This is a genomic window from Paenibacillus psychroresistens, from assembly GCF_009728935.1.
In the GTDB taxonomy this organism is placed as follows: domain Bacteria; phylum Bacillota; class Bacilli; order Paenibacillales; family NBRC-103111; genus Paenibacillus_AC; species Paenibacillus_AC psychroresistens.
The window spans coordinates 573,186-688,528 of the sequence record NZ_CP034235.1 but is presented as its reverse complement, the minus strand read 5'-3'; the positions used below and the strand labels follow the sequence as shown (position 1 = coordinate 688,528).

112 protein-coding genes, 1 pseudogene, 1 riboswitch and 1 other annotated feature (2 of these 115 cut by a window edge) are annotated in these 115,343 nt (G+C 41.7%); of the genes and pseudogenes, 33 read left to right on the top strand and 80 right to left on the bottom strand.

The features are described from left to right. A protein-coding gene (locus EHS13_RS03400) for an alpha-mannosidase (RefSeq protein ID WP_155699015.1) crosses the window boundary here: on the bottom strand, positions 1-2,285 show its 5' portion. It extends 379 nt beyond the left edge of the window; the window shows 2,285 of its 2,664 coding nt (coding positions 1-2,285); its start codon is at positions 2,283-2,285; its stop codon lies off the left edge, out of view. A gap of 173 nt (positions 2,286-2,458) precedes the next feature. Between EHS13_RS03400 and EHS13_RS03395 the strand changes: the two genes are divergently transcribed. Both EHS13_RS03395 and EHS13_RS03390 read left to right on the top strand, forming a co-directional pair. Continuing rightward, positions 2,459-3,628 (top strand): GntR family transcriptional regulator, encoded by a 1,170-nt coding sequence (locus EHS13_RS03395; RefSeq protein WP_155699014.1) that lies wholly within the window; start codon positions 2,459-2,461, stop codon positions 3,626-3,628. A 24-nt stretch (positions 3,629-3,652) separates the two neighbouring features. After that, positions 3,653-6,850 carry an alpha-mannosidase gene (locus tag EHS13_RS03390; RefSeq protein ID WP_155699013.1) on the top strand — a complete coding sequence of 1,066 codons (3,198 nt, stop codon included), beginning with the start codon at positions 3,653-3,655 and terminating at the stop codon, positions 6,848-6,850. Positions 6,851-6,951: 101 nt separating this feature from the next. On the opposite strand, the gene EHS13_RS03385 is transcribed toward EHS13_RS03390, so the two are convergent. From EHS13_RS03385 to infC, 4 genes and pseudogenes are all read right to left on the bottom strand, one after another. Continuing rightward, on the bottom strand, positions 6,952-7,851 hold the full coding sequence (locus EHS13_RS03385) for a DMT family transporter (RefSeq protein ID WP_227013773.1): 900 nt from the start codon (positions 7,849-7,851) through the stop codon (positions 6,952-6,954). An 83-nt stretch (positions 7,852-7,934) separates the two neighbouring features. Next, a complete protein-coding gene (locus tag EHS13_RS36560; RefSeq protein WP_227013990.1) occupies positions 7,935-8,168 on the bottom strand; it encodes a YiaA/YiaB family inner membrane protein in 234 nt (77 codons plus the stop codon). A 30-nt stretch (positions 8,169-8,198) separates the two neighbouring features. Continuing rightward, positions 8,199-8,411 (bottom strand): annotated as a pseudogene (locus EHS13_RS36555) (YiaA/YiaB family inner membrane protein); the annotation flags it as partial. 93 nt (positions 8,412-8,504) lie between these two features. Beyond that, complete coding sequence (gene infC / locus EHS13_RS03375) at positions 8,505-8,987, bottom strand: translation initiation factor IF-3 (RefSeq protein ID WP_155699010.1); 483 nt, start codon at positions 8,985-8,987, stop codon at positions 8,505-8,507. Between the two features lie 213 nt (positions 8,988-9,200). Between infC and EHS13_RS03370 the strand changes: the two genes are divergently transcribed. The 6 genes from EHS13_RS03370 (at position 9,201) to EHS13_RS03345 (ending at position 15,867) form a co-directional block, all read left to right on the top strand. Then, positions 9,201-10,214 (top strand): ABC transporter ATP-binding protein, encoded by a 1,014-nt coding sequence (locus tag EHS13_RS03370; RefSeq protein ID WP_155699009.1) that lies wholly within the window; start codon positions 9,201-9,203, stop codon positions 10,212-10,214. 3 nt (positions 10,215-10,217) lie between these two features. Further along, complete coding sequence (locus tag EHS13_RS03365; RefSeq protein ID WP_155699008.1) at positions 10,218-11,189, top strand: ABC transporter ATP-binding protein; 972 nt, start codon at positions 10,218-10,220, stop codon at positions 11,187-11,189. A 27-nt stretch (positions 11,190-11,216) separates the two neighbouring features. Next, on the top strand, positions 11,217-12,974 hold the full coding sequence (opp4A, locus tag EHS13_RS03360; protein WP_155699007.1) for an oligopeptide ABC transporter substrate-binding protein: 1,758 nt from the start codon (positions 11,217-11,219) through the stop codon (positions 12,972-12,974). Positions 12,975-12,989: 15 nt separating this feature from the next. Further along, positions 12,990-13,955, top strand: a complete 966-nt coding sequence (opp4B, locus tag EHS13_RS03355) for an oligopeptide ABC transporter permease (protein ID WP_155699006.1) — start codon at positions 12,990-12,992, stop codon at positions 13,953-13,955. Between the two features lie 15 nt (positions 13,956-13,970). Next, positions 13,971-14,822, top strand: a complete 852-nt coding sequence (gene opp4C, locus EHS13_RS03350) for an oligopeptide ABC transporter permease (RefSeq protein ID WP_227013772.1) — start codon at positions 13,971-13,973, stop codon at positions 14,820-14,822. Positions 14,823-14,946: 124 nt separating this feature from the next. Continuing rightward, positions 14,947-15,867 carry an HD-GYP domain-containing protein gene (locus tag EHS13_RS03345; RefSeq protein WP_155699004.1) on the top strand — a complete coding sequence of 307 codons (921 nt, stop codon included), beginning with the start codon at positions 14,947-14,949 and terminating at the stop codon, positions 15,865-15,867. 83 nt (positions 15,868-15,950) lie between these two features. Here EHS13_RS03345 and EHS13_RS03340 read toward each other — a convergent pair whose 3' ends face one another. From EHS13_RS03340 to EHS13_RS03320, 5 genes are all read right to left on the bottom strand, one after another. After that, positions 15,951-16,256 carry a hypothetical protein gene (locus EHS13_RS03340; protein WP_155699003.1) on the bottom strand — a complete coding sequence of 102 codons (306 nt, stop codon included), beginning with the start codon at positions 16,254-16,256 and terminating at the stop codon, positions 15,951-15,953. Positions 16,257-16,327: 71 nt separating this feature from the next. Then, a riboswitch (cyclic di-GMP riboswitch) is annotated at positions 16,328-16,413 on the bottom strand. Positions 16,414-16,531: 118 nt separating this feature from the next. After that, positions 16,532-17,443 (bottom strand): HPr(Ser) kinase/phosphatase, encoded by a 912-nt coding sequence (hprK, locus tag EHS13_RS03335; protein ID WP_155699002.1) that lies wholly within the window; start codon positions 17,441-17,443, stop codon positions 16,532-16,534. Between the two features lie 45 nt (positions 17,444-17,488). After that, positions 17,489-18,601: a histidinol-phosphate transaminase gene (gene hisC, locus EHS13_RS03330; protein WP_155699001.1), complete on the bottom strand. Its 1,113-nt coding sequence runs from the start codon at positions 18,599-18,601 to the stop codon at positions 17,489-17,491. A gap of 72 nt (positions 18,602-18,673) precedes the next feature. Then, positions 18,674-20,290, bottom strand: a complete 1,617-nt coding sequence (locus EHS13_RS03325; RefSeq protein ID WP_155699000.1) for an S-layer homology domain-containing protein — start codon at positions 20,288-20,290, stop codon at positions 18,674-18,676. A 90-nt stretch (positions 20,291-20,380) separates the two neighbouring features. Further along, positions 20,381-21,097 (bottom strand): MerR family transcriptional regulator, encoded by a 717-nt coding sequence (locus EHS13_RS03320; protein ID WP_155698999.1) that lies wholly within the window; start codon positions 21,095-21,097, stop codon positions 20,381-20,383. Positions 21,098-21,261: 164 nt separating this feature from the next. On the opposite strand from EHS13_RS03320, the gene EHS13_RS03315 reads away from it, so the two are divergent. Beyond that, positions 21,262-21,732 carry a VOC family protein gene (locus EHS13_RS03315; protein WP_155698998.1) on the top strand — a complete coding sequence of 157 codons (471 nt, stop codon included), beginning with the start codon at positions 21,262-21,264 and terminating at the stop codon, positions 21,730-21,732. On the opposite strand, the gene EHS13_RS03310 is transcribed toward EHS13_RS03315, so the two are convergent. Then, the gene (locus tag EHS13_RS03310) at positions 21,687-22,025 is read right to left on the bottom strand and encodes a VOC family protein (protein WP_155698997.1); all 339 of its coding nucleotides are present in this window, start codon (positions 22,023-22,025) and stop codon (positions 21,687-21,689) included. The genes EHS13_RS03315 and EHS13_RS03310 overlap by 46 nt on opposite strands. Positions 22,026-22,227: 202 nt before the next feature. Beyond that, on the bottom strand, positions 22,228-22,380 hold the full coding sequence (locus tag EHS13_RS03305; protein WP_155698996.1) for a hypothetical protein: 153 nt from the start codon (positions 22,378-22,380) through the stop codon (positions 22,228-22,230). A gap of 820 nt (positions 22,381-23,200) precedes the next feature. Here EHS13_RS03305 and EHS13_RS03300 point away from each other — a divergent pair. From EHS13_RS03300 to metG, 3 genes are all read left to right on the top strand, one after another. After that, the gene (locus tag EHS13_RS03300) at positions 23,201-23,575 is read left to right on the top strand and encodes a BlaI/MecI/CopY family transcriptional regulator (RefSeq protein WP_155698995.1); all 375 of its coding nucleotides are present in this window, start codon (positions 23,201-23,203) and stop codon (positions 23,573-23,575) included. A gap of 32 nt (positions 23,576-23,607) precedes the next feature. Next, entirely contained in the window at positions 23,608-25,323 is a 1,716-nt protein-coding gene (locus EHS13_RS03295) for a M56 family metallopeptidase (protein ID WP_155698994.1), read from the top strand. 49 nt (positions 25,324-25,372) lie between these two features. Further along, positions 25,373-25,634, top strand: a binding site (T-box leader). A gap of 47 nt (positions 25,635-25,681) precedes the next feature. Further along, entirely contained in the window at positions 25,682-27,313 is a 1,632-nt protein-coding gene (gene metG / locus EHS13_RS03290) for a methionine--tRNA ligase (protein ID WP_155698993.1), read from the top strand. A 74-nt stretch (positions 27,314-27,387) separates the two neighbouring features. Here the strand turns inward: metG and EHS13_RS03285 are convergent, their stop codons facing one another. The 4 genes from EHS13_RS03285 to EHS13_RS03270 all read right to left on the bottom strand — a co-directional run bounded on the left by EHS13_RS03285 (position 27,388) and on the right by EHS13_RS03270 (position 29,556). Beyond that, on the bottom strand, positions 27,388-28,293 hold the full coding sequence (locus EHS13_RS03285) for a hypothetical protein (protein ID WP_155698992.1): 906 nt from the start codon (positions 28,291-28,293) through the stop codon (positions 27,388-27,390). 2 nt (positions 28,294-28,295) lie between these two features. Further along, a complete protein-coding gene (locus tag EHS13_RS03280; protein WP_155698991.1) occupies positions 28,296-28,673 on the bottom strand; it encodes a response regulator in 378 nt (125 codons plus the stop codon). A 186-nt stretch (positions 28,674-28,859) separates the two neighbouring features. Then, complete coding sequence (locus EHS13_RS03275; RefSeq protein ID WP_155698990.1) at positions 28,860-29,096, bottom strand: hypothetical protein; 237 nt, start codon at positions 29,094-29,096, stop codon at positions 28,860-28,862. A 100-nt stretch (positions 29,097-29,196) separates the two neighbouring features. Continuing rightward, positions 29,197-29,556: a VOC family protein gene (locus EHS13_RS03270; RefSeq protein WP_155698989.1), complete on the bottom strand. Its 360-nt coding sequence runs from the start codon at positions 29,554-29,556 to the stop codon at positions 29,197-29,199. 95 nt (positions 29,557-29,651) lie between these two features. On the opposite strand from EHS13_RS03270, the gene EHS13_RS03265 reads away from it, so the two are divergent. Further along, positions 29,652-30,437: a hypothetical protein gene (locus tag EHS13_RS03265; protein ID WP_155698988.1), complete on the top strand. Its 786-nt coding sequence runs from the start codon at positions 29,652-29,654 to the stop codon at positions 30,435-30,437. Between the two features lie 221 nt (positions 30,438-30,658). Further along, a complete protein-coding gene (locus EHS13_RS03260; RefSeq protein WP_155698987.1) occupies positions 30,659-31,693 on the top strand; it encodes a hypothetical protein in 1,035 nt (344 codons plus the stop codon). Positions 31,694-32,057: 364 nt separating this feature from the next. Here EHS13_RS03260 and EHS13_RS03255 read toward each other — a convergent pair whose 3' ends face one another. The 6 genes from EHS13_RS03255 to EHS13_RS03230 all read right to left on the bottom strand — a co-directional run bounded on the left by EHS13_RS03255 (position 32,058) and on the right by EHS13_RS03230 (position 39,830). After that, complete coding sequence (locus EHS13_RS03255; RefSeq protein WP_155698986.1) at positions 32,058-33,698, bottom strand: cellulase family glycosylhydrolase; 1,641 nt, start codon at positions 33,696-33,698, stop codon at positions 32,058-32,060. A 20-nt stretch (positions 33,699-33,718) separates the two neighbouring features. Next, positions 33,719-34,579 carry a carbohydrate ABC transporter permease gene (locus EHS13_RS03250; RefSeq protein WP_155698985.1) on the bottom strand — a complete coding sequence of 287 codons (861 nt, stop codon included), beginning with the start codon at positions 34,577-34,579 and terminating at the stop codon, positions 33,719-33,721. After that, positions 34,576-35,463, bottom strand: coding sequence for a carbohydrate ABC transporter permease (locus EHS13_RS03245; RefSeq protein ID WP_405083546.1), 888 nt, complete (start codon positions 35,461-35,463; stop codon positions 34,576-34,578). The genes EHS13_RS03250 and EHS13_RS03245 overlap by 4 nt, the downstream gene beginning before the upstream one ends. 34 nt (positions 35,464-35,497) lie before the next feature. Next, positions 35,498-36,847, bottom strand: a complete 1,350-nt coding sequence (locus EHS13_RS03240; protein ID WP_155698984.1) for an ABC transporter substrate-binding protein — start codon at positions 36,845-36,847, stop codon at positions 35,498-35,500. Between the two features lie 114 nt (positions 36,848-36,961). Beyond that, positions 36,962-38,059 carry a response regulator gene (locus tag EHS13_RS03235; RefSeq protein ID WP_155698983.1) on the bottom strand — a complete coding sequence of 366 codons (1,098 nt, stop codon included), beginning with the start codon at positions 38,057-38,059 and terminating at the stop codon, positions 36,962-36,964. Further along, on the bottom strand, positions 38,052-39,830 hold the full coding sequence (locus EHS13_RS03230; RefSeq protein ID WP_155698982.1) for a sensor histidine kinase: 1,779 nt from the start codon (positions 39,828-39,830) through the stop codon (positions 38,052-38,054). Before EHS13_RS03230 ends, EHS13_RS03235 begins: the two co-directional genes overlap by 8 nt. 149 nt (positions 39,831-39,979) lie before the next feature. On the opposite strand from EHS13_RS03230, the gene EHS13_RS03225 reads away from it, so the two are divergent. Beyond that, complete coding sequence (locus tag EHS13_RS03225) at positions 39,980-41,791, top strand: PAS domain S-box protein (RefSeq protein WP_155698981.1); 1,812 nt, start codon at positions 39,980-39,982, stop codon at positions 41,789-41,791. Positions 41,792-41,918: 127 nt separating this feature from the next. Continuing rightward, on the top strand, positions 41,919-42,686 hold the full coding sequence (locus tag EHS13_RS03220; RefSeq protein ID WP_155698980.1) for a hypothetical protein: 768 nt from the start codon (positions 41,919-41,921) through the stop codon (positions 42,684-42,686). A gap of 3 nt (positions 42,687-42,689) precedes the next feature. Here EHS13_RS03220 and EHS13_RS03215 read toward each other — a convergent pair whose 3' ends face one another. From EHS13_RS03215 to EHS13_RS03185, 7 genes are all read right to left on the bottom strand, one after another. Next, complete coding sequence (locus tag EHS13_RS03215; RefSeq protein ID WP_155698979.1) at positions 42,690-43,154, bottom strand: VOC family protein; 465 nt, start codon at positions 43,152-43,154, stop codon at positions 42,690-42,692. Between the two features lie 105 nt (positions 43,155-43,259). Beyond that, positions 43,260-43,577 (bottom strand): hypothetical protein, encoded by a 318-nt coding sequence (locus tag EHS13_RS03210; protein WP_155698978.1) that lies wholly within the window; start codon positions 43,575-43,577, stop codon positions 43,260-43,262. Between the two features lie 43 nt (positions 43,578-43,620). Further along, positions 43,621-44,175 (bottom strand): S4 domain-containing protein, encoded by a 555-nt coding sequence (locus EHS13_RS03205; RefSeq protein ID WP_162462932.1) that lies wholly within the window; start codon positions 44,173-44,175, stop codon positions 43,621-43,623. Positions 44,176-44,498: 323 nt separating this feature from the next. Next, positions 44,499-45,791, bottom strand: coding sequence for a homocysteine synthase (locus tag EHS13_RS03200; protein WP_155698976.1), 1,293 nt, complete (start codon positions 45,789-45,791; stop codon positions 44,499-44,501). Positions 45,792-45,913: 122 nt separating this feature from the next. After that, positions 45,914-46,555 carry a sialate O-acetylesterase gene (locus EHS13_RS03195; RefSeq protein WP_155698975.1) on the bottom strand — a complete coding sequence of 214 codons (642 nt, stop codon included), beginning with the start codon at positions 46,553-46,555 and terminating at the stop codon, positions 45,914-45,916. Further along, positions 46,552-47,022, bottom strand: a complete 471-nt coding sequence (locus EHS13_RS03190) for a hypothetical protein (RefSeq protein WP_155698974.1) — start codon at positions 47,020-47,022, stop codon at positions 46,552-46,554. The genes EHS13_RS03195 and EHS13_RS03190 overlap by 4 nt, the downstream gene beginning before the upstream one ends. Before the next feature lie 35 nt (positions 47,023-47,057). Next, positions 47,058-49,259, bottom strand: coding sequence for a glycoside hydrolase family 36 protein (locus EHS13_RS03185; protein ID WP_162462931.1), 2,202 nt, complete (start codon positions 49,257-49,259; stop codon positions 47,058-47,060). A 145-nt stretch (positions 49,260-49,404) separates the two neighbouring features. Here EHS13_RS03185 and EHS13_RS03180 point away from each other — a divergent pair, with 145 nt between their 5' ends. Beyond that, the gene (locus EHS13_RS03180; RefSeq protein ID WP_155698972.1) at positions 49,405-50,286 is read left to right on the top strand and encodes an AraC family transcriptional regulator; all 882 of its coding nucleotides are present in this window, start codon (positions 49,405-49,407) and stop codon (positions 50,284-50,286) included. Here the strand turns inward: EHS13_RS03180 and EHS13_RS03175 are convergent, their stop codons facing one another. The 3 genes from EHS13_RS03175 to EHS13_RS03165 all read right to left on the bottom strand — a co-directional run bounded on the left by EHS13_RS03175 (position 50,287) and on the right by EHS13_RS03165 (position 52,825). Next, entirely contained in the window at positions 50,287-51,270 is a 984-nt protein-coding gene (locus EHS13_RS03175) for a YhdH/YhfP family quinone oxidoreductase (RefSeq protein WP_155698971.1), read from the bottom strand. A gap of 97 nt (positions 51,271-51,367) precedes the next feature. Further along, entirely contained in the window at positions 51,368-51,805 is a 438-nt protein-coding gene (locus tag EHS13_RS03170; protein ID WP_155698970.1) for a VOC family protein, read from the bottom strand. A 75-nt stretch (positions 51,806-51,880) separates the two neighbouring features. Further along, complete coding sequence (locus EHS13_RS03165) at positions 51,881-52,825, bottom strand: RNA polymerase sigma factor (RefSeq protein WP_162462930.1); 945 nt, start codon at positions 52,823-52,825, stop codon at positions 51,881-51,883. A 129-nt stretch (positions 52,826-52,954) separates the two neighbouring features. On the opposite strand from EHS13_RS03165, the gene EHS13_RS03160 reads away from it, so the two are divergent. After that, the gene (locus EHS13_RS03160; protein ID WP_155698968.1) at positions 52,955-53,536 is read left to right on the top strand and encodes a DUF5317 domain-containing protein; all 582 of its coding nucleotides are present in this window, start codon (positions 52,955-52,957) and stop codon (positions 53,534-53,536) included. A gap of 225 nt (positions 53,537-53,761) precedes the next feature. Next, positions 53,762-55,606 (top strand): bifunctional diguanylate cyclase/phosphohydrolase, encoded by a 1,845-nt coding sequence (locus EHS13_RS03155; protein WP_155698967.1) that lies wholly within the window; start codon positions 53,762-53,764, stop codon positions 55,604-55,606. Positions 55,607-55,621: 15 nt separating this feature from the next. Here EHS13_RS03155 and EHS13_RS03150 read toward each other — a convergent pair whose 3' ends face one another. The 24 genes from EHS13_RS03150 to EHS13_RS03035 all read right to left on the bottom strand — a co-directional run bounded on the left by EHS13_RS03150 (position 55,622) and on the right by EHS13_RS03035 (position 78,673). Continuing rightward, a complete protein-coding gene (locus EHS13_RS03150) occupies positions 55,622-56,428 on the bottom strand; it encodes a pyruvate, water dikinase regulatory protein (protein WP_155698966.1) in 807 nt (268 codons plus the stop codon). Positions 56,429-56,439: 11 nt separating this feature from the next. Beyond that, on the bottom strand, positions 56,440-57,063 hold the full coding sequence (locus tag EHS13_RS03145) for a helix-turn-helix transcriptional regulator (protein WP_155698965.1): 624 nt from the start codon (positions 57,061-57,063) through the stop codon (positions 56,440-56,442). A 113-nt stretch (positions 57,064-57,176) separates the two neighbouring features. Further along, a complete protein-coding gene (ppdK, locus tag EHS13_RS03140; RefSeq protein WP_155698964.1) occupies positions 57,177-59,855 on the bottom strand; it encodes a pyruvate, phosphate dikinase in 2,679 nt (892 codons plus the stop codon). A 475-nt stretch (positions 59,856-60,330) separates the two neighbouring features. After that, positions 60,331-61,152 (bottom strand): adenosylmethionine decarboxylase, encoded by an 822-nt coding sequence (gene speD / locus EHS13_RS03135; protein WP_155698963.1) that lies wholly within the window; start codon positions 61,150-61,152, stop codon positions 60,331-60,333. A gap of 179 nt (positions 61,153-61,331) precedes the next feature. Next, a complete protein-coding gene (locus EHS13_RS03130) occupies positions 61,332-61,775 on the bottom strand; it encodes a DUF6157 family protein (RefSeq protein WP_155698962.1) in 444 nt (147 codons plus the stop codon). A gap of 136 nt (positions 61,776-61,911) precedes the next feature. Beyond that, entirely contained in the window at positions 61,912-62,607 is a 696-nt protein-coding gene (locus EHS13_RS03125) for a stalk domain-containing protein (RefSeq protein ID WP_155698961.1), read from the bottom strand. A 124-nt stretch (positions 62,608-62,731) separates the two neighbouring features. Beyond that, positions 62,732-63,307, bottom strand: a complete 576-nt coding sequence (locus EHS13_RS03120; RefSeq protein ID WP_155698960.1) for a M23 family metallopeptidase — start codon at positions 63,305-63,307, stop codon at positions 62,732-62,734. After that, on the bottom strand, positions 63,304-63,591 hold the full coding sequence (locus EHS13_RS03115) for a phage holin family protein (RefSeq protein ID WP_155698959.1): 288 nt from the start codon (positions 63,589-63,591) through the stop codon (positions 63,304-63,306). Before EHS13_RS03115 ends, EHS13_RS03120 begins: the two co-directional genes overlap by 4 nt. Positions 63,592-63,623: 32 nt before the next feature. Then, positions 63,624-63,983 carry a hypothetical protein gene (locus tag EHS13_RS03110; protein WP_155698958.1) on the bottom strand — a complete coding sequence of 120 codons (360 nt, stop codon included), beginning with the start codon at positions 63,981-63,983 and terminating at the stop codon, positions 63,624-63,626. A gap of 110 nt (positions 63,984-64,093) precedes the next feature. Continuing rightward, positions 64,094-65,542: a glycoside hydrolase family 78 protein gene (locus tag EHS13_RS03105; RefSeq protein WP_155698957.1), complete on the bottom strand. Its 1,449-nt coding sequence runs from the start codon at positions 65,540-65,542 to the stop codon at positions 64,094-64,096. Positions 65,543-65,554: 12 nt separating this feature from the next. Next, entirely contained in the window at positions 65,555-66,895 is a 1,341-nt protein-coding gene (locus tag EHS13_RS03100) for a hypothetical protein (protein WP_155698956.1), read from the bottom strand. Positions 66,896-66,918: 23 nt separating this feature from the next. Beyond that, complete coding sequence (locus tag EHS13_RS03095) at positions 66,919-67,494, bottom strand: YmfQ family protein (protein ID WP_227013771.1); 576 nt, start codon at positions 67,492-67,494, stop codon at positions 66,919-66,921. Further along, on the bottom strand, positions 67,491-68,543 hold the full coding sequence (locus EHS13_RS03090; RefSeq protein ID WP_155698955.1) for a baseplate J/gp47 family protein: 1,053 nt from the start codon (positions 68,541-68,543) through the stop codon (positions 67,491-67,493). The genes EHS13_RS03095 and EHS13_RS03090 overlap by 4 nt, the downstream gene beginning before the upstream one ends. Before the next feature lie 3 nt (positions 68,544-68,546). Then, positions 68,547-68,942 carry a DUF2634 domain-containing protein gene (locus EHS13_RS03085; RefSeq protein WP_155698954.1) on the bottom strand — a complete coding sequence of 132 codons (396 nt, stop codon included), beginning with the start codon at positions 68,940-68,942 and terminating at the stop codon, positions 68,547-68,549. Further along, positions 68,939-69,238, bottom strand: a complete 300-nt coding sequence (locus EHS13_RS03080) for a DUF2577 domain-containing protein (protein ID WP_155698953.1) — start codon at positions 69,236-69,238, stop codon at positions 68,939-68,941. Before EHS13_RS03080 ends, EHS13_RS03085 begins: the two co-directional genes overlap by 4 nt. Further along, the gene (locus EHS13_RS03075; protein ID WP_155698952.1) at positions 69,235-70,206 is read right to left on the bottom strand and encodes an XkdQ/YqbQ family protein; all 972 of its coding nucleotides are present in this window, start codon (positions 70,204-70,206) and stop codon (positions 69,235-69,237) included. Before EHS13_RS03075 ends, EHS13_RS03080 begins: the two co-directional genes overlap by 4 nt. Positions 70,207-70,216: 10 nt before the next feature. After that, positions 70,217-70,951: a LysM peptidoglycan-binding domain-containing protein gene (locus EHS13_RS03070; RefSeq protein WP_155698951.1), complete on the bottom strand. Its 735-nt coding sequence runs from the start codon at positions 70,949-70,951 to the stop codon at positions 70,217-70,219. Continuing rightward, complete coding sequence (locus EHS13_RS03065) at positions 70,951-73,221, bottom strand: hypothetical protein (protein ID WP_155698950.1); 2,271 nt, start codon at positions 73,219-73,221, stop codon at positions 70,951-70,953. The genes EHS13_RS03070 and EHS13_RS03065 overlap by 1 nt, the downstream gene beginning before the upstream one ends. A 228-nt stretch (positions 73,222-73,449) precedes the next feature. After that, positions 73,450-73,872, bottom strand: coding sequence for a phage tail assembly chaperone (locus EHS13_RS03060; protein WP_155698949.1), 423 nt, complete (start codon positions 73,870-73,872; stop codon positions 73,450-73,452). A gap of 21 nt (positions 73,873-73,893) precedes the next feature. Continuing rightward, a complete protein-coding gene (locus tag EHS13_RS03055) occupies positions 73,894-74,358 on the bottom strand; it encodes a phage tail tube protein (RefSeq protein WP_155698948.1) in 465 nt (154 codons plus the stop codon). 1 nt (position 74,359) lies between these two features. After that, on the bottom strand, positions 74,360-75,676 hold the full coding sequence (locus tag EHS13_RS03050) for a phage tail sheath family protein (RefSeq protein WP_155698947.1): 1,317 nt from the start codon (positions 75,674-75,676) through the stop codon (positions 74,360-74,362). Next, complete coding sequence (locus EHS13_RS03045) at positions 75,676-75,864, bottom strand: hypothetical protein (protein WP_155698946.1); 189 nt, start codon at positions 75,862-75,864, stop codon at positions 75,676-75,678. The genes EHS13_RS03050 and EHS13_RS03045 overlap by 1 nt, the downstream gene beginning before the upstream one ends. Positions 75,865-76,213: 349 nt before the next feature. After that, positions 76,214-76,843, bottom strand: a complete 630-nt coding sequence (locus EHS13_RS03040; RefSeq protein WP_155698945.1) for an RNA polymerase subunit sigma-24 — start codon at positions 76,841-76,843, stop codon at positions 76,214-76,216. A 531-nt stretch (positions 76,844-77,374) separates the two neighbouring features. Next, a complete protein-coding gene (locus EHS13_RS03035; RefSeq protein WP_155698944.1) occupies positions 77,375-78,673 on the bottom strand; it encodes an IS110 family RNA-guided transposase in 1,299 nt (432 codons plus the stop codon). A 226-nt stretch (positions 78,674-78,899) separates the two neighbouring features. On the opposite strand from EHS13_RS03035, the gene EHS13_RS03030 reads away from it, so the two are divergent. Beyond that, positions 78,900-79,337, top strand: coding sequence for a helix-turn-helix domain-containing protein (locus EHS13_RS03030; RefSeq protein ID WP_155698943.1), 438 nt, complete (start codon positions 78,900-78,902; stop codon positions 79,335-79,337). Between the two features lie 21 nt (positions 79,338-79,358). Beyond that, complete coding sequence (locus EHS13_RS03025; protein ID WP_155698942.1) at positions 79,359-79,811, top strand: ImmA/IrrE family metallo-endopeptidase; 453 nt, start codon at positions 79,359-79,361, stop codon at positions 79,809-79,811. Between the two features lie 66 nt (positions 79,812-79,877). Here the strand turns inward: EHS13_RS03025 and EHS13_RS03020 are convergent, their stop codons facing one another. Next, on the bottom strand, positions 79,878-80,666 hold the full coding sequence (locus tag EHS13_RS03020; RefSeq protein ID WP_155698941.1) for an SDR family oxidoreductase: 789 nt from the start codon (positions 80,664-80,666) through the stop codon (positions 79,878-79,880). A 136-nt stretch (positions 80,667-80,802) separates the two neighbouring features. Here EHS13_RS03020 and EHS13_RS03015 point away from each other — a divergent pair, with 136 nt between their 5' ends. The 3 genes from EHS13_RS03015 to EHS13_RS03005 are packed head-to-tail and all read left to right on the top strand — an operon-like array spanning position 80,803 to position 82,507. After that, positions 80,803-81,729: a S66 peptidase family protein gene (locus EHS13_RS03015; protein WP_155698940.1), complete on the top strand. Its 927-nt coding sequence runs from the start codon at positions 80,803-80,805 to the stop codon at positions 81,727-81,729. Between the two features lie 36 nt (positions 81,730-81,765). Then, on the top strand, positions 81,766-82,086 hold the full coding sequence (locus tag EHS13_RS03010; protein WP_155698939.1) for an ArsR/SmtB family transcription factor: 321 nt from the start codon (positions 81,766-81,768) through the stop codon (positions 82,084-82,086). Next, positions 82,073-82,507 carry an SRPBCC family protein gene (locus tag EHS13_RS03005; RefSeq protein WP_155698938.1) on the top strand — a complete coding sequence of 145 codons (435 nt, stop codon included), beginning with the start codon at positions 82,073-82,075 and terminating at the stop codon, positions 82,505-82,507. Before EHS13_RS03010 ends, EHS13_RS03005 begins: the two co-directional genes overlap by 14 nt. A 127-nt stretch (positions 82,508-82,634) precedes the next feature. Here the strand turns inward: EHS13_RS03005 and EHS13_RS03000 are convergent, their stop codons facing one another. Then, positions 82,635-83,447, bottom strand: coding sequence for an AraC family transcriptional regulator (locus EHS13_RS03000; RefSeq protein ID WP_155698937.1), 813 nt, complete (start codon positions 83,445-83,447; stop codon positions 82,635-82,637). A 143-nt stretch (positions 83,448-83,590) separates the two neighbouring features. On the opposite strand from EHS13_RS03000, the gene EHS13_RS02995 reads away from it, so the two are divergent. After that, entirely contained in the window at positions 83,591-84,784 is a 1,194-nt protein-coding gene (locus tag EHS13_RS02995) for a glycoside hydrolase family 183 protein (RefSeq protein ID WP_155698936.1), read from the top strand. A gap of 144 nt (positions 84,785-84,928) precedes the next feature. Here EHS13_RS02995 and EHS13_RS02990 read toward each other — a convergent pair whose 3' ends face one another. The 4 genes from EHS13_RS02990 to EHS13_RS02975 form a co-directional block, all read right to left on the bottom strand. After that, positions 84,929-87,580, bottom strand: a complete 2,652-nt coding sequence (locus tag EHS13_RS02990) for a DUF7402 domain-containing protein (protein ID WP_155698935.1) — start codon at positions 87,578-87,580, stop codon at positions 84,929-84,931. 59 nt (positions 87,581-87,639) lie between these two features. Next, the gene (locus EHS13_RS02985) at positions 87,640-88,503 is read right to left on the bottom strand and encodes a carbohydrate ABC transporter permease (protein WP_227013770.1); all 864 of its coding nucleotides are present in this window, start codon (positions 88,501-88,503) and stop codon (positions 87,640-87,642) included. Further along, on the bottom strand, positions 88,490-89,362 hold the full coding sequence (locus tag EHS13_RS02980) for a carbohydrate ABC transporter permease (protein ID WP_155698934.1): 873 nt from the start codon (positions 89,360-89,362) through the stop codon (positions 88,490-88,492). Before EHS13_RS02980 ends, EHS13_RS02985 begins: the two co-directional genes overlap by 14 nt. A gap of 71 nt (positions 89,363-89,433) precedes the next feature. Continuing rightward, positions 89,434-90,792 (bottom strand): ABC transporter substrate-binding protein, encoded by a 1,359-nt coding sequence (locus tag EHS13_RS02975; protein WP_155698933.1) that lies wholly within the window; start codon positions 90,790-90,792, stop codon positions 89,434-89,436. A gap of 288 nt (positions 90,793-91,080) precedes the next feature. On the opposite strand from EHS13_RS02975, the gene EHS13_RS02970 reads away from it, so the two are divergent. Both EHS13_RS02970 and EHS13_RS02965 read left to right on the top strand, forming a co-directional pair. Then, positions 91,081-92,865: a sensor histidine kinase gene (locus EHS13_RS02970; RefSeq protein WP_227013769.1), complete on the top strand. Its 1,785-nt coding sequence runs from the start codon at positions 91,081-91,083 to the stop codon at positions 92,863-92,865. Beyond that, positions 92,858-94,450, top strand: a complete 1,593-nt coding sequence (locus EHS13_RS02965; protein ID WP_155698932.1) for a response regulator transcription factor — start codon at positions 92,858-92,860, stop codon at positions 94,448-94,450. The genes EHS13_RS02970 and EHS13_RS02965 overlap by 8 nt, the downstream gene beginning before the upstream one ends. A gap of 24 nt (positions 94,451-94,474) precedes the next feature. Here EHS13_RS02965 and EHS13_RS02960 read toward each other — a convergent pair whose 3' ends face one another. From EHS13_RS02960 to EHS13_RS02950, 3 genes are all read right to left on the bottom strand, one after another. Beyond that, positions 94,475-94,606 carry a DUF4023 domain-containing protein gene (locus EHS13_RS02960; RefSeq protein WP_155698931.1) on the bottom strand — a complete coding sequence of 44 codons (132 nt, stop codon included), beginning with the start codon at positions 94,604-94,606 and terminating at the stop codon, positions 94,475-94,477. Positions 94,607-94,675: 69 nt separating this feature from the next. After that, the gene (gene mreB, locus EHS13_RS02955) at positions 94,676-95,665 is read right to left on the bottom strand and encodes a rod shape-determining protein (RefSeq protein WP_155698930.1); all 990 of its coding nucleotides are present in this window, start codon (positions 95,663-95,665) and stop codon (positions 94,676-94,678) included. 153 nt (positions 95,666-95,818) lie between these two features. Further along, on the bottom strand, positions 95,819-96,802 hold the full coding sequence (locus EHS13_RS02950) for an aldo/keto reductase (RefSeq protein ID WP_155698929.1): 984 nt from the start codon (positions 96,800-96,802) through the stop codon (positions 95,819-95,821). Between the two features lie 133 nt (positions 96,803-96,935). Here EHS13_RS02950 and EHS13_RS02945 point away from each other — a divergent pair, with 133 nt between their 5' ends. From EHS13_RS02945 to EHS13_RS02935, 3 genes are all read left to right on the top strand, one after another. Beyond that, positions 96,936-97,811 carry an aldo/keto reductase gene (locus tag EHS13_RS02945; protein ID WP_155698928.1) on the top strand — a complete coding sequence of 292 codons (876 nt, stop codon included), beginning with the start codon at positions 96,936-96,938 and terminating at the stop codon, positions 97,809-97,811. An 89-nt stretch (positions 97,812-97,900) separates the two neighbouring features. Further along, entirely contained in the window at positions 97,901-98,833 is a 933-nt protein-coding gene (locus tag EHS13_RS02940) for a DUF2920 family protein (RefSeq protein WP_155698927.1), read from the top strand. A gap of 40 nt (positions 98,834-98,873) precedes the next feature. Continuing rightward, positions 98,874-99,500, top strand: a complete 627-nt coding sequence (locus EHS13_RS02935; RefSeq protein ID WP_155698926.1) for a TraX family protein — start codon at positions 98,874-98,876, stop codon at positions 99,498-99,500. A gap of 72 nt (positions 99,501-99,572) precedes the next feature. Here EHS13_RS02935 and EHS13_RS02930 read toward each other — a convergent pair whose 3' ends face one another. Continuing rightward, positions 99,573-100,418, bottom strand: coding sequence for a hypothetical protein (locus EHS13_RS02930; protein WP_155698925.1), 846 nt, complete (start codon positions 100,416-100,418; stop codon positions 99,573-99,575). Positions 100,419-100,462: 44 nt separating this feature from the next. Continuing rightward, complete coding sequence (locus EHS13_RS02925) at positions 100,463-101,431, bottom strand: helix-turn-helix transcriptional regulator (protein ID WP_155698924.1); 969 nt, start codon at positions 101,429-101,431, stop codon at positions 100,463-100,465. A gap of 108 nt (positions 101,432-101,539) precedes the next feature. Here EHS13_RS02925 and EHS13_RS02920 point away from each other — a divergent pair, with 108 nt between their 5' ends. Both EHS13_RS02920 and EHS13_RS02915 read left to right on the top strand, forming a co-directional pair. Then, on the top strand, positions 101,540-102,472 hold the full coding sequence (locus EHS13_RS02920) for a Gfo/Idh/MocA family protein (protein ID WP_155698923.1): 933 nt from the start codon (positions 101,540-101,542) through the stop codon (positions 102,470-102,472). A gap of 270 nt (positions 102,473-102,742) precedes the next feature. Beyond that, positions 102,743-103,375 (top strand): hypothetical protein, encoded by a 633-nt coding sequence (locus tag EHS13_RS02915; RefSeq protein ID WP_155698922.1) that lies wholly within the window; start codon positions 102,743-102,745, stop codon positions 103,373-103,375. Between the two features lie 68 nt (positions 103,376-103,443). Here EHS13_RS02915 and EHS13_RS02910 read toward each other — a convergent pair whose 3' ends face one another. From EHS13_RS02910 to EHS13_RS02890, 5 genes are all read right to left on the bottom strand, one after another. Then, positions 103,444-104,547, bottom strand: coding sequence for a GntR family transcriptional regulator (locus tag EHS13_RS02910; protein WP_155698921.1), 1,104 nt, complete (start codon positions 104,545-104,547; stop codon positions 103,444-103,446). A 78-nt stretch (positions 104,548-104,625) separates the two neighbouring features. Further along, entirely contained in the window at positions 104,626-105,276 is a 651-nt protein-coding gene (locus EHS13_RS02905) for an amino acid ABC transporter permease (RefSeq protein ID WP_155698920.1), read from the bottom strand. A gap of 19 nt (positions 105,277-105,295) precedes the next feature. Continuing rightward, entirely contained in the window at positions 105,296-105,949 is a 654-nt protein-coding gene (locus EHS13_RS02900; RefSeq protein WP_155698919.1) for an amino acid ABC transporter permease, read from the bottom strand. 72 nt (positions 105,950-106,021) lie between these two features. After that, positions 106,022-106,843: a transporter substrate-binding domain-containing protein gene (locus tag EHS13_RS02895; protein ID WP_155705201.1), complete on the bottom strand. Its 822-nt coding sequence runs from the start codon at positions 106,841-106,843 to the stop codon at positions 106,022-106,024. A 63-nt stretch (positions 106,844-106,906) separates the two neighbouring features. Next, on the bottom strand, positions 106,907-107,635 hold the full coding sequence (locus tag EHS13_RS02890; RefSeq protein ID WP_155698918.1) for an amino acid ABC transporter ATP-binding protein: 729 nt from the start codon (positions 107,633-107,635) through the stop codon (positions 106,907-106,909). A gap of 150 nt (positions 107,636-107,785) precedes the next feature. Here EHS13_RS02890 and EHS13_RS02885 point away from each other — a divergent pair, with 150 nt between their 5' ends. Continuing rightward, entirely contained in the window at positions 107,786-108,187 is a 402-nt protein-coding gene (locus EHS13_RS02885; RefSeq protein WP_155698917.1) for a CHRD domain-containing protein, read from the top strand. Positions 108,188-108,502: 315 nt separating this feature from the next. Here EHS13_RS02885 and EHS13_RS02880 read toward each other — a convergent pair whose 3' ends face one another. The 8 genes from EHS13_RS02880 to EHS13_RS02845 form a co-directional block, all read right to left on the bottom strand. Continuing rightward, positions 108,503-109,252, bottom strand: a complete 750-nt coding sequence (locus EHS13_RS02880) for an amino acid ABC transporter ATP-binding protein (protein WP_155698916.1) — start codon at positions 109,250-109,252, stop codon at positions 108,503-108,505. A gap of 12 nt (positions 109,253-109,264) precedes the next feature. Next, complete coding sequence (locus EHS13_RS02875) at positions 109,265-109,942, bottom strand: amino acid ABC transporter permease (RefSeq protein WP_155698915.1); 678 nt, start codon at positions 109,940-109,942, stop codon at positions 109,265-109,267. Positions 109,943-109,954: 12 nt separating this feature from the next. Beyond that, entirely contained in the window at positions 109,955-110,782 is an 828-nt protein-coding gene (locus EHS13_RS02870) for an amino acid ABC transporter substrate-binding protein (protein WP_155698914.1), read from the bottom strand. A 451-nt stretch (positions 110,783-111,233) separates the two neighbouring features. Next, positions 111,234-112,202, bottom strand: coding sequence for an ROK family protein (locus EHS13_RS02865; protein ID WP_155698913.1), 969 nt, complete (start codon positions 112,200-112,202; stop codon positions 111,234-111,236). 10 nt (positions 112,203-112,212) lie between these two features. Next, positions 112,213-113,163: a DUF4434 domain-containing protein gene (locus tag EHS13_RS02860; RefSeq protein ID WP_227013768.1), complete on the bottom strand. Its 951-nt coding sequence runs from the start codon at positions 113,161-113,163 to the stop codon at positions 112,213-112,215. A 26-nt stretch (positions 113,164-113,189) separates the two neighbouring features. Continuing rightward, positions 113,190-114,035 (bottom strand): carbohydrate ABC transporter permease, encoded by an 846-nt coding sequence (locus tag EHS13_RS02855; protein ID WP_155698912.1) that lies wholly within the window; start codon positions 114,033-114,035, stop codon positions 113,190-113,192. 2 nt (positions 114,036-114,037) lie between these two features. Beyond that, positions 114,038-114,937: a carbohydrate ABC transporter permease gene (locus tag EHS13_RS02850; RefSeq protein WP_227013767.1), complete on the bottom strand. Its 900-nt coding sequence runs from the start codon at positions 114,935-114,937 to the stop codon at positions 114,038-114,040. A 91-nt stretch (positions 114,938-115,028) separates the two neighbouring features. Beyond that, positions 115,029-115,343 carry the 3' end of an ABC transporter substrate-binding protein gene (locus tag EHS13_RS02845; protein WP_155698910.1) on the bottom strand. 1,026 nt of this gene lie beyond the right edge of the window, so only the last 315 of its 1,341 coding nucleotides appear in the window; its start codon lies beyond the right edge, outside the window; it ends in the stop codon at positions 115,029-115,031.

Here is a 115,343-nt window from a genome sequence, read left to right as displayed (position 1 = left end):
CTAGCTGTGAAAGACCCTAGGCATTGAGCTTCAGGTGTAGCAAAGTAATTCCAATCTCCTAATTCACCTACAGAACGAAGTAATGTTAAGGCAATTGTATTATGCCCATCTCTCAAAATCTCATATTCAGGCAACCCTATAGAAGCAATCATCAAGCCATTATCACCGTCCGTCACATCAACAAATGACTGCATTCTTTCCGTACGGCTTGGATTCTCCCACCCAGACCACGGCCATATTTCTCTACGAACCACATCAAATGGCGCATCCGCATAACAGTAATCGGTTACTAAATTCGTAGGAAACAACACTCTCAAGCGGTGATCCTTCGCCTGATTATCCCCCGAAACATCTATTTCAAGCCTTCGCGACCCCTTCTCAAGTGAAATTCGAATATCTAACCTAAGACTGACAAGCTGCTCAGAACGAAGTTTCGCTTGTCTTTCAAATGGGATGCTTAGGTGATGTATGATCCTTATTTGCGAGCTGGATATCTGCTCAATAGAAGCCTCACTCCCCTTAGTAGTGAATACGGAGCCATCCTCTGAAGCAACATACATATATTCATTACCCACGTCTCCATTGTCTTCAAAGACAAGCAAATCTTTATAGACTTGGTCAGTAGCCTTATCGCGCATGACTAGAGTACCGTTTTTCTCTACCTGTACATACAGATATTCATTTTCTAAGCAGAACGTAGTTGTCTCCCTATTATTAATCAATTGAGCTTCTCTCCGTTGAGTTCTTTTAGCGGGAAGGTTTAGATTTTGAGCTTCCCTTAATACCAGGATATAGGTTGTATGTCCTAAAGCAGGTGCTTGCTCTGCTTGAAACTTTAATAAATATCGACGTTTCTTCCAAGGAACTCTAAAGCTGTCTAAAGGCAGAGTGAAGCCATGAATCCAGCCCAAGTCCTCATAGCTAAATGCCACTGAATTTCCTAATGGGTCAAGTAAGCTATAATGTTGTAGGTCTTTCTCATCTTCACAGTCAAGCTCTGCTTCTACCCTATCGTCCCTTTTCCATCCTAGCGGATTGAAAACAACAATTGCTCTCAACTGATCGTTTATATTACGAATGCCTAGTTCTTCCACCAGCTTATTAGTATTAAGCTGATTAGTTATAAAGCTCAATGCCTGTTCACTTAACTCAGATGCAACCTGATTCGCTTTCTTGAAACGAACTACCATTTCTTGATGAACTTCGTCTATGCTGCAGCCACAAATACTGTCATGAGGGTGATTCTCCAAAAGCTGCTTCCAAGCATGATCAATAAAAGCTTCGGGATAAACAGCTCCGAGCTTCCAGGCTATCGTGGAGAACGGCTCTGACCAACGCTCCAACTCCAACTGCACCTTAGCATTCCATTGTTTAAGGTACATACGCGCTGAAGCTGTATTTACCAAAGTAAGATTGCCATCTGTTTGTTGACCAATCAATTCTCCTCTCACACTTTGTAGATCGGTTGACTGAAGTGCAATCTCCCGTAGATAATCAGGGAAATTACTATGTACAAAACGATAGTTCTGTAAATTATCATTTAGCACTTTAATAGCCTGACCTACATCCCGTTGAACAGGCTGGTGGTCACAGCCATTCATCAGCAATAAATGCGAAGTGGCTGCGTATTTTTCAACATTTGCAACTGTCAAAGAAACCGTTTCTTTCGCAGCAACTGGGTTAATCGGAAGTTCCATTCCATTATGGTACCAATTAGCCAAGAATACCGAAAGCACCCTAGACCCATCTGGAGCTTCCCACCACAATTCCGATCTGTACCCATTACTACCTTCATTAACCACCGTATTATTCTCAGCAATTGCATTAATGCCCCTGCCGAAAACCGCAGTCTCGATACCAAAACCAAGCAATAACTGCGCTGATTGTGAAATATTACCGAATGTGTCTGGGAAATAACCTACTCTTGTAGCAGCCCCAAGCTGTTCAGCCCGTTCAATTCCAAGCTGCAGATTTCTTAACTGCGCCTCACCACTTGTCAGAAAAGCGTCTTGCAACACATACCAAGGTCCAATAAAAAGCTTGTTGTCAGCAATCAACCGTTGTAAGCGCTGCTTCATCTCTGGTCTAATTTCTAAATAATCATCTACCAAAAGCACATGTCCATCCAAATGAAAATAGTGAAAATCGTTTCCATTTGATTCAAGCAGCTCAATGACCGTATCTAACAGCGTCACAAGACGCATGCGATGTTTCTCAAAGGGCATATACCACTCTCTATCCCAATGACTATGGGAAATAATATGAACTGTTTTTTGTTGGGGCATGTCTAGTCACTTCTTTCGAATTAAATTTATAATACATATTTACAACATGAACATTTGCTTGCATTGAATAATACCACTTTTATTTTCAGCTGTAAATCGCCAAAGTTGTACTGTACAACTTGTTTCATAAGTTATATATTTGTAATATATTTATTAAATGGGAGAGAGATACTATGGCAAAACCTACTGTTCGTGTACCCCTTTATACTCAAATCAGAGAATATGTGTTAGATAAAATCAATAAAAAGGTTTGGAAGCCCGGTGATCGGCTTCCATCTGAGAATGAGTTTGCAGCACAATTTGATGTAAGTCGGATTACGGTAAAAAATGCCTTGTCCCAGCTTATTGATGAGAATCTTATTTATCGCGTACAGGGAAAGGGCTCATTCGTCTCAACAAATACTGCCGGCGAACCTATCATTTTTCATTCAGATCCCGCCACATCCGACAACAAAGAAAAGCAATTAGTTGCTTATTTAATGCCTCGTCTTGAGAATACTTTTACAGCTCAGCTGCTTAATGGAATCGAAAATGAGCTAACCCGATTGGATTATCGCCTTATTTATTGCAAGACCTACGATTCACAAGAGAAGGAAAAGCAAATTTTACGTGAAGTGATAGAGCTGGGGGTTAAAGGAATTATTATCTTCCCCGTTGATGGCGAGACATATAATGAGGAAATCTTACGCCTAACAATGAATGAATTCCCGTTAGTTGTAGTAGATCGCTATTTACGCGGCATAGAAACAAATTGTGTTTGTTCTGACAATGTAGAAGGGGCTCGAATCGCAACAGCCCATTTAATTTCCCACGGGCACTCACGAATTGGGTTCGTCTCAACAGCCTATCAAGGAACAACTAGCATTGAGGACCGTCTTATTGGCTATGAAAAGGCGTTGGCTGAATGTAATATACCTGTAGAGCATCGTCTTAGACAAGTTCATTTTGATGCAGAAACGGTCAATAGCATTTTAAAGGATGGTGTCGCTGAACCCTCTATCAAGGAAGAAATTCAGTCCTTTCTACAACAAAATTCGGATATGACTGCTATATTTGCAATTAATGCCGCTATGGGACTTACTGTAATTGATGCAGCTAAAGAAATGGGCATATCCGTACCTGAGAAGCTATCTGTCATTTTTTTCGACAATTATGAACTGGCAGCACTTTCAGCAGTCCCTCCGACTTGTGTAAGCCAGAAGGAGAAAGAAATGGGCGAGGAAGCAGCTCGTTTACTGGTATCTATTATGCATAATCCGAAACAAGAACGACGGAAAATCATTACGTCCACTAAATTGATTGAACGAAAATCAGTTGCATCTAATTTGCAAACCCAACTCTAATATAGCAAGAGGAGAAGTATAATTGTGAAAGATACTAACGAGAGAACCCTGAAACCCTCTTTGGAATCCATAGTTAAACAGCTGCATAATAAAAGAGATTGTCTCGAAAAAGCAGTAAATATTGAACATTGGCAAAAGGTAGCGCCAGACGGCAGCCTGCAGCCCCAATTCAAGGTTCCATCTACTTGGGATACAGCATTGGGTTCATGTTCATTTAAAAAGCACTGTGTTGTTCCCAAAACGATAGAGCAAATCTCTGTAATTGGTTCTAAATTGGAGTTGCTGTTGGTCCTAACCGTTGGGGCTCATGTGAAAGTGAATGGAGAAACCCGATACCAGGTTAATTATTGGGCGGATACGCAACTGGTTCCCATCTTATTAACCGAGAGTGTTATGGGTGGTGAATCCTATCAAATGGATATTATTACTCCTGGAGGAGACGGATTAGGTGGATTTGCTCTAGGCAAATTCCGCTTTCCTGAAGTGGAAGAATGGATTTTCCAGCTTGATGCATTTGCAGAAGAGCTCTCATTCAGCCTTTTTCTAATCGATCATGGATACGTGAGCTCTTCCTCCACATTAGATGCGATGCTAATGGAAGGTTTAACGCTTGTTTCATTAGCGCTTACAGAAGGAACCTGGCATGCTTTGAAAACTTCCATTGCCCATATTCGCGAAACATGGGCACCTTTTTTCAAATCGGAGGCTAAACAATTTCAAATCCATATGGTAGGCCATGCACATATTGATATTAATTGGTTATGGCCTATGGAGGAGACCAAAGATTTAATTAAACGAGATTTCCACTCTGTTCTACATATAATGGAGCATTACCCTCAGGTGAAATTCTCACAAAGTATGGCTGCTTATTACCAGATAATTGAATTAGAGGAGCCTGAGCTTTTTAAACGAATTTGCGAGAAAGTCAAATCGGGAAATTGGGATATTACGGCCGCAACCTGGGTAGAGGGCGATTTGAATATGGCTGAGACCGAAACGCTAGTTCGCCAGTTCCTGGAAGCTCATAGCTACATTAAAGAAAAGTTCGAAATCAGCCCAAGTATTTGCTGGGAGCCTGATACCTTTGGCCATATTGCAACGCTGCCGCAAATATTGAAGCAAGCAGGCATCCATTATTATTATCACTCCCGGCCAGGAGGAGGCGAACCTTTATGCTGGTGGGAAGGCCTCGATGGTTCACGAGTACTTTCTTACAATGACCCGCTTAAATATAACGGTCCTATAGTGGCTTCGCGGATGATAGGTGATCTGTTGGCCATGCACAAGCGCTATAGTATCGCTGAATCCATGTATGTTTACGGATTTGGAGATCACGGCGGCGGTATGACCCTCTGGGAGGTCGAGAAAGCCACCCGATTAAATCTCAGTCCACTGCTCCCTCAATTCAGCTTTGCAAAAAGCACCGATTTTTTTGAAAGCCTTGTGCGCAAAGAAGTAGCCCTTCCCGTTTTTTATGGTGAGAAAAACACTATATTTGAAGGCTGCTATACCTCGCATGCCGATATCAAAAGAGTCAATCGCCAAACTGAATACGCCTTGACGGCTGGAGAAACACTTCAAACCATGGCACTTATCCAAACAGGGCAATATTCCAAGGATCACCCTCTAGAGACTGCCTGGAGAAGACAATGCCTTAATCAATTTCATGACATAATTTGCGGCTGCTCGATTCACAGCACTTATGATGAAGCCATCCCTGCAGGCTGGCAGGCATTTGAAGCTGGAAAGCATCTTCAATCCTCAGCTATGCAGCAGATTGCCTCAGGAATTGAAAGCTTCAGTACGGAACCTTACCTAATCGCCTTTAATACGCTATCCTGGACACGAACAGGTTGGGTATCCCTGGAGATAGGCAATGACACCTCAGGCAACACTGTCCAAGAGGGTGATGAATATGTGGATTATCAGAATCATAGAATCACTATCATTCGCAGAGCAAACGAATTAGGTTTCTATGCTGTAGAAATTCCACCAACGGGCTATAAGCTGTTTAAAAAGGCAACAAGTTCATCAAATGAGATAGAAGCTCCCTTTAAATCAGTCACAACCTCACAAACGGAAGAACGTTTCATCATGCAAAATGAATGGTTTACAGTTGAAATTGATGCTGAATCTGGCACTATTGTGCGATTTACCGACCACCGGGTCGACCGCGAGCTATCACATACGGTCGCGGGGCTATGGGAGGAAGGTAATAATTTAAAGGGCTTGATGAATTTGTTTCAGGTTTTATACGAAACACCTCGCCCCATGTCTGCATGGAAGCTTGGTACTATTAGCCAAATCCATCAATTGGTACGAGGCGCTACATCCAAATGGGGTCAGATTAATGCTAATTCAGCATCCGTGATTATTACACACACGTATAGAGATTCCGAAATCCAACAGGAAATTAGACTCACCTCCCATAAGGCTCAGCTTGAATTTCTTACTGAAGTACGTTGGAATGAAAAAGCAAAGCTTGGCGAGGATGCCCCCTTCCTGCGTGTTTCCTTTAACCCTAATCTCATCGGTCCTATTACATCTACCTATGAAATTCCATTTGGCTCCTTGGAGCGAACCGCCAACAATCAAGAGGTTCCTGCTCTAAAATGGATGGATTTATCAGAATCCGGCAGCGGTTATGGGGTTGGCTTAATAAATGACTGTAAATATGGGCACAGCTCCGCAGGAAGTACAATGAATCTATCTTTAATACGAAGCTCTATTGAGCCGGATACGGTCCCGGATATAGGCATTCATACTTTCTCTTATGCTCTAGTTCCACATTTGGATTATAAGGAAATTGTACCGCAATACGCCTGGGAATTTAATCAGCCTATGACAGCCCAATTAACCCCTTCCACTAATGCTTCATTGGTAACGGATTCGAGTAAATGGCCTAGTAATCCCGAATGGTCCTTATTCCAACTCTTGGATAACAAGGATGCGCAGCTTGTCGAGAGCAAGCATATTATAGCCTCAGCCTGCAAAAGCAGTCCAACAGATGATGACTATTACGTTGTTCTTCGATTTTATGAGATTAATAATCAAGCTGGACCTCTGCTCCTGCAATGGAATGGAATGATTCAGTCGATCTGGCTGGTAAATTTGTTAGAGCAACCCATATATCAGCTCACACATAAATCAGTTAAGGAAGGTACATTAGTAGAACTAAATGTACATCCCTATGAAATCATTAGCTTAAAAATCTATCTTTAATCAAAACTAAAGTAGGAACCTGTAAAAAGCTGACCCCTTAGGCCCTTAGGAGTCAGCTTTTTTATGTTTATCGATAGTCGATCACGATGAAATCCTTGCCACTATTGAACAGTTAACTTCCGTTCCATACTAATCCAAATCAAGCCAGCAGCCATGAATAATGCACCGGCAATTTGCCACAAAGTAATAGCTTCCCCAAACATCATATATCCTGCTGCAACGGCTGCGGCTGGCACCACATACCGGAAAAAATTTGATCTAGCTGCTCCCACATGATGCATACAGGCATTCCAAATGATAAAGGCAACTACCGTAGCAAATATAACGTTATACCCCAAAACCAAATAATCAGACGCATCCAATCCGGACCAGGCTACTTTCCCCCATGAGCTTAGCGTTAGAGGAAACATAAACAAGGCTCCAAAAGCAATAAACCAAGTGCTAATACGCAAAGCGGAATATTGTCTCATTAAACGCATACAGCTTAGGTTGTATAAAGCTCCAATTATGCTAGCCGATAATGCGAGGAGGTTGCCTACCATATGACCCGAGGACATATCCAAGCCCTCTCCACCTGTGAGAATAATTAAACAAACACCAACCATCGCAACACCACCGCCAACCATCACTCTTCTCGAGATTGATTCTTTGGTAAAAAACGGGGCAAACAAGGCTGTAAAAATCGGCCAAGGAGCAACATTCAATAACGAAGCATTCGCAAGTGAGGTATATTTGATCGCATACATCGTAAGATTTTCCAAAACCGTTATCCCAAAAAAACCAATAAACATTAGCTGCAGAGCTACCTTAAACGGAATACCTACACTTCCTTCTTTCAAACGAAGCAAGATAAAAAAGAAGGGTACCGCAAGCCCAAAACGTAAAAAAGCAAACAATCTAGGATCGAAATTCGCCATTTCCATACGGGAAAAGCCAAAGTTCATCCCCCAAATCGCTGCCACCAATACAAGTCCCATATAATTAAAAAGCTTATTTTGCACGTATAATTCCACCTTATCCATAATAATCAACATTTCACATCATACCATGGATAAGTCAGCATTACATATGCAAGATTAAAAATTTACAAAGCGACTTCATTTTTCTCGATTTCCTGAATGTTCAGTTTGTCTTCTTCATTGTCACGTATCGTTTTTTGCAGAACAAGACAAGTTACAATCAAAAACATACCCCCTATTGCGTAATAACCTTTTACATATAAGGGCTGTTCTAAATTCCAAAGACCTACATAATAGAACAGAACACCTAACAAGAAACCCGCCCAAGCTAGAAAAGAAAAAGCAGCTGTATTACGCATTCGGTGGCTATAATTTGTTTCTCTTAGAAAATGATCTTCGTCATTATCGCGAATGACCTTTTGCAGCAAGAACGATGTAATCACGATCAAAATGGCAGAAACAGCATAATAACCTTTTACAGAAAGCATCTCATCCAAATTGTAAATCCCGATAAACTCAAATCCCATTGCAATAGCGAATGAAGCCCATGCCATAAACGAATACGCAGGTGTGTTTCTTCTCCGATAAAAATTGGGTCTCATAATTTGTATCTCCTTTGTTTGTGTGTTTCTTCTTGTTCTAAATATATGCTTATTGCTTCACGATAATAAGTACTAACTTTTTCTAATCCCCTTCTAGTTTGGATTAACCTGCACGGCAGCTTGCTTGCCGCTAACCTGTATTCCGGTTGCCTTCGTTCCACTGGGTGCAAGGCTTTTCAGCATTTGCTCAAGCAGTTCTTTGGCTTTAGGTCCATCTTTGCCCTGCAGCTTGACCACTAATTGTATTGCACAGCCCGAAGCTAGCAGCTTCTCTGCTTGCCTTAGCTTCGTTTCATAATCATGTGCCTCAATATTAGCTGTGAGTCGAATTTCTTTAACCTTCATGGTTTCAGCTTTTCGCGATTTACTGTTTGCTTGATCTTCGCTTTGTCTGGCTGCCCCACGACCGATCAGCTTGCACGGTGGTGGACTGGCCATCAAGGAGGTGCACACTAGATCAACCTTATATTTCTTGGCTAAAGCCAGCGCTTCTGCTCTAGAAACGATTCCCAAGCTTTCCCCATTCAGACCCGTTAATTCTACCTCAGAAGCTTTTATTTGTTCATTGAGGATCATACTCCACCCTCCCTTCCTTTTTTGTCCTTTTTTAAGTAAAAATGACACCGATGTTAGGCTATTTTAGCGTAATTTAGCGATTGTCGTCAATAAAAGGTTTCTGTATCTTAATCTATCGTTTATACTATGAATCATACAAGGGTAATCGGCTACGCCGTCCTTTAAGGATGGTCCAAATATACTACAGATTTACTAGAGATTTCGAGGTGTTGGATGCTAGCACAAGAGCGTGAAAATAGGCTCGAATTAATAGATTTACAAGCTGGATTTATCAAAAATGGACAGTATTATGCTGCGATTGATCAGATTTCTTTCCAAATTAAACCGGGTCAAGTGACCTGTGTAGTCGGTGAATCCGGCAGCGGGAAAAGCGTGCTCGCTCTTTCCATTATGAACCTGCTCCCGCAGGAAAACGGCAAAAGAACCAAAGGTGAAATATGGCTTAATGGACAAAACCTTGCCGAGTTAAAAGATATAGAAATGAATGCCTTGCGCGGCAAAGAAATCGCAATGGTTTTTCAAGAGCCAATGACTGCCTTGAATCCAATTTTAACTATAGGTTTTCAGATAGAAGAAGCTATGCTCAATCATTTATCTATCTCCAAGCAAGAAGCACATAAACGAGCAGTAGACTTACTCAAGCAAGTAGGCATAACGCGAGCCGAATCAATGATTCATGAATACCCCCATAAGCTATCCGGTGGCATGCGGCAGCGAGTTATTATCGCGATGGCAATTGCTTGCGAGCCCAAGCTTCTGATTGCCGATGAACCAACAACAGCCTTAGATGTATCCGTGCAAGCCCAAATATTGGAGCTCTTTAAAGCTATTCAACGGAAGCATGCAATGGCAATCCTGCTTATTACCCATGATTTAGGCGTTGTTGCTGAGATAGCCGATAATGTGGTCGTTATGTATGCAGGGCAAATTGTGGAGCAAGGCGATGTTGATGTCATCTTTCACGACCCCAAACATCCTTATTTAAAGCTGTTGTTGCAGTTGATACCACAACTTGATCAAGAGCGTGAGCGATTCGAAGCAATCCAAGGCAGCATTCCTGCTTTAATGAATAGGCCACTACAAGGCTGTCGGTTCGCCGAACGATGCCCCGTAGTTATGGAAAAATGCTATATAGAGAACCCGTTGCTAGCGGATTCTGGAGCCAACCACTATGTACGCTGTTTGCAGTATCCCGACAGCGATCCCGCAAACCTTAGAAATGGGTGATTTATGGTAGAACGGGATGACTTACTTCTTGAAGTTAAGAACCTGAGCAAGGTTTACCCGCTTGTAGGTGCTTTTCGTAAACAAGTTGGCACTATCAAGGCACTTAATGATTTCTCAATTACAGTAAAACAAGGAGAAACCCTTGGGCTCGTTGGTGAAACAGGCTGTGGTAAATCAACAGCTGGACGTGTGATTTTACGGTTAATTGATGCAACCTCAGGTGCTGTTATTTTTCAGAAACAGGATATTACTGCGGTTAAAGGTTCTCAGCTGCGAAGTATTCGCAAGGATATGCAAATGATTTTCCAAGATCCCAATGCTTCCCTCAATCCGCGGATGATGGTCGGCGATATCATCTCTGAGCCAATCCGCAACTATTCGGGCCAATCAAAAATACAGACTAAGGATCAAACTATGGAGCTTTTACAGCGAGTTGGCTTGTCTGGAGAAGCGTACTTTCAATATCCCCTTGAGTTTTCTGGAGGGCAACGGCAGCGAATTGGTATTGCACGAGCTTTGGCATTAAAACCGAAGCTGATTCTGGCAGATGAACCCGTTTCGGCATTAGATATTTCCGTGCAAGCGCAGGTGTTAAATTTGATGCAGGACCTCCAACAGGAATATAACATGTCTTATCTTTTTATTGCGCATGATCTTAGTGTAGTTAAGCATATTAGCGATCGCATTGGCGTCATGTACTTAGGAGGGCTTGTCGAAGTAGCCGATAAAATCAGCTTGTATCAATCTCCCCTCCACCCCTATACGCGAGATTTAATAGCTGCAATCCCAGTACCTGACCCACGCAAGCGCGTGGAACGAATGGCGTTTGAAGGCGAGATCACTCGCCCAAACGACTCATTTACCGGCTGTGCTTTTCAATCACGCTGCCGCTTTGCAAAACCCGAGTGCAGCGAAATTAAACCAACGCTGAAGCAAGTTGGTCCAGGCCATCAGGTTGCCTGTCACTTATATTAATAAATTGATTTATTTGGAGGAAAACACATGAAGAGAGCAACGGTCTTTATACTAGCAATTATGTTGATAATGGCACTCGCGCTTGCAGGCTGCAAGGATAATGCTCAGCCCTCAGCAGTTGAACCTAGTATTGCTACGAGCAACTCCGCAGCCGCAAGCTCTACACCTTTGGCTACAGCGAAATCGGCAGATGAGCCAACTTTTGGTGGAACAGTTACTTACGCCTATGACCAGCCGTTTCAGGGGATCCTTGAACCTGCGCTTTTTAGTGAGAATGCGGACAATTTGATCTTAAATTTTATCTCTGAACCCATGTTTACTACTGGCGACGATCTTAAAACTTATCCGGATTTGGCTACTTGGACAGAATCTGCTGATCATTTAACCTTTACTTTCAAAATTAAAGAAGGAGTTAAGTGGCATAACGGCGATGAGCTGACAGCGGAGGATTGGAAATTCGCCTTGGAAATCATCTCAAGTCCTGATACCACGAGTCCCCGCTATGATAGCGTCAAAATGATCGTTGGTGCCGATGCCTATCACGATAAAACAGCGACATCGATCTCCGGCATTCAAATTACCGATCCACACACGATGGTAATAACGGTAAATGCGGCGGCACCCAATGTGTTAAGCAGTCTTTGGGGTTATCCAATGCCAAAGAAATATTATGCGGGAATTGCTATTGATAAGTTTGCTGACTCTGATCAGGTTCGTAAAAACCCAATCGGACTAGGGCCTTTTAAAGTTAAGAAGATCCAGTCGGGCGAATATGTGGAAATGGTGCGAAATGACGATTATTGGAAGGGCAAGCCTTACTTGGACGGAGTTATATTCAAAACTATTGATGGAAGCCTAGCCACAAGCTTGCTGGAAAACGGCGAAGCCGATATTATGACGCTGCCGACCAGCCAATACAGCGACGCACAAAAGCTCGATAACCTTGATTTAATTAAACAAGAAAGCTTGTCTTATAAATACATCGGTTTTAAGCTCGGCAAGTGGGACGCAGATAAATCGCTGAATATAATGAACCTGCCTAAATTTGCAGATAAAAAGCTGCGCCAAGCCATGTCTTATGCCATTGACCGCCAGAAGTTAATCGACGCTTTCTATACCGGACTCGGTACCCCACTCGCAGTTCCAATGCCGCTAGTCAGCTGGGCCAAAATACCGGACGATCAAATTAACACCTACAGCTATAATCCAAACAAAGCCAAAGAATTATTGGATGAAGCAGGCTACAAAGATACCGACGGAGATGGCAAACGTGAAGATCCCGCCGGTAAGAAGCTCGTTATGAGCTTCGATGCCATTGGAGGCAGTGAAACCGATGATCCCAATGCCCAAGCCATTCTGCAGTTTTGGGGGGATATTGGTTTGGACGTAAAACTAAACGGCGGAGCCTTAAAAGAGCTTAACGCTTACTACGAAGCTGTCGAAGCCGATGATCCTTCTGTAGAGCTATTCTCAGCAACATGGGGACTTGGAAGTGACCCCGACCCTACAGGACTGTGGAAATCAGACGATCAATGGAATTATTCCCGCTGGGTCAATGCAGATTCAGATCGCTTAATCGCAGAAGGTACAAGTGTTAAAGCTTTTGATGAAACGTATCGTAAGCAAGTCTATTATGATTGGCAAAAGCTCGTGAATGATGAGGTGCCGATGATCTTCCTCTATTCACCGATTGATGTAACCGCAAAGAATAAACGCCTGCAAGGGGTCCATGTCAATTCCTTTACAAATCAAGTTGACGTAAACCAATGGTGGGTCAGTAAATAATAAGGGGATATGCGCATGCTAACTTACGCGTTTCGGCGACTTCTTGGCATGATCCCGCTGATGATTCTAGTCTCCGTTGTTGTGTTCAGCTTAGCAAAGCTCATGCCTGGTGATGCCCTAATGGGCAAGATTGATCCGAAGAATTCTTCCCCTCAATATATCGCAGAAATGCGTGAAAAGCTGGGTTACAATCAACCTATTCTTACGCAATATTGGAGCTGGATAAAGCATGTTCTGCAGGGAGATTTGGGACAATCGTTTGTCCACAAAAAACCCGTAGGTGCGATCATTGCGGAACGGATACCCAATACATTGTTATTAATGCTTCTCTCCCTCTGCATCACCTACTCGCTTTCTATTGCGATGGGTATGTATGCAGGAAGACGCCCCAATCGATTAGGTGATCATTTCATCCTTTCACTGAATTATGTGGCATACTCTATCCCGACCTTTGTCGCTGCAATCGCAGCTATTTATGTATTCTCTTTTAAGCTGGGCTGGGTTCCTGCAAGTGGATCAATTGGCATTGGCTTAGACGAAGGCTCTTTCTCTTATTATATCAGCAAGCTCAAATACGCAATTCTCCCCTCTCTTGTGCTCGGATTGTTCAGCACGGCCGCTTACACTCAATTCTTGCGAAATGAGATTATGGAGAACAGCCGCAAGGATTATGTACGAACCGCTATGGCCAAGGGGACTAAGCTTTCTCGTATCTATAGTGTGCATATTTTCCAGAATTCGCTAATCCCGCTTATTACATTTTTAGGCTTCGATATCGGTGCCTTACTTAGCGGGACAGTAGTGGTCGAAACGATATTCACTTATCCTGGCATCGGCCAGCTTGTGATTCAATCCGTCAATAGCCGCGATTATTCCGTACTCATGTCGGTTATGATGCTTTTATCGTTCATGACACTTATTGGCAACCTTATTGCTGATCTGTTGTATGGACTAGTAGATCCGCGCATCCGGCTTGATTAAATGGAGGGAACTTATATGAAAAGCTACTCACCATGGATCACACACCTTTATAATTTTGCCCGCCACAAGCTTGCGATGGGTTCTCTAATCCTCCTCCTCTTAATCACAATTTGCTGCTTGTGCGCTCCCCTATTAACCTCATACGATCCTATTGCAATTAATCTGGATGCAATTAATAAAGCACCTTCATCCGAACATTGGCTGGGCACTGATAAAGGAGGCAGAGATATTATTGCCCGTCTGCTTTACGGTGGCACTGTTACATTAGAAATTGCATTTTCCATTACACTGCTGATTTCTATATTGGGTACTTTAGTGGGAACTATAGCGGGATATTACGGAGGAAAAATCGATAACCTTTTGATGCGATTAACCGACTTCGTGCTTATTTTCCCATTGTTGATTTTCGTAATTGTACTAAAGACGATTTTTAAAGAAGCAAGCATCCTCGTGCTGGTTGTGTCCATAAGCATCCTTAGCTGGGGAGTTTGTGCACGGCTTGTCAGAGGCAAGGTTCTGGCGGAAAAGGTAAATGAATATATCACAGCTGCTATTTCAATTGGCTGTCCACCTTATAAAGTAATTTTGAAGCATTTGCTGCCTAACATTATGTCTACTATTGTTGTACAAGCTATTCTTATTGCCGCTTCCATGATTACAGTTGAAACGTCGCTCAGTTTTCTCGGCTTCGGGGTACCTGCCAATGTGCCAAGCTGGGGCAATATGATCTCCGACGCGATTCGACCACAGGTGCTTTCTCACCAATGGTGGATCTGGCTGCCTGCCGGGATACTTATTACCTTAACCATAGTCGCGATAAATTTTATTGGTGAAGGCGTTAAGCGGGCTTTTAATCCCCAACAATGAACAAACCACAGCTGAATCTATTGGCGTTTCGCGTTGATATACGGATACGAATACGTTAGAATAATGTACAACGGATACTAGAACCGGGAAAGCTTCTGCGAGCTTGATACAAGGAGGAAATTGCATGGAAGACAGCACATCAGGACTTATCTTTCGGAGCAAGGACAATCCAGTAGAAAAAGTGACATTAAGCGATATTGGCCTGCAATTAAAGCTGGTTTCATCGGGTGATGGAACAGAAATTATCCACCACCGCTTAACCGCTGGAAGTCGTTGGGGTTTGTCACCTGCCGATGGCTGGGAAGCACTTGAATTTATATATATTCTAACGGGCAGTTTAATCTGGCAATCCTCTCAAGGTAAGCGTACCTTGCAAGTTGGAGACTCCATCTCCGCACAACCTATCAAAACCGAAGCTATCTTCATAGCCCAAACAGATTGTGAGTTTATCTATGTGTCCTCCCAGCCCGTTTTCTATCATTACAGTCAAAATGCGCAAGAGCTGATGAAGCTGACTATCGATATAGAGGAAAAGGACGGCTATACGGCCGACCATTGCCATAACATAATGAATTTATCTATGCTGCTTGGCGAGCATATGGGGCTTTCTTCTAATCAACTAGTCGATCTCAACTTTGGCTCATTTCTTCACGATATTGGTAAAATCATGGTGCCCGATAACATTCTAGGCAAGCCAGGAAAATTTACAAACGAAGAATTTGAAATCATGAAGAAGCATACAACTTTAGGGAGAAAAATCCTTTACGATACAGGACTTAGCAATTTAAAAACAGCTGGCATTATTGTCGAACAGCATCATGAGAGATTCGACGGCAGCGGTTATCCATACCAATTGAAAGGCAATGATACCAATATATGCTCCGCAATCGTGGCTGTTGTTGATTCCTACGATGCTATAACGGCCAAACGTGTATACAAAGAAGCCGTACCCAAGGAAGATGCTCTCTTAGAGATGGAGCGTTCGCGGCATAAGTATCATCCTGATGTCATGGCTGTCTTTTTCCAATTGGCAGACCAGCTTTAATTGAACGCAACAAAAAAACCTGATCTTCTTTACAATCTCTTGAATAGATTGTAAAGAAGATCAGGTTTTATATTTAAGTTAGTTTATTTTTTCTTATTAATCAATGCAATTGGGGGATCAATTGCCAACAAAGTTATTCCATTTACTTGAACTACAGCATATGAGTGATCAATCGAAAGACCAGTAAGGTTTGTAATCGTTTTATGAGCACTTTCTTGTAGATTAAAAGTAAAATTGCCTAACGCGCTAGATGGTTTAATAATGTTAGATAGAAGATTTACACCTACCACAATATTTCCTTCTGGCTTATAATCCGCAAATGCCGCTCCGACCCATACCGCTTGAACAACCAAAAGTGTTGCAATGACCATTGATAATTTTTTCTTCATACTGAAACCCTCCTAATAGGTATATTGAGCTAATCTCGAAGGGAGGTATTCTATAAAAGAAAAAATATCCTCGTTGCAACCTAGATACCTTAGTTCTTAGAACCTTAGGCCTATGGCTTTGCTCCCTTGGCTTTCACCAAAATCGCCCTCGCAAGTATTATCATAGGCTAATAGTACCAAATTGACATAGGATGGTCAAGAGTTATATACCTTTACCGGATACATGAATCGATCTTTTTTCGACTTGAATCAAAGCATATACGCTCAGAGGCTTTTCATGGCATTTCCAGTCGTTTCATAAACTCTTCCATAGCACTATAGCCCTGCTGACGGAGATACCAATTGTTCGCAGCTGCTTCGACAAGACCTGCAACATCCCTACCGGGTTGAAGCTGAATCTCAATATGCGGAATTTGAATATCCATATATTCGGTGAATTTCGGCTCAAGCTCCAGCTCATTATTTAGACTATTATCCTGCCATTTCGTCAATTCAATATCCAAGACAATGCGCGTTTCATCTTGAAAGGCACTTCGTCCATACAAGCGAGAAACATTGATTAAACCAATGCTTCGCAAGGCAAGGAATTCCTTAGTCTTGCCATCATGTGTGCCAATAATCGTTTCAGGGCTGGTCTTCTTAAGCACGACAGCATCGTCTGCAACAAGCCGGTGTCCGCGTTGGATCAAGGTATGGGCCGTTTCACTTTTGCCTACACCAGATTTCCCTCTGATAATAATGCCAATCCCCGATACATTGACACAAACACCATGAATCGTCATTTCTGGAGCCAATGTTTTAGCCAAAAAGTTGTCAACCAGATCAATAAATTTGGAGGTAGTTTCAGAGGTTAATAACAATGGAATTCCCTCTTCCTCACAATACTTAATCAGATATTTAAGCCCCTCATCTTGACTTCGTGTCACAATAAAACAAGGCGGATGATATTTAACTATATTACCGATCCGATCATTTCGTTCCTCATCACTAAGCTTATGTAAATAGGTAATTTCTTTCCTCCCCAGCACATGTACATTGGAATGAGAAAAAAATTCAAAATAGCCGACAAATTCAAGACCAGGCCGATAAGCACGTGATTTAGTAATCAAACGATCCAAATGAATGCTGCCTGCAAGTATTTGCAACGAAAACCTTTCTACTAAATCTTTTACTGTAACCGCCTTCATTTGGTTAGCCCCCTCTAGATGCAACATCTATAGTTATTCTACAAACTAAAGGCTTTTCCCTGCAATTTCGCGCAAAACCTCAATAAAACGCGCATTTTCTTCAGGTAATCCAATGCTTACCCTGATATGTTTAGGCAAATCCCATATTTGACCATAACGCACAATAACCCCTTTTGCCATTAAGCGCTCATATTGCGATTTGGCTTCTGTACCAAGCTCGACCAAGATAAAGTTACTCATGCTTTCTGTATAATCCAAACCAAGCTCACGCAAAGCTGCATATAACTTTTCTCGTTCCTCTACAACTAATAACTGTGTGCTTCTAACATGATCAATATCCCCGACCGCTGCAATAGCCGCTACTTGGGCTAAGGTGTTTACGTTAAACGGTTCCTTCACCTGATTAATACTTTGAATAATGCCAGCTGGCGCTATTCCAAAACCAACCCGAATTCCAGCTAAACCGTATATTTTTGAGAAAGTTTGAAGAATCAATAAAGGGAATCCAGCACGCACAAACTCCAATCCATCCGTATATTCATTCCCCGTGGTAAAGTGACTGTAAGCCGTATCCAATACAACTAGCACATGCTTAGGGAGGTTATCAAGGATTTGTTGAAGCTCCTTTCTGGTAAGTATCGTACCCGTAGGGTTATTAGGCGAGCATAAATAAACGATTTTCGTGCGTGCAGTCACGGCTCTAAGGATGGCCTCAATATCATAAGTGAAATCCAGATTAAGCGGAACACTCCTAATATTAGCCCCCATAAGCAGCCCTGCAAATCTATATTCACTAAAAGAGGGCACAGGCACGACAACTTCATCCCCAGCGTCTATGAAGGCTTCCGAAACCAGGGTAATAAGCTCATCACCGCCGTTAGTCACAATCAATTGCTTCATATCGACATCATAAGCCGCAGCAATGACTTGCTTCAATTTCGATGCATCTGCATCTGGATAACGGTGCAGCTCAGGCAAGACCTTGGCGATAGCCTCGATTGCTTTGGGAGATGGCCCTAGTGGATTTTCATTGGATGCCAATTTAATCACTTTATCTAACCCTAACTCACGCTGCACTTCCCAAATTGGTTTCCCTGGTGTGTACGGTGTCATTTCCTGCAAAATACTACGTGCCTGGATTTCATTATTGTCAGACATAGTAAATCCTCCTCAACATTGCTTTATTATAGTAATACATTACCACGTTACCATAATAAAGTATAGCGGAATTTACTTTGTCATTTGTTGACCGATTAACTCCCAATCTGCGGCTGTGTAGCTGCCCATAAACCATAAAGAAACTCCCTTGAGTCCATAAAATTTGGCTATCCAGAGCTTTTTGGCAATACTCTGCGTATCCTCGTAATAAATCTCATGATCTTTCCCAGTATCCGTATCTGTATAAGTAATATGCTTTAGAAAATAAGGCAGCATCCAATCTTGTGCAACTCCTGGCATTGTTAGACGTTGTTCCACCAATGGAATGGCTGGACTTATTGGAGCAGCTGTTACACCATTTGTGGTTACCCATTGATTAGCTTGTTTAGAAATACCAAGCACGAGCTTTTCCTTAGGAACAGATTTAAGTGCAATCTGTACAGCGTCATTAACCAACGGCAAAGGAGCCGAAGGCAGCTTATCTTCATTATGTGTGAAATCATAAGCCATGAGGATGACTGTATCCGCAATTGCACCTATCCCCTGAAGATCGTAGCCTTTGTAATAATAGCTAGGTGGAACAGCAACTGCTAAAGTTAGCGAACCTAATTTAGCCTTTAAATCCTGAAGAAAACTAAGATAATCCGCCGCACTTGCTGCATCATATAAGCCTTCAAAATCTATGTTCACTCCAGTAAAATGGAAGGCCGGATCATTTAATGTAAGGAGTAACGAATCGATGAAAGCCGTTTGAGCAGGTTTATCCTTAAGAAAGTCCTTCAGGTTACTAGCATCGTAAAATACCATCAGGTCCTTCTTAAGCTGAGAAGCTTCTGCCGCTGCAATAACCTCTTCAGAGCCGAGCGGTATGCTATTGACTGTTGAATCGGTATTTAATTTGGCAGTTCCTGCCGCTTCATATTCTAAATGAGACCAGCCTAAGGTTACATTGGAAAGCTTGCTCAATTCGTTTATCGCCGCATACGATAATATCGCGTAATAGCCGGTGAAATCTATAGTCTGAGCTGCGATACTTTTATCAATCAGCCGAAATATGACAGCTGCTGCTTGCTTGCGAATCAACGACTCTTTGGGCTTAAAGCCGGCTGGATCACCTTCCATAATACCGCGACTTACGGCGTAATAGACATATGGCTGCATGGCCTCATTGATTGCCGCTTGATCTTTAAAAGCACGCGATTCTCGTTCAAGCTTCCAGTCTGTAGCCAACCATTGCTGACGCACTTCCTCAGTCTCTGATTCTAGCAAAAATTTTCCCATCACCATCGCTACTTCTTGACGGGTAATCGTTTGCTCCGGATGGAACAATCCCGCTTTATCTACTAAACTATCAATCCATTTCCGTTGGTAAGCAATCGAAATATAGGGTGCTGACCAACGGTCCTTAGCAACATCCTTAGGTTCGTTAGCTGTCGTTTGATTTGTCTCTATTTTGGCAGCCATCACGATTAATTTAATAAAAGCCTCACGAGATAAGGCACCATTGGGGCGATAGGTCCGATCCGGAAAACCGCTGATAATCCCTAAAGCAGACAACGTATAAATCGGGTCACGCGAATAATCCAATTCCTCATCTGTGAACGGATTAAGCTGAACGTCATATGCATAAGCACTGCTTGTAACCAACATAATTGACAATAAAACCATTAAAGCTACTTTTTTCAGCATTTTATTACTCCTTCTACTAAGTTGTCTATTAAGCTACTGATTTAATAGACGCCTGTTAATAGGGATTAGTTGCTAAATTTTACAATAGATTTAGTTTTGTTTACTTGAGATAACTTCAAATAAATGGTGTAAAGACGCAATACCGCGCACCTGCTCTACCAATGTGTAATCAATATATTGCAGAGATTTAAGTGCAATCCCCTTAGCTTGGGCGACATCGTTTTTATCCAGCTCCAATAATACCTCACGTACAATATCCAAGGAATACGCCACTCTTTGCACAGTTCGGATAATGAGCAATTTACGAATATCAGAGGGGCTATAGATGCGAAACCCACTTTCATAATGACGCTCGGGATCAATTAGACCCTCCTTTTCCCAATGCCGAATGGATGATGCAGATGTATTAGCTATTGTGGCTGCCTCTCCAATCGTAAAGGTTTTTTTATTAAGATACTTAGGAGGATCCGTTATCTGAGGATCTGTTATCTGCTTTAAATCAAGGATTTCAACTGTTCTTTGTACCGTTTCCTTTTCAGTATGCAGGGCTATCTGCGCCTTGTTGATTAGCCATAAAGCATCTAGTTTTTCCCCGTTTATGATATGCGGCATAACCTCTCTTATTAAACTCATTCCAAACCCAGCATACATCGCGCGTATACATTGAAAATAAGCCTCATGCTCATCTGTATAAATCCGATACCCATTGGCTGCTCTCTCTATTCTAGGAACAATCCCCCAAGCCTCATAATGCCTCAATGCACTTGTGCTTATATTCAATTTTTTTGCTATCTCAATGCCTTTCATTTACATCTCCTTTTATATGCTACAAATCATAGTTAAAGCACATGACAGGTTTTTATTTATAACTACGTTATCAGATAGAGTATTTATAAGCAAACATTAGCATTTGCACTAATGTTGTATGGTTAAAAGGTAAGCAAATTCGTTAGAGAAAAGGTGGTTATAGCATGCAATTACCAAAAGGTCATCAGCAAGTCACTCCTTACATTATGGTTCCAGATGGGGAAGTCTTCATTCAATTTCTACAGCAAACGTTTAACGCAAGATCAGGACCGCTCACCAAGAGCACGAATGGGAAAAAGATTATACACGGCGAACTACAAATTGGGGAGAGTATTGTTTTCTTTGCGGATGGTACAGAAGAGAGCATTGAATGTGATAGTGATTGTGATACCGACGAGCAAGAGAACCCGCAAAAGCATAAGGATAGAGAACCGTCTAATATTCATATGTATGTCTATGTCCTTGATGCGGTCGAAACCATGAAACACGCTGAAAAAGCGGGTGGTATTTGTATTATGCCTGTAATGAATAATGGGGATGATGAGATGGGTGGATTTCTAGACCCTTTTAATAATTTATGGTGGGTTGTTCAACAGAGAACCTCGACAGTAAACCCACCTGGTGCCTCCACATAGAATGTCCAGCCATGGGATCTTTGCGGTGGCTCCACCGCAAAGCCATCCTCCTTCAAAAGTTGATTAATCTCATTCACTTTCTCCTCACTCTCTTGCATGAAGCCAATGTGAAAGGTCTTGGGATAGCTGACTTGAGCACCATGCATCAAGGTCAGTACTGAACCTGTATCATCTGATAGTGCAGCGAATGCATTCCCACGTGTCCCCACAGTTTGCAACCCAAAATACTTCTCCAAAAACTCGCGAGCCGCCTTAACATCGTTAACTGTAAGATTGAGATGATTGAGCTTCATAACGACACTTCCTCTTCTTTGTAATGAATTTAATATTTCTTACTTTTTAATCTTATCAAATTCATGCAAGTGCTACGCTTTTGGCACGTACGGGCTGATATTAATGCATAAACTCGTCATGTACTTGAAGCGGAATTTATATATTGGTATATAAAAAAGGGTTTCTCAACGTATCCAGTCTACGTCTCGAACCCCTTAAGTATTATTCAACTGCATAATCCTTCAAAAGCTGATTTAGTTTTACTGCTATCTCATTTAATCGTTCATATTCCGGTGAATCCAGCTCATAAAACATTAATTCCTGATTAATAATGGCACTTGCTTCAGTTAGATTATTCCAAGATATAACTTTCATATGTATCCCTACCTTTCAAATGTATTATAGCATAATTTATGCTTTCTGCTGCTGTGAGAATGGACTTTTGCGATGAAACATCAAATATCAGGTTGTTGAGAAAGTCTTCGCCCCCCCTCGAACCTCAAAAACATTAACTCCTAGCACCTAAGTTACTTTTTACTTTCACAAAATCCATTCTCCAAAGATATCTTGCGAATTATCGCACGTTTTAGTTGATCAGGAGGAAATCCATGTAAATCATAAAAACAAATCTAAATCCATTTATTAACGTGACAAATTCCATATAAATCATCTAAGTGACAGGAGTCATGATCTCTTTAAATTGAGTTTTTCAACAACCTGCAAATATACAGTTTCATTTAGTAAAAAAGTGATTTTGAGGCGATCTACCTGCAAATGTACAGGGAGATTTTCAAAAACAGCTTAAAATCGCTTAATTCAAGAGCTTTAGGATAATCTAAATGGATTTTTGCAGGCACATCCCATTAAATAGTTAATTTTGCTCCATTTACATGGATTTTTGCTGGTAGATTTCTAATTTATGCTAGAACGGGATTGTTCAGGGAGTTTCATTTTAGCGCCTAACAGGAATACTGAGTGAATGGGATAGAGGTCAAAAGGATTTATGAAGCTACATACAAAGAAAACAAAAAGAACGCCATAAGCTGCGCTTAAATTGAACAAAGCCATCAAAAGGCTAGGAATGTCATCAAATGAACAGTAGTAGCTGTATGATCAGTTTGACAAACACTGATTACGAGTGTAATCTAAACAAAAGACTACAAATGTAATCAATAGAAGAGGATGGTATTATTTTATGAAAGAAATTCCTAAAATCTCAGAAGCAGAATGGGAAGTCATGAAAATTCTTTGGACCAGAGAACCGCTTTCTTCCAGTGAAATTGTGACCATGCTCGAAGGTACCACAAGCTGGAAAGCCAAAACGATTAAGACCTTAATCAGCCGATTGGTTCAGAAAAAGGCGTTGAGCTTTAAAGAAGAAGGCAGAAGCTATTCCTACTACACACTAGTAACTCAGGAAGAATGCTTAAAGGCGGAGAGCCAGACATTTCTAAAACGGATTTATGGCGGAGCGCTTAAACCGATGCTTGTCCACTTTTTGCAGGAAGAGAAGTTATCTCTCAAGGATATTGAAGAATTGAAAAGCATTCTGGAGAATAAAACAAAGTAAATCCGCGAAAGCACAGAAAGGATCGGGTGAATGTGGATTTTTTAAAATGGGTTTTAACTACTTCTCTGATGGCAACTCCGCTAGTGGCTTTAATTCTCGCCATTAAATATGCACTAGGCAATCGCTTAAAACCAAGGTGGCACTACCTCCTCTGGCTGCTCCTGACTTTACGGCTCCTAATACCTTGGGCACCTGAAAGCTCATTTAGCATATTTAATCTATTTACGAATCCAAGCCAAACTCCCATTCAACTGATGAATACGGATATAGTCAGTCCACTGGCACCTGCTGCTATAATTTCCAAGGTAACTCTGACGCCAGCTTATGTTGTTGAAAGCACCTCCATTACTCTGCTGCAAATTGGCTTTTGGATTTGGCTGCTTGTGGTTATTGGGTTGAGTTTCTATACGATTCTGGTTAATAGAAGATTTGCGAATACGCTTAGCAAGCAAGCTTGTGTAAGTGATCCAACCATTCTGCGATTGCTTGAGCAATGCAAGCAGCAAATGAATGTCAAAAGAGACATTCGCTTAATGGTGTCCAATCAAACCGTTAGTCCCACACTATTTGGTTTTCTGCAGCCCTCACTGATTATTTCGTACCAGACTCTAGCTGCACTATCTCTTGAACAACTACGGTATATTTTTCTACATGAGCTTGCCCATTATAAACGAAAAGATATTGCGGTGAACTGGGTTATGCAGGTGCTGCTTATCCTTCATTGGTTTAACCCTATCCTCTGGTATGCGTACTACCGAATGCGTGAGGATCAAGAAATCGCCTGTGATGCTCAGACTCTTACTTACATCAGATCTAATGAGGTTCAAGAATATGGTCAAACGATAATTTCTTTACTCGAGGGGTATACACCGCAAAAGCACATATCAGGCTTAGCCCGATTTTTCGGCAACAAAAAGCAGCTAACCCGAAGAATAACCATGATCAAGCTTTTCAAACCTGCTTCCTTCCGTTGGTCTATTCTCGGATGTGTAGTTCTGCTCCTTATTGCTGGTTTATTCCTCACCGATGGTAAAACTTCAGCGACTAGCTTGGAAGAATTGACAAGTAAATCGGCTGCAGAGGTGCAGAAAAATCCAGGACCTGCTGCAAGAAGTATTATCACGGATTATTTTACAGCGATTATGGCTAAAGGTGATACGGATGGAGCCCCGTTAATGAGCTTTAAAGTTGTCGGGATAGATACCTCGGACATGAACAGAATTAAAGCTTCAATTGCCTCAGAATACGAGGAATTCGGTATAATGCCTGCTGTAGATTATTCGCTAATTAAGGTTAAGAATAGATATCAAGTAGAGAAACAAGTTTGTGTATATGACATGGCTCCTACTTCACCTACCAAAGGTACTGTGCACTGTGATGTGAACTTTATTGAAGGAGACGGTACAGTTAGCGTGCTTGGGCCTGCAGAGGTTGACCCTGCAAAGCTGATTTCTAAAGATGAGCATGAAAAAATGATTAAGATTATTAAGGATGTAAATGCTGGCTATTTACCTGAATCTGCCCTAAAAGATGCCCAACCGCTGCTCGATAAGGATCCTCAATACAGACTTTCTCATCATCCTGGCGATGACTACATTAATGCTGGCTTCAGCGAAACTGATTTTAAACGAATGATTAAAGTGATTCAAGATGTTAATGTGGGACTACTGCCTGAGGCTTCTCTTAAGGAAGCTCAACCCCTACTCGATAAAATGCCGGAATACAGAGTTGCACGACGTCCCAAATAAAGATTGTCATATTTGGAAATACTATTTATACTGAGTACTAATGTAATATGCAAAAGCAACGATGAGAAAGAGTAGTTGGAACGAATCTTTACACAGAGAACTCCGGTAGCTGAAAAGGAGTAAAGAAACGTCTGATGAACATGGTCTCTGAGCTGCACATCGAACCCTTATTAGGTAGTAGATTGTGCCGGGTGCTCCCGTTATAGCGCTAGGGTATAACCATTGAAATAGTGGCGTACTTGAAGAGGTCAATGTTGTGAGATGTTGATAAAATTAGGTGGTAACACGTGAGTATAACTCTCGTCCTTTACAGGGCGGGAGTTTTTTGTGTTTTCATAAATCGGGAGGATGGTATAAAATGAGTATTTTTATTGGTGGCGCGTGGCCTTATGCGAATGGTTCCTTGCACTTAGGAAGAGTGGCAAGCTTATTGCCTGGGGACATTCTGGCGAGATATTTCAGACTTAAGGGCGAGGCTGTATTATATGTATCCGGCAGCGACTGTCATGGAACCCCGATTTCGATCCAAGCAAATCAAGAAGGAGTTACACCTCATGAGATTGCTGAACGCTATCACAATGAATTCGTAGACTGCTTCAAACAGCTGGGATTTTCCTATGATTTGTACACTCGTACGGATGATGAATTCCATCACAAGGTGGTGCAGCAATTGTTTCTTAAGCTGTTGAAGAATGAAAATATTTATAAAAAAAGCGTTGAGCAAACATTTTGTGTAGATTGCGACCAATTCCTGCCTGATCGTTACGTGGAGGGGATTTGCCCGCATTGCGGCCAGAAAGCACGTGGGGACCAGTGCGATTTCTGTTCATCTTTGCTTGATCCCACTGAGCTGCATGATAAAAAGTGCAAGCTATGCGGAAGCAGTCCTACCGTTCGCTTCACCGAGCATTACTTTCTTGCTTTGTCTAAATTTCAGGTAGCCCTTGAAGATTACGTCAAACAAGCGACTGGCTGGAGAAGTAACGCGATTCAATTAACCGAGCGATATTTAAGTGAAGGGCTCCATGATCGAGCAGCAACGAGAGATTTACCTTGGGGTGTAGATGTACCGATTGTTGGCTTTGAAGGTAAAAAAATCTATGTTTGGATCGAAGCTGTGAGCGGGTACCTGTCGGCAAGCATGAAATGGGCACAGCTCATTCAAACCCAATGGGAACCATTCTGGTCAGAAGGCGCAACTGCTTATTACGTTCATGGCAAGGATAATATTCCGTTTCATAGCTTGATTCTTCCCGCTTTGCTGCTCGGAACAGGCAACCTGCATTTGCCGGATCGGATTATTTCGAGCGAGTATCTAACTCTTGAAGGCAAGAAATTTTCAACCAGTAACAATTGGGCTGTTTGGGTCCCTTATATACTGGCGAATTATCATCCGGACTCTGTTCGCTACTTTTTAACCATTAACGGACCCGAGAATAGAGATACCGATTTTTCGTGGAGGGAGTTTATTTATAGCCATAATGGTGAGCTGCTCGGAGCTTTTGGGAATTTTGTAAATCGAAATTTGCTGTTTCTGGTTAAGGCTTTTGATGGTTCAGTACCTGACTCACAAGTCGATGAAGCTATAAAGCAGAAAATTATAGAGCTCTATGAGCAAGTTGGCGTGTTAATTGAAGCCGGGAAATTTAAAATAGCTTTGGAAGCTATATTTAGCTTCATTCGCGCTTCCAATAAATACTTCGATGAGCGCAAGCCTTGGGCTCAAGTTAGAGAGGAGAATCCAGCCAATGGTTGGGCTACTTTGTTCACCTGTGTCCAGATTATCGCCAATTTGGCTAATATACTCGAGCCATTTTTACCGTTTTCCTGTGAGAAAATTCGAGGTTTTCTAAGTCTGCCTTTGCCTAGTTGGGGTTACATTGAAGTACCTCCACATAGGAGGATTGAGACACTTGAGGTGTTGTTTGAGAGAATCGACATCAGCAATATTCAGGAGGAAGAAAGTAAGCTTAGGGCGCGAAAAGAGTAACCAATCTGGGCAAATAGGGGGGAGCCACTCGAGCGGCTCCCCCCTATTTGACATAAAAGAAGCAGCAAGCTGGATTAGGCTAGCTCACGTAAATCGGAGATAAGCAAATCGCAGGTGAAATAGGCTCCGATAATGCGGATCACCGCTGTAATAGGTGTGTTAGCGACAAGCTCATCCTGTTGCGTAACCGTTTGAGGAAGCATATCCAGTTCTACTCCATCATTGGAACGATTAACAAGATATATCCCATTATGCAAATTAAGGAACTCTCCAACTGAAGCTTTCATCATTTCATCTGGTTCTTCAATAGATTCCTGAGCGTACATTGAGGCTAGCTGCAGAAATGCAGCTTCACTTCCGCCAATAGCTGTAATTCGCGAACCGGAATGGTCTCCACTGAGAATAGCTTGCTGAGCCACCCAATCATAAGCAACCTTTTCTTCTATACTGATCAGCTCCAGGCGAATATTACTATCCACAAAACGGATCAGACTTTTTGCGAATAAGCTAATATAGTCAGATAAAGCATCCTGCTCCGTAAAGCCGCCTTTTGATAATACAGCCTCAAGCAAAGTCTCAATATTGCCATTTACGATTAAATTAAACTGTTCGTCGGATAAGCTATATTCCTGTTTATATTTATTCAATGCTTCTGCGAACGCTTCATAGCTCAATACACCTTGATCAATTAAGGTTTGCCCCAAAATCAGATGAGCACTTTTCTGCGAGGAAAGTAACGTGTTTACTAGCTCCTCTGTTAGAAAACCTAACTCTACCGCGATTTCCCCAAACTTTTTATCGACTCTCATTTGAGCAATTTGCACGGTTTCTACTTGATCCGATGTCATATGACTATGGTTAATGGCTAGAACCCCTAATTTGACTCGTGTTTCTTTTTGGGCGATCATTGCACTTTCCAGCTCTGCCCCAGTAACCAATGCATGGTTAAATAAAAATTGTCCGAAGTATTGTGCGAACATATTTAAACACCCCGTTGCTCTATTATTTTTTTGCAAATAGTAACAATAGACTCGATCGTGATCGGCTTTTGCAAGAAGTCGTCCGCACCCAGCTTAATAGATTTGATTAAATTACTTTGTGTGCCCACAGAAGAAGCGATCACAACATAAATCGAAGCATCCCCTTGCTTGATTTCCTCCAACGCTTGCATTCCATCCTTCTTAGGCATAATAAGATCCAAAAGCACGAGGTCAGGCCGCTCATTTTGACAGAATATTACCGCTTCTTCACCATCCACGGCTTCGAATACATTCTTAAAACCTTCCTTGGTTAAAGAATCTTTTAGCTTCTTGCGCACTAGTAAGGAATCATCACACAATAATATTCTCAAATCATACATGAGTCGCTCACTCCCTTTTCCGCTTTGTAAATATAATGTAAAATAAAATAACTATATATGTAAGATAATATTACATTAGACCATTTTAGGCAAATAAATTCATTGTAAATAGGAGCTATTCTAATGAAAAAAGAGGCCAACCTGCTGAACAGCAAGTTAACCTCTTCATTATTAAACATTTGCTGCCTATTCCTGCTTTTCTGGCGGCTTAACTCTTGTTGGCCTAACTACCCAATTCTCACGATTCATTCGCCCTACTTGATCTATGGGATTAGCTGCTTTATCTTCAACATCCGACCTCACTTCTTCTTGTGGCAGCACGCCACTTTTCCGCGCTTTTGCTTCAGCTAGTTCTTTGCTGCCTTCAGCCGGTCCGCCTCCACCATTGCGCTTGCCTTTATTCCATACCCGTCCCTTGCTCATCTCAACACTCCATTATACCTTTGCAGGTGTTATTTATTTCTTAATCGCTCGCAGCTTTATTTTATTATAAGTTCACCAGAAAAACTATCCCGCCGCCAAATCATTCAGAATTGATATGAGCAAGGATGTTAATAAGCTTGCCAAAAGGGTCACGCACATAGAATCGCCGAACTCCCCAAGGCTCATCAACCGGTCCATATTCGATTGGAAACCCAGCCTTTTTCATGCGTTCAAACGCAGCATTAACATCATCAACTTCAATGGATAGATCAGGCATAGGAGTAGATGAGCCACCTTGTGAGGCAAAACTAATTTGAATGTTCATCTCCTCGTGCGAGCCGTAAGTTCCAATCCAACCCTGGTCCATCAATAACTCGAGGCCGAGCACGTCCTGGTAAAAGCTTTTAGCTGCCCTAATATCCTGTGTATTTATGTTAGCTACGATCCTCTTGACCTTCATCTTCTAATCTCCAATCCTATATAATAGCTCTATTCAAAAGTAAAATATGATATGATAAATAACATAATTTACTAAGAAACGAGGGTTTCATATCAATGGCTACCAATAAACTCGCTCCAAAAATAGGTTTTATTCTCAGTATTCTAATATTCATTTTTGCACTAGGCCTTTATTTTCATTACCAATCCGCGCAAGATCAATGGATTTGGCCAGTGGAAACATCAGCCTTAGGCTTCTCCTTTGTAGGCGCTTGGTTTGCCGGAGGCGTCGCACCGCTCATCTATAGCGGATTATTCCGCCAGCTTTCGCCACTTCGCGGGCTAGCTTTAGCTGGTTTAGTCTCTACTGGAGGCTCTGCCTACTTTTTATATTCCAAACAAGATTTAGCTGGCAATGAACGTTATCTGCCTTTCAGCATCCTTTTTGCGCTAGCCTTTCTTGGCATCATCTATGTCTTCATCAAAAGCAATCGTGGTTACCTTCGTGACGATAATTCCGTGTCCCCTGTCATTCGTTGGGCATTCCTACTATTCTCCATACTATTATTCTTCTTTGGATTAGGGCTTATACTCAATAAAGCCAATATCTTCCCTCTCGCCCTTGCTCCTGATATGCAGGACATTTATGGTTGGTTTTTTCTAGGTTCCTGTATTTATTTCTTCTATGGCTTCTTAAAGCCTACCCGTTATAATGTCACCGGTCCTATGCTTAGTTTTTTAGTTTACGACCTGCTTTTAATTCCACCTTTTTTAAAATATACAGCTGATGTCCCAGCTGAGCTTCAAACTAGTTTAACGATCTATTTAAGTGTTTTATTTGCTAGTGCTTTATTCAGCTTATATTTCTTATTTTTCGACTATAGATCTCGGATGTTCAGATAGCTGCAAGCAGCTCCAAACCTCATTTCGTGGAATGGGGACTATTTTTTGAAGAATATATTTCCGCACCGAACGCATTAGAAATCCTCCCTGCCTTGTAAAGCACATATATACTGTTATTAATTCGACAATTTCTACATATTTCCTGTGCCTTGACTTTTCCCTGACATAATTGAATGTTAGAGTTACTTTTAATGAGACATTATTTCGATAGGGGTGCACAAATGAAAACTTTATTCTATGCATTAATTATGGCCATTCTCGTAATAACGGGTTGTTCGAGCAAAGAAGAGGCTGCTAAAAGCGATTCTTCTACCGAGCCTATTCAATCAACTGGTGATTCAACAGTCGATTCAACTATTGCAGCAACAACGGCCTCAGATCAACCTAGCTTCACGCAGGGCTTGGCCAAAACAATCAATCCTGGCTTATTGCAATGTAAGGGCGGTCGTGTAAGTGCATTAGGTGAAATTAAATCCGATGACGGCAAAACCTGGATTGTTCCATCTGACGTTAATACCAAGCTGGTCGATGCTTCAGACTTGTCTAATGGCTGTAATAATGTAAATTCCCGGAGTATCGAGGATGTAAACTTAGACAAGGTTCCACTTACTGTAATTGATGCTGATGGCGTGGAAATTACAGCGTATATCTTTGCAGATAATTATTTTGAATTATTCGTAAATGGCAAAGCAGTTGCTAAGGATCCCGTGCCTTTTACACCTTTCAATGCATCTGTAGTCCGCTTTAAAGCCAAATACCCCATAACGTATGCGATCAAAGTCGTAGATTGGGAAGAAAACCTTGGTTTAGGCACGGAAGACAACAAAGGAAACAACTATCACCCAGGTGATGCTGGAATTGTTATATCCTTCAGTGACGGGACAGTAACCGATGCGAGCTGGAAAGCACAGAATTACTACATCGCTCCACTAGCCAGCAAAAGCGATCTTGTTATTGAAACAAAAGCAGGGAAAGTGGTTCGCTCCACACCTAATGCCTCCAATGAGCCTAAATGTGAAGCCCAATGTTATGCTGCACATTTCGCAATACCTGAGAATTGGTTTGCTGTGAAATTCGATGATTCTACGTGGCCTTCTGCCACTACGTATGAAGAGCGTAACGTTGGTGTAGATAACAAATCCGAGTATACGAATTTCGCTAGTGAATTCCGCAAAGGGAAGTTCATTTGGACGAACAATCTGAATTTAGATAATGAAATATTACTTAGACGTACGGTTGAGCAAGCTAGCAAGTAAACCATTTAAATAGGTTCCAAAATAGAACAGGAGACTAGAAGAGTTTATCTTCAGGTCTCCCTTTTATGTATGAGTTCAATAAATTCGGTCGTTGAGTGCAGTGTAAATGCAAAAATACAGTTTCATTTGATGAATTGCGCGGTTTTGAACGATCTGCCTGCAAATATCCAGTGAGAGTTTGAAAAAACGCTTAGAAACCTTCTAATCTAAGCTTTTCTCTTAAAAGACACTGTATTATTGCAGGTAGATCGGTATTTTCGGCCCAATTTGTCCAATTTAACTGTATTTTTGCAGGCTGTTGAGTAATATACTTGTAGATTTTAAAATCCAATCGTCTTAACGGATTAGAATTTAAAACTAATTATTAGTCGTTTACAACCTTAACCTCAAGCCATTCCAAGCGCAGGGAGTTACCTAATACGGTTACCACAATGTGATGCAACCCCGGGCTCAGTTGGAGCTCGTGTGGCAGACGCAAGGTTTGCCATGATCCCAGAGAAACTTCCATGGTTTCATATTCATGCCCAGCCACTGTGACTGCAAATTTAGCACTCCCTTTTGGTGCACAGACTCGCAAATCAATTGTGAAATCAGACGTTTGCGATGCAGCCCCAACCGTAAAGTCATAAGCAACCCAATCACTAGCTAATAATTGCACACAGAGGCGTTCATCAGGCTGCCACGGCTCACCCTTACTATGCTCAAAATTTGCTTTTACACGCGAGCTCTCGATAAATTGGATATCTGTACCGTCTTGAATTCTAAAGCCCGTTGTACCTTCCATACGATCACTAACTCCATAACCCACATTCTCACCACCATACCCATAAAAAATCGCTGGAATATGCGTGGGAGCTCGGCGGAATAAGGCATTAACTACATCGTCGTAGTAAACACACTGCTCGAATGATATGTTATGGAGGTATTCCCAGAGGATGCGCTTGGCAGTTTCCTCATCAGGTTTGGTACCCACTTGGAGGTAGTCAACCAACAACTGCCAGCCTTCAGGTATAATAACGGAGCATGGCGAGTTATTCTTGCCCATCTTCTTCCATGTCCAGAAATTCCATGAGATATTATGATCCTCGAATAAACGGAATGCTCCCGCATACCATTCTTTATTGTTCTCGCCGCCTTCACCCATGAATATCGGCACATTCCATTTTACCCGTTGGTCCAAGTAAGTCTGAATACTCTCTGTATCTGGATTGTTCCAATACTTATGAAATTGGAGCATGAGGTTGTCATCGAACATTTCGTCGAAAATAGACCAATCTGATGCCCAATGCACACCTTCCAATATAATCATATGCCGATTGTCCACTTTACGGATCGCTTTAGTAATTTCCCGATAAAGCGGCATCACTTGGTCGTTATAAGCAGAAAACCAATTAGGCAATGGTTCGTTCAACAGGTCATAACCGGCTACAATCCATTCATCTTTATAACGCTCAGCCAGCATCCTCCACAGCTCAATAGTAATTTGCTTATTCCGTTCGTTCATAAACAATTCCGGTTGATCATTCTCCGAATCGTCAATATTCGTCCCCGTCTGCCCACCTGTTGCTCCATGCAAATCAAGAATCACATACAGTCGATGCTCCCTGCACCAAGCAATGACCGAATCCATCCGCTGTACATTTTTCTGAATAAACGATACACTCTCATCCTCACCAATTGAGATCAGAAATCTTGCATTAATCGGCACACGAACCGAGTTAAATCCATTCGCAGCGATTTGCCGAATATCAGCCTCGGCCGTATAACGATCATAGTAAATCTCCCAAAACTGTTCTGCTTTCTCAACGCCAACTAAATCCTCAATCATCTTTTCAATCCGGCGAGGGCGATCTCCTTGATCCGGAAATAACCACATATATCCCTCTGGAAGCATCCAACTGCCGAATCCAACGCCACGCAGAATAATTTCTTGGCCATTACCATTTATTAATTTCTGGCCCCGAGCCTGCAAAAACCCACTAACCTCGTTATTACTATTTTCCATAATCTCTCCACTCCCTGCGATCACCCTTTGATAGCACCCTCGGCGATTCCATTCAAAATATATTTTTGCAACAGCAGATAGAAAACGACTACAGGCAGCATCGCTAGAACCAAGGTGGCTAAGATAGCCGACCAATCATTACTGTACTCCCCGAATAACATGTTGGTGGATAGCAGCAATGTGTAATTCTCTGAACGGGTTAGCATTAATAACGGAAGCAGAAAATCATTCCACATCCACAGTAAGTTTAAGATTGCTATCGTGGCTGTTATCGGGACAAGCAGCGGAAAAATAACCGCATAAAACAGCTTGAGCTCTCCACAACCATCGATAACCGCTGCTTCATCCAAATCACGCGGGATAGATTTAACAAACCCATGATAAAGAAATATGGCCAAAGATACACCTAGTCCAATATAGATTACACCCAGGCCATATAAAGAACCTTGAATCGATAGCTTTCCCGCTATTCTCACTAAAGTAATCATAATCGAGTGAAATGGAATCAACGTCGATAGCAAGAATAAACCAAATAAGAAGCCGCTTAATTTGCTTTTAGTGCGCGACAATTTGTAACCAGCTAAGGAAGAACAGACAATAATACCCACTAAGCCAAAGGCAGCAATCTGCATGGTATTCACTAAGCTGCGTAAAAAATGAACCTTTACAAAGGCATCGGGATAGTTGCTAAACTGTAAATGCATTGGGATCGACATAATGTTAGTTAACATTTGACCGTCTGTTTTCAGAGAATTTAAGACGCCCATGTAAATCGGAAAAAGCATCACCACAGACCCCGCAAACAAGAAAATAAAGATCGATAAGTTACCGAGTCGGCGGCTCAAATCATAACGTCCAGAACCCGCACCAGCGTTATTCATGCTTCCACCTCTCTTTTTTTCATGATCCACAATTGCACCAGAGTCACTATCAGAACAATAAAAAAGAGAATCATCGCTTTTGCACTAGCATAGCCATATCGATTACTCTGACTAAATGCCTCATCAAAAATATTAAGCGCAATCACCTGAGTAGAGCGGCCAGGTCCACCTTTCGTTAATGCAAAAACCGCTTCAAATACTTTAAAGGAGCCATTTAATGTAAGGAACAGACCAATGGTCACTGCTGGATAAATCATGGGAAGTGTCACATTACGAAACGTTTGCAGAGCATTAGCCCCATCGATGGAAGCCGCTTCTTTTAAATGCTGGGGGACACCTTGAAGTGCTGCAATATAGATGACCATTAAATAGCCAACGCCACTCCAAAGTGAGAGAATTAGGAGCGAATAAAAAGAATAACGCGGATCCCCGATCCACGATTGATCTAAAAAGTGGAGCATCGTATGCTCGGCAATATAAGGCAGCACTCGTGTGAAAATAAACATCCACATAAACCCGCCGATAATCAGACTAATCATATTAGGCATGAAAAAAATCGTCCGATACCACACCTTAGCACGCTTCTGAGACTCTATTAATACGGCCAACAGTATCGCAAGGCCATTGGACAAAATGACCATGAATACCACATATTTAAGCGTGAACCAAATGGAGTTAATGAATGCAGTATCTTCGGTTAAGGCTTCGATATAATTAGAGAACCCCACCAAATGATAAGTGGGATTCAGCATGTTCCAGTCCGTCAGACTGTACCACATCCCCCCCAGAGAGGGGGCGAGTACAAAAGCAGCATAGAATATCAAGGCAGGAAAAACGAAGGCTAACAAGATGATGTTCTGTTTCCATGGTTTAGTATTAATCATTTCATCTCACTCCTAGCTAACCGTGACTCTTGATTTACTTAGCCGCTTTTACGGCATCTGCCCATTTTTTATCCATCGCTTTAATAAATTGTTCTTTCGTAACGGTTTTAGCGTAGTAGCTTTGCAGCAATTTAGCTTGCTCATCTGTCACACCATTAGGCAGCGATAAATCCTGATAAGCCCGACCCTTAGCCACATAAGCAGAAGCTTCATCTACCCATGGACTTGCTTTATAAGTATGAACGGTAGAGTTCGGATTGAATTTCAATTCTTGGAAAAGTGCAGAGGAATCCTTAGGATCCAGAATGTAATTCAACAGGTCAAGTGCTACATCCTGATTTTTACTTAAAGGCGATAACGCCAAAGTTGTGGATGTAGATAGATTAATCATGGTATCTTTGGCATCATTGCTTACAGGCAATGCGGCGACACCAAATTCCATTTGCGGGTTTACTTTGAGAATGGCATCGGCATTCCATGGACCTTGCAGCCACATAGCTGATTTGCCGTTTGCAAAATCGGCAGCGCCAATTTCATTGCCCACTTCAAAAGGTTTTTTCGTGCCATTGGCCATCACCAAATCAATGATGTTAAAAATGTCTGCGACATCTTTGTATGAAGCTTCGCCTGTGTTCATCTTAGCAATCCAATCTGGATGTTTAGAGGATACAACGGCTCCAAGGGATAAAGCTGTCATCAGTTGGGGAACCCACGCTTCTTGAAAAGCCAGCTCGAAAGGAGCTATTTTCACCCCGTTTAGTTTATCGATAACAGTCTTCATTTCATCCAATGTTTGTGGTGGAGTTAGACCCTGCTCGCTGAATATTTTTTTATTGTATAGATAACCCCATTCCGTATTCTCTATCGGTAATGATACAACTTTACCATCAAAAGTAACGGTTTTCTTAACTGGCTCATATAGGCTTTGAATCGATGGTTGGGCAGATAGATCACTGAGATACCCTGCTTTGTAATAGGTTGGGATATCATTCGCATGCAAAGTGAACAAGTCCGGTGCATCATTGGATGCTAAGCGCGTTTGGAGAATTTGTTTAGACTGATCAGCGTTTGGCATTTCTAATTTGATCGTGACGTCTATGTTCTTCTCTGCCAATTCTTTAGCTTTAAACTGTTCAAAATACTTATCTAGCTGATCCTTAAATTGCGGATAGCTCATAAATACGTTTAGTTCTACTTTTTTAGGCGTTGCTGGTGTTGCTGGTGTTGCTGGAGCTTTTGTAGGCTCCGGCGTGCTTACTGCTGTTGTGCCTGCTGGTGCTGTGCTGCTGCTCGCCGGTGTATCGGTTTTCGTATTGGAACCGCATCCTGTTGCGATAAACAATAACAAACCAAGGATAATACTGAGATGAATTGATTTTTTCATGAATTGCTGCCCCCTCATAATTAACTGCAACCTTAGTATAATGGAAGCGTTTTCGCATTTCTTTTGAGGATATTAACATCTTCTATTGTACAATATTGACGTAGCCGCTAAACACTATTCAGTGCCCTTGCGCAATTCGCCTGGTGCAAAGCCATAGTGCTTTTTAAACACCTTATAGAAATAGGCTATATCCGCATACCCCGTCATTTCTGCTGCATGCTTAATGGAAAGCTTGCGTTCAACGATCAATTCCTTGGCTTTCTCCATCCGTTTGTGAGTAATAAAGTCGGTCATATTATCGCCGTTAAACGTTTTGAACGCTCTGCTTAAATGCTCCTTACTAATATAAAAATAGCTAGCGATCGATTCCAAGGTAATTGCCTCGTTATAGTGTCTGCTGATGTAAGCCAGCACTTCACGCATATCCAATTTATTGCGGTTTTTGCGCGCTCCCTGTAAAGCTGCAATCACCTGATTGTACATATATCCAATTTGCAATATGGTTTCTGAGACTGAGTTCTGATCAGAGCTTTCGGACCTCGTCAACTCCAAATCAGGAATCATTTGACTCCATTCCAGCTCACTTGTCGCCACAAACTCTTCAAGCATCAACGTGAAATCATGGCCAATTTTATTCAGCATGCTGCCGACGAAATGTTCAGCATCAATCCCTTCAAGGAAATGATGGAGAGTATCCAAAGTATCCCCTACGCCATCTGCATTTAAATCCAATAAATACCCATAAATCAGCTGGCGGTATTCCAAATACTGATTAAGCGAAGCGGTATCTGCAAAAATTAGCGGAGTACTCCAGGAAACAGCTGAGATTTGCTTAGCTTGCTGCAGCTCCCGTACACATTGGGCAAGAGCGGCATTTAACTCATCTGGATCAACTGGCTTCAGTAAATATTCCTTGGCCTGCGAACGAATCGCTTGCTTTAAGTAAACAAAATCATCATACCCGCTCATCACAATAATTTTCAGCTCAGGGTGTCGCTCATTCAAAGCTTTTAAGAGTTCCACACCATCAATACCTGGCATTCTCATATCCGTCACCACGATATCAGGTGCAAGCTCCTGGATCAAACGCAATCCTTCCGAGCCATCCTCTGCTTCCTCGATGACAGACAATTGAAGCTTATCCCAATCGCCTAGCTGCTTAATCACCTTTCTCGACCACGGCTCATCATCGATGATCATCACTTTATACATGGTTTGGCTCCCCCCTTGTCTGAATCGGCAGCATGAATAACACTATTGTTCCCTCGCCTTGTTTACTATAGATCCGAATGCCACAGTGTTCGCCAAAATGCAGCTTTAATCGGGTATCGACGTTTTTTAGGCCTATGCCTTTTCGTTTGCCACTTTGTTCTTTATCCGAGAAGCTCGGGTTATGCTCATTGCCAAATCGCAGTCCTTTACGAATATCGCTAAGCTTTTCTGCTCCAAGCCCAATCCCATTATCTTGAACAGCAATTAACAAACGATTGCGAATTTGCTTGACCCTCACTTCAACGGACCATTGTCCTTCTTTACGCTGCAGCCCATGTTCAAAAGCATTTTCTACAATGGGCTGGAGAATAAATTTCGGCAGACGATTTTCATAAGATGCCTCATCGTTTGCCACCAGAACCTGGCAGCGTCCAGCAAATCGCTGTTCTTGAATGAAAATATAATTCTGCATATGCTTCAGCTCATCTGCAAAAGCGACCAGATCATTTCCTGTACTGATCGAATACCTCAGAAGCTCCCCAATTACCCTTGTGACCCTATATATCTCCGGAGCGTCCTTCTCCAAGGCCATCCCGCCAATTAAATGCAAGGTGTTATTAAGAAAATGGGGATTAATCTGAGCTTGCAGCATTCTCAGCTGCGCCGTTTTTAGATCAATTTCCCGTTGATATTCAACTTCAATCAGCTCTTTAATCCGCTGCATCATTGAATTATAACCATGCTCCAGCAAGCCAATCTCATCCGTTTTATTAACCGACTTCAGCTCAAAGCTTTGAATTTGAGCGGTTCTCATCGTTCTAGCCAGACTAACAATCGGTTTACTGATGCGCAAGGAGAAGAGAATAGATAGAATAATAGAGGCAATAACGAATAAACCACCTGTGAGAATACCTGCTTTAATCGTCGCCTGCGCACTGCGGTTAATCGTCGCAAGTGGTATGGCTTTGACCAAAGTAAGCTTGCCATTACTAACCTTTTGCATAAAATAGTAATGATCATTCAGCTTTTGAAAGCCAAGCCCTGAGTCCGGCACAGCCAGCTTTTGCATTAAAGCGGAAATATCACCTAGCTCCCCCTCATTATTCGAGCCCGATAGCAATTGGCCTTCATCATTAATTAAGAAAACAGAGCTATCCTTTTCTGACTTAAGAATACTGCCTACTTCATCCCATACCTTACGATTTATCTTAACCGCAAGTCCTCCAAGCAATTTATGATCCTCAAACCGATTCATACTATGAAAGGCATAAATGCCGTTTACTTCCTGCTTAAAATAAATGTTAGTTGGTGTAGCCAGCATTCGACTCCACGGACCTTGCTGAATATCTAAAAAAGAAATTAACCCGCTGCTAGTGTAGCTTACGGAAATCGCCTTCTTATTCTCATGAATATATAGGGTGAAATCATCAATTTTGTGGGAATTGGCATGGAATACTTTAGTTAACGTGTCTCCGATATATTTTTGAGAGGTGTATTGCACATTAAGATTTGAATTGTCTATTTCTTTAAGCCCCCCCATAAACTCAGTATCAATCTGGACGGTATAGAACAAAGTATCCAGCTGCTGAATCAGCTCATTGAGATATTGGTTAGCCCATTCCATTCGTGAATTATTGGCATTGATCATTTCCTTCTCTACAGAATGCCGTGTGTTATTGCTGGCAAGCCATGTCACTGTCGCAACCGGTAAAGTAGTCAAACAAATCATTAGGATCATCAACCTGAAACGAATGCCTCTTCTTTTGATCATAGTTACGCCTCATTTCACTTCGATAAATCAAACCAGTCTAATTTACACCTGATTATACTGCTTATGATCTTGAATCAAAAGGGATTAAACGCAATTTGTCGAATTACAATAGTCTGTAATAACCAACTCATACAAAGGATTGATATATCTTGAGTGCAACCGATAAACTCATCTTGTCTAATGATCAATTTAAAGCGATTGTTGAGCTTTGTCCTGAGCCTATTGCCATTTACTGTGATAATATTGTTGAATACCTAAACCCAGCTTGCATGACAATGATTGGCGCTAGTCACTCCAGTGAAGTACTCGGAAAGAATATCACTGATTTCCTGCTTCCAGAAGATATTGAGAAGATAATGTTGCAAAATGAAGAGTTGCTAAGAGCGGGAAGACCTTCCGATTTAATTGAAAAAAGATGGGTGCGATTAGATGGGCAGGTTATTATTGTAGAGGTTCGGTCTGTTCCCATTACATATGGTGCGAGATCAGGTATTCAGCTATTTTGCAGAGATATTACCCAAAAGCGTAGAATTGAAGCAGCCTTATTTGAAAGTGAGCAAAGATTGTATAGTATGCTTCAGCATTCACCCGAGGCTATTGTCGTTCATTTTAAAGAAAAGATTAATTATGTAAACAATGCTGCTCTAAAGCTTTTTCGAGCCTCCTCCCATGAACAGATGATCGGTAAATCGATTTACGATTTAATTCATATAGATTCGCATAATTTAGCTGCACAAAGAATCGATTTATTAAAAAACTCGATGCAAAAGTTAGATTCTACGATTCATACTATGGTTGGTCTAGACGGAAAAATTTTCTCTGCGGAAGTATCCAGTAATGAAATATTCAATCCAATGGCCGAAGGGCATGTCCAAACTGTGCTTCGAGATGTATCCGAACGCGTCCAATTGGAACAAGCTTTGCGCGAGAGCTCTCTAGCTTATCAAAACCTGATTAAAAATTTACCTGAACCCATTCTAGTTCTTGATAATGATATTATTGTCTATACTAATATTTCATGCTGTAAATTATTAAAGGCTGTAAATGAAGATGAGCTCATCGGAAAAAATGTTTACCAGTTTATACCCCCAGATCAACATGAGTATGCAACTGAAATAAAGAACGAAATTCTCACAACCGGAAAAGCAAGCGCTTTTATAGAAGGCAGAATACTTGATGTTCTTGGGTGCGAGAATTCAATTGAGATATCTAGCACACAAATTGTTTATCAATCCAAACCACATATGCTTTGTGTCTTACGTGATTTAACCGAGCGTAAAAATGCAGAAGAACGATTTGTAAGATCAGAGAAGCTCTCCGCTATTGGCCAATTGGCGGCTGGTGTAGCACACGAAATCAGGAACCCGCTTACTGCGCTAAAAGGATTTACACGGTTATTGCAAAAAGAGCTGGGTGACAAATTTCACTACTTAAGCATTATGCAAAGTGAGCTTGAACGAATTAATACGATTGTCAATGAATTCATGAGCCTATCTAAACCACACCTTAGTCATTTCAGCGATGGTAATATTAGCACCATTCTCCAAGGAGTAGTCTCTATTCTCGATACACAGGCTATACTCAGAAATGTAATAATAACGCTAAAAGATTCTAATGTTAAGTCGACTTTATATTGTAATGAGAATCAATTGAAGCAAGTTTTTATTAATATTATAACTAACGCTATGGATGCCATGCCTAAAGGAGGGCAAATCTATATAACTATTCAATTAACCGACGACGCCAAGCTTTTAATCCGAATTCAAGACGAAGGCCAAGGCATTTCAGAAGATATAATTCGTAAAATAGGGGAACCCTTTTTCACAACTAAAGATACTGGAACAGGCTTAGGTTTAATGATCTGTCATCGAATCGTCGAAGCACATGGCGGGAAAATAAACTTAACCAGCCAAGTAAATGTCGGAACAACCGTTGATATTCTATTTCCCCTTTTTGCTTGACAGCAGATAAGAATTTAAAGTATATTGGAAAAAATTACATCTGTCCCCTAATGTGGAAGCACCCGTAGGAAAAGGCTCTTTTTGCCTTTCTTACAGGTGCTTTTTATCCATTTTAAGGAGGATTTATATGAAGCCAATGAAAATGATAGTTATCGTATTCTCAGTATTTCTAGTATTTGCAGCTAGCTTTAATTTAGCAGCGGCGGCAGTTGATCTAGATCTCCCTATCCAATCTGCCCTGGATAAACTTAAAACAAGTACGGATAATGCTACAAAAGTTAAAATCAATACACTTTACAATGAATTGATTACCTCCCAAGAGCAAGCAAAAACCTCGGAGTCAAAAGCCAGTGAAATTCACTACAAAAATGATGAAGCCTTATCTCTATTGCAGCAGCAAATTAGAGAGGTCGATGCTACGATTATCGCAAATCTCGAGGCTGATTTAGAGAAGGCTAAGAATCGTTATCGCCCGCTCTTAAACGCCTCTACTCCACTTACAACCATGTTCGGTAAAAAAGTAAAGCTGGTAACAACAGCAGCTCAATTGGCACGAATAGATGTTCAGAATAAACAAAATGCGCTTAAAAAAGCCAAGGACAATAAAGCAGCTACCATAAGAAAAATTCGCGCAACACTGGCTGAAACAGCCCCCATTAAAGTGCAGATCAAAGCAGCAAAAAGCAGTATAAGCCAGAATAAAACTCGTCTAACTGCTGCTGGTAAAAGCTTTAATCTAGCTGTTAAAAAACCAGATACCAAGAGTGCTATGGAGTGGCTCGCCACCTCATCCTCATTATCGCGCCAAATCGCCGATCAGAAGCAAAATCTCTATACACTGGAACAAAAAATCAGCGCCATCCTAGTAAGAGCGAAGGCGCAAGTTCCAGCTTAATATTCACGGGGATTCCGGATCATTTTCCAGCAGCTCAAGAATCACCTTTAAATCACCTAATGTATCCATATAGGCATAACGTCCACCTGTATATTCACCTTTTTGCAGAAGCTTCATATTGTTGCGTTCCATCATGTTGATTTTAGTGTTCATGCCCTCAATGACGAAAGCAATGTGATGGGGGCCTTCACCATTCTGATCTAATGATTCACGCCAGGTGCTCGGATGTTCATCCGGTTCAATTAACTCCAATTGCAAGGAGCCCATTTCAAAGAATGCTAGCTTAGCTCTTGCAACAGATGGACTGCCCTTGTACTCCGTTTGCGCTGTTTCAATGGCATCTGTCCAAAACCAGGCTGGCTTCTCTACCCCAAAAAAATCGGCATAGGCCTGGCTTGTTTTCTCAATGTTATGCACGACTAATCCAATTTGGGCAATAACATTTGTACCTAGGAAGTTTTTCTCCATGTAAGTCTCCTTTTGATAAGAGAATAATTGCTATTGCTTTATTCTAAGCTAATTTTCAGTTGAACAACAGAGAAAAGAGAGCCTAGTGATTCAGGCTCCCTGTTGTTATAGAATATTCATTCCTCGAATGTGTTCTTTCGTATTCGGCAATCCTAGATCATAAATCGTTCTATAGACGTCAATTAATTTCTTATCATAAGGGAGAGTCTTTACTTCCTGACCTGCTGGAGTAAAAACTTCATATGGAGTGCTCGCTCTTTTTAATACCAAACTATTATCGATTTGATCCATTTCATCGAATAGCTCTCTCAGCAAATCCAATTCTTGCTCATTCGCTGCTATTTCAAACTCATGGTTATTGCCTTCTCCTTGCGGGACAATTTCATGATTTCCAACACTGACCCAATAATTCATTCTGTCCATTTTAGATCATCTCCTCATTTACGTAGGTTATAACCTTTACCCATTAAGGATTAGAATGAAACTCCAGTATGGTCATACATATCCTAATCACTTGATTTTCTTGAACTAGTTCACTAGGTTTAACTTGTTTGCCGTTAAGCAGAATTCGGCTCCCATTTATGCCTTTAACAATTTCACTGCGGCTGATTCCGCTCAACTGTTGGGCAAGCAGCTTATCCAATCTCCATTTGCCTTGAACGGTTTCGAGTAGTATTTCAACCTCCATGGTGCCTTGCTGCTGTAGATCTGCCAAAGAAATCTTTTCGGGTGAAGGTGGTGAACCTACTGCTGTTTCGATAGACTTCGGCTGAGTATCCGTATCTTTTATAGTAGTGTAATCCTCTGATTGAGCTTTATATTTAGCCAGCTTATCATTCCAAGTGTGATCTTTATCGCATTTATAAATGGCGTAGGCATGGATATTCTTGCCGTTCGCATTGTGTCTCCTAATTCCTGAATCCTTGAATATAGCTAGCTTGCCGCAATTATGGCAATAACGTCTTATAATGCTATCTTCTTCATTGCTATTAATTTGCCAGTTTAACCTTACCTTTTCCAATTCCTTCACTCCTAAAGTAAAGGAACACAAAATAAATGAATGGAGATATCGGTTTCCAATAAAAAACAGAGAGCCCCTGTGAAAGGACTCTCTGCAAGTAAAATCATCTATACTTTGCATTCCTTGTAATGGGCAAAAAGACGTACTACCCCCTTGGTCATAACACCTCTAAAAAGGGTAATACTATGCTTTTATAATCCATTACAAGTATGCTGGCATGTAGGGTAACTCACCTTTCTGAATATCTCCGAGTTTATCGTATCATTTTGATTGTTTATAAACTATGGAGAAAAAAGGTTTAACTAAACTTTCTGATCTTATCCTTAAACCTGACTAGCTTTAATTGCTTGTTCCAGATCGAACAAGATATCTGAAATGCCTTCTGTACCAATGGAAAGACGAATCAATCCCGGTGATACACCAGCAGACGCTTGTTCTTGCTCATTAAGCTGAGCATGTGTAGTACTCGCAGGATGGATAATTAACGACTTAGAATCACCTACATTAGCTAAATGAGAGAATAGCTTCACGTTATTAATGACTTTCTTACCTGCATTCAAGCCACCTTTAATTCCGAAAGTCAGGATTGCACCTTGACCATTAGGCAAGTATTTCTGAGCTAGATCATAAGATGAATGGCTTGGTAGTCCCGTATAGCTAACCCAATCTACAGCTTCGTTTTTCTCAAGGAATTGGGCTACTGCCAAGGCATTCGAAGAATGGCGTTCCATCCGCAGATGAAGGGTTTCTAAACCTTGTAAGAGTAAGAATGAGTTAAAGGGTGAGATAGCTGCCCCCATGTCGCGAAGCAATTGCACCCGCGCTTTAATAATATAAGCAACCGGCCCAACAGCGTCCACGTATACCACTCCATTGTAGCTCGGATCTGGTTGCGTTAAGCCTGGGAATTTACCGCTCGCCTTCCAATCAAACTTGCCGCCATCCACGATAACTCCGCCAATGGATGTACCATGGCCGCCAATAAACTTGGTTGCTGAATGGACAACAATATCAGCACCAAACTCAATCGGACGAAGCAGGTAAGGACTTGGAAAAGTATTATCAACGATTAAAGGAATTCCATGCTCGTGGGCAATTGCTGCTACTGCTTCTATATCAAGCACATCCCCTTTGGGATTGCCAATGGTCTCTGCGAAGAGTGCCTTTGTTCTATCATTAATCGCTGCACGGAAATTCTCTGGATTGCTAGGATCTACAAAATGAACTTTAATTCCAAGCTTCGGCAAAGAGTGTGAGAATAAATTATAAGTGCCGCCATAAAGACTAGAAGCCGAGACGATTTCATCCCCTGCTTCTGCAATGTTAAGAATGGAGTATGTAATGGCTGCCATTCCTGATGCAGTTGCTAAAGCTGCAGGTGCACCTTCCATTGCGGCAATCCGCTTCTCGAAAACATCCGTTGTCGGGTTCATGATACGAGTATAAATGTTGCCGAATTCCTTGAGTGCGAATAAATCAGCTGCATGCTCTGAATCGCGAAATCCATAGGAAGTCGTTTGGTACAGAGGTACTGCGCGTGACATGGTGGTTGGATCAATTTCCTGGCCTGCATGCACGGCTAATGTTTCAATGGAATATTTACGGTCTTCTGACATTTCTAAAATCCTCCTCGTATAACAGATATTTACCCTTCTATTTTCTCATAATCTGGTAGAAATTTAAAGCTCTAATGACAATGCCTCTACAATCCAGCGCACTCATCGCCGCACAGACCTATTTACTCATTCATCTTATTGTCGATACCCTGCAACATGTTCCAAATTGAGATACACCAAAGCAAGCCTGCTTGCTGCTGACCCAAGAGAGTAAAGTGCTGGCTGTTGGCGGTGACCGCTCTGTGAATGCCGATTCCTCCGAGAATATCCGTATCAGGCCCCGGTGCAAAACCAGCTGTTCCCCATAGTTCATCAATCGCTGCACGAATCCCACCCTCTTGAACAGGCTTTATATAAACCTCTGGATGCAGTGTAGACTTGGCAGGCAACCAAAGGAAGGTCTGCTTCCACTGTCGCTCCAATTCGGACTTTATCGCAAGTATACGGCTCTTGTATAATTCTTGTGATATTTCTTCGATCACATCCGATTCACCCTGCTGCCAGAGCAGAGCTCTGAACCTGCCAATGGCATTCCCGGCTTCAAACAATTGATTAAATAACAGCTCTCCCGACATCCACTGCCTGGATGCTGTAGCACTAAAGGCTACATTCACCATCCCAATGGGCACCCGAATTAAGGGTAACAGGTGATTCATAGCCGGAGGCCAGATTGTCCCTTTAAACCTAACATCATTCTCATCGCGTATTCTAACCCCTGGCTGCGGATCATGAGCGACTCCCCACTCTAGAGTAACTGGATTCATCGCACTGATTCTTCCTTGAGGATCTTCAATTTGCAAATATTCCCATTGCAGTTTTCACCATAAGATTGCCCTGCAATGATAAAAACCTCGCCAACGCCAACAGGCTCTACATAAGAGGTGCAACTCGTCGGAATCTCAGCACCGTCCGTGTAACGAACCTCTAAACGGTACCAACCACCCGCAGGAACGATTAAGCCAGCATGGAAATTGTCGCCCTCCCATTGCACTTCCAGCTGCTGCCAATCCACTGCTATGCCATATGCATCAGGAAACAGCAATGTTCTAGCTTCCAGCTTTCCGCTTTTATGTCCACTGATATTACCGGAAATACTAATTACCCCAGATCCAAGGCTTGGACCACTTGCGTGATTGGCATAAGCATTAGCCGCTTCATAGCCATATCTCTGAATGACTTGATACGGCTTGGGGTGGCTAATGGGAAACGAAAGATTGTTCAATGAATTCATGACATGAACCTCCTGCTCAAGTGCTTGTTGCTAGGTTATTTTTGAATCTCTACCTCAGGTACTCCAACTGTCTCTGTCACTTCATAATAACGCGCTTGATAACGTTTAGGGAAATGGACAGTCAATTCACCCTTCACAGCGTTATAAAACGATTTTGTTTGTGAATCATCGACCGGATATAGCTGTCGTACAGACGCTTGCTTCCCTGCAAAATAACGACCCAACGGAAGCTCTTGAAACGCATCCGCACTATCAAGCCGCCAAACCGCCAATAAAATTCGGTCGCCTGCTGGAGAAGCCAATCCGACACAAGCCCAGCAATCATCCTCACCATACGAATTAAATCCGAGTGGCCAGATGGGATGAGAGTTCCGTATATGAGCTCTTTCCAGCTTATACAGTGCTATTCCTTCTTGAATAAGCGCTTTGTTGCGCTCATCTGCAAGGTTAAGGTTGCCTGAAAAGTATAAATTACCGCACAACCCATTTACCATATTGAATATGGTTTGTTCACCATTGGCCATTTGATTGTGATAGTCATCTTCATGGATCACATTTGGATTCTGCTTATCAAACTTATCCTCAAAGGACAGTGGATAAGGATACGCCCAAATACCCGCTTGTTCAGGAAGCAAGGCAGCTAATGAGCCTGTAATAATAGAGGGGTATTTGTGATAAAACTCTTGGTCGCTGGTGCTTTGCAGGTGAAAATGGGACAACATCCCATAATCCTGCCGCATCCCTCCTGAAGCACAATTTTCGAGAATAAGTCGAGGATAACGAACTTTTACTTCATCGATAAATTGATAAAAAGCCCTTGTATGCTCCAGCAGTCCTGAAGCCGTGGAGCCGCCAACACTGTCCACACCTATGCCTACACATGCATTATAATCGTTTTTAATATAGCCAAAGCCGTCCGTATGCAAATGATTAATAATATCCATTATATAATCTCTGACAGCGGAATTACGAAAATCAAGAAACCATCTGGCACCACCACCGACTCGAGCTCCATTACGCATCAGAAACCAATCATCCGGTTTTTTGCCGAGCTCGGCATCGCTGCCGCATACTTCCATCTCGAGCCAAATGCCTGGAATCATTGACTTGCTCCGAATATATGAAGCAATTCCCTGAAGCCCCATCTCATCAAAACGATCATGGCTTGGCTGCCAATCACCTAGCCCCAACCCCCAGGAAACTCCACGCCCCGCGAACCATCCTGCATCGATGCAGAATGCTTCCGAGCCAGCCGCTGCGGCAGCATCGATCAAGGGTACCAGCTTCTCAATAGTTGGATCTCCCCACAAAGTATTCATATAGTCATTGTAAACTAGCGGACACTCCCCATCCCATGCATTTTCCGGTTTAAGCCGACTACGCCTGTATGCGGTCAGCTCACGAATCGCATCCTGATAATCTCCCTTGCAGCAGCCTATCGCCACAGGAACAGAGATGAAGCTTTCTCCTGGCAGCAATTGTTGCGTCCATCCTCCACCAAATCGTTCACTAGCTCCATCTGCCTGAATATATACACCACCCGCATTTGTTGGTCCATGATGCCCAATTTCCAAATGCCAAATACTCGAAGTCTCTACCTGCACATACCAAGCTTCGCTTGTCTCTAAATCTTCTATGACCAACATCGGCAAATGGCGGCTCGTGCTCCAGCTGCCTGTTGAATTAAAATGAATCGATGAGCCCGTTTGATGCAAAGATGTGGGATAAAGTCCAAGCTGCTCTAAATCTCCGCTGCGCCATTGCCCTTCACCATTCCAGGTTTGCAGCGCATAATGCAGCTTGAGTTTCTGCTTATTATGCCAAGGGCGAATGCCTCCTCCGCCGATTCCCGGCAAACAAGCAGAAGAAAGATGAGTCAGCACTACAGGAGCATCGCTTTCGTTGCGTACAGTTGTGACTGATCTTAGAACGGAAGCTGTCGGAATTCGTTCCATCTCAACGCATACTGTCAGTCCAATCACTTCATGCCGATATTCAAAAATAATATGCTGATCAGTATCTTCATGTCGGATCAGCTTCATTTCTCTTGGCAGCTCTGAATAACCAGTTAGCGTACCCTCCATATAGCCGTATGGATAACCAGCAACTCCTAATTGAAAGCCTGGATGGTAAGAAGCTAAATCCTCATTCCTCACTCCTGCGTAGAATGCAGCTGGCGTTAACTCTCCTTTATTGTTGGCATATTGCAATTTCATTTGTCGATGCTCCAATTGCATAGGTTTTCCCTCCTGATCCATCACACACAATAGTAAATTACTGTCATCCTACTAAAAACTTTTAATTCTATCTACATCTATGATATCCTAACCTTATTATTTTTCAAGAATAAATAACTGCGAAAAAGGGGTAATATATTGCGCTATGTTAAATGACCTTCAATATGCTAATCTTGGCTTTCGCTACCCGCATGTTCCATATGACGCACCTGTGCAGCTCGCAGCCATCGGCTGGGAGAATATAGATTCCATGCAATACCGTTGGAATGGTTTGCTGCGTGGAGAGACGGAGCATTATTTACTGCAATATACCTTAAAGGGAGAAGGAGCTATCCGAATAGGGACAGAAACTACCTTACTGCGAGAGGGACAAGCCTTCCTAGTAAAAATTCCTAGTGACCATTATTATTATTTACCTTCGACCAGCTCTAATTGGGAGTTTATATTTGCGACTTTGACAGGCGAGGAAGCACGTAAAGCGTGGCATTGGTTGATTCAACAAATAGGGAATATACATAGATTTGAATTGGATTCACAGGTTGTCCAAACACTGAAGCTAATGTTTCGCAAAGCCTATTTGAATGAAGTTTCGGATTCCTATCAAGCTGCAGGATTGGCATTTCAGCTGTTGATGGAGCTGTATCGCGGAGGACAATATACAGGAAACACGAATGATTTGCCTGAGGAAATTCAGCAAGCAATTGCATTTATGAACGCTAACTATGCCCATAATACATCCATTTCAGAAGTAGCAGGGCATGTCGGATTATCCTCTTATTATTTTATTCGTTTGTTTCAACAGCATACCAAACTTACTCCTCACCAATATATGACGCACATACGGATGGAGAAAGCCGTTCAGCTTTTGCGTAAATCTACGCTGCCGATTGAGGAGATTGCTGAGAAGGTAGGCTTCTCCAGTGGCAACTATTTCATCAAGGTGTTTCGCAAATGGGTCGGTATGTCGCCTGGACAATTCCGTAGAGCCAAAGAAACTCCTCCCTTTGATCGAATTATTTTTCATTAACTAGAGCTTAACCACAATCCTGCCTCGTGACTTGCCTGCAAGAATAACAGGCACATAGTCCATTACTTGGCCTAAGGTAATTTCCTCTGCCATATTTTCGAATAGTAGTGGTTTAAAATCGCTAGCAAGCTTTTCCCATACTTTCTCACGTTTGCTCATCTTAACCTGTACAGAATCAATTCCAATAAGCCGAATGCCACGTAGAATAAACGGAAAAACCGAAGTACTTAAATCAGCCCCTCCAGTCATCCCGCTAATCGCAACGGTGCCTCCGTATTGAATACTTGGCAAAAGTGAAGCTAAAGCCTGCCCTCCGACACAATCGATTGCTCCCGCCCAAAGCTGTTTATCCAAGGCCCTTATCGGATCTTTAATCAGCTCTGACCTCATAATCACCCGAGAAGCACCAAGCTGCAGCAGATGTTCGATCATTTCAGGTTTTCCAGAGCTGGCAACCACCTCGTACCCTAGCTTAGCAAGAATTGCCACTGACATACTGCCTACTCCACCTGTTGCTCCAGTAACCAGAGTGGGACCATCCGCTGTGCCTACTCCATTTTCCACTAATTCATAAACAGACAGGGCTGCTGTAAAGCCTGCAGTTCCGATAATCATAGCTTCTTTTAACGTCAGGTTTTTCGGCAGCTTTAACGCCCATTCCGCAGGAAGCCGAGCATACTCACTAAACCCGCCATAATGAGTCACACCAAGGCCATAGCCTGTAACAATGACCTCATCGCCTTCTTTAAAACGATCATCTCCACTGGCAACAATAATCCCAGCTAGATCAACGCCAGGTACAAACGGATAGCTTTTAACAATATTTCCATTCGCTGAACAAGCCAAAGCATCTTTATAATTCATACTGGAATAGGCCACTTTTATTAGAAGCTCACCTTCGGGTAAATCATTCCATTGCAGCGTTCTACTTTGAACAAGAACCTCGTTTTCGACTTTATCTATTATTAATGCCTGAAAATACATCCATTTAGCCTCCTTCAGCTTCCATGCTACTATTCTACCCTTTTCAAAGTAAGCTAGTAAAATTAGGCACTTAGGAGGCTTGGTTCTTACTAAAAACTTAGCTCCTCAGAGGATCCTGCCAGACATTAAATTTATTGCCATCGGGATCTTTAAACTTAAATTGCAGCCCGCAGCTACCCTGGTCTTCGATGGATTCAACGTATGTTCCGCTTTGGCGAAGAGAGGCATGCAGATTAATAATGTCTTCCGTTTCAAAGGTGAGTGAGAACATTTCATAATCATTCCCATTCCAATGATCGGTAACAAAATTCGCATTTTGCTTGGTTTTCGATTCCAAGAGGAACAACCATTGCCCATTACCGAGGATTAGTATAGATCCACCGGGATTCTCCTTTTTCAACCCTAGATATTGCACATACCATTCTGAAGCCCGTTTTAGATCGCTAACTGGCAGATAGCTGTGTGACACTCTTTTTAATAGCGGGGTCCCCACTTTGTTGGGGATTATTTCTTGTCTCAGCGCTTCTTCATTCATACTTATCAGCCTCCAATTTTAGTTTCAATATATAGACGAACGAATCTATGATAATCCGTCACACTGTTAAAAAAATTAATTGGCTTGATGAATCCCAAACTTGTTATTGTCCAGATCATAGAAGAAAAAGTGCATACTATTAAGAAATTCTTCTGCATGGACCTCTAGGCGAATGCCCTGTATTCTCAGAAAATCATAAACATACTGGCTATTATCAACAGCAAAGCTTAGTACTGGGTAAGATTTGTCGGTGATTAACTTAAGTCCAGCAGAATTAGTTTGGATGAGATATAAGGTTTGTCCGGAGGGCAGCAGCAAATCTCCACTCCCATCCTCGGATAAGCCGAAATGTTCAACAAACCAAGCTGTCGAGCTCGCTTTATGGGCTACCGAAATATAGAAATGCCCCATTTGTTTAACAATTCTTTGAGTTACTTGGGTTACCATCGATTGATTAGTATTAAGCTTAAACATTTCAGCAAAATGAGCAACCAGCAGCTCCTCTTTTATTACTTTACGGGCTCTGCGAAGCCTACTATCTACTGCAGCTACGGTCATATTAAGAAAAGTCCCGATGCTCTCCATTGTAAATTCATTGAGATGAAACATCGTTACAATAATTCGGTTACGCTCATCCAGCTTTGCAAGAGCTTTCCAAACCTCCACCTGTATTTCTCTTTTTTCAATCGTCTCTTCAAAAGAATCCCTGTGCAAGGTTGCTTCTTCTCCAGCGCCTGCGATCGCTCGTTGTTCCTTTTGCAGCTTTCTTAACCAATCTAAGCTCAAGCGATAGGCAATGGCGTAAAGCCAGCTTCCGAACGTTTCTGGATTCTTCAAGGTCTGCAATTTAAAATAGCCTTTAACAAACGCTTCCTGAGCCACATCCTGTGCCACATGAAAATCGCCTAGCACCCCGTAGGCCACCGCGCAAATAGCATTTGAATATCTACCAACCAAATCTGTAAAAGCATGAACATCCCCGTTTAATGCAGCATTAACCAGCTCGGCATCTTTAGACAATTCAATGCCTCCTTCATTCAACTATTACTATAATAATTCGCTTGCCTACTAATTTTTTCCTGCTTTAAAGGATTTCATATCCTTATATAGAATTACTAGTATAAAATCTTCCATATTGGGGCGCTACCGATGTTTTATGACGGAATTCTAATTGCGATTATCACAGGGTTATTTCGTAAAGGTAATTTTAACGGCTTTGCCGAGCTTCGCTTGCGCGGTGGGTGGATCTTCCCCATATTGCTCATTCTGCAAATCCTTATTTTTATTTTTCAAAGTAAATCGGCTTGGGTAGCTTCAGTAAGTGACTATTTCTTTTTAGGAGTTTATGTAATTGGGTTATATTTTCTATGGATCAATCGACAGCAGCCTGGATTCTATTATATCTTGGTCGGTGTGTTTCTGAACTTTTTAGTAATGGCTCTAAATGGCGGGAGAATGCCGGTTTCTTTGGAAGCGTCTTCTGTGCTTGATCCTTCTTATTTGGAAGCTCTGCAAAGCGGTGTTTATGCTAAGCATCAATTATTAAACGATGCTACCTGGCTTGGCTTTCTAGGTGATATTATTCCCTTATCTAATCCATATCCAAGGGATAAAGTCATTAGTGTTGGCGATGTGATAATGAACATTGGGGGCTTCGTCTTTGTATTACAGCTCATGCTCTCACGAAAAAAAGCTCAAGCTGAAACTTCCTTGCTAGAAGAAGCCGTCTAATCTATAACTATCTTTTAAAGGAGGTGAATAATATGAAAATAAGCGGATTTAAGCTGAAAGCTATTTTGTTTAATGTAGTTATCGTTGCTTCTGTGATTGTATCTCTTACATCAGGGTTTAAATGGATTTAAATTAAATTATTTTATGCTATAATAAAGCTAGATAATGGAAGGAGTGTATACACTTCTTCCTTTTTTTACTCTTGTAACGAAAGGTCGAGAACGGATGAATTTAACTAAACTTAAGCGGAGCCTTTCAGTACCTGCAAATTTATATTTAACAAGCCTATGTATAGTGGGTACTCTCATCTTCATCCTGAATCTTCATTGGTTTCCGACGTCACCTTCCGATTGGGTATTAATATATGCATTAGCTTTAACAGTAATCATCCTTAATCAAATTACAATTCCAATGCCTCCTGAAGGGAATTCGCTTTCTATGGATTCCGCCCTTTATATGGCTGTAATTTTTACATTTGGCATTCAATTCTCTCTGAATGTACTCTTAATCAGTGCAATAGTTTTTACACTGTATCAACGCAAAGTGAATTTGTGGAAGCATGCTGCTAATTTTTCTAGCTATAGTTTGATGCTCGTCGCTGCATATATTACCTTTATTCAAACAGGCGGAGAAGTTGGCCCTATAGAAACAAAGCAGCTTTTCCCCTATATTATATCCTTAGCCATTTATTTTTTGGTTAATGTGCTGCTTGTGGGATTTTTTTATTTGATAAAAATTAAAGGTAATTTTTTAGATGTCTTACGAGGTTTTTTCAAGGAAACGATAACAGCCTATATCAGCACACTACTTTTATCGCTTGTTTTGAGTATTATGTTTAAAACAAATCTTTATTTCAGCTTATTTTTATTCGTATGTATTTCCGTGCTTCTATCTGTCTCGTTCAAAAAATTATTCGAGCTATACCAAGAGGTTTCAGAAAAATCGATCCGCGATCAACGAACTGGTTTGTATAATCATGGATATTTTGAAGATATTCTCGAAAAAGAGCTAATTCAAGCGAAGGCATCAGCAACCTCATTTAGTCTGGCAATTCTTGATGTCGATAATTTTAAAAAATATAACGATACCCTTGGCCATTTTAAAGGAGATCAGCTGCTTGGGTTTTTCGGTGCTTTACTGCTAAAAGAATGTAAATCTGCTAATTATACAGTTGCTAGATATGGAGGAGATGAATTTACGATATTAATGCCCAATACGTCGGAACGAGTGGCGTTTTCTTTTATAAACGGGCTGCGCAAGAAAATTAATGACTCCTACTATGAAGGCACGGAGTTATTCTCACATGGTTGCTTGTCGTTCTCAGCAGGGATTATTGAATACGCAAAAGGCATCTATAATAAATCACAGCTTTTGGATAAAGCTGACCAAGCGATGTATTATGCTAAAGCCCAAGGAAAAAATTTAGTACATATCTATAATGAACAGTCCCTGTTTCAGAAAACAATTGACATTGAGCAGGACATTCATGAGATCGAGCAACAGCTTAAAATCTTCTTATCCAAGGATGTCTATACCTTTCAGCACAGTAAGCGCGTGTTTTCATATGCTATGGATATTTGCGATTATGTTGCTTTAAACGACTCCGAGAAAAAGATCTTGATTCTTGGCGCACTATTCCATGATATTGGTAAGCTCGAGGTTCCGAAGCATATCCTCAAGAAAACAGGCAAGCTTTCCGCAGAAGAATGGGAAACCGTGAAAAGGCATGTTGAATGGGGCAAAGATATTGTCTCAACGATTGATAAATATAAAGAATTAATTCCTCTGGTTGAACTTCATCATGAACGAATGGATGGAAAAGGTTATCCTTATGGACTTATAGGGGAAGAAATCCCGAAGCTAGCGCGCTTGCTATGCGTGATCGATTCCTTTGATGCCATGACGACAGAAAGGCCGTATCAGAAAACAAAATCATTTGATGAAGCTATTCATGAAATGAGGCGCTGTGCGGGATTTCAATTTGACGCTATTTTCGTGGAATCTTTCATTGAGATGATTATGCATAAATATGATTTTAAGCTGGATGCTTTTAGTTCAGCTTCTATTTAACCAAGTTATTATGGCTTATTGCAAATAATCGAGTATGATCCCTGCTGTTTCTTCAATGGCTTTATCGGTTACATTAATCATCGGACAGCCTAGCTGCTTAACAAGCGCATGGGCATAATCCAGTTCTTCGAGAATTCGTTCCATACCAGCGTACTTAGAGCCATTGGGCAAACCAAGCGCTTTAAGACGTTCGGAGCGGATACGCAGCAGCTGATCTGCATCCATAACTAGTGAAACAATTCGATTCGAAGGGACTAAGAACAGCTCCTTCGGTGGCTTAACCTCAGGAACAAGCGGCAGGTTGGCAACTTTGTAGCCTTTATGTGCTAGAAAGATACTCAAAGGTGTTTTAGAAGTACGTGATACACCAATTAATACAAGATCCGCCTTTAAGAAAGAAGAAGTATCCCGCCCGTCATCGCTTTTCACTGCAAATTCCACAGCTTCCACTCTCCGAAAATATTCCGCATCCAATTGATGAAGCAAGCCTGGCTTACTGCTCGGAGCATCATTAAATGTATCAATAACCGCTTGAATCATCGGCCCCATTATATCAATAGCACGGACACCCAAACGAATGGACTCCTGCTTCATCATTTCTCTAAGCTCGGGCTGGACTAAGGTGTATGCCACAAATCCACCTTGCTGGGCAACCTCTTCCATGATGTTTTGAATTTCATCCTCATGCTGGATGTGGCCGATTCGCCTTATTTTGATCTCATGATTGCTGAATTGCTTCAAGACCGCATGGACTACCGTTTCAGCTGTTTCCCCAACAGAATCGGAGCAGACCGTAATCGTTTGCTGCAGTTGCGACACCATCTACCCCTCCTTTAATATGCATCTGTTAATAAATTCAATAAAATCTGAGTCATCGTTGATTTCGTAACTCTGCCAATTACCTCTGAGGATTCAATGCCTTTATCATTCGTATGCACAAGAACCACAGGCAAGCTGTCTACTTGGTGATGCATCATTTTTCTTGCGGCTTCGATCACATCATCCTCTGGGGAAACGGTAACTATATTCGGTCTGCGGGTCATAATTAAGCCAACTGGCATCGTCGATGCACTTGGATTTCCCAGTGTCACCTTCAGTAAATCCTTACGTGAAATAACCCCTTGCAGGATCCCTTCCGCATCGGCGACAATTAAGCTCCCCACATTTTCGAGAAAAAGCGTAACCACAGCATCGTTCACTGTGGCTGTTTCCCTTACAATAACAGGCATTGCCTGTACATCCTTGACCTTAAGTCGAACCATACTTGGATTCAGTTGGTGATTCTTCGACGATTTACCGATTGGAAAATAACCCACCTTCGGTTTAGCATCAATATATTCCAGCATCACTAAAACGGATAAATCGGAACGAATTGTAGGTCGTCCTGTACCCAATTGCTCTGCAATTTGTTCTCCTGTGATCGGAGCATGAAGCTGGACGATCCGTACAATTTCCAGTTGGCGCGGCGATAATTGAATGACCCTTCATCTCCTTAAAGTTTCGCATCAGCGAAACTCGCTTCGTAAGCATAATCTTTACTTCTATTTTCCATATCATACCCTTCTTTGCATTAAGAGACAATCGGCATTATAGCAATTTTCTGATCTCCGAGCACTAATTTGGCCTGAGCTGCTGCAATTCTTGCTAAAGGAACCCTGTAAGGCGAACAGCTAACATAATTCAAGCCTGTCTCATGGCAGAAGAAAATCGATTCTCTCTCGCCGCCATGCTCACCGCAGATTCCTGTTTTTAGCTTTGGTTTCACTGAACGCCCACGCTCAACGGCAAGCTCAATCAGCTGACCGACACCATCTCGATCCAAGACTTGAAAAGGATTGGCTGCCAAAAGCTTTTGGTCGACATATTGCGTGAGAAATTTGCCCTCCGCATCATCTCGACTGTAGCCAAAGGTCATTTGCGTTAAATCATTCGTCCCAAATGAAAAGAAGTCTGCGTAAGGAGCAATCTTCTTGGCCGTTAAAGCTGCGCGCGGAACCTCAATCATCGTGCCTACTTTATAAGGGCAGCTATTCTTATGCGTTAACAACACTTGCTCAGCCACATGATCAACCAGCTCACGCAAAATTTTCAGCTCGTTTGCATGACTGACCAGTGGAATCATGATTTCAGGCAGTACAGTGACTCCTTTTTCTAAGCATCTCAACACCGCACGGAAGATCGCTTCAATCTGCATTTCATATATTTCTGGAAATAGAATACCGAGCCGGCATCCGCGCTGACCTAACATCGGATTGGTTTCATGCATTGATCTTACTTTACGGATTAATTTCTCTAAGGCATCTTGCTCAGCGGATCTTTCCGTTTCTTGAATGGTCATGCGAATATGACGGCTAACCAGATCTTCTAGGTTTGGCAAAAACTCGTGTAATGGCGGATCAAGCAACCGAATGGTTACGGGCAACCCAGCCATAGCTGTGAAAATACCTTCGAAGTCAGCTTGCTGCATAGGAAGCAGCTTATTCAACGCGCTTTGGCGTTCTACTAATGATTCTGCGAGGATCATCGCCTGAACGATAGGAAGCCGTTGCGCCGACATAAACATATGCTCCGTGCGACATAAACCGATGCCTTGCGCGCCAAGCTCTCTAGCTTTTGCAGCATCCTCCGGGCTATCGGCATTAGCGAATACTTGAAGCTGGCGTACTCCATCCGCCCATTCCAGCATTTGCACCAATTCCTCGGACATATCTGCTTCTTTAAGCTGGACCATACCTATGATAACTCTACCTGTAGCACCATCGATCGAGATCCAATCGCCTTCATTAATGGTACGATCTCCAGCCGTAAACTGCTTGGCTTCTGCATCGACACCAATTTCATCACAGCCGCAAACACAGGGCTTGCCCATGCCGCGAGCTATAACTGCTGCGTGACTAGTCATGCCTCCGCGGCTTGTTAAGACGCCTTCAGCGACTAATACACCATGGATATCCTCTGGATTCGTTTCCGAACGAACCAGAATGACCTTCTTCCCTGCTCGCGCGCATTGCTCAGCCGTATCCGCATCGAATACAGCTTGCCCTGATGCGGCTCCTGGGGATGCGGGAAGGCCTGTTGCCACCACGTCAATCTTAGCTTCCGGATCAATAGTTGGATGCAACAGCATATCCAAGTGGGAGACCTCTACGCGCTGCAGGGCTTCCTCAACGGATATTATATTTTCGCGCACTAAATCTACACCTATTTTTAAAGCTGCTTGGGCTGTGCGTTTCCCGTTTCGGGTTTGCAGCATGTATAGCTTATTTTTTTCCACAGTGAATTCTATATCCTGCATATCGCGATAATGCAGCTCAAGCTGCTCAGCAATTGAGACTAGACGAGAGTAAACTTCCGGCATTTCCTTCTGCAATTCGTTGATTGGCAGCGGAGTTCTAACGCCTGCAACTACATCCTCGCCTTGAGCATTAGTCAGGTATTCGCCGAATAATACTTTAGCGCCCGTGGATGGATTTCGCGTAAATAAAACTCCCGTGCCACAATCCTGCCCAAGGTTGCCAAAAACCATCGCTTGAATATTAACCGCGGTCCCTTGCTCATCTGGAATTTGGTTGATTCTACGATACACCTGGGCACGATGGTTATTCCAGCTGCGGAATACCGCTTCAATCGCCAGCTTAAGCTGGTCGTTCACATCCTGCGGAAAGGATTTACGCGCATGGCGTTCAATGCACGCTTTGAACTGCAGAATCAGCTGCTTCCAGCCCTCAGCTGTTACATCCTGATCCTGCTCCACTTGCAGCTCACGCTTAAGCTGATGAAGCAGCTTCTCAAAATAGATCGATTCAATCCCAAACACAACATTGCCGAACATCTGGATTAATCGACGGTAGCAATCGTATGCGAAGCTTACATTGTTCGTTGCTTTGGCTAAGCCTACAACTGTTATATCAGTCAAGCCTAAATTAAGAATCGTATCCATCATTCCTGGCATCGAGCTGACTGAGCCTGAACGAACCGAAACGAGCAGTGGATCCTCAGCGTTACCAAAAAGCTGTGATTTCTGTAGCTCAATGCCTTTAACTCCATTAGCTACTTCTTTCATCAGTCCATCAGGCAAACTTAAAGCGTTATAGTAGGCGCGACAAGCATCCGTAGTTACGGTAAATCCAGGGGGAACCGGAAGTCCAACCACGGTCATCTCCGCCAGATTTGCACCTTTTCCACCAAGCAACCTTTTCATTCCTAAATTACCCTCTTGAAAGTTAAACACATACTTATTAGCAGCCATCGTTAATCGCTCCTTTGAAAATTCTAATATATAATACATACCATATAATTATATAGTACGCAATATATAAGTGTTTGGTTTTATTAACGATGTATCAATTGTGTGAATACGGTTGTTGGAACACTGCTTGTGAGCAGTACAAATCACCTTGCGGGTGATTGTATGGCTGGATTCACTCATTTAGCTGGAAAATGTACTGGTAATTTCTTGCTTTATGTCTTTTTCGATCCTTTAGCTGGAAAAACGCCTGTTAATAACAGCCCAGAATTAAAATTTCGGAAAAATCGCCGAAATAGAAGGAGTTTTTCCCGGTAAGTAACCTTTTTATCCATTTGCGATCATTTTACAGGGAGATTTTCCAGTTAGTCGATTACACCTTTAACACGGTATAACCGACAGAGGAGCATAACTCGCTAGACAACAAAAAAAGCCTTGACCCTGAGGTCAAAGCTCCATTGACGATTAATTTTAAGCGTTAAACTTTAGTGCTGTAAACAATATTCTTGCCGTAGAAAATTTCATCCATTTCCCATTTAACACTTTCAGTAATATCCCTTTGTTCCGCATTGCTCAATGATTCTTTTGTGTAACCAAATAGATAATTGTTCAGGTCGAACTCTCTCAGCTTAGCTTTGGTATGAAAGATATTCTCTTGATAAACATTTACATCAATCATATCGTACAAGTTTTTGATTGCATCCGGAATGTAGTTTTGGATAGAATGAATGTCATGATCTATGAATAGCTTGTGCCCGGTTATATCTCTTGTGAAGCCTCTCACTCTATAATCCATGGTCATAATATCTGTATCAAATGAGTTTATCAAATAATTCAACGCCTTAAGCGGTGAAATTTCACCACAGGTCGATACGTCGATATCAGCTCGGAATGTGCTAATTCCTTCATCTGGATGGTATTCGGGATAAGTATGCACGGTGATATGGCTTTTGTTAAGGTGCATGACCACTGTTTCTGGTATTGGACCCGGTGACTCTTCGAAGGATTCTGTTGGAGCTGTTTCGATAGGTCCTTCTGAAACCAGCATTGTAACACTGGCTCCTTGAGGGTAATAATCTTGTTTTGCAATATTCAATACGTGGGCACCAATAATATCCGATACCGTTGTAAGTATGTTGGTTAAGCGATCTGCATTATACTGTTCATCAATATATTCCAAGTAGGCTTCTCGCTCTTCTTTGGTTCGCGTGTAGCAAATATCGTACATATTAAAGCTCAATGATTTAGTAAGATTATTAAAGCCGTGTAAAGTAATTCGTTGCTCCTGCGTAAGCTTCATTAATGTGAACTCCTTTGAGGTTTATAAAACATATTTTAGAATACTTTCGCTATGATATGCAATATTTATATCGGAATTAATACTATAAATCATAAAGGTTTACCATATCTTAACCAAAAAAAGGCCCATTCAATCTAAAAAGATTGAGTGGGCGAACTTTTTAGATTGAGTAAGCGACCTTACTTGCTTGCACGTTTGTTGCGCATGGCATTATGAATGGTTAGTTTGTCCTCATTGTTCTCTAGAAATTCGCTATATTCCGGTGATTCCATACCATAAAGGGCAATCCGGCCCTTCGCATCATAATGCACGCCCCAGCCATATTGTTTGGGAAGCATGGATGCTCGGAGACAGGCATGTGACTTGGAGAAAAGCTGCTCGCGAACACTTTCCAGAGATATTTCGGGATCGTCTGTCGGGATACTTTTGTGTCTAAGATGTACCTGGAAAATTAATTCCTCATGTGTATAGTAATAGGGGCGTTCAGTCAAAAGCTCGTATTGGATCTGATGGACGGATTTCGTTTCATTCTTACTGATGGGAACCCTGCTATGCTCTGCTGAACTATCTGGAGAAACACGCACAAATGTATCTGTAATTGTCTTCGTTTCTTCAATTGACATATGTCCACCTCGCTTATAATTTTATTATAAACGATTTATCCTGACAATATCGGTCAGTGAATATTTGCATATAAAAAGACACCAAATGAGGTGCCCTCTTATAAGATCGGAGTATATCTTCAGAAAAATTCTACTTTTATTTCAAATAGCTGTCTTTCAAAACATAAGTAAGTGGATAATCAGCAGTTGAATAGTCACCCGTGTACGGATAAATAACGACCCCTTCGCTGCCTTGCAGATCCACATCTACTTCCGTAACTTCACCTGCTATTAACGTAATTTCCTCAGATAATTGCTGTTTATTCAGGTTATATACCTTAGCTTTCGAGTTAACCTTGCCTACTAAATAAAGATGCAGCTTAGTATATTTTTGCCCGAAATTAATCGTCATATTATAGATCTCGCCCGCGCTTGAGCCTACAGCGAACGCTCCATTATACTGCGTCCCTCCGAAAATAAGCTGTTTTTTATCAATGATATCGAAGAAAGTATTGGCAGAATGCTCTGTTTTTATTTGCTTGCCGTATAATGTAGTATTCTCGGCCTTTTCGCCTAGCTGAATGGTTTTTGTAGTGATATCATACCCTACTGGAATGTTAAAAGTATTCGCTATAACACCAAGCGGCAAATAAGTTTTATCATTATAAGTAATCGGCAAAACCTCATTGCCTTTATCATCCGTCGGGCGCCAATTCACACCGTCTTTAAGGAATTTAACCTCTCCATTCAAATAGGCCTTAATAACAGTAAGCTTGCTGGCAGCGAATGCTCCTGTTGTAAGCGAAAAAATCGCAGTAACAACCAGCAGCAGGATTACAGTTGTTTTCTTCATAATTTTCCTCCTCTTAATTTAAAATCCTTGTGATAGTTGGATACGCAACTACTACATTTTGTATCAAAGCAATACATATTGTATCATAAATAGCAATAGTCATCAATACCTTTTTGCTGCGATATTATTGAATGGGTTGATCAGAAGCAATTCGCAATACATTGGCAAGCCGGTGAATCTCATTTTTCTTATTTTGGTTTACTTCAGCCCCCCACAAGATCTTTAGCTGATCTATAATTTTATTCGCATCATCCTTGGACATTTCAGCTTCCTCCTTCCTATATTTTTGTATATAGGCTGTGGGTTCAGTATTTGATCCAAACCCAAAACCAGATGAATTCTTGAGCCTCACTTCAAAATGCAAATGCGATCCTGCCGAATGTCCTGTATTGCCCTGAAGTCCAATCTGTTGACCTGCAACTACATTTTGGTTTAATTTTACGCTTATACTGGATAGATGGGCATAGAATTGAATCGCTCCATTTAAATCTTTCAACGCAACAACATTGCCAAAACCGCCAAAACCCGAGCCTGTCACACCTTCTTTGGCATGAACCACTTCACCGGACATAAACGCCAGAATAGGTGCTTTATCCGCCTTCACCAGGTCGATTCCTGTATGGAATGTCGGTTTACCTGTGAATGGATCTGGACGAGGACCATAAGGAGATGTAATTCTATAAGCTTCAAATGGTTTCATTTGTATTCAGTCTCCTTACTTTCTTCTTGAGCACCTTTAAGCGATTTGATAAATTCATAGCCATATACAGAGACTGCTCCACATAGAATACCTTGTAAAATCACCTCAGGAGTAGGTCCCATCATCCAAACAGCAAATACAATCGCAAATAAAGTAACATAAAAAACAATCGACCAGTTTGCTACCTTTGGTGTTTGTTTTAGAATAAAGCCTAATACCCAGCATGCTGCGACCACGATAATTAATTTAGGATCAATAAGCTGAGCTATTGCAGACCATTCCATTTTAAAACCTCCATTTTAAAAAAATAATTTATCTACATACCTGAAACCTTCATAGCCAACGTTACAACTGCAACTATTAAGCAGCCTACAGTGATCAATGTTCCGATTAGCCAGCGTCTATCCAGTTTTAATTCTTTTATATCGGTATCTCTCGTTTTGCCGATTTCTTTTACTTCACTTTCAATTTTTCTATTCATTGATTTAATCTCATTATCGAAGTGTCTATCCACCTCTTCCAATTTAATCTTGTACTCATTTAATCTAATACTGGCAGATTTAGCACTCCCTAAAGCATCGTTTGCAATGTCCTTGGCATTAAGCTGCATATCCAGCTTAGTTTCCACTCTAGTAAGCCTTTGCAATATTTCGGATTGTACTTCTTCGTTTCCCACTATAATCACCTCTTTCAAAAATAACGTAAAATAGCCCCTGTTATACTAGGGGCTACATAAGATCATAAAATCTAGTAAAAATATTAATGGAACGGATGATCACAATCTTATTAAAAATCGGTACCAAAACTTAAAGAAGGGGCAAATGTATAGAAAGTAGAAAAACCACTATAAGGGCCTACAACGTCATAATTATCCCAAGTCCTAACTTGCCACTTGTACTGAATACCAGCAACAAAGGCATTTCCTGCGATACTAAACGATGATCCTGCACTAACTTGTTTTCCGGTATCTTGCACAACAACACTATCAGAAACACGCAGCCATTGAACTTGATATGCTGATTGTGTATCACCAACATCAGTATCATTAAAGGTCCATAAAAAGGATTGACCTAGATTTGGATTAATGTTTGCATGTGTTGTCAACGTTGGAGCAAGTGGGGGTTTATTTACATAAAATATCATGTTGCCGTAATTGGCATCGCCACCACCTGTTCCATTTGCAGCATTTATGGTCCCTGCTGTGTCCTTGACCTGCATTCGGACGTAGTGTGTACCATATCCAGTAACAGCTCCAACAGGAATTGTGTAGCTTCGAGTGGCAACACCAGTAATCCATCCGCTAGTCCAGAGAACTGCGTTATACGCAGAGTTAACGATTTCAACTGCGAAGGCACTTTGTGCATCACCGCCGTCAGGATCGCTAAACGTCCATGATATTGCCGGCGTTTGTGTTGCAACGTGTTGCCCAGAAGTCGGCGATGTGATCGTTGGTGCATTTGGACCTGAGTTGGTATTAAGTACAAGTGTGTTTGACCAAGGCGAGGCAACTCCAGCAGCATCCCATACCATAACACGAAAATACCAAGTTCCTTTTGGTTTGCCATCCGAATAAGTTAAATTATTTCCAGCTTGTTGTCCAGTATCACCCCACGCAGTCCCAGTCCCGTTAAATAAATTGTTTGAACATACTTGATATCTAAACCAACCTTGAGTATCGCCAGCATCAGGATCGCTAAAGTTCCAATTAACAGTAGTAGAAAGACCGCTATTAGAACCAGTTAAAGTTGGAGCATTTGGTGCTGTGTTGGTAAATACGTTGTAATTTAAATACCCTTGGCCATCAAATGAACCCGGTTGATAAATTTGTATTTGTGTATTGTTTTTCGTCGTGCCTGTTGTACCCCAATAATAAAGACCCCCTCCGCTGTATGAAGTATAGGCAAATGTGATTTTATATTGGACTCCACTTACTAATGTAACAGTTGGGCTGAAAGTTATATTTCCAATGCTTGGTGCAACCCCACTAGTAATTCCAGAAGCTGTTCCTGTAGCCATAACGACACTATCAGAAGTTCGAATAAGCTGAATGTTTAAGCCTACAAATGTACAAGGACTTCCAGCTATATGCCATAAAGTTTCACTATAATAAACTAAACTTACCCCGCTTATAAGTGGGCTAAATGTCATAAACACTATTGTTCTTGCCGCGCCGCTAACAGAATTCCTACTAGATTGAGTTACAGTATTTTCAATTGTGTTATTAGTAATTGTCACATAACCAGCTCCTTATGACCAAGCAAGGCTATTCATAATATAATAGCTTGTGCCGTCCCAGTATATGGAGAGTATATCCACAGCTAAATTGACACTACTGAAGGTTAATGCAACTCCACCTGGTTTCTTATGTGAGGGCAGAGTTACTGTAAACGCGCCAGCATAAGTCAACTTTAAAGTTAAGCTGCAGGGTTTCGAAGGTGCTGTAAACGTCAATACTGTGCTTGCGTTTATTGCTACTTTTTGTTTGTTACTTAACCGAAAATCAATTGTTTTAGCTGCTCCACTATTCCCGTTATCAAATTCTGTAAAGCCAATAGTATGTGCTCCTGCATCCATTTCTCCCCCAAGCACCACTGAAGGAGATAACGATATTTGATTTCCCGACTTGACTAAATTTACTCCTACTGTGACTGATCCAGGACCATTAAATAATGAGAAGGTTAATGAAGTTGTTCCAAGCACAATCGGATCTGGTGTGATTAAACTATATCCGTTCTTTCCAAATGTTGTTCCCTCTTCAATATACGTATACATGCCACTAGTAACTTCCGCAGATGTATCCGCATCGGATGAACGAGTCCATGCCCCAGCGGAAACAACATAAATCCCGTTCTGTGATGCTGTCGTTTGCCCAACAGCAAGGACACGGTTGCCAACAATTACAACTACACCGTCAATAGTTTGTGTCCCACTTAATACAATGTTTGTAACTGCAACTGCTCGAACAGATACTTTTGTATCTAAGCCAAGGGCATAGGCATCTACATATTGCTTAGTAACTGCTTGAAATGCTGATACAGGATCTGAATTTAAAATTAATGCGCCACTTAATGTTCCCCCACCAATTGGCAATGCCCCAATTTGTGCCGCTGTTGTTAAATGCGGATTATCGACTCTGGCAGAATGTGCATCCAACAAATCTTTTACCGTTTGGGCCGATCCAGAAACAATACTTCGCAGATCAAGTAATGTAATGGCCGCCAAAGTAGACCCTACGATTACCTTCCATACCATTATCGCACCATCAACCTCTACACCTGTTGTGTTACTAGAAAACAGTCCTGCGTTACTCAAGTAGACATAATAGCTTGTGTTGATTGCTGGAGTAGTTATTGAATAAACACTGTCAGCTGATTTAGTAACAACCGTTTGTAAGAATACAATTGTTCCTGAACCAATCGTTACATCAATCTTGCTTGTCCCACTGTTATAAACAGCAGATTTACAATAAAAAGCATCCTTCATAGCAACTGCATCAATTTGATCTATTAAAGCATTATAATTTGCTCTCGTATTCGCTTCATTTCCAGCTGGTTTTAACAAAGCGAGTTTGTTCGTTTGTGTTGACATGAATTTTTCCTCCTGACTCTATTTTATGAGTAAATATCCCATTGATCCCATGTAAAACCGAATGCGTCTGTTTGATCCCATGACTTACTAAGCGCATCCAATTCGTTCCAAATGAAGTAATTAAACTCATAAGAAATGGCTAAATGAGCCGGAATCAAATCCCGTAAAGCATTCTGGATATCTGCCAAATTCTCAGGGATGCCGTGGGTGCTGATAAATTTTATGATGACCAAGTAATTAGCATTGTCTTCCGTAACGGAAACCTCACCATTCGCATAAGCCTCTGCCACGTTCTTCACTAAGCCAACTGTTACGGTTCCATAACCTCGCCTTTTAGACAGCACTACACTTCGTCTCTGTTCTAAAGGTTTACTGAGGTTTGTGGGAATGCCAAGTTCGAATTCCCAACGAGCCAGCCCCCAGGATGCGGTATCGATAAAGACCTGATTAAGTACGTCATCCACAGATTGGAACACATCATCTAGCTCTGCACCCTCTATTTGATTAATAATTCGAACCTCACGGAATATTTCATAAAAGGCAGGAAGGCTAGAAAGCATTTCCAGCCCTTTTTCGCTAGTTACAGGGAAGACACTCAAGTTAATGTCACCGTCCCTTTAACTGCCACACGTCCAGCAATAACGGAAACATTCGCTACCCCACCATTGATCAATAATCCAGAATAATCCTGGACACCAAGGGTTTCTGAAAGCAATGAACCTATTCGTGTGTATTTCACTGTTGGATCTGCAGCAAAAGCAATGCTTTTCAAATAGGCAATTACGGCTGTTTCAAATGTAGCTTTAACCTGTAATAACGTGTAGCCGCTAACTAAAACAATAGCTGACGTCACGTCTACCGCAACTCCAATTGCTGTTACAACAGTGACACCTGAGAGAATAGGGGCTTTGCCATCCCCAGTCACTGGGGAAATATAATTCTGAACATCGGCGATAAGCTGAATGCTGGCAGGCTTTGCATCAGAATCTACAATCGTGATCCCTACCGTACCAGGTCCATATGCCAATGGAACAACTTGCGCTCCACCTACACCTGGAACCTCAAGCGACCAATTAATATAATCCGATTTATTCCCAGAAGCCGAAGGAAACCGCGCATGCAAAAGTATCCTTTGACGAAAGGCATCATCATTCTCACTTTCCTCACCAGGAACAATTACATCTGCCAGCTGTACATCAACCAAACCAGAAATGTAATCAAGCGGAAGCATGCTCCCATAATCTTGATTTCCAATCACCCCGAAACTTTCACACTCCAAGATAAATGTCCCTAAAGAGATCCGTTCCGTCACAGTATAATTCTGACTATCAATTGAAAATCGGCTGGCAATAGGTATATCAAAAAGCACACCTGGGCTGCTGAAAAATAAACCTTTCCTTTGAGCTTGTGTTGCAGGATCCCTAATTAATCCATAATCCAAAGCACGTTTTTCTAAGTAGTCCCCGCTTGATGAGTCAGTAAAGAAGAGATTAATATTACTATCCATTTCGATATAGGCTTGTGCTAGCTCAGCAGCCGCAGGGGATAAGGCATCATAAATAATACTACCCTCTCGCTTATCTACATCATTAGGCACACTATCCAGCATCCTTGTTAAAATCTCTTCAAACGTTTGAGCTTCATACATTTTCTACACCTCCTGTACGACTTGAAAGCTCCCGAATTGTGAGACCACTGTGAATGCTGCAGTTGCTTCATCTCCGAGAAATGTTATTTGTAAGTCTTGGATATCTGTAATACGGTCATCTTGCAATAAAGCCTCTTGAATAATTCTAGTTAGCCTGGATTCAACAAGAATAGAATCTCGTCCAATTGCAGCTGCGAATTCACTGCCATAATTCCCACTATAAATGGGATACGCAAATCGTTCTGTTTGGAGTATTTTAAACACCGCTTGCTTTATGGCCTCCAAACCATCAACGAAACCAACAATACGTTGGCTTGTTACGTCCATTCGGTAGGTCTTGCTAGGTATTTGCCCTTCCTCTAACTCTTGGGTATTGCCTATGCCACCTTGTGGGATCATACCCCCACCACCCTATCCAAAATAATAAATTGCTGTCCACCTTGAACGCGCAGTAAAATGACTTTATCTCCAAGCTCCAATCCGCGTCTGATGGTATATTCCGTTGAGCCAATTGTTATTATCAGCTCAGTCAGTGTATCCGGAACAATCAAAAAATCCTCTTCAAGTGTGAACCTTTGATCTAAGTTCACTTCGAGAGGATTCATGCTGGAGACCATACCAAATTGGACGTTCATCGGATTCCCTGCTTCTACAGCTCCAATACTTGCCTGTTTAATTAAATTTAAGAGTTTCATCCATACACCCTCAGTTCCAGAGACATGGTATGATCCAATCCATCAAATTTATGCGTGCATTCTTCAACCAGAAAATAACTATTAATCGCTTTAGCCTGAATATTAATGCAAATGCTGCAACCAGCCCTTACAGTTAAATCACCCAATGCTTCAATATTGAAGCTTCTGGACTCGCGATTTTTTAACTCCAGTAAATTGTCTAAGCTCTGATTAATTTGAGCTAAGTTCATTTTGTCATCTATCTTTTGGTAATACTCCAGCTGCCCCCATTGTGCAATTGTTGCGCTATCCTGAACAATATAAATGCCTCTCTTCCCTTCATCTAATTTCCCTTGGGCGAGCCTGATACGATTATATGTCTCACTATCAATGGATCGCTTTAGCTTGTAATCGTAAACAAGGCTTGAATCCCCTATTAAAAGGTTGAGTTTCCAATCAGCCATATCTCGGAGCATAAGTCGGCCAAAATCATCATAAAAAATATAAATCCGTTTTGTTTCCATGAGCGTTTTGGAAATAGCATTACAGATCATATCCAGCAGCTTTGTACCATCTTCGATAGTAGGCGGAATCTTATGGCCCGTATCAGCAAGAAATCCGATTTGCAGTCCTTTTTCAGCTGCTATACGCCTTATATAGTCACCTGCAGTACCCAAACTAAACTTATAACCGCCATTTCCCATTAAATAACGAATTTGATCATAAGCCGTTACCTTTACAGCTTCATCCCTCCCACTATCCAAGCTAAAAATATAGCCATAAAACAAAGGAAAGCCATCTTTAGTCACTCGGATAACATCACCATTGCCCAGCTTAAAGGATTTATCTTCATTTAAGCCCCCCGTTGCAATTGTAAATTCAAAAGATGAGGCCTTTCCTACTCGACTTGTCTTGTAGCTCGCATCAGAAGAAATTCCAGAAATATCCCATAGGTTGCCATTCCGATTATCAATAATAATCTCAAGCATCTCATTCACCTCAATTCTTAGGGAGCTTGATAACACGCCCTATTTGTAAGCTTTTTAATTGCGCGTCCGTTATACCATTCAGCTTTTGAATATCTTTATATCGCGAGCTGTCGGCATTAAAAAAATTCATAGCTATTTTTATTAAGGTATCTCCTGCTTTGAGGGTATACGTATCGGGTCTGCTCCGTTCATCCGGGCGTACTTTAGGCTTCTTAATAAGCACCTGTTTACTGGCGGCTGTAACCACTTTAGCTTTTATAGCGGAGTAATAGACGTATTCCTTCAGGCTTATGTTATATTCAATATCCCCCGGTGATCCTGCAACCTCTTTCCAATCGAATTTTTCGATAGATGCAGGGATATCAATGACAAAGCTTGAGCTAACAATATGAATACGAATGGGCTGGTTACTCCTTAGCCATTCTTTTATTCTCCCCAGATAATACGAAGGCAGCTGCAGCGCTCCTTCTTTGACAATTACGGCAGGATAATATGAAGCAGGGAAGTTGCTGCTAAAGCTTATTTCTGTCAAAGCTGGGTTTTGGATGACATTTATTTCTCCAGCTCTAGTTTCTGAGGTTCCTCCACCTTTGCCCACTATATCGTACGTCTTTCCTTTGCCACTTTCTTTAATATCGATAGTTTCTGGGTTAATAGGCAGGATAAAAGAAACAGCTCGGTAATTAAAGCTTAATTCAATAGCAAATTTATTCTCAACCACCTTTATAGCTAAATTATCAGCCATTAGGCATACACCCCTTGAGCAGACGTTGAGATACTTCCGGCAAGTGTATTCTCAATTCCTCTAATAATCTCTTGAATATCTGCTTTCTCATGAATATCACCTGTAGTGATATGGACTGTGGGAGTAAGGGTAACAAAGTTTTGAATGCTTTTCATTTCAGCAAGATCACGCATTACTTTCAAATCCTCACTCGAGACGTCAACCGTTTCACCAATTTTTCCAACTTCATTCACTTTGCCAATTGTTGAATCTGCCCCTAAACTTTTCGTTGTCGCATTTGGATCTTTAAAAGATTTATCTGGACTCATCTTTGGCATGTTGATTGAAGATAGTTTATCCACCAAATCCTTGCCTGCGCCTTTACTGGAGCTGAATGCATCCCCTAGATCCTTCTCCACCATTTTAGGAACATTCACAACATTTTTATCGCTAGTCGGAGCTTTTACCTTGTTCATCATATTTTTCAATTGATCACTTACTGCATGTACATTTGTTTCATCAAGAAGCTTATAGGGTTCAAAGCTACCTCCAAATATTCTGGCCTTAGCTTTACCTAACCAGTTTAATCCCTCTATTACCTTGTTGATCGCTTTTAATATAGTCGACATGAACCCCCCAGCAAAATCTTCTACCCCTACGAGCATGCTATACAAATGCCCAAGAAAAGTCATTGCTAAATCATAGAATAGCTTTTGCACGGCATAAGCTGGGTCAATAAATAGATTTATTAAAAATTCTGCAAAGCTAGCGAAAATATTCCAAATAAAAGCCACACAGTTGTATAAATAAGCAAATAACGCACCGAACACACCAAATACTACACCTACAATTTGCCCAGTCGATACACCAAAAGATTGAATAGCATAAATAAGCAGCCCTACTACAGCGATAATTAACAGAATCGGCCAAGCAGCAGCTAACCAGCCTGCAGCCATCTCAAACAATGCAATGAGCACAACACCAGTAATCACTGCAGCTACTGCAAGCAGCGCAGCTCGGACGAGCGGCCAATTATCCTGCATAACACCAAAAAGCCATTGGGCTTGTTCGACCAAATACACTATTCCTTGAACCACTAAAGTGAGTCCATTAGATAAAACATCAAAGAATGGCTGCAGCTTGCCGGATTCAAAGGCTTTATTGATCATTTCTCCAAGTGGGCCGAGTGCATTCATTGCCTCAACACCAGCATTCGTCAAACTATTCTTAAGATTACCTGTAGCTTTTTGCCACTGGGCAGCCGGACCATTTACCATCTTCTCAAATGCAGCTTTTGTTACACCGCTTTGATCCAATAGCTTATCCATTCCTTTAATGAAGCCTTGCAAATCACCCGATATACCAGCTTTCATCGCACCACTGTTTTTTACAGTACTGCCTTTCATATTGAATTTCTCCTCAAGATCCTTGGAATCTCCACCCATAAAGCTTTTAATAGCCGCAGTTGCACCTTTTGAGCCTTCTTCTGGATTCAGCTTAGCCATTCGCATAGCTAGCTGATTTAAATCAGTTAGCTGCTTAGGATCTTTAGTATTGGACATAAATGTTGTCGTATTTGACATTGCCTCTTCTACGTTTTGACCAAATTTTAACGCTTGCTTGGATACTTGATCAAAAATAGCCGTCCCTCTCGCCTCACTTCCGGCACGCAGGTTAATAGTATCCTTTGTGGTTTGTTGTTCCATCGCACCGCCAATGGTTGAAGAGATTATCTGCTTTCCTCCACCTAAATGTCCAATTGCACCTGAAACGAGGTTTTTTATGCCACCGAACATTTTTAACGCCCCTCCGGTTAAGGAAACACCGCTAGATTTGCTGTTTGGCTTACTCATTCCCTTTTCTGTCCCACTTGAACCAGGAGGTTTAATATTTTCTAATCCAGTTGTTGGACTTTTCACTGATTTATTCACATTTTTCATTAGTTTTTCTAAAGTCTTGGGGACTTCGATATTTAATTTAGCTGTAATCGACCCAATCCGATCCTTAATTTGCGACTTTAAGCTGCTAACCTGCTTTAAAACATGAGAGGTATCCAATGAGACTTTAATCGTTGTCCCATTCTTCGCTCCGCTTAAAGCGGATAAGTGTTTCTTGACTTTTTCAATATGCTTCATTGCATTGGTTACATTGACATCTAGCACAATTCTCTTCTCAAACTCAACTCTCAAACGCTTGGCTGCGTTCAAGGTAGCTTCTATAGAAATTTGCGTTTTTTTCATCACTTTGGAGAGATTGTCATAAAGCTTTAAACTTTCTCCGACAGTTGCCATGGTTTATCTCCTTTCACAAATCTCTAAAAGCCAGCGTTCTCCCCAATATCCATCTATCGAGGAGAAGCGTCTGCTTTTATTTTTTCTTCTCATTTTCAACCCGAACATTAATCGATGCATAGATGAAAGCTTTCTCCCTCTGAGACATCTTCAATAGCTCTTGCGGTAGAATGCGAAGCTTATGGAGTGCGAAGTGAGCATAGTTTGCTTCACCATCACCCTCCTTGATTAGTTTTTTGCTTCTTCCACCAGATCATTGAGATCTTTGTCAAAGCCATTGATGGTTTGAACCTTTTCGGCCAATGTCGAATACTCGCCAGCAATCAGCATGGTACGAACTAAATTCTCTGCACCCAACACACCATAAGATTTTTGCAGATCAGCATCTTTTAAATTGGGATATACCACGCTTGCTACAATCAGCTTGGCCATATATTCGTTGGGATTGGTTTCAGGCATAGTTACACCGCGCTTTACTTGAACTCGCTTAGTAGCTGATGCACGAATATCCGCATTCTCAGCCTCTGTCAATGTGCGAAGCTTCCATGCAACCGGATTGCTTTTCTCATCTTTAAAACGTTCTGAAACAATAAAATCCTCGATAAGATCGCTTTGGGCATTTTCTGCAAAAAACATGTTTAAATTACTCATTGTATAATCCTCCTAATTTGATTAAGCCATTACTGGGCCTGTAAATTGTTGATCCAGATTAATATCCTCGAAAGTGAAAGCAACTTCTTCTTCTAGTGCTTGGCTTTCTGTATCCAGTGATGCCATAATCACACTATCCAAGTTCACATTCAGTAAAGTGACCTTCTGGGACCCAACGCTTGAGCCGGGATCATCGTTAATGATGGTGATGCTGAAATACGTATCTGTACCATTCTGGATATAGTCATACATCATTTTTCTGAAATAAGAGGTAACATAATAAATCGTCATAGTACCTTTACCGCTCCAGCCTGCCGCTTTGTGCTGTACGCCGCGTCTGCCCAACGTTTTCACTTCAGCTTTTTGTTTCTCAACAGTCGCTTCAATTTTTTTAACGTAGAACATTTCTTCTACATTTCCTCCAATTGTTGCATAAGCTCTGCCTTCTTGACCTGAAATCGTATCATTCGCTCTTAGAAAACCCATCTTACTTCACCGTCACTTTCATGTATATTTTCTCAACTGCATCAACTGGCTGAACGTTCAGCTCCACATAAACACTATCCGCTTCAATCCCCTGATGAACAGATACATCTGTCTGTGGATTGAAATTTTGAATAGCATTGATAACTTGCAAGCTTTTAAGATATTGAATATATTCGGTTTGCAGCAATCCACGACCATCTGCATTATTGTCGAGCTTGCCGATGTAGAAGGATTCGAAGATCCGTTTAAAATCATTATTGATTCCATCCAACAACCGAAGCACACGATTTTTTCTAAATGCTTTACCTTTTGTTGGTGTAAAACTGGTAAAGCTGTTAATATCCATCTCGATCCTTGCTCTTCCTTCACTGGGAACAAATACGAATTCGCCAGCAAGAATAGCTGCCTCAATTTGAGCATTGGTATAACGTGTGCCTACATCCACAGCATCATCATAATTATCAAAGGTTAATGATTCATTCATTTGTGCGCCTGCCGTAGCTGCAGCTACCCAAGCGGTTGACTGTGCTGCGGTGAGTGTTGTTCCATCTGAGAGAATAACACCATTCTTCACGCTGATTACACCTTCGTAATCCGCAGTAGGGTAATTCTCCAAGACAAGCTGGAGCTTCTTCCCCTCATCGTCGCGCAGACGTTTTACAAATGCGACATACAAGGACTTAAGATCACTTGCAGTTCCTGAATAAGCCATCGTATTAAACTCCTGCAGCTCAATCGCAGCCATAAAATCCGTATGATCTCCATTAGTTACCACGCCATCCACACCACTAATTAATGGAGCTCCTGCCGTTGCCGCCAATGCTCCTGTTCCCGTGAATACCACCCAATCATTAGAGACAAGGCCTGCAATATTAGCAACAGTTTGTGTATTCATCACTACACCCGATAGGATAGTCTTCACATCAAACTTAGCTGCATCATCTACATTAATGGAAATGACAATTGTTAAGCTGTTTCCTCTTAATCCACCATATTTAGCCGTAGCTGTTAAATTCCCAGTTGTAACTAAAGCTTTAGTTCCCGTGTTCAAACGATAAAGCAGTACGGTCTTGACTCTTTTCAGCGCTTCTTTGACAAGCAGCAGCTGTGCGGCAGTAATATCATAACCTAATGTTGCGGATACATCGTCGCCTGCATTAATAGCCACAACTTGTTTGGATGCTCCCCAGCTAAGCGAAAGCGCCATTGCCATGATCCCGCGATCTCCAACGGACCCAACGGGTTTACCCTCACCTACAAAATTGATATATACCCCTGGTCTTACTTTGTTCTGTGTAACGAAATTTCCTCCAGCCATTACTCCACTACCCTTCTGTGGAATTCATCCACGATGTTAATAATTTGTTCCTGTGTGTACTCTTCTTCGGCTGAAAGTAAAGCGTTCAGCACGTCTTTCTCTTGGGCCGTATAACGCTTTGATTCTAAATATTGCTGTTTTGAAAAGGAAAGAGCCTCTTCACTCACCGTATTCTTGTTGCCTTTCATTGTGGTTGTCCCTCCATTTTTGTTAAATCTGATTTTGTTGCAAAATCTCGCCTGCTTATCCGGAATACTTAACCTAATCTTCCGTTCTACTGCTAAAGTAAATCCACGCATCACACTCCTAATCGAATTAATTGAGTTGAACCCAGTTTAAAGCCATGTGGCAGGGCAGGAAAAAAGCATCCTCTGTGGTGAGAATGCTTTTAATAAGGATTTGAGACAAACAAAAAGCCACGACTCTAAGTGAGCTGCGACTTGGTTGTTTACCTCTTATCTAATTTGTCTACTCTATCATCTTACCTGTCAAATCCTCGGCTGTCATCCACATTCCAAAGACAATTTTCCGCCAATTTTAGGTCACAGATGCCAATGCTGCATATTCTTCATTAGCTTTGGCAAGCCAACGGTCAAACGTTCTACGTGACGTATCGAGTTGGATAGTAATTTCATCTACTGACTTGCTCTCGATATATCTTAATCTCAATAGCTGGGCGTAATCAGGCTGGTACTCCGCTAATACGTCCAAGGAAAATTCAATGGTTTCCTTCTGTTTTTGCAAATCCTGAAGCTCACTAAGACGCTTAATCACTCCATCGTAGCCATCATATGAGCCTGTTCTAGCTTCAATTACCTTCTCAATTTTGCGCTTCAGTTCTTTAAACATTTTTCTATCTTCCTCATTAACAGGCTTTATGCTCTTCACTTCATTTAATTGGCTTCGGGTTCCAGTTGGGTATTTTTCAAGATAGGCTACTGCAATTGCTTCGAGCTCCTGCTCATGTTTGCTTAAGTACATATAAGAAGGAATCCCCTTAAGCTGCTTGTGCAGGCTTTGAAGCTTATCATCCTCATGAAACGAGGTGAGATACATTCCATTCCCAATGGGATATTTCTCTAGTAATTTAATCCGTGCCAGCAAGCGTTTATAGCCCTTCAAATTTCCTAAGGCTTGAGCATTTATAGCAGCATCTTCTGTATTCATTTTCTTTCCTACTTCCTTTAATTTATTTTTTAGGTATTTTAAATACTCAATTTCATTAAAAAAAGATCATACGTTCGAGGTATTGACAATACCCCATTACATTCATATACTAATATTGGGTATGCGAAATATACACCAATCATGATCCGTTAGTGCTTCAGAGACTCGTGCATCGGTCATTTTCCTAGAACCATATATTTCTATAAGGGTCGTTGCGGGAACAGGGCTTGGACTCGTTTTCATCCAAACTGTGAATATTGTTTATGATCGCACAGTGGATCTCCACATTCACCCTTGGGGTTTACCCTCCCATATCACGCTGGGTCTATGCCCTTACATTCCTTCGTTCTACCTCTCAAGGGGTGGAGGCCGATTCTTGCTCCTTAACTGGGTCATGGCCCTTATGGAAAATTAACTTCGGCTTCTCCGGTGCTTCAATTGTCAAGTTGTAAACATGTTAATAAAGTGAGAATTCACACTTCTTATTATTGATTCATTTCTGTCCACATGTGAATAAGTGAACATCTCAATTTATGCAGCATCTTTTTGTAATTGCACTAAGCGAACAGGTCCTATTACATCATAGGCGTCATATTCTTTTTGCTTTGTTCCAAGTGTAAAGAGTACACGTACCAGTTTTCCACATAATGCGATAAGCGATTGCTTCTTTTTCAACGGATTCTGGCTTCGCGTTGTATAATGCTTGTGTAGTGCTTTAAACTCTGCGTTCTTCGCTACCATTGGCATGATACAACGGAAGAGTAATCCCCGAAGACGCGATCGTCCTCGTTTACTTATTCCCGTCTTGCCTTTTCTCTTGCCAGAACTGTTTTCTTTAAGATTCAAGCCAGCTAAACGAATAATCTGTTGTCCATGATCATACTTATTCAGGTCTCCTACCTCTGCTAGGAATCCTGCCACGCTTGTAATACCCACTCCTGGAATGCCCAGCATTTGCGCTGTTCCTGGGATCTCACCAAGAATTTTCAGAACTTCTTGCATGATCGTTTCTACTTGCTTAGAAAACAGGTTAAACTGCTCTAACAAAGCGGCTAGCTCTATCCGAGCGGCAACCGCCCCTTCGGTCAGCCCGATGGAAGATAGAGCAGTCTCATACAGTTTCTCAGCTCTCTTGATGCCCACACCCTGCTTAATTTCCGTCTTCCAATGAACAAGAACGCCTCTGGCGCCCAAAGAGACAATTTCTTGCGGAGTAGGAAATTGGTGCAAGGCCATGAGTGAAGCTTTACCCGTCCAATCCTTAAACACCTGTAGATATTCAGGAAAGAAACGGTCAATCCAGTTGTGTACACGTGCCTGAACCTGAGTTAGATTCACCACGACCTTTTCACGCAAATTCATTAAAATACGTAAATCTGCATAGGCTTCTGTGGGCAAATTCGGTTCCGTATACTTTCCATTGCGAACGAGATCTGCAATAACCTTTGCATCTTTGTAGTCACTCTTGGTTTGAGAGTTATCCTCTATTTCCTTTGTCTTATTGACATGATGCGGATTGACGAGCACAACCTTAATTCCCTCACCTTGCAGATAAGCCGCTAACGGAAACCAATAATGTCCGGTAGGTTCGACACCAAAAACAATTTCACTTTTGGCATGATCCTGTTGTAGACCCTTCATCCATCCAGCTAGTTTCGTTAAGCCTTCTCGATCATTGTAAAACTCACAGTCCTTACCTAGCTCAATACCACGATAATCTACAGCACGTGCCACGTGAATTTTCTTAGCAATGTCTGCACCTACAACCAACGTATTTTCAGAAATTCGTGTAATCCGTTGATTCTGCTTCTGTTTCATCTTATACTTCATTTGTGCGCCTCTTTTCGTATAGGTTTTTGTTCTGGCTGGAACAATTCCTAGTATACAAGAGGTGCATTTTTCATTCAAAGCTCAAATTACTTCATTACAGGAATAGCTCCTTTATTCGTTTTCAAAATGGTCGTCACCTCGTTTCTCTGTGGTTGATTTTAGTATATGAGGTATTCATAATACCGTCAAGTATTTAAAATACCCCAATTGAAGTGGAGGAAGTTTTATGTCTCTCGGCAATCGTATTCGCGGCTTACGTTCCAAGAAAAACCTGACCCAGATTGAAATCGCACAGCAACTGAACATGGGACGCTCTAATTTTGGTCATATTGAGAATGACAGAGTGATTCCCAACAGCAATGATTTGGATAAGATTGCTAATATCCTTGATTCAACATCAGACTATCTGCTCGGAAGAACCTCCGAACCTTCAGCAGCTGGTGAAGGAAGAGATTACAGCTTAACGCCCAAAGATAAAAGAGACATAGCGAGAGATCTGGAGGGAATGCTTGCCGATCTGGAATCCAACGTAGCCTTGGCTTTCAACGGAGAACCTATGGATGATGAAACTAAACGCCTCTTTCATATTTCACTGGAAAACTCTATGCGCCTAGCAAAAGAAATGGCCAAGCAGAAATTCACACCAAACAAATACCGAACGTAGCGACCAAAGGGCGGGATACAGATGATCAAAGAGACTGTAGCCCAACTGATTAAATTGCACAGAACCAATAACCCCTTTGAGATAGCATCCCAGAAGAATATAAAGGTTCTATTTGAGCAGTTAGGCGAAATGATGGGTTACTTTAATACTTATAGGCGGTCTGCAATGATTCACATCAACTGCAATATGGACGAAAAGGAACAAAAATTCACCTGCGCCCACGAGCTCGGACATTTGATTCTCCACCCTAAAGTGAATACGCCTTTTCTCAGAAAGAATACTTTCTACTCCATTGATCGCATTGAGCGTGAAGCAAACGAATTTGCTGTCGAGCTTCTTATCCCGGATGACGTTATATATCAATTTCAAAATTCGAATACTTCCATATACGAGGCAGCTGAAGCTTACGGGATCCCGCAAGAAATTATCCATTTAAAAAGCACACCAATTCATTGCAGTAAATTCTCTTATTGAACCAACAAATACACCTTAAGGTCATGAATGACTTAAGGTGTTACTCTTTTACTCCGAATTCCCCCACTAAATCCCCTTAACCATACCCCCATCAACCAGCAAGGTTTGCCCAGTCACATACGTATTAGCCATTGAACCATAGAAGACAACGATCCTTGCAAACTCCTCGGGAGTCCCCATTCTACCAAGCGGTATTTGCTCAATAGCTTCATTCTGGATTTCTGTCATTGCACGATTCTGTTCAGAGGCTCTCTTGCTGTCCAGCTCCGCAATCCGATCTGTTGCGATTCTGCCCGGTGCAACTGTATTAATCAGTATGCCGTCTTTTGCCAGCTCGGTAGCTAAGCTTTTCGTCAATGCTTGCACACCTGCCCGGAACACGTTGGATAGAATAAGGCCAGCGATTGGCTGCTTAATTGAAATTGAAGCGAGATTAACAATCCTCCCCACCCCTGCAGCTTGCAGAAAAGGCAATGCTTCACGAATTAATCGTATGGTGCTCAATAAACTCAGCTCAAAGCCCTGCACCCAGTCGGCATCCTCCATGTCAACAAAATTACCGCTTTGTGGTCCACCGGCGTTAGTCACTATAACATCCAGACCCCCATTCTCAGCCACAGCAATCTGTATCGCATTTTGGATATCTGCAAGACTGAGCACATCCATTTGAACAATAGTAACTTTCTTCCCCGTAATTATCTCTATCTCGTCACGAGCTTCTATAAGCTGCTCTAGATTTCGACTAGCTATCGTAACGTTAGCTCCTTCTTTAGCATATTCAAGCGCACATGCCTTGCCAAGCCCTTTACTCGCCGCTGCCACGAACACGGATCTCCCTGTAAGCCCCATATCCATTTTCTAAACCTCCATAATTTTGTCATATCCAAATAAATGAGCCTATTCATCAAAATATTCGTTATGGGAAACCTAAACCCTTCATATTATTAATAGAATTTAGAATGACATTTGCGTTCGCTAGGATGGTGCTTTAATGGCAATTCCTCCCCCAATATTACAAAGAGGCGATACAATCGGTATTGTAACGCTTGGTAGCCCCTTAGCAATAGACGTTATTAATGCTCGCTTAAACACTCTAAGAGGTATGGGATTTAACGTTTTGCTTGGCCAAAATGTCTACTCAGAGGATGGATTCCTTGCTGGAACTGATCAACAAAGAGCTGCTGATTTGATGAACATGTTTGAGAATCCTCAGGTGAAAATGATTCTGCCTACTCGAGGTGGAGTTGGTGTTGCCGGAATACTTCCTTACCTTGATTATAACTCGATTCAACGAAATCCGAAAATCATTACCGGTTATAGTGATATAACCGTATTGCTGAATGTTTTGTACCAATATGCTAATCTAATCACTTTTCAAAGTCTCCTGCTGATTGATTTCAAACCAGAAACTCCCCCCTATAATATAAATCAATTTTATTTAGCCACTTCCTTAGTTACTTTGCAGCGGCAAATTCAAAATCCACCAGGCATTCCCCAAGTCAGCAAAGTGCCTGGAAATGTAACTGGCCCCATTGTTGGCGGCAATCTAACTTCGTTTGTGGATACTTTAGGAACTCCTTATGAAATTGATACCCGAGGTACAATATTGCTGTTAGAGGAAACCCATGAACCTATTAATAAGGTTTACCGATACATGAATCACTTGAAGCTGAGCGGGAAATTCGCGGATTGTCTCGGCATTATTATGGGTGAATGTACAGGCTGTCTGGATGCTTACGGTAAATCCTATGAGGACTTAATTAACGAATTTGTTGTGCCACTTGGCAAACCGCTTATGACCAACCTCACTACTGCACACGGATTATATAAAGCGGCAATCCCAATCGGAGCAAGGGTTAATCTGAATACGATTAACAACACATTAACCATACTCGAACCCACAGTCAGTTTTATTTAAGTTGACACTTAATTAAGTGTCTGCTACATTAGTATTATGATAGAAAAAACCTTCCACGCTCTAACCGAGCCCAGACGCAGAGATATCTTATATCTCGTTAGCAACGGAGAACTTACCTCAAGTGCAATCGCCTCACATTTTGATATTTCAGCTCCTGCAATATCGCAGCACCTCAAGGTTCTTGAGGAATCTGGACTTGTCGTAGTTCGGAGAGACGGAACCAAGCGGTATTATCAAATGAGAAGGGAAGGTCTTCTAGAATTGAAGCAATATGTCGATCGTTTTTGGGATGATAGCTTATCCCGCTTAAAAGAAGCAGCTGAAGAGGAAGAGAGGAAAAACCATGACCAAAATTGACAGTACAGATACGCTAACTAAAGAGCTATTCATCGAATGCCGTCCCGAAACTTTATTCAAATTCTTTATTGACCCTGAGAAAATGATACGGTGGATGGGCAATAATGTCCTATTAGAGCCTAAGAACAGTGGTAAATTTCGCATTGATCTTAATGGCAGCGATATCGCAATGGGTGAGTATATTGAAATTATCGAAAACGAGAAAATCGTTATGACATGGGGATGGGAAAAGTCAAAGCTAGTGCCTCCGGGCTCAAGCACTGTTGAGTTTCTACTAACCCCTAAGGATAATGGAACCTTATTGCTCTTGACCCATTATGACTTACCTGTGGAGGAAGTCCCTTCACACCAAAAAGGTTGGACTCATTTTATGACTCGAATCAAGCAAGCTGCTGAAGATCACGACCCCGGTATGCATTAAGAATAAAATAACATCAATTAATGGAGCAAAGAAATGTCATCCTCTAAGATATCGAGTTGGAGGGAGTGATTAACTCCCTTCAATTCAGTTTCAATTATCACCTTACGCTTCTCTCCAGCTATCTCCGTTATATTCGCCATTTAGCCTTACGAATTGACGTCGGGCTTTCCCCGTACCTTTCTCTAATGAATCTCGTAAAGTGATACTCGGAACCAAAACCGCAAAGCTCCGAGACTTCTCTTATCTTCATTCCTGTGTTCTCAATTAATTCTATGGCCTTGCTCCCGCGATACTTCCACATGTACTCTGCAGGTGTGAACCCTGTATGTTTCTTGTATAAACGAATCAGGTGCTCCTGACTTATCCCCACATGGCTGGCAAGCTCCGCAACCCGCAGCTGCGTCTCATAATGTCGATGGATATAATCTTGAACTGCCATTATTGCGGGATGAGAGTAGATCTCGACAGGCAATAGGAATGCTTCTTTGACAAAAAGCTCGTAGCTGGCCAAGCCAAGCGCTCTCAAACTAGAGTGGGAAGATGTAAGTCCTTTACGTTCAAAAGCAAGCATTAAATCGGTGATACTCTGCATCTCTTCAGATAAAGGAATGACTTTCGGCAGTGAGGTGAATATTTTTTTCATCTCAATTGTGAGCCGGTTCAAACCAATGTCCACCCATCTATGCCACGTGCTGCTCTTTTTGGAAAACTCGAAATACTCCACTCTGGCAGGCTCTAGTAAAACAACGTTCCCAGGACCAACCGAAAGCCTTTCCAGCCCACCGTCCAATTGCACATCGATCCATCCGCTATGAATAAAGATGAGCTGAAGAGACTCCTGTTTATTCCGTGGTCCCAGATTTGCATGAGGGAGATACACGATTGATCCCACCTGCACCATTGAAATATCCTCGAAGTTCACACTATCTATCTCGCTCATGGTTTTTCTCCTTATCAATTCAAGTTAATTTTCGGATCAATTGTAGGCATTGTTAATACTGTCGTAATCTTCTATAACTAAATGAGGGGTAATAATCATTACTTTCTTTGGATTAAAATACTAATCATTCGAAAGGAGCCCTCATGGTCTCAGCATTTAAAGCTTTTATATGGGATTCCTCTCCACCCGATGGGATACCCTTCGAGCCTTCCGAATCTTTACGTCGATTGGAATTTACAGGCAGACATGCAACCTATACAAATGCAGATACTTGGTATCCTTCATGGGCCGCGGACGGTCATATGTATTCACCTTGGACGGACGGATCCATCGACGGCGCATTCTGTCACTCATATGATGGCGGTGAGCCTTCTCCAAATTCACCCGCCCATACTGGACAAGCTCGTATTGAAGGGGATAACCCACTGGAGCTCAAGGTAATAAACCTGGGAAAAACGGCTAGTGATGCATCTCCATACAAAGGCAGATACCCTTGCGGAAGCCTCGTTTACAATGGTATCTGGTACTATGGAACATACTGCCTTGGCCCGTCGAATACGCATGACTACGAGAATATTACCTACAATTGGCCTTGGCTTGGTTCATTTGTCGGCTTTCGTACCTCGCATGATTTCGGTATGACATGGGTGGACAGCCCCCATACGCCCGCTTCTCCACTTTTCGGCGAAAATGGTCTCAAAGGCCAACCAGTTCGGATTGGTTCCCCGCATTTCGTCGATTTCGGATGTAACATGGAGCATTCTCCAGATGGCAAAGCATATTTAGTCGCTCATGGTTCCGATTTAAAATTCTACCCAACACGTTTTGCCAATAACAGTTGGATTACCGGTGATCAAATTTATTTATTGCGAGTAACTCCTTCACTGGAAACGATGAATGATCCAGGCTTTTATGAATTTTTTGCCGGGCATGACTCAACTGGAGCACCTATCTGGACAAATGACTTCATGCTTATCCAGCCTATTCTGGAATGGCAAAATAATATGGGCTGTGTAACAGTTACCTATAATGCTCCGCTTCGCAAATTCATAATGTGTGTTACCGATGGAGGCATTACTTGCGGTAAGATGAATTCATATATTCTTGAAGCCGATACTCTGACAGGTCCCTGGAAGCTCATTACTTATATGAAGAATTTCGGGGAACAAGCCTACTTCCTTAATCTCCCTTCCAAGTTTATATCTGATGACGGCCTGACCCTATGGCTCTGTTACGCGGGAAACTTCGCTGTCGGCTGGAATGGGCAAGACATCCAAACAAACCCACCTGGCGGGCGATATGCCATGAGTCTTCAGGAAATTCGCTTGCTCGGTTAATCATTTAAGAGAACCGTCTGAAACCCGGACGGTCTTTTTTTGGGGCCATTTCAGCCTTACAGAACAACTTCCAGCTTACTTTGGCCCTCTAAAGATGAAACAGGCGGTCACATCCATGATGCGACCGCCTGATCTTATGACTCCTTAATTCATCAAACCTTGAATGTCAGATTGCGAGAGCTCGCTGTTAAACAGCTTTACTTCGTCAATCAAACCGTCAAACCAATTGATTGAGGTATATCCGAAGCTGCCGGCAGCATTTGATCCGATATAGTAACGGTCACCGCCAGTCCACATCGTTGTCACGCTTTGTGGTGTTCCCTCAGACAGTCCATTAACATACAGCTTCATCTGCCCGCCGTTTTTGATTGTGAGCGCAACATGATACCATGTACCCACTGATAAGGTCGTAGTTCCCGTGATCAATTTTGTTCCACCTGCCTGCTCAGCAACAAAACCTTCCAATTTGCCGCTGCTATTAATTCGAATTTGATGGGACCACTCTTGTGTCGGACCAGCGGATGATGTTCTTGTGAGCACACTCCGGTTCGAAACGTCGTCAGGCTTAATCCATGCAGATATCGTTGTTTCGGTCGGATCGAAAGCATCCGGAATACTCACATAGTCATTTGTGCCGTCGAAATTGAGCGCATTTGCGTTATGCCCTGCTAGCCAAGCAGCACCTGAAACGGTCCCTGTTTTGGTAAACCCAGAGGAATCGCTCGCCGAAGTGCCGCTGGATTCATTAAAAGCCCAATAACCGATCGGAGGAGCCGTTGGCGGGAAAGGGAAGTTATATACTTCGAACTCGGACAAACCGATATTCTCCACACCGCTCTTCACTGAATTAACTGTAAACTTGACCCACGTCACACTCTTATTCGGAAATGTAAGAATCGTGCCTGCTCTTCCATCGTTTTGCAGCTTGCCTACATTGACGCTTGTCCCGTCACTGAACGTCAATGTACCTGACAGCACTTGGTCCTTCGTATTCGGTCGATCATAAAGCACGATTTTGTTAACCGTCTGAGCCGATCCCCAAGTCAGCTGACTCCAGGCTCCAGCTCCTTGGCCGTTGCTCGCCCATTCGTTCGCCGAATTGGAAGGATAACCAACAGCGCTGCCATCAACTACAGCGGCTGCCGTATATCCGGTGTACGTTGTGCTTGACGAGGCAGCCGCATTCCAGGCGAGATTTGCCCCTTCGTTATACGTTTGCTCCCGTGACACATTAATTGAGTCGATCTTCACTCCCGCTCCATCGTCCCCCGTATCCTGAAAAATTTCAAACGTATTGGAGCCGTTGTTTAAATAGTAAATCTCACTGAAATCCGCCCAATCCTGGCTCGTCTTGTAGTTGTCCTTGGCCTGTGACAATTTGTAGATTTGCTTTACTTTCTTACCATTCACTTTGACGCTGAGCATTTGGCCATTGTTCGTGTTTGCGTACCGTAAACGAACGATATGATAACCCGTTCCGTTGACGTTGTTGACAGTAAACGTTATCTTGTCACCGACGGTATCGAAGCCCTGAACAAATCCAGTCCCCTCATACCCGCGATGTGTCGTTGCTGTATTGACTCCACTCAATGTTGCGCTCTCTGCCTGATAAGCATCGACAGTTCCCGTTGATAAATAAACAGGTGTGTACAAATAGCCGTAGCTCCATATATTCCCGTTAAATCCACCAGAGAACGCCATCCACATCTTCTTGCCATCACTGCTCGTATATTTGTTAGGCAGCAGGAAGTTGGCGGCTGTCATTCCCCATAGGCCGTAATTCAGATTCTTGGTCCATGGTCCCCACGGGTATTGGGACGTGTAGAACTGAAACCGGGCTTTCCCAGTTTCAATAGTTGTATCTGGAAAATAATCCGAATAGGCTGTCATCACATATCGTTTAAGTCCATAGTTATACACGATGTTATTGTTGTGGCTGTTGCTCAAATCCGTCAGGATCGGTACAGATTGGTCGATAACCGTCGTCCAGTTCGTACCGACCATCCCATCGCCGCCCTTATAATACTCGATATCATTCTTGTTCAGATTCGCGATTGCACTGCGCGCAATCCGCGCCAGATACACCTTATCCCCATCTACTCCCCTCCACGGATTCATATCGCCTGTTGCGGATGTATCATAGGAAATCAGATACACATAATTATTCGCATTATCTGCCGTGGGAACACTTCCACCTTTGCCATATTGAATAAAGGACGGCCATCCCCATTTGTTGTCCGTACTGGGAAACATACTATTGCCAATATTAAAAGGAGGATTCTGATTAGATTGACCCAGATGATTGACCCAGTTTACCCCACCATCAGTCGATTTCAGAATGCTTGGGTAATAGAAGATACTTTGCGTATAATCGCTCCCCTGGCCCCGTTGAACCGAATATAGCGTCCCCCCTATGTCGAGAATTGAGCTGCTATAAGCCTGCGGCATCGAGCTGCCCAAGCTTCCGGGATTCAAATCTCTGCCGATGAAATCCTTGGTGGAGACACCAGGATTTCCATCCAGCTTGTTGATCCCATGATTAACAAAGCTCCCGCCTTCAAATCCGTTCCCGTCATCGTGAAGTGTATACACTTCATCGTTATTAGCCCAAGTACTCGAATAGGTATCCCCTTCAGACGGGCCAATAATATCGTCGTAATCAAAAATATCGCCAAGGGCGACAGCCGTAATATCCACACCTCCCGATTCGGCAGCCTCGGTCGTTTTCACTTGCGAGTAGGAGCTTACCAATAAAGACAGCATTGCAATAACAATCAGCTTTTTTAACCTCTTCATTTTGAACTATCTCCTCTACAATATAGATGTGATTTTTACACAATTGCCTTTTTCTCCTGTCATCCTTTTACTGCCCCTGCTGCCAGACCGGAAACCACTTGCTCCTGCAAAATGACATACACAATAATACTCGGAATTATAATAATAATTGTCGCTGCAAACATGATGCCATAATCACTGCCAAACTGGCTTTTAAAATAATACAACGCCAGAGGCAGCGTTCTGCTCTTATTGCCTGAGGTTAAGGTTAAAGCAAACTGAAATTCATTCCAGCACAATAGAAACTGCAGCACAGCAGCTGTACTGAATCCCGGCTTTGACAGAGGCAGAATAATGCGCGTAAATGTTTTCAAAAAACTGGCTCCGTCGAGATAAGCAGATTCCTCCAATTCCTTAGGGATAGTTAAAAAATAACTGTACATGATGTAAAGTGACGTTGGTAAACCGAATCCGGCATAGACAAGCATTAAGCCATAAAGCTGGTCATACAACCCCAAATGTTTAACCGTCAGATAAAGTGGCTGCAAGAGTGCCGCTCCTGGGATCAGCAATGATAAAGACAAGACGGAAATGATCAGCTTCTTCCCCTTGAATTGAAATCTTGCCAAGACATAAGCCGCCATACCGAGAATGATCAGGTTCAACAAGGTGCCAAGAATAGCAACAATCGTACTATTTAGGTAGAATTGAGCGATAGGAGCAATTTTGAAGGCTGAAACATAGTTAGAAAACTTAAAATGCTGTGGAAATCCGATCGAAGAGGTCATAATCTCAGCATTTGATTTGAAGGAAGAGAGCAATACCCATAGAAATGGTCCGATAGAAAGTAAAAGGATGATGATTAGGAAAATATATTTCAGAAGAGACAGTGCTAGCTTAGAAGTCTTCAATTCGATCGATTTCTCCCCCTTAAGCATTTGCATCACCAATTTTAAACAGCTTCTGGATACTTAGTATAAAGACCATCCCAAGCCCGATCAAAAAAATACTAACTGTATTGGCGTAACCAAAATTGTTCTCGATCAATGCCGTTTTATATATATACACAGGCAGATTCATAGTTTCATTTCCCGGGCCGCCACCAGTAGTCATCATAATAATATCCAGCCGCTGAACCATGTTAATCCCAGCCAGCATAACGCAGGTCCCAATAATATTCCTCAGCATGGGAATAACGATATAAATGTTTATCTGGAAATCGCTGGCCCCGTCGATTTTTGCCGATTCGAATACACTCTTTGAAATAGCCGCAATTTCAGCCAAAATCAGGATGGTTACTACTGCTGCATAAGGGAGCCACGTCATGGTTATCGAGAAAAAGGCTGTAGAATAATCCATAAACCAATTTTGCGAGAAATCCTTACTTCCTACTGATCTAACAATCGAGTTCACAACGCCGAATTGCGGGTTTAAGATGCAGAGAAACAGCATACCTACCGCAGCTCCAGAAATTATGTTGGGTATCATAAAAACGGTTCTCGCAAATTTCCAATAAAATTCTTTCTTAACCAGGATTAAAGCAAATACGACACCAATAATGACATGAACCGTTGATTGCAGAAAAATCCAAAAAACGGTATTTACCAAGCTCTTGGTGAAATCCGCATCATGGGCGAACATTTTAATATAGTTGTCTATGCCGTTAAATGCCGCTTTAGTGCCCAGACTCCAATCTGTGAAGGAAGAGCTTACGAGAATAACAAGCGAGACCGCGTAGACCAATAGAAATAAAAGGATTGCAGGCAAGAGGAAAAGGGCTATATTCAATCTATTTTTAGTCACTATTATCGTCCCCTTTCTTATTATTCTAAATAACAATTCCCCCCGATCTGGAGGGAATAGTCTAATTGATCCTATTTGTTCTTAGCTGCAACCTCACTCAGTTTCTTAGCCACTTCTTCCGCAGTCTTTTTGTTGAAAATCAATTCAGGGTAGACCGCCTTCCAAGTATCCGTAACATTTGCATAGTTGAGTGTATCGAAGTCAGCATATTTATATTTGGTATTTAAGCCAAGCTTGATGGTTTCAGCGAATAGCGGGTTCTTCTGATTAAACTCATCTGAAACTTGAATATTATTAGTCAGCGGCACTACGCTGGTAAGCTCCAGATTAACCTGCTGGGCGAATGCACCCGTCAAGAACTTGAGGAATTTAATCGCTGCATCCTTATGCTCTTTATCTTTGGAAGCCAGCATATAGCCAACCTCATAGGAGGAAAACATGCCATTTCCTGGGTAAGCGGCTACGCTGATCTTTTTATCGAAATCGGGTGAGGACTTGGTTGGATCTTTAATATCTGTAATCATCCATGGGCCGTTTGGAATAATAGCTGTTTTGCCTTGCAGAAAATTATTAGTCGCATTGGCATAACCTGCACCTAACGCATCCTTGGTGGTATACTTCTCAAGCCCTGTCTTAATCAGCTTAAGCGCTTTAATGAATTCAGGGGTTTCAAAGTTCTTAGGGAATTTGGTGTTCATGAACGCATTTCCGGCATCACCATCCGTACCCACGATAGAGCCCAGTAAGAGGTTGGTAGTCCAAGCATTCTCACCCGTCATTAGAGATAATGGGTCGAAGCCCGCTGCCTTGATTTTATCAAGATTGGCAAAGAATTCATCCCAGGTTTCAGCTGGTTTAATTCCCGCCTTAGCAAAAATTTCCTTATTATAGAAATAACCGATCAACAGCTGTCCGGCTGCAATTGACCAGACCTGCCCATCCCGCGAATTAGCTTTAAGAGCCCCGTCGCCAATTTCAGCTTTCCACTTGGGATCTGCATCCAGATATTCATTTAAAGGCGTTGCCATATTGCCTTTTATCGTTAAATCATTAATCCCGTTTTTGCCTTCAATAATATCAGGAAGATCATTAGAAGCCGCAAGAACCTTCAGCTTGTCGATATAAGCAATATTGTCTGGCACTTCTTCAATAACAACTGTAACTTCATTACCGAATTGTTTGTTGAATTCCGCGATTATTTTCTTCTCAGCCGCGGCAGAAACCTGGGTGCCTACTCTATATGTCATATACTTGATTTTTACCGGATCCTTTTTGGGTCCATCGGTTGAGGTATTTGCAGAACCATTGCTGTCTGTTGAGCTGCCCGCAGTATCTGTGGTCACAGTCTTGCTGCCGCATGCTGTTAATAATACGCTTACAATTAAAGCAAGAACCAGATATAAGCTGCCTCTGAGATACGGTTTCTTCATTACGAAAAATTCCCCTTAGTGTTGCAAATTTTGTTTAACCATTTACTATAGCGCTATAGATGTTATTGTATAGGTATCCGCTGAAAAAGTTAATGTAATATATGTACTAGTTCTTGCAATATCTTGATTCGAATAATTAAAAACGCGATTCAACTCAAATAATCGATGAGATTGTTGTAATATATTTACCTTTATATGATTTTCTTGACGTATCCGGCTGCAATAAAGGATATTAAGCTTCTCTCAGTCGAATTACTAACGAACTAGCTGTTTCTGGAGGATGTCACTTTGCCCAAATTTCGAATGACCCTACGACGTAAAATAATAATTGCAAGCGTCCTCATTGTATTATTACCGTTATCCTTTGCCGGTTTTTATTTCTATTCGAGCTTATCCTCTATACTGACAAACAACGCTTATGATAATTTAAAGCAGTCTATCCAACAAACTACAGACACTATTGAAAGCTCCTTCAATAGTATTGATAACACATCACTGCATTTCCTCTCTAATAAATCGATTCGTTCCTGGATATCTGGAGATACCTTTCTCGAAGAAGACTATTATAATCTGTTCCTGGATAAAAGCGCGATGGCAGAGGAGTTAAATTACAGCATGATGTTTAATACGGCCTGGGAAGAGAAATTAATTACCACCGCCTATATTTTCTTGAATGAATCGACTTATATTTCATCCTCAAGGTCCATGCAGAATGTGCAAATCGTCGAAGAAAACAATATCAATATTTTTAAAGAGCTAGCAAGGACGAATACACGAGGAATAGCCATTATCCCGCCTACTCTGGTGGATAAGACGATTTATTTCACAAGAACCCTATCGAGCGTAAGCAGTCCAACCCAGCACCTGGTCATCCAAATTGGTACTGACGAAAGCGAAGTGTCCAATAAATATCAAAGCGTCATTGAACTCCCAGGTTCTATAGCTTATATTATCGATAATCGCGGAGTGATTTACTCAAGCTCAGATAAACACATGCTGGGGAAAACCGTTGAGAATTCTATCTTGCAATTAAAGAGCGGTTCAAATGTATCAGAAGCGACACTGAACAACCAGGTGTATTTTGTAGTATCGAAGGAAATAAGTGACAGCGGCTTGACCTTTTTCGCCGGCATACCCAAGAATCAGGTTTTAGCAAAGCTGTCGACCAGCATACGGGAATATCTGTTAATAACACTGTTTATTGTTTTCATTCTCCTCATAACGAGCATTTTGCTCTCCTTGCGATTTACGCGGTTTATTAAGGACTTATTAAAAAGCATTAATAAAGTTAAACTTGGTAACTATGACGTGAGAATGCCAGAATATAAGGACATGGAGCTTATTCTGCTCAGCAATACCTTCAATAGTATGGCAAGAGAGATAAAATATTTAATTAATCAGGTTTACGAAAAACAGCTTTTGGTGAAGGAATCGGAATTTAAATTTCTGCAATCACAAATGAATCCGCACTTTTTGTTTAATACGCTTGTTACCATAGGTTATAAGGCACGGCTGTCGCAGGATGAAACGGTATTCCACATGGTTACTTCCTTAACCGAATTGCTGCAGGCAAGCATTTATTCAAACAGCAAGGACAGAATTACAGTCCGCCAAGAAATGGAGTATATCCAGTTTTATTTATATCTGCAAAAAATTCGCTTTGAAGATAAATTGGACTATCGTATCCATATTTCAAATGATGCTATTCTCGATTACTATTTGCCTAAGCTGTCTGTTGAACCCATAGTGGAAAATGCACTGATTCATGGTCTGGAAAGTAAATTAGGAAAAGGCACTGTTATCATCCATATTAGAGAGGATCTCAATTCCTTATATTTTGAAATTATAGACGATGGCCTTGGGTTTAACACTTCCGAGATTCAGCTGGATGATACCGAAAGTGCAGTTAAGCGCAAAAAAGGACATAACAATATTGGCTTGAGCAATACACACAAAAGGATTAAATTAATGTATGGCGAGCAGTACGGGCTAACGCTCACAAGTGAATTAAACAAGGGCTCCCGCATAATTGTTCATATCCCCATTGATAAGGGAGAGGCAGCAGATGTATAACGTGATGATAGTGGATGATGAGTCTGTGATTAAGAAGGGCCTGCTTAATTTTATTAACTGGGAGAGCTTGGGCTGTAAGGTTATCTGTGATGCATCAAACGGGTTTGAGGCATTGGAGCATTTAACTACGCACTCCATCGATATTATCATTACCGATATTAAGATGCCGGGTATGGATGGGATCGAGCTAGCCAAAAACGTGTATGAACGATTTCCCCATATCAGAATAATTATTCTAACGGCATACGCCGATTTTTCATACGCCCAGTCTGCTATCAAGTATAATGTAGTCGATTTTGTCATTAAAACCAACCCAACCGAAAAAATCCCTGCAGCTGTAAGCAAGGCTAAAGAATTGATCATTCAGCAGCAAAAAATCGAAAAAACGATTCATGATAACTTGTCCGAAATTCGCGAAAAGGTGATTGGAGACATCCTAAATGGAATCCTCATCACCCCCGAGATTATCAAGAATAAACTTGAAGAAACAGGTGTGCAGCCACAAAATTATTATATTGTTGCCTTTGAAATTAATCAGCTCTTGGAAAATGGTCCCTCCGCTACTTCTCAGAATCAGCATGAATTTTTATTGTCGATCAAGAGCTTCTTATCCCTGGCCTTCATTGACTATGACCATTTCAGCTTTACGATGCAAAAAAATCTGTTTATCGTTTTAGTTTCTTTTACTTCAGATAATCCGGCGGTTTGTTTACCGTCCTTATTGTTAGCATGCAACGAAGTGCTTGATATGGTAGTTAGTTTTATGAATTTCAAGGTTAGTATTGGAATCAGCACCATGCAGAAATCAGCATTGGAACTTTCCCAAGCATACAAAGAAGCCCGCGCTGCGCTCTTAGGCAGCTTCTATAACGATAACAGCATCTCCATTTACACAGCAAATGCCTTAACACAGACTAACCAAGTATCGATAAATTATCATCTTTACGCGGATGAGATTGTAAGCCATTTGCAGCATGGAAATCCGGATAAAGCCATCTCACTCCTGCTAAAGCTTTTTGAAGAATATAAATTAAAACAAATGCCTATTAATCATGTAATCGTTTACAGTATGCTGCTCTGTTCACAATGCTTTAGGTTATTGTCCAATTATAAGCTTGTTCTGCCGTTTGATCTGGAAAGCGAAGCGGTTGTTTACAGACAAATACAGGATAGTAAATCCATACAGAGCATTTCTAATATTCTGGAGAATATCGTGAACTCAACCTCAAAGCTGATTACCGCTAATAGAAAACAGTATAATTATCTAGTCATGGAAGTAAATAAGTACATCGAGGAAAATTACAATAATGAGATAAATTTGATGTCAATCGCCAATTATGTCCATGTAAACAGCAGCTATCTAAGCAGGTTATATAAAAAAGAAACAGGCGAAACAGTAATTGACACGCTTAATAAATATAAAATAGAGATTGCCAAAAAGCTTTTAAAGGACCCTTCCAAGAAAATATTTGAAGTAGCAGCCGATGTAGGAATAGGAGACCCGGCCTATTTCACTCACGTATTCATTAAATACACTGGAATAAGTCCAAAGGAGTTCAAAGCAATTCATATAAAGCCCCTTTAATTCAAGGGGCTTATCTTTTCCAAGCTATTTATTGGTACTGTGTTTTTTATTCGGGAGCTTCTCGGAATTATTCCCTTGACCCTGATGCTGCTTATTTTTTTCAGCCTTCTCCTGTGTATCCTCAAGCTTCTTCAGATAATCACTTGTATTCTCCATGGTTTCAACCTCCTTAATTATTAAGCTAAGTTAGTATAACCGTAATTATCTTAAACCACTCCGAGGAAATCAGGATGCATTGTAGCTGAGCATTTTGCCTGTTCCCATTACAATACATTCCATCGGGTTCTCCGCTAGATGAACAGGGACGCCTGTTTCTTTTTGCAAGCGACGATCTAGTCCATTCAGAAGCGCTCCGCCACCACATAGGAGAATACCCCGTTCCATGATATCGCCTGCCAGCTCGGGAGGGCATTGCTCCATAGCCTGCCGAATGCTATCTACAATTAATATAAAGAAATTATCGAGAATATCATCTATCTCGTTTGAGGATATGGAGATGGTTTTTGGTAGTCCCTCGACAAGGTCACGACCTCTGATGTCCATATGCAATACTTTATCTGGTTTCATTGCTGTAGTCGCATTCTTCTTAATATCTTCAGCCGTTCGTTCTCCAATGATCAATTGATAGGTTTTTTTAACGTATTCTATAATATCCTGATCGATGGACAAACCACCGAAAGGGACATGTTTACTAAACACAATTCCACCTAGAGATATTAAGGCAACCTGGCTTGTCCCGCCACCAATATCAAGCACCATGCTTCCTACGGGTTCATCCACAGGCAACCCCGCTCCCATAGCTGCAGCAAGCGGTTCTTCAATAGTCACTGACTTTCTAGAGCCATTCACAATCATTTCCTCAACCGCGCGTTTTTGGACATTAGTAATCCCACAGGGGACAGAGATAATCACACGAGAGCTGCGAAACCAATGGTTTCTGCCATTCACTTTATTAATAAAATATTTAAGCATCGCGGTAGTCATATCAAAATTAGCAATAACTCCATCTTTTAATGGATAAATGACTTGTAAATTCTGGGGGGTACGTCCAATCATTGCATAAGCTTCACTACCGATAGCTTCGATCCTTCCAGTGTCGGTTTGGATCGCGACTACAGATGGCTCTTCCAAAACAATCCCTTTACCCTCTTGATAAATCAACGTATTACAGGTTCCAAGATCCACACCGAATAGTTGTTCAAATCTTCTTAGCATAACTACACTCCTCTCACGGACATTTTATTAGGCTAATCAACAAATTTCGCAGGGCATCCTTATAATATTCGGATAAGTATGTATTTTTTAGGGGGTAGACACAGAAAAAAACTCGATCCCAGGAGATCGAGTTTTCCAATTGCGAGTATTTAATCAGCTAATGCCACCTAAAACGGGATGCGGGATGTAGGGTTCTTCAAGGCTTGAAATCTCTTCAGGAGTCAGCTTAATGGCAAGTGCAGCTACGGCATCATCGAGATGATGCATCTTAGTCGCTCCGATAATCGGTGCTGCCACAGGTGCCTTTTGCAGAACCCAGGCTAGAGCTACCTGTGCACGTGGAACATCGCGCTTAGCTGCAACCTCGGCTACTCGTTCGACGACCTTGCGATCAGCTTCTTCTGTAAGTGAATAAAGCTTTTTAGCGAATTCATCCGATTCTGAGCGTGCTGTAGCTTCCGCCCATTCGCGTGTAAGCCTCCCTCTAGCTAATGGGCTCCAAGGAATCAAGCCAATCCCCTCCGCTTGACATAGGGGAAGCATCTCACGCTCTTCCTCACGATACAGCAGATTCAAGTAATTCTGCATCGATACAAACCGTGTCCATCCATGCTGTTCCGCTACATGCAGGGCTTTAAGAAACTGCCAAGCATACATAGAAGAAGCGCCAATATATCTGGCCTTACCCGCCTTCACCACATCATGCAAAGCTTCCATAGTCTCTTCAATAGGTGTGTAAGGGTCCCAACGATGAATCTGGTATAAATCCACATAATCCGTACCTAATCTTTGAAGGCTCTGATCTATTTCAGTCATGATTGCTTTGCGCGAGAGTCCGGCACCATTAGGTCCAGGTCTCATTCGGCCATGAACCTTGGTAGCAATAACCACCTCGTCCCGTTTAGCATAATCTTTTAGAGCACGACCCACGATCTCTTCACTAGAGCCATTCGAATAAACATTCGCCGTATCAAAAAAGTTAATCCCCAGCTCAAGTGCTCTTTTTATAAAAGTGCGGCTCAGTTCTTCGTTCAGCACCCATTGGTGCCCGCCACGTTCAGCCAGCCCATAACTCATGCAGCCTAGACAAAGACGAGATACATCCATTCCTGTTTGACCTAATTTTATATAGTCCATCTCATAACCTACTTTCCAGTACCGGAATAGCTTACCCTATTATTTTACTTAAGTATCCAGTGTTGTTCAACTTTTAGCGGTTTTTTGCTATATCTGTTGCATTTGGTATACTTCAGCAAAGGAGGTTTTAAACATGTCTAATCAGAATGATGTTTCAGCTTCAGCTTCAGGCACTTTCGCACTTGGTGGAGATTTACCTGTCACTCGTTTAGGTTATGGTGCCATGCAATTAACAGGACCCGGTGTTTGGGGAGATCCCCGAGATCCCGAGGAAGCCGTACGTGTTCTCCGCCGGGCAGTGAAGCTGGGAGTGAATTTTATCGACACGGCTGACTCCTATGGGCCATTTACTGCCGACCTTCTCATAAAGAAAGCACTTCACCCTTATGCGGATGATGTTGTCATTGCCACGAAAGCCGGCCTTTCTCGCTCCGGTCCTAACGATTGGCGACCTCTTGGACGGCCCGAATATTTGCGACAACAATGCGAGCTCAATCTGCGCCATCTTGGTTTAGAGCGCATCGACCTCTTTCAGCTGCATCGCATTGACCCTAAGGTTCCGCTTGCTGAACAGCTTGGCGAGCTTGTACTCCTGCAAAAAGAAGGCAAGATTCGATATATCGGGGTAAGCGAAGTGACGGTTGAAGAATTAAAGGCCGCCAATGAAATTACCAAGATCACATCTGTACAGAATTTATATAATCTGGCTCGCAGAGATGCAGAACCTGTTCTCAATTACGCGGAGGCCCATAATATCGCGTTTATTCCATGGTTCCCGTTAGCTACTGGAGCTTTGGCCAAAGAAGGCGGTCCATTGGATACGCTGGCGAAACAGCATGGAGCAAAACCTTCACAGCTGGCTCTTGCTTGGTTATTGAAGCGCTCATCTGTTATGCTGCCTATTCCAGGAACTTCTGCGGTTTCGCACGTGGAGGAGAACATTGCTGCAGCAGGAATCACATTAAGTGATGAAGAATTTGCGGTATTGTCTAATGCAATTGCTGGTTGATTGATTAGTTTGATAGTTAAGGTAAATACAAATATACGCAAGTTTAAAAGGATAGTCAGAGCGCTTTAAAATTTGGAAGGGGTGGAGAATTGGCAAAAGAATATGATTTCATGGCAGCAGGACACCCCAACATATACACGGGTGATTCTCGAGAGTTTAAAATCTACTTTTCGGAACCCGAAGCAGGAGTAAATGAGAATACGGGAATACTACTCTTAATAGCTGGATATGGTGGACATGCCGAATCAAATGTCTATAAGAAAATGCGGCGAGAATTTGCGGATCAATACAATTTAGTTTGTGTGCAATGCGATTATTTCGGGTATGAGTTTATGCAGCTTGAATTTTTAGAAGAAACAACCAATAGTTTTAACGATATGTCAGTAATGCAAGCATTGGACAATCTAACAGCTTTGCTAATGGTAGTAGCAATATTGAAAGATAACAATTTGACGTTTAACACCAAAAAAATAATTGCATACGGACACTCACACGGCGCGTATCTATGTCACCTTTGCAACGTCTATGCACCCGAACTATTTAGTTTTTTAATAGATAATTCAGCATATCTATATCCAGCATATTTGTTAGATACTCATGCAAGGTATTTAAATGTTAACAACAAAGAGGGAAAAGCGGAGGACATAGAATTTCATTACATTGTAAAAAGGAAATCGCTAAAAATGAAAAGAGAGCTTATTGATCTCAATATGCTGTATAAAAATTTTGAGAACAAATGCCCTATAGTTACATTTCAATGGGTAAATGACCATATCGTAGATGCTACAGAAAAAGGAATCTTCTGTGAATCTATTAAAAAATGTTCGCTTGTAAGAGTGGATGTACCAGACGGTGTAATAATTAAGTCGGATCGACACGGCGATGCTGATTTTATAAAGTTATTCGAATTTATGATGTCTCAAAGGAAATTTGATGTAGGGCATTCGCTTTCTTTGCCAGATGTAAAGATAGGTAAATTCAGCATTGACTACGGCAGAGATTTACCCGTTTTTAAAAAATAGTATACGGATATGCGATGCCAGGGATGAAAGGGGGAAGTGAATGCAATTTGTTGCTATGCTCACTATGTTATCGGATCACATGGGAATTATATTTTTTAAAAATGAATTGATATGGAGGATAATAGGGAGGTTAGCTTTTCCGATCTATGCATATTGCATAGTTGTGGGCTATAAGCATACAAGGGATTTGAAGAAGTACATGTTAAGGCTTTTGTTAATAGCGGCAATATCGCAGCTTCCCTTTATGTTAGCCCTGGGTATAATGGGTTTTAATGCCGTTGCAACGCTGCTAGTGTGTATAGTCACTTTATACTTGCTGGATAAGTGGAAATGGCTTGTAATACCTGTCATTACTGGTTTAGCCGTCATGCTGGAAGTGTTGAACTTCGATTATGGTCTATACGGTTTGATTTTGGTTCTAATATTCAGATACACAAAGGGCGGCTACATGGTGCTTAGTCACTTGTTACTTAACATCATCTTTGTTTTTTATAAAGGATGGGTAACAGAGTTTTTCAGTATCATAGCAACATTATTTATTGTCTATGCACCTTGGTTATACAAGGCAGCTGATAACATACAAATTCCTAGATGGTTATGGAGAAGTTTTTACCCAGCTCATTTAACGGTATTAGGTGTTATTTTTTTAATTATAAGAGAATCGTAATTTTCAAGAGAGAAGGGGTGTAATAAACCTCCAAAACCATAATGGTCTGGAGGTTTATTTTGCTTACTTCACCTAAAAATTTATAATAAAGCGTTTGGCGTTTGCCTCATTTACCTTTTTCATGCTTCGAACTGCAATTTTATCATTTAATTCCAGCCCTAACGTTTTCCACATCGGGTCATTCGTAATATCCACACCATATACATGAGCTTCTGTATCGGTTTCCTGTTTGCCAGTTATTAACTGACTCGCAGTGTATTGAGCACCCAGCTCCGTTTTCCATTCATCCATACTAACTAATGTATTTTGTGCCAGCATGGTTTGGAAGGTGGTTTTATCAAGGATATACACATCTGGACGTTCGGTAGCCAGCACCACAAAGCTTTTCTGTACAAAAGCAGGATCCATTGAATTGGAGGATTCCCCTGGCAAATAATTAACAATCGCTTTAACGCGCTTCCAATCCGGATATTTAGTCAATATGGCTTTTTGCAAATCCTCATCTTTTCCACCATAGTAATCTCCATACATCATAATTTCAAGCGCTGGCTTAGGCAAGTTAGCCTGTTTGATGCTGTTGATTACAATGTTGCCTACCACGGACAATATTCCAATACCCACAACAATTGCAATGACCTTCCAACGATGATGGAGCCAGAATAGCTCCCTTTTCTCCGAACGCTCTTTCTTGCGGATATTGGTTCCAAACTTGGCGTCATTGTATTTATTAATCTCACCTTGCCGCTTGGCATCCTTAATGGTTTTGTATGCTTTAATCATCTTTTCTGACTCAGTTACATCTTCTTCCGAGGTTTTTCCACGGTTTCTTCTTACAAAAAAATCAAATCGCTTCTCTAATTCTTCTATACTGCTATCTTCTGTCAGATCCATAATTTCATAGGCTTCTTTTAAATCCATTATCGCACCCTCTTCTCTATTACCATCATAATACAAACATAGCTTCATAAACAAATTTTTGTGTACAAATCCTGAATCCGATTGATCTGGGATTTAGCATATTGCCTAAGTATCTCTGGCTCTATTATTTCAGCCTGCCCGATAATATCCATAATACCAAGGCATGCTGCTTCATAGCTATACATATTTATCGTTACCTGCAGCTGCGTTTCCTCCTGAATAGACTGAATAACCTCCACTCGCTGCAACACTTCCGCATTATCCTTACTCAGTTTGATTATCACAGGGTAATATTCATCCTCTTTACACACTTGTTTGAATAATGTGTCTTGTAAATTCCAATGGTTCTCTAATGAAAAGTCTGGCGGAATCTCGAAATCCCCTTCTATCAGTTCAGCTTTAACGATTCTCGCACAGTTAAATGTTCGAATCTCTTGAGCTGCCTCGCAATAAGCAATAAGATACCAATCTGCCTTCTTAACTACTAGACCATATGGATGCAGCCTGCGCATGGAGGAATCGCCATTAACCTTACTATATTGAATCAATAGCTTCTGCGTCCTCCAAACGGCTATTCTCAAAGCTTCAAGACAGGGTATCACAATACGTTCTGTCCACCACGGGGTATCATCATAATAAAAACGTCGCTTGGCTTTTTGGATATCTGACTGATAAGAGTCTGGCAATGTTTTCTCTAATTTCAGCAGCGCATTTTTGAGCTGCATGCCGGACTCAGTCTGATCACCCGTATAGATGCCCATTCCCGTAAGGTACAGATTCACAACATCTTCCCCATTAAGTTGCTTCAGATTAACTGTATATCCCTCCATAAGGTAGACTCCGCCACTCGGCCCAGTGGTAGTAACAATCGGAATTCCTGCTTCAGCCAGAATATCAATGTCTCGATAAATCGAACGCGTCGAAGTTTCCAATGCGAACGCGAGATCCTTAGCTTTCATCCGTCCTCTTGATTCAATCAATATTAATATCGCTATTAAACGATGCAATCTCATATTTAGGCCCCCATTTAGCCACTTTATTAACGCTAGTTTTATTATGGACATACAGTTGTCAACAATACAAGCTTATCATTAGAACTAAAACGAAGGAGCTGCTGCAAAATGAATATCGGAATTATAGGAACAGGGTTTGGATCGTATCATGCTGAACTATTACGTAAGATGGATCACGTGGATAGAGTGGTGATTTTCGGAAGGAACGAAACGAAGCTTCAAACACTGAAGGCAGACCTTGGGATTGAGGTGACCAATAGCATCGACGATATTCTTTTGGATCCCGAAATCACTGTTGTTGATATTTGTTTGCCTTCTCATTTGCATAGCCAATATGCGATTGAGGCACTTAAGAATGGTAAACACGTATTCTGTGAAACGCCTGTTTGTCTGGAGCTTGAAGATGCACTTGCCATGAAGCAAGCAGAAGAACAATCTGGCAAAAGAGTGCTGGTCAACCAGTTTATTAAATTTGAACCGAGCTATACTTATCTTCAAGAAACCATACAAAACCAGAAATATGGCAAGCTCCTCTCTCTCACTTTAAAAAGAGAAACCTCCCCTATGTGGGGCGATCTGGGCTTAAACACGATCACAACAAATCTTATGATTCATGAATTGGATTTTCTAACTTGGCTGTTTGGAGCGACTAATCTGAGTAATGTTTGGGGTGCAGAAGCGGAGGATAAAAAGCAGGCGCATGTTAGAGCAAGCTATCAGCATCATGGAACATTTGCAGAAATTATCGTTTCTTCCCGAATGCCAGCTGCCTTCCCATTTACGGTTAGTTTTGAAGCTTACTTTGAGCAGGCTAAGCTTGTATTTCATGAAAGTGATGCACGTGACCCGATCCAAACAGCTTTATATGAATATACTTCATCGGGACAGCAGATGCTTGCCTTGAATAGTGTAAATCCTTATGAAAAGAGCTTGGAGCATGCAGTTCAATGTTTTCATAACAACTCTGAATCATTAATTTCACTAGACTACGCCATTGCTTCATTAAAGCTGGCGATTGAGCTTAGGGAACGGCTGTATTAGATGCTATAATACGTTTATAGTTAGAGTCGGAGGTTGTTAATTTGCACATTGGAATAGATCTAGATAACACCATTCTTGATGCCACTTCACCACATTTACACTATTATAATGTAGCGTCTGGGCTATCATTAACTAATGACGATGTTAATGACTAAAGCAGGACAAGCTCTGACAATAAAAGATAGACGTATTTTAATGACAGTAAATTCGTTCCTTCGCATCCAATCTTATTTCATGATATGATTGTGTTATTCAAGGAGGTTTGTATCTATGTCTGATAATGAAATTAAAGAATTAAACCAAGCGCAGCCAGGCCCTAATCCAGAAGAAACCGAATTAATTACAAATGTGTTCAATCTTATTCAAGGAATTTTGAAAGAGCAGTTCCCAGAGCATACAGTGGCTGGTCAGGTTGGCCAGCATCAGCAGCACGGCCCTATGTTGGCATTCACGTTAGAAGAAGATGAAAAAACATATACCTGTGGCTTTTTCCTCGCGGAATTGGTACATCAGTTTCAGTCCAAACCACATGCACCGATGTGGCTCTCCTCTTTCTTCGTCGATTTGCTAGATAGTCCGGAAAGCAAGCCTTTGCCTAATCCCCCTCAAACGGAAGACGATGCCAAGGAAATTTTCGACAAATACATCATCCCGCATTGTGCTCAATCGGTACGAGAAGAATTCGACCCTGAGCCTGTGCTGGTAGATCTTGGACTTAATCAAGATCACGGCCCTGTACTTGAAGCGAGCTTCGTCAGCATTATTGACGGCAATAACACTTGCGCTATTCCGCTTCATTATTTGCTCACCTTGCATTTAATGAACCGTGATCCTGCTGATCCGATCATCCAAGCCTTATATCAAATTAAGGACTCACATGCGGCAGAGGCAGCAACTGAATAATGAGCATGGATAGAGTTATATGCAAAACCCCGATCGCAATGGATCGGGGTTTCACTCTTTCATGACTATTAAACGGAAGCTATCGAGCTTCCTGGATTTATGACTGATTTGCAGATTTGTCCGAACACAACCTGAGTATCCTTACCTTCAATAAGATTTAAAATTTGCTTAGCTGCTAGCTGTCCCATTTCATAAAAAGGCTGAGTGGCGCCTACCAAATCATATTTAAGCCTAAGATTAATGTTCGCTGAATCATAAGTAACCATGGAAACATCCTGAGGAATTTTGTAGCCTAATTGCTCAAAAGCTTTAATTGCCGCTTCTGCTATCTGATCATTAGCTGTGAATACCGCTGTGAAATTTATTTCTTTCATTTTACGTTCAAAGGTGGAGCTATACAGGGCAAACTCATTGCCAAAATCCTCATATTGGGTTGGAATTAATACATCCCATTCATCCGAATACTCAATTCCCGAATCGCTTAATGCTTGCTTAAAACCCAATAGTCGCTCATTGAATGTACTTAAGTTAGAATTGCGAATAAATAATATTCGACGATGGCCTTTATCGATTAGCTGCTTAGTTAATTTATACGCACCTGCTGCATTATCACTCGTCACATAGGGGATATTCTGCTCATATAAATAGCGATCCAAGAACACAGCCTTGATCCCGCTATCCTGAATTAAACGGCAAATTCGTTGATTCCTGCCTTCTTGGCCATGCTCCAGAATAGGGCACATGATCACACCATCAATTTTTTTGGATATGGCTCCTTTTACTAAGGTTTCGAGCTTATCAAAATTACTTTCATCACTCGAGGTTAATAAATGGAATCCGTATGTATGCAGTACATCTTCAATGCCTCTTAACGCACTGGACCACTGTGGATTTTCAATCCCAATCACAAAAGCGGCAACTAAGCCCGAATGATTATGCATCCCCTGTGACACAATACCCGTCTCTATATAGGTTCCTCTTCGGCTATCTCTTTTCAATAAACCTTCGGTTGTTAGTTCCTTAATCGCTTTCTCAACCGTGTTAACACTAGCTCCATAATATTGGGCAAATTCCCTGCTAGATGGCAGCCGGGTGCTAGTCGTCCATTCCCTGCTGAGGATTCTTGTGCGAATATCCTGCATAATTTTCTCAAATGCATAAGTAACCGTCATTGGGATAACCCTTTCTCTCATGCATAACTATTATCAAGATTATAGTATATCTTTGTATCAACTGTGTCAATTACTTCTCTAAGCATGCTTGACCTCCAGCCTCTTGGAGTAAATCGATAGCAAGTAGTTAACCGTAAAATAAAAAACCGCAGTTAGGATAAAAATCGGCATGACAAAGCTAGTCGCATGTCCTTTCACAATATTGGCATTATGCATCAGCTCTGGCAGTGCGATAACCACCGTCAGCGAGGTATCTTTAAGCAGTGAAATAAATTGGCCCACCATAGGAGGAACCATACGTCTAAGCGCCTGCGGCAGCACAATATGCCATAAGGTTTGGATATAAGAAAGGCCCGATGATCGCCCCGCCTCAATCTGCCCCTTGTCAATCGAGGTTAGTCCACTGCGGATAATTTCTGAGACCATTGCTGATTCGAACACGGTAAGCGCGATAATAGCCGAAGCCATAATGCTGAACTTAATCCCTATTTCCGGTAAAGCCAGATAGACAAATAAGATGATTAAAAGCAGCGGTAGATTACGAATGATTTCCACAGTAGTTGCTGCAAGAGGAGCTAGAACAGGAATTCTCGCATACCTCACAATAGCCAATATGCAGCCAATCAGAAAGCTAAGTACAATAGAAATGAAGGCCACCTCTAATGTAATTAGAAATCCCTTTAACAAATACAACACATTATCTGCAGAATAGGCTCCAACAAAATCCATTATATCCCTCCAAGCCCCTCTAATAGTTCCGTGCAAGTCTGCTTTCCATATAACGGACTGCAAAGCTCAAGGGGATAGTTAATATTAAATAAAACACGGCTACAAAAATATAAACATCAAAAGTGACAAAGGTTTCAGAGGCGATAATATCCCCGTAATACATGAGATCAAAACCACTGACAATACTTAACACAGATGAATTTTTAACTAGGTTTAAGAATTGATTGCCTAGCGGCGGAATGACAATCTTGATCGCTTGTGGCAGAATTACAAATCTTAAAGTCTGAAAATAAGTCAAGCCTGAAGCTCTTGCAGCCTCTGTTTGTCCTGATTCGATGGATAGAATCCCCGCCCTCAGTACCTCTGCAATAAACGCAGCTGTATATACGGTTAACCCAATAGTTCCTGCTGTAAAACCATCTAGAGGAATGCCCATGCTTGGAAAAGCCAGAAAAAAGATTAGCACAATTAAAAGCAACGGAATGTTACGAACAAATTCGATATACCCCGAGCTGATGACTCTCAATATTCGATAAGTGGATAATCTCATTATCGCAAGGAAATTGCCCAGGATAAAGCTGCCAATGAGAGCAAGCAGACTTGACTTCAAAGTGTTGCCAAATCCGGTTAGAAAGACATCCCAATTATCAAAAAGTATCGAAAAATGCATTATTATCTCTCACCTCATCTACCTTTTGAAATGAATGGGATGAGCGACAAAGCCACTCACCCCATTAGTAACGATTTATTTAGCTGGTTTTTCGCCTAACCATTTTTCATAAATTTTATCGTACTCTCCGCTGGCTTTCATTGCTGTCAGGAGATCACTAATATTCTTCGCAAACGCAGCCTCGCCTTTTTTCACAGCGATTCCATAAGGCTCATCGGTAAAGTTGCCACCCACCATTTCATAATTGGGATCCTGCTTAGTCATGCCGAACAGAATCGCATTATCCGTAGTTAGCGTGTCCCCTTGACCGGCTTTCAACGCAGTAAATGCATCTTGATAATTATCAAATTGCAGTACTGTAGCATCTGGAGCCTTTTCAGCAATATTCTTAACTGAGGTTGATCCTTTTACACCTAATACCTTCGTGCCTTTTTTCAAATCGGCAATACTCTTAATTGGACTGCCTTTTTTCACCAGTAAAGATTGTCCGGCGTTAAAGTACACATCCGTGAAATCCACTTCTTTTTTGCGATCTTCTGTAATTGTCATGGTAGCTACAATCGCATCAATATCTCCGTTATTAAGCATCGGAATTCTTGTTTTGGAGGTTACTTCCTTCAGTTCAATTTTAGTTTCGTCTCCCAAAATACTTTTTGCAATGGCTTTGGCAATATCGATATCAAATCCATTGACTTCGCCTGTTCCAGGATCTTTTAAGCCGAATAGGTTGGTATCGTACTTAACCCCAACGACGAATTTCCCGCGCTTTTTGATGGCTTCAATGGCTTTCGATGCTTCAGCATCTCCTGCAGGAGATACCGTTGCTGCCCCTGAAGCAGCTGGTTCTGTGGAATCATCCTTTTTACCGCACCCTACCAACACAAGCATAAGCGACATCAAAACTAAACCTAATTTAAATTTTATTTTCAAATGGAAAATCCCCTCTCGACGAACTGATTTTTAATGATTGATAAGACGACTGAGAAACACACGAGCACGCTCTTCACGCGGATTCGTGAAAAACTCAGCCGGAGCTGCCTCTTCGACAATTTGACCCTGATCCATAAAAATAATTCGATCCGCCACCTCACGGGCAAATCCCATTTCATGAGTGACGACAACCATAGTAATCCCCTCATGCGCCAGAGACTTCATCACATCCAACACTTCTCCAACCATCTCAGGATCAAGCGCTGATGTAGGTTCATCAAACAGCATAATCTTCGGCTTCATAGCTAAGCCTCGCGCAATAGCAACTCGCTGCTGCTGGCCACCGGATAATTGAGCGGGATAAACGTCTGCTTTCTCTGGTATCCCTACTTTTTCTAGATAAAGCATCGCTGTCTCTGCAGCTTCTTTCTTCGATATACCCAATACTTTCGTCGGTGCTAATGTAATATTATCGATGACCTTTTTATGCGGGTATAAATTAAAATGCTGAAACACCATGCCAATCTCTTGCCTCAGCTTATTGATATTGGTTTTCTTGTGATTAACGCTAACTCCATCAACCTCTAAACCCCCATCCGTAATTGGTTCCAAGCGATTAATACAGCGAAGCAGCGTGCTTTTGCCTGATCCTGAAGGACCAATGACTACTACCACTTCACCCTGCTTCACATGCAGATCAATGTTCTTGAGTACGTGAAATTTGCCGTAATGTTTGTTGACATCGCGAAACGTAATCATTCATCTAACCTCCATTAGTCAGTCTATCTTGTTATTTTAACCAAATATTGAGTTTCTGAATCTGATCCCCCGATAGTAGGCTGATAAACAAACGATTGCGACTAAAATAGAATAGATTAAGCTAAAGCTATTTATGAGGAGAGAAGTCCTATCCGAACATTTAATACATTTCTATCCGGTCGAAGTGAAGTACCTCCTGTAAGAACCATTGCTACTGGAAATGTTGTTTTTCATCTAAACAGCAGTGGTACACAATTGAGTTTTCGACTGGTCGTCCGCAATATTGCTGGAGTGACGCAAGATCATATACATTTAGGCTTGAAAGGGCGAAACGGTCCTGTTGTCGCATTTCTATTCGGTCCGTCTAAATTCGGGATAACTGTAAGGCGAGGAGTAATTAAGGGTATATTAACTAGACAAGATTTAGTTGGCCCTCTGAAAGGGAAAACTCTCAACGATTTAATCCGAGAGTTTAACAAAGGCAACTCCTATGTTAATGTCCACACCAATCAGAATCCAAATGGAGAAATTCGCGGTCAGGTAAGACGATAGGTAAGCTAAAAAAGATATCCCAAAGAATTGCTGAATTGCATGCAACTTGAATCAGACTCAATAGGATTCCCATTTAAACAAACTCTATTTAATCCGTAAGCCCAAAAACTATGCTTATCAAGCCAATTTAATCTCTATTTGCTTGATAAGCACAAGGACTAGGCTTATATTTTGATATTTAAGCCATTTTAGGAAAAAAATAGCGGGGTACGCACAATTTTTGTGCGTACCCCGCTATTTCATAAGCTGAACTCAATATTAAGCATGGTTTTTGTGCTAAACCATAGTTGTGGTTGATGCATATATTTGGAGATTTTAATCTACTGAATGTAGATGAGAAAGAAATAGGCGAGTGCGCTCTTGCGTCGGATGTTTAAAGACTTGATCCGGTGTCCCTTCCTCAACGATCTGGCCGTTATCTAAGAAGATGATTCGATCCGCTACCTCGCTGGCAAACTTCATTTCATGGGTCACAATGACCATAGTGATCCCTTCGGTGGCCAATTTCTTAATCACCTTAAGCACTTCCCCGACCAGCTCTGGATCCAATGCCGAAGTGGGTTCATCGAATAAAAGAAGCTTTGGCTGGGGAGCCATCGCCCGCGCAATTCCTACCCGTTGCTGCTGTCCACCGGAAAGCTGGTGCGGGAAGGTAGCTGCCTTTTCTTCCAGACCTACCATTTTCAAAAGCTCTAGTGCGCGTATACTTGCCGCTTCTTTTGATTTTTTCTGCACGGTAACCTGCGCTTCCATTACATTCTCCAAAGCATTCATATGTGGAAACAGGTTATTCGCTTGAAAAACCATCCCTGTTTGTCTGCGTAAAGCTAATACATTCATTTGCTTAGGTTTTAATCCAGCATGAAAATCAATTTGTGTGGTCCCGATTCGGAGAGTTCCTTCCGAAGGATACTCAAGTAAATTCATGCAGCGCAGCAAGGTTGTTTTTCCCGAACCAGACGGACCGATAATAACGACGACTTGGCCTTCTTCGATGTTCAGGTTTATGCCCTTGAGTATTTCCAGCTTATCGAATGTTTTTCTGAGTTTGGCAATAGCTATCATCACTTACTCCCTCTATCTTGCAGTATATCGGTCAAAACGTTTTTCCAAGCGTCGTTGGAAATAAGAAAGCACACTGGTGAAAAGTAAATAGATCACGGCCACTTCACTATAGAGCACCAAAGGCTCATAGTACAAGGCTGTTATTTGCTGAGCTTTTGCGAACATTTCTGTAACCGTTACTACGAATGCCAGAGAAGTATCCTTAACAAGACTAATGAAGGAATTAGACAGAGGCGGAACGGACACACGTGCTGCTTGCGGTAAAATAACTCGACGAAGCGCTTGTGCCTTCGTCATGCCTATGGAATATGCCGCTTCCCATTGCCCTTTTGGAGTGGAGAGAATCGCCGCACGGATAATTTCAGAACCATATGCACCTACACTAAGCGTAAAGCCAATCACGGCCGCTGGAAAAGCATCAATTGTAATCCCGACATTTGGCAATCCATAAAAAATAATAAATAATTGCACAATTAACGGTGTTCCACGAATAACCCATACATAGAATCTTGCTAAAGACCTCAACAGCTTCCAGTCAGAAAGCTGAATTAACGCGGTTAACAAAGCGAGACTTAACCCTAACGCAAAAGAAATCAAAGTCAATGGTATTGTAAAATATACCCCTGCTTTTAGCAGGGGCAAAAAGGATTCCACTATAATGTGAATCAGCCGTTCTGTATGATCACTCATCGCATTTATCCTTTATTTGGATACATCAGCACCAAAATATTTCTCTGAAATTTTTAAATAAGTACCGTCCGCTTTCATATCTGCCAAAGCTTTATTCACGGCATCGACCAGATCTTGATTTCCTTTGTTAATCAAAATGGCACATGGCGTAGCTACATCCGTCTCTGCTACTACTTTAATCGGCGCGTCCGGTTTTTGCTTTAACAAATCCAAGTAGGAAAGGCTGTCATTGATCGTAGCATCAATCCGTTTGGAGCTCAGCAAGTCAATAGCTTGATTAAATCCATCGGTTTGGACGATGGTTGCGCCATTTGCTGTGGCAATGTCGGCCAAATTACTCGTTAACGATTGACCTGATTTTTTGCCTTTTAGATCTGTTAGTTTTGTAATATCCTGATTGTCCTTCTGCACGATAAGGACTGATTTAGAAACAATGTACGGATCCGAGAAATCGTATTTTACTTTGCGATCCTCTTTAATGGATACTTCATTCACTACGACATCAAAACGTTTAGCATCTAATCCAGCAAACATGCCGTCCCATTTTGTTTCAATGAACTCCGGCGTCGCCCCTAGTTTCTTCGCTACTGCTTCGGCGATCTCTACATCAAAACCAACTAATTTTCCATCTTTATCGTGAAATGTAAATGGCGCATAAGTACCTTCAGTGCCAATTCGTATTTTACCATTTGCTTTAATTGTATCTAGAACGGTTTTCGCTTTCATCGGTTCGGATGATGCGCCCATCTCAGGTTCCGTCGCGTCCTTCTTGCCGCAGCCTGCGAATATAAGAGCAACCGACATCAATAATACTGCAATAAATACACCTGATTTTTTCATTTTAATTCCTCCGCTATTTCTGTGATGTTTTTCTTTTTGAGTTTAACACTCCTAAAATAGCGAGTCAATATTAATCCGATATAATCAATCGGAATTAATTGGTTTATGAATATTTAGTGTCTTATTCAAACCCTGGGACTCCCAGCACCCAAGTTACTTATTGCTCTCATAAAACCCATTCTCCTGAGACACTTTGCGAATTATCGCTCATTTTTGTTGATCTAACTGGAAAAGCTCAGGTTAATATTGCATTATTCGGGCAAATTCAGTAAATAACTGGAAAAACCCCATGTAAAAAGTGCCTTTAGCAGTTTCAAGGCCATTTGTGCTGATTTATCAGGAGGAAATCCATCTAAATCGTCAAAACCTATCTGAATCCATTTATTAACGGGAGAAAATCCATGCAAAAAAAGACAGTTCCAGTGAACGAGTCACCTAGCTGCCTTCTGATTTATATACTGATTTCCTCTTGATTCATGGCCTCCGTATTGCTGTCAAAAACCAGCTTAGCAGCGCCGATCATGCCAGCCATTTCGCCAAGGGTTGCCGGAACAATCGGGATATCTTCCTCTATATACACTTTTAGGGTATGTAGACTTACATATTTGCGGATGCGATCAAACAAAAAATCACCCTGCAGAGTTACAGCGCCACCCACGATAATAGCCGTTGGGTTAAACACATGGATTAGGTTAGCCAAACCCACTGCAATATATTGCGCATATTTATCTACTATTTGCAGAGCTATTTCGTCACCGCTTCGTGCTCTATCGAACAGATCTATGGGGGATAATGAAGCTCCCTCTACATCCGCCATTCGTTCACGAATCATTCGTTTAAGCCCCGTTACCGAAGCATATTGCTCCCAGCATCCTCTAAGTCCGCAAGTACAAGGCTCCCCTTCGAACACAATAACTTGATGTCCGTAACCACCTGCATATCCACTTCTCCCACGATAAGGCTGCTTGTTCACAATCAAGCAACCCCCTACTCCTGTTCCAAGCGCAACGCAAAGAAACTGATCGTAGGGTCGACCAGCGCCTAACCAAACCTCGCCACTAGCCATAGCATTAACATCATTATCTACCCAAACGGGCAATGCAGCACGAAGCTCCAATTCTTCCTTCAAGCGAGTCCCGCTCCAGCCTGGAAGATTCTCTGTTGCTCCGCCGATAACACCCCGTCGATTAACATAACCGGCTGTTCCGATACCCGCTCCCACTAAATCTATCCCTTGCTTAAGCGCATATTTCTGATACATTTCAATGGTTGCTGCTATCTTAGACAAGAGCGCCTTTTTCCCAGACACCGCTTCTGTAGGAATAGTATCCTCACGAATTATGATTCCATTCCCGTCTACAATACCTGCTTTAATATTCGTACCACCAATATCGATCCCAATCGCGTAGATCTGACTCATAAGCCACCCCTTACTTCTGACGACTGGCTTGCATGAAATCCATATAATCTTGATAAAGCTTCGGAGAGGTCGGATGCCCCGCGTGCACCTTGCTATTAGGCTTATTCAACATACCCAAATACTGATAGCAGAGAATCTTATCTACATATTTTGAGGCAACTTCAAGCTGTTTTTGCACCCTTTCAATTGGAGCTGGAAACAATACCTTGCCGTGGAATTCAAAAATCTCGACATCCGCCCAAAGCGGCTTACCCGCTCGATCGTGTGCTTCTCGCAAACGGGACCAAATACCATCCAATTCAGAGACGTCTGTTTTGTTCACACCCACTTCATCCTGATAAGCAATATAGTCTGCTTCCAACGATCTCAATTGGGCAACAAACTTATCGTCAGCAACAATGGTACGTGTGCCAAACGGAGCAATCAAAACCTGCTGCGGTCCTATTTTACGACAATGGTTAGCGAGTGTATTCACATATTCAATATAAGGCTCTGGATAATACTGATCAATAGCCGCTTCTACCGGGAAATACCAGCCATTGAAGGAGCGGTGATGCCCATACTTCTGTGCCAGCTCATGAGCAAATTCAAAGCGATACCTCGAAGCATCCCCTTCATTGCCAAAGCCATGAAAAATCGGCGTCGAGAAAAAGCCAAGTCCAATATAAACCGTTACACCCAAATGATCAGCCGCTTTAAGCACAGCCTCCAATGGATCGGGGCAAACTAAATTCCATCTTTCTTTGATCACCGTGGAAGGATAGAATGTTTTCCCGTGAAGGGCAACAGACATCAGAATTAATGTGTCCATTCCGGCTTCGACCATTTCAGTTATCTTCAAATTCCAATCCTCTGCACTGAACTGATCGGTCGTAGAGTTCCAGTAGTCTCCCTCATAAGGATTAGGATGATGAAAATCAAACCATGTCCCTGAGATCGGCATAATCTGTTTATTCTGCATTTGAGCTCCCTCGCTTCCCTTGAAGTTTATCCTTTGATTCCCGTTAGCGCGATACCTTCAATAAAATATTTTTGGGCAAAAAAGAAAATGACGATGATAGGCAAGGTGAACATCACCGATGCAGCCATCAACAGGTCCCATTCCACGTAGTGCTCTGCCATAAATGCTTGTAAGCCTAAAGTAAGAGTGTACATCTTATTGTCATTCAAATAAATTAAAGGCCCCAGAAAATCTGACCATGTAGCGATAAATGTGAAAATGGCAACTGAAGCAATAGCTGGCTTACATAACGGAAGTATTATGCGAATAAAGATATTAAATTCCCTAGCTCCATCTATTCTAGCTGCTTGAACCAACGAGTCCGGAAGCGTCATGAAGAATTGCCTTAGTAGAAAAATATAGAACGGTGCTCCTGTGAAAGCCGGAATAATTAACGGCCAGTAGGTCCCAACCAAATGCAGCTTCTGAAAAATAATATAAAGCGGAATTAACGTCACTTGGTAAGGAATCAGCATAGTTGCAATCACAATCGGAAAAATGATCCTTTTGCCATACCAATCGATTTTGGTTAAAGAATAGGCCACGAGAGTAGAAGAGATAATTTGGCCAATGACACTTAATACCGTGACATAAAGCGTGTTGCTCATAAACCGGACATAAGGGATTCGTTCAAAAACCCGAGCATAATTATCCCAATGAATGTGCTGAGGGATAAGGGTCAATGAAGAGGAAGATATTTCATTCAATGATTTCAATGAGGTGGCAACAAGCCATAAAAACGGGATCGAGAAAATAAGACCCAAAAGGACTAATATCGTATGGGGAAGCAGTTTTTTTGGGAAGGTTTTCGACCAAATTTGCTTGGTTGTCATAGTTATTCCCCTCCGTAAGTAACCCATTTTTTAGAAATTCTAAAGATAACCCAAGTAACAAAGCCAATGATCAAGAACATCAGCCAAGCCATAGCTGAGGCTTTACCCATTTTTAAGTACAAGAAAGCATTATGGTATAGATAGATCGCGTAGAAAAGCAGCGAATTTTCCGTGCCGCCAATTAAGCTGTTATTAAGCCCGCCAGAGCTGCCAATTATAAAATAGGCTTGAGTGAAATATTGAAAACCATTGATAACCTGGAGAATCAGCTGAAACAAAATGATCGGTGAAATGCTCGGTAATGTAATATGAAGAAACTTTTTAAAGAAGTTGGCTCCATCGATTTCCGCTGATTCGTATAAAGATACCGGCACATCCTGAAGTGAAGCAAGGAAAATGACGATTACATTCCCTACAGCCCAAACGCCAATAATAATTAAGGATGGCTTGGTATAAGCCGGGTCTCCTAACCAGCTTGGTGCATAGAAGCCTAGCTTGGTTAAAATATTATTCAGCAAACCATATTGGCCATTGAGAATCCAGATCCACAATAATGTTGAAGCAGCTAAGGGTACAATCGTCGGCATATAGAATACCGTGCGATAAATCTTCATCCCTTTAACCTTCATATTCAGCAGCATCGCAATAAATATCGCAAAAATAAGGTTAATTGGCGTGCCGATCAAAGTAATATAACACGTATTTCTTAAGCTTTTCCAAAATAGATCATCATGGAATAATTCAACGTAGTTATCCATACCGACAAATTTAGGCGGCTGAAATACATTGAATTCCGTGAACCCATAATACCCAGACAGCAGAATCGGATATAAAGTTAATCCAAAAAAGCCGATTAACCATGGGCTTGCAAACAATAATCCTTTAAGCGTATTCCCTCTCATAGCACACCCCCTAGAAGCCGACATCTTGCAGGTATCGTTTTGAAATAGCCTCACCTAAGTTAGGCGGGCTATTTCAATAGAACCTATCTCACTATTTTAAAGTTTTGGCTTTCGCATCAACAGCCTTCATGGCCTCTTCTGCTGTTTTCTTGCCATTAGCAGCTAATTCAAATTCGCTTGAAAACGCTGTAGCATATTCAGCTTGGACAGCTAGTGAAGGGAATGACTTTAAGTTAGGATTTTTAGCAGCTTCTGCGAACACTTTGAAGTCTGGAATGGCTTGTAATGCCGGATCGTCATAAACGGAAGACCGCGAAGGCAGGTTGCCGAATAAGGTATTGAATTTAACCATCTGTGGTTTAGCCATTAACCAGCTTAGGAAAGCCCAGCCACCGTCTTTATTCTT

What these genes read in the sequence shown, in the direction of transcription:
- EHS13_RS03120 (WP_155698960.1), bottom strand. Translation starts at nt 63,307, where the DNA reads ATGAAACCATTTGAAGCTTATAGAATTACATCTCCTTATGGTCCTCGT.
- EHS13_RS03305 (WP_155698996.1), bottom strand. Translation starts at nt 22,380, where the DNA reads ATGAAAGTTATATCTTGGAATAATCTAACTGAAGCAAGTGCCATTATT.
- infC (WP_155699010.1), bottom strand. Translation starts at nt 8,987, where the DNA reads ATGATCCTCAATGAACAAATAAAAGCTTCTGAGGTAGAATTAACGGGT.
- EHS13_RS03175 (WP_155698971.1), bottom strand. Translation starts at nt 51,270, where the DNA reads ATGTATTTTCAGGCATTAATAATAGATAAAGTCGAAAACGAGGTTCTT.
- EHS13_RS02965 (WP_155698932.1), top strand. Translation starts at nt 92,858, where the DNA reads ATGTATAACGTGATGATAGTGGATGATGAGTCTGTGATTAAGAAGGGC.
- EHS13_RS03075 (WP_155698952.1), bottom strand. Translation starts at nt 70,206, where the DNA reads ATGCTTGAGATTATTATTGATAATCGGAATGGCAACCTATGGGATATT.
- EHS13_RS03070 (WP_155698951.1), bottom strand. Translation starts at nt 70,951, where the DNA reads ATGGCTGATAATTTAGCTATAAAGGTGGTTGAGAATAAATTTGCTATT.
- EHS13_RS02905 (WP_155698920.1), bottom strand. Translation starts at nt 105,276, where the DNA reads ATGGATTTTGTTGGAGCCTATTCTGCAGATAATGTGTTGTATTTGTTA.
- EHS13_RS02855 (WP_155698912.1), bottom strand. Translation starts at nt 114,035, where the DNA reads ATGACAACCAAGCAAATTTGGTCGAAAACCTTCCCAAAAAAACTGCTT.
- EHS13_RS03005 (WP_155698938.1), top strand. Translation starts at nt 82,073, where the DNA reads ATGACCAAAATTGACAGTACAGATACGCTAACTAAAGAGCTATTCATC.
- EHS13_RS03065 (WP_155698950.1), bottom strand. Translation starts at nt 73,221, where the DNA reads ATGGCAACTGTCGGAGAAAGTTTAAAGCTTTATGACAATCTCTCCAAA.
- EHS13_RS02945 (WP_155698928.1), top strand. Translation starts at nt 96,936, where the DNA reads ATGTCTAATCAGAATGATGTTTCAGCTTCAGCTTCAGGCACTTTCGCA.
- EHS13_RS02990 (WP_155698935.1), bottom strand. Translation starts at nt 87,580, where the DNA reads ATGAAGAGGTTAAAAAAGCTGATTGTTATTGCAATGCTGTCTTTATTG.
- hprK (WP_155699002.1), bottom strand. Translation starts at nt 17,443, where the DNA reads ATGAAGGCGGTTACAGTAAAAGATTTAGTAGAAAGGTTTTCGTTGCAA.
- EHS13_RS03050 (WP_155698947.1), bottom strand. Translation starts at nt 75,676, where the DNA reads ATGGCTGGAGGAAATTTCGTTACACAGAACAAAGTAAGACCAGGGGTA.
- EHS13_RS03030 (WP_155698943.1), top strand. Translation starts at nt 78,900, where the DNA reads ATGTCTCTCGGCAATCGTATTCGCGGCTTACGTTCCAAGAAAAACCTG.
- EHS13_RS03185 (WP_162462931.1), bottom strand. Translation starts at nt 49,259, where the DNA reads ATGCAATTGGAGCATCGACAAATGAAATTGCAATATGCCAACAATAAA.
- EHS13_RS03220 (WP_155698980.1), top strand. Translation starts at nt 41,919, where the DNA reads ATGAAGCCAATGAAAATGATAGTTATCGTATTCTCAGTATTTCTAGTA.
- EHS13_RS03060 (WP_155698949.1), bottom strand. Translation starts at nt 73,872, where the DNA reads ATGAGTAATTTAAACATGTTTTTTGCAGAAAATGCCCAAAGCGATCTT.
- EHS13_RS03130 (WP_155698962.1), bottom strand. Translation starts at nt 61,775, where the DNA reads ATGTCAATTGAAGAAACGAAGACAATTACAGATACATTTGTGCGTGTT.
- EHS13_RS03020 (WP_155698941.1), bottom strand. Translation starts at nt 80,666, where the DNA reads ATGGATATGGGGCTTACAGGGAGATCCGTGTTCGTGGCAGCGGCGAGT.
- opp4B (WP_155699006.1), top strand. Translation starts at nt 12,990, where the DNA reads ATGCTAACTTACGCGTTTCGGCGACTTCTTGGCATGATCCCGCTGATG.
- EHS13_RS03250 (WP_155698985.1), bottom strand. Translation starts at nt 34,579, where the DNA reads ATGAATAACGCTGGTGCGGGTTCTGGACGTTATGATTTGAGCCGCCGA.
- EHS13_RS03080 (WP_155698953.1), bottom strand. Translation starts at nt 69,238, where the DNA reads ATGAAACTCTTAAATTTAATTAAACAGGCAAGTATTGGAGCTGTAGAA.
- EHS13_RS02870 (WP_155698914.1), bottom strand. Translation starts at nt 110,782, where the DNA reads ATGAAAAAATCAGGTGTATTTATTGCAGTATTATTGATGTCGGTTGCT.
- EHS13_RS03010 (WP_155698939.1), top strand. Translation starts at nt 81,766, where the DNA reads ATGATAGAAAAAACCTTCCACGCTCTAACCGAGCCCAGACGCAGAGAT.
- mreB (WP_155698930.1), bottom strand. Translation starts at nt 95,665, where the DNA reads ATGCTAAGAAGATTTGAACAACTATTCGGTGTGGATCTTGGAACCTGT.
- EHS13_RS02950 (WP_155698929.1), bottom strand. Translation starts at nt 96,802, where the DNA reads ATGGACTATATAAAATTAGGTCAAACAGGAATGGATGTATCTCGTCTT.
- EHS13_RS03210 (WP_155698978.1), bottom strand. Translation starts at nt 43,577, where the DNA reads ATGGACAGAATGAATTATTGGGTCAGTGTTGGAAATCATGAAATTGTC.
- opp4A (WP_155699007.1), top strand. Translation starts at nt 11,217, where the DNA reads ATGAAGAGAGCAACGGTCTTTATACTAGCAATTATGTTGATAATGGCA.
- EHS13_RS03370 (WP_155699009.1), top strand. Translation starts at nt 9,201, where the DNA reads ATGCTAGCACAAGAGCGTGAAAATAGGCTCGAATTAATAGATTTACAA.
- EHS13_RS02925 (WP_155698924.1), bottom strand. Translation starts at nt 101,431, where the DNA reads ATGAGATTGCATCGTTTAATAGCGATATTAATATTGATTGAATCAAGA.
- EHS13_RS03085 (WP_155698954.1), bottom strand. Translation starts at nt 68,942, where the DNA reads ATGATCCCACAAGGTGGCATAGGCAATACCCAAGAGTTAGAGGAAGGG.
- EHS13_RS03325 (WP_155699000.1), bottom strand. Translation starts at nt 20,290, where the DNA reads ATGCTGAAAAAAGTAGCTTTAATGGTTTTATTGTCAATTATGTTGGTT.
- EHS13_RS03255 (WP_155698986.1), bottom strand. Translation starts at nt 33,698, where the DNA reads ATGGAAAATAGTAATAACGAGGTTAGTGGGTTTTTGCAGGCTCGGGGC.
- EHS13_RS03340 (WP_155699003.1), bottom strand. Translation starts at nt 16,256, where the DNA reads ATGAAGAAAAAATTATCAATGGTCATTGCAACACTTTTGGTTGTTCAA.
- EHS13_RS03115 (WP_155698959.1), bottom strand. Translation starts at nt 63,591, where the DNA reads ATGGAATGGTCTGCAATAGCTCAGCTTATTGATCCTAAATTAATTATC.
- EHS13_RS03190 (WP_155698974.1), bottom strand. Translation starts at nt 47,022, where the DNA reads ATGAATTCATTGAACAATCTTTCGTTTCCCATTAGCCACCCCAAGCCG.
- EHS13_RS03035 (WP_155698944.1), bottom strand. Translation starts at nt 78,673, where the DNA reads ATGAAGTATAAGATGAAACAGAAGCAGAATCAACGGATTACACGAATT.
- EHS13_RS02890 (WP_155698918.1), bottom strand. Translation starts at nt 107,635, where the DNA reads ATGATTACGTTTCGCGATGTCAACAAACATTACGGCAAATTTCACGTA.
- EHS13_RS03245 (WP_405083546.1), bottom strand. Translation starts at nt 35,463, where the DNA reads ATGATTAATACTAAACCATGGAAACAGAACATCATCTTGTTAGCCTTC.
- EHS13_RS02930 (WP_155698925.1), bottom strand. Translation starts at nt 100,418, where the DNA reads ATGGATTTAAAAGAAGCCTATGAAATTATGGATCTGACAGAAGATAGC.
- EHS13_RS03300 (WP_155698995.1), top strand. Translation starts at nt 23,201, where the DNA reads ATGAAAGAAATTCCTAAAATCTCAGAAGCAGAATGGGAAGTCATGAAA.
- metG (WP_155698993.1), top strand. Translation starts at nt 25,682, where the DNA reads ATGAGTATTTTTATTGGTGGCGCGTGGCCTTATGCGAATGGTTCCTTG.
- EHS13_RS03315 (WP_155698998.1), top strand. Translation starts at nt 21,262, where the DNA reads ATGCAATTACCAAAAGGTCATCAGCAAGTCACTCCTTACATTATGGTT.
- opp4C (WP_227013772.1), top strand. Translation starts at nt 13,971, where the DNA reads ATGAAAAGCTACTCACCATGGATCACACACCTTTATAATTTTGCCCGC.
- EHS13_RS03170 (WP_155698970.1), bottom strand. Translation starts at nt 51,805, where the DNA reads ATGAATGAAGAAGCGCTGAGACAAGAAATAATCCCCAACAAAGTGGGG.
- EHS13_RS02860 (WP_227013768.1), bottom strand. Translation starts at nt 113,163, where the DNA reads ATGCAGAATAAACAGATTATGCCGATCTCAGGGACATGGTTTGATTTT.
- EHS13_RS02920 (WP_155698923.1), top strand. Translation starts at nt 101,540, where the DNA reads ATGAATATCGGAATTATAGGAACAGGGTTTGGATCGTATCATGCTGAA.
- EHS13_RS02895 (WP_155705201.1), bottom strand. Translation starts at nt 106,843, where the DNA reads ATGTCGCTTATGCTTGTGTTGGTAGGGTGCGGTAAAAAGGATGATTCC.
- EHS13_RS03000 (WP_155698937.1), bottom strand. Translation starts at nt 83,447, where the DNA reads ATGAGCGAGATAGATAGTGTGAACTTCGAGGATATTTCAATGGTGCAG.
- EHS13_RS02865 (WP_155698913.1), bottom strand. Translation starts at nt 112,202, where the DNA reads ATGAGTCAGATCTACGCGATTGGGATCGATATTGGTGGTACGAATATT.
- EHS13_RS03395 (WP_155699014.1), top strand. Translation starts at nt 2,459, where the DNA reads ATGGCAAAACCTACTGTTCGTGTACCCCTTTATACTCAAATCAGAGAA.
- EHS13_RS03200 (WP_155698976.1), bottom strand. Translation starts at nt 45,791, where the DNA reads ATGTCAGAAGACCGTAAATATTCCATTGAAACATTAGCCGTGCATGCA.
- EHS13_RS03280 (WP_155698991.1), bottom strand. Translation starts at nt 28,673, where the DNA reads ATGTATGATTTGAGAATATTATTGTGTGATGATTCCTTACTAGTGCGC.
- EHS13_RS03055 (WP_155698948.1), bottom strand. Translation starts at nt 74,358, where the DNA reads ATGGGTTTTCTAAGAGCGAATGATACGATTTCAGGTCAAGAAGGCAGA.
- EHS13_RS03160 (WP_155698968.1), top strand. Translation starts at nt 52,955, where the DNA reads ATGTTTTATGACGGAATTCTAATTGCGATTATCACAGGGTTATTTCGT.
- EHS13_RS03270 (WP_155698989.1), bottom strand. Translation starts at nt 29,556, where the DNA reads ATGAAGGTCAAGAGGATCGTAGCTAACATAAATACACAGGATATTAGG.
- speD (WP_155698963.1), bottom strand. Translation starts at nt 61,152, where the DNA reads ATGAAGCTTACGCAGGAGCAACGAATTACTTTACACGGCTTTAATAAT.
- EHS13_RS03045 (WP_155698946.1), bottom strand. Translation starts at nt 75,864, where the DNA reads ATGAAAGGCAACAAGAATACGGTGAGTGAAGAGGCTCTTTCCTTTTCA.
- EHS13_RS02995 (WP_155698936.1), top strand. Translation starts at nt 83,591, where the DNA reads ATGGTCTCAGCATTTAAAGCTTTTATATGGGATTCCTCTCCACCCGAT.
- EHS13_RS03240 (WP_155698984.1), bottom strand. Translation starts at nt 36,847, where the DNA reads ATGAAAAAATCAATTCATCTCAGTATTATCCTTGGTTTGTTATTGTTT.
- EHS13_RS03260 (WP_155698987.1), top strand. Translation starts at nt 30,659, where the DNA reads ATGAAAACTTTATTCTATGCATTAATTATGGCCATTCTCGTAATAACG.
- EHS13_RS02880 (WP_155698916.1), bottom strand. Translation starts at nt 109,252, where the DNA reads ATGATAGCTATTGCCAAACTCAGAAAAACATTCGATAAGCTGGAAATA.
- EHS13_RS02915 (WP_155698922.1), top strand. Translation starts at nt 102,743, where the DNA reads ATGTCTGATAATGAAATTAAAGAATTAAACCAAGCGCAGCCAGGCCCT.
- EHS13_RS02975 (WP_155698933.1), bottom strand. Translation starts at nt 90,792, where the DNA reads ATGAAGAAACCGTATCTCAGAGGCAGCTTATATCTGGTTCTTGCTTTA.
- EHS13_RS03310 (WP_155698997.1), bottom strand. Translation starts at nt 22,025, where the DNA reads ATGAAGCTCAATCATCTCAATCTTACAGTTAACGATGTTAAGGCGGCT.
- EHS13_RS02935 (WP_155698926.1), top strand. Translation starts at nt 98,874, where the DNA reads ATGCAATTTGTTGCTATGCTCACTATGTTATCGGATCACATGGGAATT.
- EHS13_RS03180 (WP_155698972.1), top strand. Translation starts at nt 49,405, where the DNA reads ATGTTAAATGACCTTCAATATGCTAATCTTGGCTTTCGCTACCCGCAT.
- EHS13_RS02960 (WP_155698931.1), bottom strand. Translation starts at nt 94,606, where the DNA reads ATGGAGAATACAAGTGATTATCTGAAGAAGCTTGAGGATACACAGGAG.
- EHS13_RS02985 (WP_227013770.1), bottom strand. Translation starts at nt 88,503, where the DNA reads ATGCAAATGCTTAAGGGGGAGAAATCGATCGAATTGAAGACTTCTAAG.
- EHS13_RS03285 (WP_155698992.1), bottom strand. Translation starts at nt 28,293, where the DNA reads ATGTTCGCACAATACTTCGGACAATTTTTATTTAACCATGCATTGGTT.
- EHS13_RS02910 (WP_155698921.1), bottom strand. Translation starts at nt 104,547, where the DNA reads ATGACGGTTACTTATGCATTTGAGAAAATTATGCAGGATATTCGCACA.
- EHS13_RS03125 (WP_155698961.1), bottom strand. Translation starts at nt 62,607, where the DNA reads ATGAAGAAAACAACTGTAATCCTGCTGCTGGTTGTTACTGCGATTTTT.
- EHS13_RS36560 (WP_227013990.1), bottom strand. Translation starts at nt 8,168, where the DNA reads ATGCGTAATACAGCTGCTTTTTCTTTTCTAGCTTGGGCGGGTTTCTTG.
- EHS13_RS03215 (WP_155698979.1), bottom strand. Translation starts at nt 43,154, where the DNA reads ATGGAGAAAAACTTCCTAGGTACAAATGTTATTGCCCAAATTGGATTA.
- EHS13_RS02850 (WP_227013767.1), bottom strand. Translation starts at nt 114,937, where the DNA reads ATGAGAGGGAATACGCTTAAAGGATTATTGTTTGCAAGCCCATGGTTA.
- EHS13_RS03235 (WP_155698983.1), bottom strand. Translation starts at nt 38,059, where the DNA reads ATGTATAAAGTGATGATCATCGATGATGAGCCGTGGTCGAGAAAGGTG.
- EHS13_RS03090 (WP_155698955.1), bottom strand. Translation starts at nt 68,543, where the DNA reads ATGTATGAAGCTCAAACGTTTGAAGAGATTTTAACAAGGATGCTGGAT.
- EHS13_RS03155 (WP_155698967.1), top strand. Translation starts at nt 53,762, where the DNA reads ATGAATTTAACTAAACTTAAGCGGAGCCTTTCAGTACCTGCAAATTTA.
- EHS13_RS03015 (WP_155698940.1), top strand. Translation starts at nt 80,803, where the DNA reads ATGGCAATTCCTCCCCCAATATTACAAAGAGGCGATACAATCGGTATT.
- EHS13_RS03040 (WP_155698945.1), bottom strand. Translation starts at nt 76,843, where the DNA reads ATGAATACAGAAGATGCTGCTATAAATGCTCAAGCCTTAGGAAATTTG.
- EHS13_RS02875 (WP_155698915.1), bottom strand. Translation starts at nt 109,942, where the DNA reads ATGAGTGATCATACAGAACGGCTGATTCACATTATAGTGGAATCCTTT.
- EHS13_RS03195 (WP_155698975.1), bottom strand. Translation starts at nt 46,555, where the DNA reads ATGAATCCAGTTACTCTAGAGTGGGGAGTCGCTCATGATCCGCAGCCA.
- EHS13_RS03230 (WP_155698982.1), bottom strand. Translation starts at nt 39,830, where the DNA reads ATGATCAAAAGAAGAGGCATTCGTTTCAGGTTGATGATCCTAATGATT.
- EHS13_RS03025 (WP_155698942.1), top strand. Translation starts at nt 79,359, where the DNA reads ATGATCAAAGAGACTGTAGCCCAACTGATTAAATTGCACAGAACCAAT.
- ppdK (WP_155698964.1), bottom strand. Translation starts at nt 59,855, where the DNA reads ATGGCTGCTAATAAGTATGTGTTTAACTTTCAAGAGGGTAATTTAGGA.
- EHS13_RS03320 (WP_155698999.1), bottom strand. Translation starts at nt 21,097, where the DNA reads ATGAAAGGCATTGAGATAGCAAAAAAATTGAATATAAGCACAAGTGCA.
- EHS13_RS03150 (WP_155698966.1), bottom strand. Translation starts at nt 56,428, where the DNA reads ATGGTGTCGCAACTGCAGCAAACGATTACGGTCTGCTCCGATTCTGTT.
- EHS13_RS03275 (WP_155698990.1), bottom strand. Translation starts at nt 29,096, where the DNA reads ATGAGCAAGGGACGGGTATGGAATAAAGGCAAGCGCAATGGTGGAGGC.
- EHS13_RS03265 (WP_155698988.1), top strand. Translation starts at nt 29,652, where the DNA reads ATGGCTACCAATAAACTCGCTCCAAAAATAGGTTTTATTCTCAGTATT.
- EHS13_RS03365 (WP_155699008.1), top strand. Translation starts at nt 10,218, where the DNA reads ATGGTAGAACGGGATGACTTACTTCTTGAAGTTAAGAACCTGAGCAAG.
- EHS13_RS03100 (WP_155698956.1), bottom strand. Translation starts at nt 66,895, where the DNA reads ATGTCAACACAAACGAACAAACTCGCTTTGTTAAAACCAGCTGGAAAT.
- EHS13_RS03345 (WP_155699004.1), top strand. Translation starts at nt 14,947, where the DNA reads ATGGAAGACAGCACATCAGGACTTATCTTTCGGAGCAAGGACAATCCA.
- hisC (WP_155699001.1), bottom strand. Translation starts at nt 18,601, where the DNA reads ATGTCTGACAATAATGAAATCCAGGCACGTAGTATTTTGCAGGAAATG.